The 115,343-nt window shown below is 37.8% G+C and carries 111 protein-coding genes, 2 rRNA genes and 3 riboswitches (1 of these 116 running past the window's edge); of the genes, 88 read left to right on the forward strand and 25 right to left on the reverse strand.

Annotated features, from left to right (window positions below; translation table 11 throughout):
* From NY607_RS20650 to purD, 16 genes are all read left to right on the forward strand, one after another.
* Nucleotides 1-125, forward strand: a 23S ribosomal RNA gene (locus NY607_RS20650); the annotation flags it as partial.
* Between the two features lie 70 nt (nucleotides 126-195).
* Nucleotides 196-311: ribosomal RNA gene (gene rrf / locus NY607_RS20655) — 5S ribosomal RNA — on the forward strand.
* Between the two features lie 125 nt (nucleotides 312-436).
* Nucleotides 437-703: a hypothetical protein gene (locus NY607_RS20660; protein WP_237898751.1), complete on the forward strand. Its 267-nt coding sequence runs from the start codon at nucleotides 437-439 to the stop codon at nucleotides 701-703.
* A 140-nt stretch (nucleotides 704-843) separates the two neighbouring features.
* Nucleotides 844-1,038, forward strand: a complete 195-nt coding sequence (locus tag NY607_RS20665) for an NETI motif-containing protein (protein ID WP_237898749.1) — start codon at nucleotides 844-846, stop codon at nucleotides 1,036-1,038.
* 93 nt (nucleotides 1,039-1,131) lie between these two features.
* A riboswitch (purine riboswitch) is annotated at nucleotides 1,132-1,230 on the forward strand.
* 208 nt (nucleotides 1,231-1,438) lie between these two features.
* Nucleotides 1,439-1,927, forward strand: a complete 489-nt coding sequence (purE, locus tag NY607_RS20670) for a 5-(carboxyamino)imidazole ribonucleotide mutase (RefSeq protein WP_131522010.1) — start codon at nucleotides 1,439-1,441, stop codon at nucleotides 1,925-1,927.
* A complete protein-coding gene (purK, locus tag NY607_RS20675) occupies nucleotides 1,924-3,048 on the forward strand; it encodes a 5-(carboxyamino)imidazole ribonucleotide synthase (protein WP_004225748.1) in 1,125 nt (374 codons plus the stop codon). Before purE ends, purK begins: the two co-directional genes overlap by 4 nt.
* A gap of 13 nt (nucleotides 3,049-3,061) precedes the next feature.
* Entirely contained in the window at nucleotides 3,062-4,357 is a 1,296-nt protein-coding gene (purB, locus tag NY607_RS20680) for an adenylosuccinate lyase (protein WP_131522009.1), read from the forward strand.
* A gap of 128 nt (nucleotides 4,358-4,485) precedes the next feature.
* Complete coding sequence (gene purC, locus NY607_RS20685; RefSeq protein ID WP_131522008.1) at nucleotides 4,486-5,196, forward strand: phosphoribosylaminoimidazolesuccinocarboxamide synthase; 711 nt, start codon at nucleotides 4,486-4,488, stop codon at nucleotides 5,194-5,196.
* Nucleotides 5,197-5,198: 2 nt separating this feature from the next.
* Nucleotides 5,199-5,447: a phosphoribosylformylglycinamidine synthase subunit PurS gene (gene purS / locus NY607_RS20690; RefSeq protein ID WP_004225741.1), complete on the forward strand. Its 249-nt coding sequence runs from the start codon at nucleotides 5,199-5,201 to the stop codon at nucleotides 5,445-5,447.
* Between the two features lie 2 nt (nucleotides 5,448-5,449).
* Nucleotides 5,450-6,133: a phosphoribosylformylglycinamidine synthase subunit PurQ gene (gene purQ, locus NY607_RS20695; RefSeq protein WP_259420313.1), complete on the forward strand. Its 684-nt coding sequence runs from the start codon at nucleotides 5,450-5,452 to the stop codon at nucleotides 6,131-6,133.
* A complete protein-coding gene (purL, locus tag NY607_RS20700) occupies nucleotides 6,120-8,354 on the forward strand; it encodes a phosphoribosylformylglycinamidine synthase subunit PurL (RefSeq protein WP_131522007.1) in 2,235 nt (744 codons plus the stop codon). The genes purQ and purL overlap by 14 nt, the downstream gene beginning before the upstream one ends.
* The gene (purF, locus tag NY607_RS20705) at nucleotides 8,330-9,754 is read left to right on the forward strand and encodes an amidophosphoribosyltransferase (RefSeq protein WP_004225733.1); all 1,425 of its coding nucleotides are present in this window, start codon (nucleotides 8,330-8,332) and stop codon (nucleotides 9,752-9,754) included. The genes purL and purF overlap by 25 nt, the downstream gene beginning before the upstream one ends.
* Before the next feature lie 84 nt (nucleotides 9,755-9,838).
* Complete coding sequence (purM, locus tag NY607_RS20710) at nucleotides 9,839-10,894, forward strand: phosphoribosylformylglycinamidine cyclo-ligase (protein WP_131522006.1); 1,056 nt, start codon at nucleotides 9,839-9,841, stop codon at nucleotides 10,892-10,894.
* The gene (gene purN, locus NY607_RS20715) at nucleotides 10,894-11,463 is read left to right on the forward strand and encodes a phosphoribosylglycinamide formyltransferase (protein ID WP_004225729.1); all 570 of its coding nucleotides are present in this window, start codon (nucleotides 10,894-10,896) and stop codon (nucleotides 11,461-11,463) included. Before purM ends, purN begins: the two co-directional genes overlap by 1 nt.
* A gap of 113 nt (nucleotides 11,464-11,576) precedes the next feature.
* Nucleotides 11,577-13,103 (forward strand): bifunctional phosphoribosylaminoimidazolecarboxamide formyltransferase/IMP cyclohydrolase, encoded by a 1,527-nt coding sequence (gene purH / locus NY607_RS20720; RefSeq protein ID WP_131522005.1) that lies wholly within the window; start codon nucleotides 11,577-11,579, stop codon nucleotides 13,101-13,103.
* An 81-nt stretch (nucleotides 13,104-13,184) separates the two neighbouring features.
* Nucleotides 13,185-14,441: a phosphoribosylamine--glycine ligase gene (gene purD, locus NY607_RS20725; RefSeq protein ID WP_131522004.1), complete on the forward strand. Its 1,257-nt coding sequence runs from the start codon at nucleotides 13,185-13,187 to the stop codon at nucleotides 14,439-14,441.
* 95 nt (nucleotides 14,442-14,536) lie between these two features.
* Here purD and NY607_RS20730 read toward each other — a convergent pair whose 3' ends face one another.
* Complete coding sequence (locus tag NY607_RS20730) at nucleotides 14,537-14,962, reverse strand: YgaP-like transmembrane domain (protein ID WP_131522003.1); 426 nt, start codon at nucleotides 14,960-14,962, stop codon at nucleotides 14,537-14,539.
* A 199-nt stretch (nucleotides 14,963-15,161) separates the two neighbouring features.
* On the opposite strand from NY607_RS20730, the gene NY607_RS20735 reads away from it, so the two are divergent.
* The 16 genes from NY607_RS20735 (at nucleotide 15,162) to rlmD (NY607_RS20810) (ending at nucleotide 34,269) form a co-directional block, all read left to right on the forward strand.
* A complete protein-coding gene (locus tag NY607_RS20735) occupies nucleotides 15,162-16,883 on the forward strand; it encodes an adenine deaminase C-terminal domain-containing protein (RefSeq protein WP_259420314.1) in 1,722 nt (573 codons plus the stop codon).
* Between the two features lie 69 nt (nucleotides 16,884-16,952).
* Nucleotides 16,953-18,008, forward strand: a complete 1,056-nt coding sequence (locus NY607_RS20740) for a DUF3048 domain-containing protein (RefSeq protein WP_131522001.1) — start codon at nucleotides 16,953-16,955, stop codon at nucleotides 18,006-18,008.
* Between the two features lie 15 nt (nucleotides 18,009-18,023).
* Nucleotides 18,024-18,344 (forward strand): YerC/YecD family TrpR-related protein, encoded by a 321-nt coding sequence (locus NY607_RS20745; protein ID WP_004225717.1) that lies wholly within the window; start codon nucleotides 18,024-18,026, stop codon nucleotides 18,342-18,344.
* 111 nt (nucleotides 18,345-18,455) lie between these two features.
* Nucleotides 18,456-19,145 carry a heptaprenylglyceryl phosphate synthase gene (gene pcrB / locus NY607_RS20750; RefSeq protein ID WP_131522000.1) on the forward strand — a complete coding sequence of 230 codons (690 nt, stop codon included), beginning with the start codon at nucleotides 18,456-18,458 and terminating at the stop codon, nucleotides 19,143-19,145.
* Between the two features lie 32 nt (nucleotides 19,146-19,177).
* Entirely contained in the window at nucleotides 19,178-21,430 is a 2,253-nt protein-coding gene (pcrA, locus tag NY607_RS20755; protein WP_131521999.1) for a DNA helicase PcrA, read from the forward strand.
* Between the two features lie 14 nt (nucleotides 21,431-21,444).
* Nucleotides 21,445-23,451, forward strand: a complete 2,007-nt coding sequence (gene ligA, locus NY607_RS20760) for an NAD-dependent DNA ligase LigA (protein WP_131521998.1) — start codon at nucleotides 21,445-21,447, stop codon at nucleotides 23,449-23,451.
* Between the two features lie 118 nt (nucleotides 23,452-23,569).
* Nucleotides 23,570-24,709, forward strand: a complete 1,140-nt coding sequence (locus tag NY607_RS20765) for a CamS family sex pheromone protein (RefSeq protein WP_131521997.1) — start codon at nucleotides 23,570-23,572, stop codon at nucleotides 24,707-24,709.
* Nucleotides 24,710-24,942: 233 nt separating this feature from the next.
* Entirely contained in the window at nucleotides 24,943-25,230 is a 288-nt protein-coding gene (gene gatC / locus NY607_RS20770) for an Asp-tRNA(Asn)/Glu-tRNA(Gln) amidotransferase subunit GatC (protein WP_004225708.1), read from the forward strand.
* Between the two features lie 24 nt (nucleotides 25,231-25,254).
* Entirely contained in the window at nucleotides 25,255-26,718 is a 1,464-nt protein-coding gene (gene gatA / locus NY607_RS20775) for an Asp-tRNA(Asn)/Glu-tRNA(Gln) amidotransferase subunit GatA (RefSeq protein ID WP_131521996.1), read from the forward strand.
* A 1-nt stretch (nucleotide 26,719) separates the two neighbouring features.
* A complete protein-coding gene (gene gatB, locus NY607_RS20780; protein WP_048394874.1) occupies nucleotides 26,720-28,147 on the forward strand; it encodes an Asp-tRNA(Asn)/Glu-tRNA(Gln) amidotransferase subunit GatB in 1,428 nt (475 codons plus the stop codon).
* A 157-nt stretch (nucleotides 28,148-28,304) separates the two neighbouring features.
* The gene (locus tag NY607_RS20785) at nucleotides 28,305-28,868 is read left to right on the forward strand and encodes a thioredoxin family protein (protein WP_131521995.1); all 564 of its coding nucleotides are present in this window, start codon (nucleotides 28,305-28,307) and stop codon (nucleotides 28,866-28,868) included.
* A gap of 72 nt (nucleotides 28,869-28,940) precedes the next feature.
* Nucleotides 28,941-29,855 (forward strand): diacylglycerol kinase, encoded by a 915-nt coding sequence (locus tag NY607_RS20790; protein ID WP_004225701.1) that lies wholly within the window; start codon nucleotides 28,941-28,943, stop codon nucleotides 29,853-29,855.
* A gap of 432 nt (nucleotides 29,856-30,287) precedes the next feature.
* On the forward strand, nucleotides 30,288-31,634 hold the full coding sequence (locus NY607_RS20795; RefSeq protein WP_131521994.1) for a cytochrome ubiquinol oxidase subunit I: 1,347 nt from the start codon (nucleotides 30,288-30,290) through the stop codon (nucleotides 31,632-31,634).
* Nucleotides 31,631-32,656 carry a cytochrome d ubiquinol oxidase subunit II gene (locus NY607_RS20800; protein WP_004225693.1) on the forward strand — a complete coding sequence of 342 codons (1,026 nt, stop codon included), beginning with the start codon at nucleotides 31,631-31,633 and terminating at the stop codon, nucleotides 32,654-32,656. Before NY607_RS20795 ends, NY607_RS20800 begins: the two co-directional genes overlap by 4 nt.
* A 13-nt stretch (nucleotides 32,657-32,669) precedes the next feature.
* On the forward strand, nucleotides 32,670-32,792 hold the full coding sequence (gene cydS / locus NY607_RS20805) for a cytochrome bd oxidase small subunit CydS family protein (RefSeq protein WP_004225690.1): 123 nt from the start codon (nucleotides 32,670-32,672) through the stop codon (nucleotides 32,790-32,792).
* A 109-nt stretch (nucleotides 32,793-32,901) separates the two neighbouring features.
* Nucleotides 32,902-34,269 carry a 23S rRNA (uracil(1939)-C(5))-methyltransferase RlmD gene (gene rlmD, locus NY607_RS20810; protein ID WP_237898748.1) on the forward strand — a complete coding sequence of 456 codons (1,368 nt, stop codon included), beginning with the start codon at nucleotides 32,902-32,904 and terminating at the stop codon, nucleotides 34,267-34,269.
* A 219-nt stretch (nucleotides 34,270-34,488) separates the two neighbouring features.
* Here the strand turns inward: rlmD (NY607_RS20810) and NY607_RS20815 are convergent, their stop codons facing one another.
* Nucleotides 34,489-35,214, reverse strand: a complete 726-nt coding sequence (locus NY607_RS20815) for a FadR/GntR family transcriptional regulator (RefSeq protein WP_237898746.1) — start codon at nucleotides 35,212-35,214, stop codon at nucleotides 34,489-34,491.
* Between the two features lie 225 nt (nucleotides 35,215-35,439).
* Between NY607_RS20815 and NY607_RS20820 the strand changes: the two genes are divergently transcribed.
* The 5 genes from NY607_RS20820 to NY607_RS20840 all read left to right on the forward strand — a co-directional run bounded on the left by NY607_RS20820 (nucleotide 35,440) and on the right by NY607_RS20840 (nucleotide 40,503).
* Nucleotides 35,440-36,825 (forward strand): FAD-binding oxidoreductase, encoded by a 1,386-nt coding sequence (locus NY607_RS20820; RefSeq protein WP_259420317.1) that lies wholly within the window; start codon nucleotides 35,440-35,442, stop codon nucleotides 36,823-36,825.
* Nucleotides 36,826-36,836: 11 nt separating this feature from the next.
* A complete protein-coding gene (locus tag NY607_RS20825) occupies nucleotides 36,837-37,820 on the forward strand; it encodes a bile acid:sodium symporter family protein (RefSeq protein WP_237898743.1) in 984 nt (327 codons plus the stop codon).
* A gap of 309 nt (nucleotides 37,821-38,129) precedes the next feature.
* Nucleotides 38,130-39,098, forward strand: a complete 969-nt coding sequence (locus NY607_RS20830) for a tRNA dihydrouridine synthase (RefSeq protein WP_048394862.1) — start codon at nucleotides 38,130-38,132, stop codon at nucleotides 39,096-39,098.
* 264 nt (nucleotides 39,099-39,362) lie between these two features.
* Complete coding sequence (locus NY607_RS20835; protein ID WP_054548990.1) at nucleotides 39,363-39,857, forward strand: RNA polymerase sigma factor; 495 nt, start codon at nucleotides 39,363-39,365, stop codon at nucleotides 39,855-39,857.
* Nucleotides 39,844-40,503 (forward strand): zf-HC2 domain-containing protein, encoded by a 660-nt coding sequence (locus NY607_RS20840; RefSeq protein WP_131521980.1) that lies wholly within the window; start codon nucleotides 39,844-39,846, stop codon nucleotides 40,501-40,503. The genes NY607_RS20835 and NY607_RS20840 overlap by 14 nt, the downstream gene beginning before the upstream one ends.
* A 226-nt stretch (nucleotides 40,504-40,729) precedes the next feature.
* Here NY607_RS20840 and NY607_RS20845 read toward each other — a convergent pair whose 3' ends face one another.
* Nucleotides 40,730-41,050, reverse strand: a complete 321-nt coding sequence (locus NY607_RS20845; RefSeq protein ID WP_054548992.1) for a YflT domain-containing protein — start codon at nucleotides 41,048-41,050, stop codon at nucleotides 40,730-40,732.
* A 290-nt stretch (nucleotides 41,051-41,340) separates the two neighbouring features.
* On the opposite strand from NY607_RS20845, the gene NY607_RS20850 reads away from it, so the two are divergent.
* Together NY607_RS20850 and NY607_RS20855 are read left to right on the forward strand one after the other, a co-directional pair.
* Nucleotides 41,341-42,678: a trypsin-like peptidase domain-containing protein gene (locus NY607_RS20850; protein WP_259420318.1), complete on the forward strand. Its 1,338-nt coding sequence runs from the start codon at nucleotides 41,341-41,343 to the stop codon at nucleotides 42,676-42,678.
* A gap of 303 nt (nucleotides 42,679-42,981) precedes the next feature.
* A complete protein-coding gene (locus NY607_RS20855) occupies nucleotides 42,982-44,178 on the forward strand; it encodes an MFS transporter (protein ID WP_131521977.1) in 1,197 nt (398 codons plus the stop codon).
* 70 nt (nucleotides 44,179-44,248) lie between these two features.
* On the opposite strand, the gene NY607_RS20860 is transcribed toward NY607_RS20855, so the two are convergent.
* A complete protein-coding gene (locus NY607_RS20860) occupies nucleotides 44,249-44,452 on the reverse strand; it encodes an alpha/beta-type small acid-soluble spore protein (protein WP_004225662.1) in 204 nt (67 codons plus the stop codon).
* 185 nt (nucleotides 44,453-44,637) lie between these two features.
* On the opposite strand from NY607_RS20860, the gene NY607_RS20865 reads away from it, so the two are divergent.
* The 6 genes from NY607_RS20865 (at nucleotide 44,638) to NY607_RS20890 (ending at nucleotide 50,689) form a co-directional block, all read left to right on the forward strand.
* Entirely contained in the window at nucleotides 44,638-45,132 is a 495-nt protein-coding gene (locus NY607_RS20865; protein ID WP_259420319.1) for a YehS family protein, read from the forward strand.
* Between the two features lie 141 nt (nucleotides 45,133-45,273).
* Nucleotides 45,274-45,468 carry a hypothetical protein gene (locus tag NY607_RS20870; protein ID WP_004225659.1) on the forward strand — a complete coding sequence of 65 codons (195 nt, stop codon included), beginning with the start codon at nucleotides 45,274-45,276 and terminating at the stop codon, nucleotides 45,466-45,468.
* Nucleotides 45,469-45,679: 211 nt separating this feature from the next.
* Nucleotides 45,680-45,765, forward strand: a riboswitch (cyclic di-GMP riboswitch).
* A 106-nt stretch (nucleotides 45,766-45,871) separates the two neighbouring features.
* On the forward strand, nucleotides 45,872-47,623 hold the full coding sequence (locus NY607_RS20875) for a methyl-accepting chemotaxis protein (protein ID WP_259420320.1): 1,752 nt from the start codon (nucleotides 45,872-45,874) through the stop codon (nucleotides 47,621-47,623).
* A complete protein-coding gene (locus NY607_RS20880; protein ID WP_259420321.1) occupies nucleotides 47,613-48,365 on the forward strand; it encodes an SDR family NAD(P)-dependent oxidoreductase in 753 nt (250 codons plus the stop codon). The genes NY607_RS20875 and NY607_RS20880 overlap by 11 nt, the downstream gene beginning before the upstream one ends.
* 21 nt (nucleotides 48,366-48,386) lie before the next feature.
* A complete protein-coding gene (locus tag NY607_RS20885; protein WP_131521974.1) occupies nucleotides 48,387-49,877 on the forward strand; it encodes a sodium:solute symporter family protein in 1,491 nt (496 codons plus the stop codon).
* A gap of 137 nt (nucleotides 49,878-50,014) precedes the next feature.
* Nucleotides 50,015-50,689, forward strand: a complete 675-nt coding sequence (locus NY607_RS20890) for a hypothetical protein (protein WP_131521973.1) — start codon at nucleotides 50,015-50,017, stop codon at nucleotides 50,687-50,689.
* Between the two features lie 56 nt (nucleotides 50,690-50,745).
* On the opposite strand, the gene NY607_RS20895 is transcribed toward NY607_RS20890, so the two are convergent.
* Nucleotides 50,746-52,440 carry a methyl-accepting chemotaxis protein gene (locus NY607_RS20895; RefSeq protein ID WP_131521972.1) on the reverse strand — a complete coding sequence of 565 codons (1,695 nt, stop codon included), beginning with the start codon at nucleotides 52,438-52,440 and terminating at the stop codon, nucleotides 50,746-50,748.
* A 262-nt stretch (nucleotides 52,441-52,702) separates the two neighbouring features.
* Nucleotides 52,703-53,698 (reverse strand): M23 family metallopeptidase, encoded by a 996-nt coding sequence (locus NY607_RS20900; protein WP_131521971.1) that lies wholly within the window; start codon nucleotides 53,696-53,698, stop codon nucleotides 52,703-52,705.
* A gap of 212 nt (nucleotides 53,699-53,910) precedes the next feature.
* Between NY607_RS20900 and NY607_RS20905 the strand changes: the two genes are divergently transcribed.
* The 3 genes from NY607_RS20905 (at nucleotide 53,911) to NY607_RS20915 (ending at nucleotide 58,676) form a co-directional block, all read left to right on the forward strand.
* A complete protein-coding gene (locus tag NY607_RS20905) occupies nucleotides 53,911-55,806 on the forward strand; it encodes a PrkA family serine protein kinase (protein WP_066038234.1) in 1,896 nt (631 codons plus the stop codon).
* 264 nt (nucleotides 55,807-56,070) lie between these two features.
* Complete coding sequence (yhbH, locus tag NY607_RS20910) at nucleotides 56,071-57,228, forward strand: sporulation protein YhbH (RefSeq protein ID WP_131521970.1); 1,158 nt, start codon at nucleotides 56,071-56,073, stop codon at nucleotides 57,226-57,228.
* A 44-nt stretch (nucleotides 57,229-57,272) separates the two neighbouring features.
* Nucleotides 57,273-58,676: a SpoVR family protein gene (locus NY607_RS20915; RefSeq protein ID WP_131521969.1), complete on the forward strand. Its 1,404-nt coding sequence runs from the start codon at nucleotides 57,273-57,275 to the stop codon at nucleotides 58,674-58,676.
* Nucleotides 58,677-58,877: 201 nt separating this feature from the next.
* Here NY607_RS20915 and NY607_RS20920 read toward each other — a convergent pair whose 3' ends face one another.
* A complete protein-coding gene (locus NY607_RS20920; protein WP_131521968.1) occupies nucleotides 58,878-59,291 on the reverse strand; it encodes a hypothetical protein in 414 nt (137 codons plus the stop codon).
* A 196-nt stretch (nucleotides 59,292-59,487) separates the two neighbouring features.
* On the opposite strand from NY607_RS20920, the gene NY607_RS20925 reads away from it, so the two are divergent.
* Nucleotides 59,488-60,363 carry a radical SAM/SPASM domain-containing protein gene (locus tag NY607_RS20925; protein WP_131521967.1) on the forward strand — a complete coding sequence of 292 codons (876 nt, stop codon included), beginning with the start codon at nucleotides 59,488-59,490 and terminating at the stop codon, nucleotides 60,361-60,363.
* A 42-nt stretch (nucleotides 60,364-60,405) separates the two neighbouring features.
* Here the strand turns inward: NY607_RS20925 and NY607_RS20930 are convergent, their stop codons facing one another.
* Nucleotides 60,406-60,795 carry a helix-turn-helix domain-containing protein gene (locus tag NY607_RS20930; RefSeq protein ID WP_004225641.1) on the reverse strand — a complete coding sequence of 130 codons (390 nt, stop codon included), beginning with the start codon at nucleotides 60,793-60,795 and terminating at the stop codon, nucleotides 60,406-60,408.
* A gap of 211 nt (nucleotides 60,796-61,006) precedes the next feature.
* Here NY607_RS20930 and NY607_RS20935 point away from each other — a divergent pair, with 211 nt between their 5' ends.
* Nucleotides 61,007-61,663 carry a restriction endonuclease subunit S domain-containing protein gene (locus NY607_RS20935; protein ID WP_131521966.1) on the forward strand — a complete coding sequence of 219 codons (657 nt, stop codon included), beginning with the start codon at nucleotides 61,007-61,009 and terminating at the stop codon, nucleotides 61,661-61,663.
* 44 nt (nucleotides 61,664-61,707) lie between these two features.
* Here the strand turns inward: NY607_RS20935 and NY607_RS20940 are convergent, their stop codons facing one another.
* Nucleotides 61,708-63,381 carry a ribonuclease J gene (locus NY607_RS20940; RefSeq protein ID WP_131521965.1) on the reverse strand — a complete coding sequence of 558 codons (1,674 nt, stop codon included), beginning with the start codon at nucleotides 63,379-63,381 and terminating at the stop codon, nucleotides 61,708-61,710.
* 202 nt (nucleotides 63,382-63,583) lie between these two features.
* Between NY607_RS20940 and NY607_RS20945 the strand changes: the two genes are divergently transcribed.
* On the forward strand, nucleotides 63,584-64,351 hold the full coding sequence (locus tag NY607_RS20945; RefSeq protein ID WP_131521964.1) for a DUF2935 domain-containing protein: 768 nt from the start codon (nucleotides 63,584-63,586) through the stop codon (nucleotides 64,349-64,351).
* A gap of 39 nt (nucleotides 64,352-64,390) precedes the next feature.
* On the opposite strand, the gene NY607_RS20950 is transcribed toward NY607_RS20945, so the two are convergent.
* Nucleotides 64,391-64,885 (reverse strand): L,D-transpeptidase family protein, encoded by a 495-nt coding sequence (locus NY607_RS20950; RefSeq protein WP_131521963.1) that lies wholly within the window; start codon nucleotides 64,883-64,885, stop codon nucleotides 64,391-64,393.
* 134 nt (nucleotides 64,886-65,019) lie between these two features.
* On the opposite strand from NY607_RS20950, the gene NY607_RS20955 reads away from it, so the two are divergent.
* The 6 genes from NY607_RS20955 (at nucleotide 65,020) to NY607_RS20980 (ending at nucleotide 68,705) form a co-directional block, all read left to right on the forward strand.
* Nucleotides 65,020-65,253, forward strand: coding sequence for a hypothetical protein (locus NY607_RS20955; protein ID WP_016993469.1), 234 nt, complete (start codon nucleotides 65,020-65,022; stop codon nucleotides 65,251-65,253).
* A gap of 44 nt (nucleotides 65,254-65,297) precedes the next feature.
* A complete protein-coding gene (locus NY607_RS20960) occupies nucleotides 65,298-65,507 on the forward strand; it encodes a hypothetical protein (protein WP_004225632.1) in 210 nt (69 codons plus the stop codon).
* 12 nt (nucleotides 65,508-65,519) lie between these two features.
* Nucleotides 65,520-65,717, forward strand: coding sequence for a gamma-type small acid-soluble spore protein (locus NY607_RS20965; RefSeq protein ID WP_131521962.1), 198 nt, complete (start codon nucleotides 65,520-65,522; stop codon nucleotides 65,715-65,717).
* Nucleotides 65,718-65,811: 94 nt separating this feature from the next.
* Nucleotides 65,812-65,985 (forward strand): cysteine-rich CWC family protein, encoded by a 174-nt coding sequence (locus NY607_RS20970; RefSeq protein WP_227744981.1) that lies wholly within the window; start codon nucleotides 65,812-65,814, stop codon nucleotides 65,983-65,985.
* A gap of 102 nt (nucleotides 65,986-66,087) precedes the next feature.
* Complete coding sequence (locus tag NY607_RS20975) at nucleotides 66,088-66,672, forward strand: DUF305 domain-containing protein (protein ID WP_004225628.1); 585 nt, start codon at nucleotides 66,088-66,090, stop codon at nucleotides 66,670-66,672.
* Nucleotides 66,673-66,953: 281 nt separating this feature from the next.
* Nucleotides 66,954-68,705 (forward strand): methyl-accepting chemotaxis protein, encoded by a 1,752-nt coding sequence (locus tag NY607_RS20980; RefSeq protein WP_237898734.1) that lies wholly within the window; start codon nucleotides 66,954-66,956, stop codon nucleotides 68,703-68,705.
* A 40-nt stretch (nucleotides 68,706-68,745) separates the two neighbouring features.
* Here NY607_RS20980 and NY607_RS20985 read toward each other — a convergent pair whose 3' ends face one another.
* Nucleotides 68,746-69,339 (reverse strand): metallophosphoesterase family protein, encoded by a 594-nt coding sequence (locus tag NY607_RS20985; RefSeq protein ID WP_131521959.1) that lies wholly within the window; start codon nucleotides 69,337-69,339, stop codon nucleotides 68,746-68,748.
* A gap of 244 nt (nucleotides 69,340-69,583) precedes the next feature.
* Here NY607_RS20985 and NY607_RS20990 point away from each other — a divergent pair, with 244 nt between their 5' ends.
* From NY607_RS20990 to NY607_RS21030, 9 genes are all read left to right on the forward strand, one after another.
* Nucleotides 69,584-71,080 carry a class I adenylate-forming enzyme family protein gene (locus NY607_RS20990; protein ID WP_131521958.1) on the forward strand — a complete coding sequence of 499 codons (1,497 nt, stop codon included), beginning with the start codon at nucleotides 69,584-69,586 and terminating at the stop codon, nucleotides 71,078-71,080.
* Between the two features lie 210 nt (nucleotides 71,081-71,290).
* Entirely contained in the window at nucleotides 71,291-72,280 is a 990-nt protein-coding gene (locus tag NY607_RS20995) for a C39 family peptidase (RefSeq protein WP_131521957.1), read from the forward strand.
* A 55-nt stretch (nucleotides 72,281-72,335) separates the two neighbouring features.
* The gene (locus tag NY607_RS21000; protein ID WP_131521956.1) at nucleotides 72,336-73,568 is read left to right on the forward strand and encodes a carboxylate--amine ligase; all 1,233 of its coding nucleotides are present in this window, start codon (nucleotides 72,336-72,338) and stop codon (nucleotides 73,566-73,568) included.
* On the forward strand, nucleotides 73,565-74,266 hold the full coding sequence (gene cuyB, locus NY607_RS21005) for a cysteate racemase (RefSeq protein WP_131521955.1): 702 nt from the start codon (nucleotides 73,565-73,567) through the stop codon (nucleotides 74,264-74,266). The genes NY607_RS21000 and cuyB overlap by 4 nt, the downstream gene beginning before the upstream one ends.
* Nucleotides 74,267-74,476: 210 nt before the next feature.
* Nucleotides 74,477-75,625 carry a DEAD/DEAH box helicase gene (locus tag NY607_RS21010; RefSeq protein ID WP_004225614.1) on the forward strand — a complete coding sequence of 383 codons (1,149 nt, stop codon included), beginning with the start codon at nucleotides 74,477-74,479 and terminating at the stop codon, nucleotides 75,623-75,625.
* Nucleotide 75,626: 1 nt separating this feature from the next.
* Entirely contained in the window at nucleotides 75,627-76,856 is a 1,230-nt protein-coding gene (locus NY607_RS21015) for an aminopeptidase (RefSeq protein ID WP_131521954.1), read from the forward strand.
* Between the two features lie 26 nt (nucleotides 76,857-76,882).
* Nucleotides 76,883-77,785, forward strand: a complete 903-nt coding sequence (locus tag NY607_RS21020; RefSeq protein WP_131521953.1) for an SGNH/GDSL hydrolase family protein — start codon at nucleotides 76,883-76,885, stop codon at nucleotides 77,783-77,785.
* Between the two features lie 141 nt (nucleotides 77,786-77,926).
* Nucleotides 77,927-79,084 (forward strand): exonuclease SbcCD subunit D, encoded by a 1,158-nt coding sequence (locus NY607_RS21025; protein WP_259420322.1) that lies wholly within the window; start codon nucleotides 77,927-77,929, stop codon nucleotides 79,082-79,084.
* Complete coding sequence (locus NY607_RS21030; protein ID WP_131521951.1) at nucleotides 79,081-82,161, forward strand: AAA family ATPase; 3,081 nt, start codon at nucleotides 79,081-79,083, stop codon at nucleotides 82,159-82,161. The genes NY607_RS21025 and NY607_RS21030 overlap by 4 nt, the downstream gene beginning before the upstream one ends.
* Nucleotides 82,162-82,201: 40 nt before the next feature.
* On the opposite strand, the gene NY607_RS21035 is transcribed toward NY607_RS21030, so the two are convergent.
* Both NY607_RS21035 and NY607_RS21040 read right to left on the reverse strand, forming a co-directional pair.
* Entirely contained in the window at nucleotides 82,202-82,324 is a 123-nt protein-coding gene (locus NY607_RS21035; RefSeq protein ID WP_004225603.1) for a hypothetical protein, read from the reverse strand.
* A gap of 55 nt (nucleotides 82,325-82,379) precedes the next feature.
* Nucleotides 82,380-82,703 (reverse strand): magnetosome magnetite crystal formation protein family, encoded by a 324-nt coding sequence (locus NY607_RS21040; RefSeq protein ID WP_009371560.1) that lies wholly within the window; start codon nucleotides 82,701-82,703, stop codon nucleotides 82,380-82,382.
* A 125-nt stretch (nucleotides 82,704-82,828) separates the two neighbouring features.
* Nucleotides 82,829-82,936: riboswitch (TPP riboswitch) on the forward strand.
* Nucleotides 82,937-83,070: 134 nt separating this feature from the next.
* Between NY607_RS21040 and thiT the strand changes: the two genes are divergently transcribed.
* Nucleotides 83,071-83,631, forward strand: coding sequence for an energy-coupled thiamine transporter ThiT (gene thiT / locus NY607_RS21045; RefSeq protein ID WP_131521950.1), 561 nt, complete (start codon nucleotides 83,071-83,073; stop codon nucleotides 83,629-83,631).
* Nucleotides 83,632-83,793: 162 nt separating this feature from the next.
* Nucleotides 83,794-84,549 carry a type I methionyl aminopeptidase gene (gene map, locus NY607_RS21050; RefSeq protein WP_131521949.1) on the forward strand — a complete coding sequence of 252 codons (756 nt, stop codon included), beginning with the start codon at nucleotides 83,794-83,796 and terminating at the stop codon, nucleotides 84,547-84,549.
* A gap of 28 nt (nucleotides 84,550-84,577) precedes the next feature.
* On the opposite strand, the gene NY607_RS21055 is transcribed toward map, so the two are convergent.
* Nucleotides 84,578-85,291 (reverse strand): hypothetical protein, encoded by a 714-nt coding sequence (locus tag NY607_RS21055; RefSeq protein WP_131521948.1) that lies wholly within the window; start codon nucleotides 85,289-85,291, stop codon nucleotides 84,578-84,580.
* Nucleotides 85,292-85,490: 199 nt separating this feature from the next.
* Here NY607_RS21055 and NY607_RS21060 point away from each other — a divergent pair, with 199 nt between their 5' ends.
* Nucleotides 85,491-86,315 carry a polyphosphate kinase 2 family protein gene (locus NY607_RS21060; RefSeq protein WP_131521947.1) on the forward strand — a complete coding sequence of 275 codons (825 nt, stop codon included), beginning with the start codon at nucleotides 85,491-85,493 and terminating at the stop codon, nucleotides 86,313-86,315.
* A 161-nt stretch (nucleotides 86,316-86,476) separates the two neighbouring features.
* Complete coding sequence (locus NY607_RS21065) at nucleotides 86,477-87,064, forward strand: GNAT family N-acetyltransferase (protein ID WP_016995361.1); 588 nt, start codon at nucleotides 86,477-86,479, stop codon at nucleotides 87,062-87,064.
* A 72-nt stretch (nucleotides 87,065-87,136) separates the two neighbouring features.
* On the opposite strand, the gene NY607_RS21070 is transcribed toward NY607_RS21065, so the two are convergent.
* From NY607_RS21070 to NY607_RS21080, 3 genes are all read right to left on the reverse strand, one after another.
* Complete coding sequence (locus NY607_RS21070; protein WP_004225593.1) at nucleotides 87,137-87,700, reverse strand: beta-class carbonic anhydrase; 564 nt, start codon at nucleotides 87,698-87,700, stop codon at nucleotides 87,137-87,139.
* 183 nt (nucleotides 87,701-87,883) lie between these two features.
* Nucleotides 87,884-88,018 (reverse strand): hypothetical protein, encoded by a 135-nt coding sequence (locus NY607_RS21075; protein WP_004225590.1) that lies wholly within the window; start codon nucleotides 88,016-88,018, stop codon nucleotides 87,884-87,886.
* A 140-nt stretch (nucleotides 88,019-88,158) separates the two neighbouring features.
* On the reverse strand, nucleotides 88,159-89,400 hold the full coding sequence (locus NY607_RS21080; RefSeq protein WP_259420323.1) for an aminopeptidase: 1,242 nt from the start codon (nucleotides 89,398-89,400) through the stop codon (nucleotides 88,159-88,161).
* 191 nt (nucleotides 89,401-89,591) lie between these two features.
* On the opposite strand from NY607_RS21080, the gene motA reads away from it, so the two are divergent.
* Both motA and motB read left to right on the forward strand, forming a co-directional pair.
* Nucleotides 89,592-90,395, forward strand: a complete 804-nt coding sequence (gene motA, locus NY607_RS21085) for a flagellar motor stator protein MotA (RefSeq protein WP_004225583.1) — start codon at nucleotides 89,592-89,594, stop codon at nucleotides 90,393-90,395.
* Complete coding sequence (gene motB / locus NY607_RS21090; protein ID WP_131521945.1) at nucleotides 90,379-91,131, forward strand: flagellar motor protein MotB; 753 nt, start codon at nucleotides 90,379-90,381, stop codon at nucleotides 91,129-91,131. The genes motA and motB overlap by 17 nt, the downstream gene beginning before the upstream one ends.
* A gap of 66 nt (nucleotides 91,132-91,197) precedes the next feature.
* On the opposite strand, the gene NY607_RS21095 is transcribed toward motB, so the two are convergent.
* Nucleotides 91,198-91,419, reverse strand: coding sequence for a DUF1128 domain-containing protein (locus tag NY607_RS21095; protein ID WP_016995366.1), 222 nt, complete (start codon nucleotides 91,417-91,419; stop codon nucleotides 91,198-91,200).
* A 177-nt stretch (nucleotides 91,420-91,596) separates the two neighbouring features.
* Between NY607_RS21095 and NY607_RS21100 the strand changes: the two genes are divergently transcribed.
* A complete protein-coding gene (locus NY607_RS21100; RefSeq protein WP_131521944.1) occupies nucleotides 91,597-91,923 on the forward strand; it encodes a YtxH domain-containing protein in 327 nt (108 codons plus the stop codon).
* 22 nt (nucleotides 91,924-91,945) lie between these two features.
* Nucleotides 91,946-92,863: a YihY/virulence factor BrkB family protein gene (locus NY607_RS21105; protein ID WP_004225576.1), complete on the forward strand. Its 918-nt coding sequence runs from the start codon at nucleotides 91,946-91,948 to the stop codon at nucleotides 92,861-92,863.
* 174 nt (nucleotides 92,864-93,037) lie between these two features.
* Here NY607_RS21105 and NY607_RS21110 read toward each other — a convergent pair whose 3' ends face one another.
* Both NY607_RS21110 and NY607_RS21115 read right to left on the reverse strand, forming a co-directional pair.
* Nucleotides 93,038-94,942, reverse strand: a complete 1,905-nt coding sequence (locus NY607_RS21110) for a heavy metal translocating P-type ATPase (protein ID WP_131521943.1) — start codon at nucleotides 94,940-94,942, stop codon at nucleotides 93,038-93,040.
* A 272-nt stretch (nucleotides 94,943-95,214) separates the two neighbouring features.
* The gene (locus tag NY607_RS21115) at nucleotides 95,215-96,753 is read right to left on the reverse strand and encodes a fumarate hydratase (RefSeq protein WP_131521942.1); all 1,539 of its coding nucleotides are present in this window, start codon (nucleotides 96,751-96,753) and stop codon (nucleotides 95,215-95,217) included.
* A 188-nt stretch (nucleotides 96,754-96,941) separates the two neighbouring features.
* Between NY607_RS21115 and NY607_RS21120 the strand changes: the two genes are divergently transcribed.
* Nucleotides 96,942-97,742, forward strand: a complete 801-nt coding sequence (locus tag NY607_RS21120; RefSeq protein WP_131521941.1) for a YwqG family protein — start codon at nucleotides 96,942-96,944, stop codon at nucleotides 97,740-97,742.
* A gap of 41 nt (nucleotides 97,743-97,783) precedes the next feature.
* Here NY607_RS21120 and NY607_RS21125 read toward each other — a convergent pair whose 3' ends face one another.
* Nucleotides 97,784-97,969 (reverse strand): SE1561 family protein, encoded by a 186-nt coding sequence (locus tag NY607_RS21125; protein ID WP_237898727.1) that lies wholly within the window; start codon nucleotides 97,967-97,969, stop codon nucleotides 97,784-97,786.
* 372 nt (nucleotides 97,970-98,341) lie between these two features.
* Between NY607_RS21125 and NY607_RS21130 the strand changes: the two genes are divergently transcribed.
* Both NY607_RS21130 and NY607_RS21135 read left to right on the forward strand, forming a co-directional pair.
* The gene (locus NY607_RS21130; RefSeq protein WP_237898726.1) at nucleotides 98,342-99,526 is read left to right on the forward strand and encodes an MFS transporter; all 1,185 of its coding nucleotides are present in this window, start codon (nucleotides 98,342-98,344) and stop codon (nucleotides 99,524-99,526) included.
* 238 nt (nucleotides 99,527-99,764) lie between these two features.
* On the forward strand, nucleotides 99,765-100,400 hold the full coding sequence (locus NY607_RS21135) for a hypothetical protein (protein WP_131521938.1): 636 nt from the start codon (nucleotides 99,765-99,767) through the stop codon (nucleotides 100,398-100,400).
* Between the two features lie 325 nt (nucleotides 100,401-100,725).
* Here NY607_RS21135 and rlmD (NY607_RS21140) read toward each other — a convergent pair whose 3' ends face one another.
* From rlmD (NY607_RS21140) to NY607_RS21150, 3 genes are read right to left on the reverse strand one after another with little or no spacing between them, the layout of a single operon-like run.
* A complete protein-coding gene (gene rlmD, locus NY607_RS21140) occupies nucleotides 100,726-102,105 on the reverse strand; it encodes a 23S rRNA (uracil(1939)-C(5))-methyltransferase RlmD (protein ID WP_131521937.1) in 1,380 nt (459 codons plus the stop codon).
* Nucleotides 102,106-102,142: 37 nt separating this feature from the next.
* Nucleotides 102,143-102,967 carry a polysaccharide deacetylase family protein gene (locus NY607_RS21145; RefSeq protein ID WP_009371550.1) on the reverse strand — a complete coding sequence of 275 codons (825 nt, stop codon included), beginning with the start codon at nucleotides 102,965-102,967 and terminating at the stop codon, nucleotides 102,143-102,145.
* A gap of 58 nt (nucleotides 102,968-103,025) precedes the next feature.
* Entirely contained in the window at nucleotides 103,026-103,943 is a 918-nt protein-coding gene (locus tag NY607_RS21150) for a TIGR01777 family oxidoreductase (protein ID WP_259420324.1), read from the reverse strand.
* Between the two features lie 205 nt (nucleotides 103,944-104,148).
* On the opposite strand from NY607_RS21150, the gene recX reads away from it, so the two are divergent.
* From recX to NY607_RS21165, 3 genes are read left to right on the forward strand one after another with little or no spacing between them, the layout of a single operon-like run.
* Nucleotides 104,149-104,952, forward strand: a complete 804-nt coding sequence (gene recX / locus NY607_RS21155; RefSeq protein WP_036219262.1) for a recombination regulator RecX — start codon at nucleotides 104,149-104,151, stop codon at nucleotides 104,950-104,952.
* Entirely contained in the window at nucleotides 104,949-105,278 is a 330-nt protein-coding gene (locus NY607_RS21160) for a YfhH family protein (RefSeq protein ID WP_036076977.1), read from the forward strand. The genes recX and NY607_RS21160 overlap by 4 nt, the downstream gene beginning before the upstream one ends.
* Nucleotides 105,279-105,548 carry a YfhJ family protein gene (locus NY607_RS21165; RefSeq protein ID WP_048394780.1) on the forward strand — a complete coding sequence of 90 codons (270 nt, stop codon included), beginning with the start codon at nucleotides 105,279-105,281 and terminating at the stop codon, nucleotides 105,546-105,548.
* A 36-nt stretch (nucleotides 105,549-105,584) separates the two neighbouring features.
* Here the strand turns inward: NY607_RS21165 and NY607_RS21170 are convergent, their stop codons facing one another.
* Complete coding sequence (locus tag NY607_RS21170; RefSeq protein ID WP_054549020.1) at nucleotides 105,585-106,571, reverse strand: metal-dependent hydrolase; 987 nt, start codon at nucleotides 106,569-106,571, stop codon at nucleotides 105,585-105,587.
* 197 nt (nucleotides 106,572-106,768) lie between these two features.
* On the opposite strand from NY607_RS21170, the gene mutY reads away from it, so the two are divergent.
* From mutY to NY607_RS21210, 8 genes are all read left to right on the forward strand, one after another.
* The gene (gene mutY, locus NY607_RS21175; RefSeq protein WP_048394777.1) at nucleotides 106,769-107,818 is read left to right on the forward strand and encodes an A/G-specific adenine glycosylase; all 1,050 of its coding nucleotides are present in this window, start codon (nucleotides 106,769-106,771) and stop codon (nucleotides 107,816-107,818) included.
* Between the two features lie 77 nt (nucleotides 107,819-107,895).
* Nucleotides 107,896-108,075, forward strand: coding sequence for a gamma-type small acid-soluble spore protein (locus tag NY607_RS21180; RefSeq protein ID WP_004230485.1), 180 nt, complete (start codon nucleotides 107,896-107,898; stop codon nucleotides 108,073-108,075).
* 318 nt (nucleotides 108,076-108,393) lie between these two features.
* The gene (ntdP, locus tag NY607_RS21185) at nucleotides 108,394-108,945 is read left to right on the forward strand and encodes a nucleoside tri-diphosphate phosphatase (RefSeq protein WP_004230486.1); all 552 of its coding nucleotides are present in this window, start codon (nucleotides 108,394-108,396) and stop codon (nucleotides 108,943-108,945) included.
* Between the two features lie 179 nt (nucleotides 108,946-109,124).
* A complete protein-coding gene (locus NY607_RS21190) occupies nucleotides 109,125-110,870 on the forward strand; it encodes an ABC transporter ATP-binding protein (RefSeq protein ID WP_131521935.1) in 1,746 nt (581 codons plus the stop codon).
* A gap of 295 nt (nucleotides 110,871-111,165) precedes the next feature.
* Entirely contained in the window at nucleotides 111,166-112,179 is a 1,014-nt protein-coding gene (locus NY607_RS21195) for an ABC transporter ATP-binding protein (protein WP_009371539.1), read from the forward strand.
* The gene (locus NY607_RS21200) at nucleotides 112,154-113,134 is read left to right on the forward strand and encodes an ABC transporter ATP-binding protein (protein ID WP_016995058.1); all 981 of its coding nucleotides are present in this window, start codon (nucleotides 112,154-112,156) and stop codon (nucleotides 113,132-113,134) included. The genes NY607_RS21195 and NY607_RS21200 overlap by 26 nt, the downstream gene beginning before the upstream one ends.
* A gap of 30 nt (nucleotides 113,135-113,164) precedes the next feature.
* The gene (locus NY607_RS21205; protein WP_054549023.1) at nucleotides 113,165-114,781 is read left to right on the forward strand and encodes an ABC transporter substrate-binding protein; all 1,617 of its coding nucleotides are present in this window, start codon (nucleotides 113,165-113,167) and stop codon (nucleotides 114,779-114,781) included.
* Nucleotides 114,782-115,006: 225 nt separating this feature from the next.
* A protein-coding gene (locus tag NY607_RS21210) for an ABC transporter permease (protein ID WP_048394767.1) crosses the window boundary here: on the forward strand, nucleotides 115,007-115,343 show its 5' end (the start). It continues 668 nt past the right edge of the window; 337 of the gene's 1,005 nt are visible here — the first part of the coding sequence; it begins with the start codon at nucleotides 115,007-115,009; its stop codon lies off the right edge, out of view.

Below are 115,343 nucleotides of genomic sequence, written 5' to 3' on the forward strand. Positions count from 1 at the left end.
AAGATGAGATTTCCCATTACGCAAGTAAGTAAGATCCCTCAAAGACGATGAGGTAGATAGGTTCGAGGTGGAAGTGTGGTGACACATGGAGCTGACGAATACTAATCGATCGAGGACTTAACCAAAAAAGTTTGAAACATTCAATGCACCGTTTATCCAGTTTTGAAAGAATAAATCTTTCAATTAAATACAAAGTCTAGTGATGATGGCAAAGAGGTCACACCCGTTCCCATACCGAACACGGAAGTTAAGCTCTTTAGCGCCGATGGTAGTTGGGGGCTTCCCCCTGTGAGAGTAGGACGTCGCTAGGCAATTATAAAGTCATGGATCTATTCCATGACTTTTTTTTATTTTGTGAACTATTCATAAAATGCTATAATATATTTAAGTGGATTTAAAGGAGATACATTCTGGATTTAATAATGGAGGAATCAAAATGAGGCAGAACATTTTTTCTGCGATTTCGATCTCAAGTCTACTACTTATATTCTTTATGTTTGGCTATGATTCAACCAAATGGTATGGAAACTTTTTTACATTTCTCTATCGTGTAAATATGTTTATGCCGTTTATTTTAGGTGGTTTAGGCATCACCAGTGCCCTATTTGGCATCAAAGGATATCGTATGGTTCTTGTTGTCCTTCATTTGTTCCTACTGTTATTATTTTTTTGTATCTATTTAAAGGCATTTTATATTCTATGAGCATTCATCAAAACTGTGGAGAGAAATCTGCAGTTTTTTTCTATTTATTTAAGTTCTTACATACTTCTGTAAGCAACAAAAGGTATAATGAATTACAAATTGGTTGTGAATGAATATGTACAATGGAAAGGAAGAAAAAGTTGGGAAAAAAGCAAATTTGGTATGAGGTACTGGAAAACGAGTCAATCGAGGATTGCTTGGCAAGAATGCGGAAAGATGGCTTTATGGTCATAGGACGAAAAGAAGAGCCGCTTTTTCATATCGTAGATGGCGAGCCAGCTTATCTGCGTCAAAAAATTCAGTTTAAAGGTATACCTGCTCAAGATATCGAATGATTTTGACTAAAAACCGAACATTTTTTTTCACCTAATAAAAAATGTTCGCATTTTTGGATTGACGATAAGACAATCCCTTGTTAAAATGTGAGAAGGAAAAACAAATAGATCCCACATATATGCTAGAGGATTGGCTCTAGTGTCTCTACCCGGCACCGTAAATGCTGGACTATGCGGGAAAGCACTTTTGGCGTATGGTGAGAAGGTCTTTGTACAGCTATGTACATGGAGACGATCTTGTCCGAATAATCCTCAAGTAAACTGCTTTCACGTGTACTGGTAGAGAGTAGTTTACTTGGGGATTTTCTTTGTAAATAAGAATTGCAGTAGCTATTTAAAATAGAGGCTAGCACAATAAATAATTGATCATTTTTCTATCGTTTAAAAGGAGCGACAATTTATGAATCCGAAAATCGGTGTCATTATGGGTAGTTCAAGTGACTGGGAAACAATGAAACATGCATGTGATATTTTAGATGAATTACAAGTACCGTACGAAAAGAAAGTTGTATCTGCACATCGTACACCTGATTTAATGTTTGAATATGCAGAGGCAGCTCGCGAGCGAGGAATACAAGTAATTATTGCTGGTGCAGGCGGTGCTGCACATTTGCCAGGAATGGTGGCAGCTAAAACAACATTACCTGTCATTGGTGTACCAGTTCAATCACGAGCACTTAATGGACTTGATTCACTATTATCCATCGTTCAAATGCCTGGTGGCGTACCTGTAGCTACTGTAGCGATTGGCAAAGCAGGAGCGACTAATGCAGGGTTACTTGCAGCTCAGATTTTGTCAACAACAGATGTGGAGCTTGCTAATAAATTAGATGCTAGACGTGAAGCAACAAAGCAGCAAGTATTAGAAAGTACAGGTGACTTAGTGTGACGAAGATTATTTATCCTGGACAAACGATAGGCATTATAGGCGGAGGACAACTTGGTCGAATGATGGCACTTGCTGCAAAAGAGTCAGGTTTTAAAGTGGCTGTTCTTGAACCAGCAATGGACTCACCTTGTGGGCAGGTAGCAGATATTCGCATTGTAGCTCCATATGATGATGAAGCTGCTTTAGAAGAACTTGCAGAAGTAAGTGATATTATCACATATGAATTTGAAAATATTGATTATGAAGGCTTAAAGCGTTTATCACAAATGGCTTATGTTCCTCAAGGAGCAGAGTTGGTACGTATTACACAAAACCGTATAACAGAGAAAGAAGCTATTGTGAAAGCTGGTTGCCCAGTAGCACCATATATTGTTGCAAAAACTTATGAAGAATTAGTAGCCAATATTGATTCGATTGGTTATCCTTGTATAGTCAAAACAGCAAGAGGTGGTTATGATGGCAAGGGACAGCAGCTTTTAAAATCAACTGAAGATTTGCCTTTAGCGAAAGAATTATTCACACATTCACAATGTATTGCAGAAGGGTTTGTTCCTTTCGTAAAGGAAGTATCGGTCATTGTTCAAAGAAATGGTCATGGTGAATCGTATTGTCAGCCAGTTGGAGAGAACATTCATGTTCATCATATTCTTCACGAGACAATAGTACCTGCTCGCATAACTGAAAGCACAGCTCAAGCTGCCGAACGAGAAGCTTTGAAAATTGCAGATTATTTACATTTAGTAGGAACGCTAGCAGTAGAAATGTTTGTATTAGAAGATGGTAGTATTGTTATCAATGAATTAGCACCAAGACCTCATAATTCTGGTCACTATTCAATTGAAGCATGTAATGTTTCACAATTCCATCAACATATTCGTGCTGTTTGTGGATGGCCGTTACGTAAGCCACAACTATGGGCACCGTCCATTATGGTCAATGTATTAGGGCAGCATGTCGTGCCACTCAGTAACTCAATTGCTAAATATCCTGAATGGTCCATACATCTTTATGGGAAAGCTGAAGCTAAGGTTAACCGTAAAATGGGCCATGTGACGATTATGACAAAAGACTTAGAAGCTACACTACAACAAATCGAAAGTTCTGGCATTTGGTCAGAATAGAAGGAGATACGCGATGATTGAACGTTACACAAGACCCGAAATGGGCGCAATTTGGACAGAACAAAATAAATACCAAGCTTGGCTAGAGGTTGAAATTTTAGCTTGTGAAGCATGGGCAGAGTTAGGGGATATCCCAAAAGAGGATGTTGCTAAAATTCGTGAAAATGCTTCATTTGATGTGAATCGTATATTAGAAATTGAACAAGAAACTCGTCATGACGTTGTAGCCTTTACTCGTGCTGTTTCTGAAACACTTGGAGAAGAGCGCAAATGGGTACATTATGGTTTAACTTCTACTGACGTAGTAGATACAGCACTTTCTTATTTAATCAAACAAGCAAATGATATTTTACGAAAAGATATCGTAAATTTCATTGATATTATTGCTGCTAAGGCAAAAGAACATAAACATACAGTTATGATGGGACGCACACATGGTGTTCATGCTGAACCAACAACTTTTGGTTTGAAACTTGGTTTATGGTACGAGGAAATGAAGCGTAACCTTGAACGTTTTGAAGCAGCTGCGAAAGTAATTGAAACAGGAAAAATGTCTGGGGCTGTTGGAACATATGCCAATATTGATCCTCGTGTTGAGCAATATGTTTGCGATAAATTAGGCCTTGCAGCATCACCGATTTCAACACAAACTTTACAGCGCGACCGCCATGCTCAGTATTTAGGTGCATTAGCTTTAATCGCTACTTCAATTGAAAAATTCGCAACAGAAATTCGTGGACTACAGAAATCTGAAACACGTGAAGTGGAGGAAGCTTTTGCAAAAGGTCAAAAAGGTTCGTCCGCAATGCCACATAAGCGTAATCCAATCGGTTCTGAAAACATGGTTGGTATGTCCCGTTTAATGCGAGGTTATATGGTGACTGCTTATGAAAATGTAGCTTTATGGCATGAGCGTGATATTTCACATTCATCTGCAGAGCGTGTTATTTTACCGGATGCAACAATTACTCTTAACTATATGCTAAATCGCTTCGGTAATATTGTGAAAAACTTAACAGTATTCCCTGAGAACATGAAACGTAATATGGATCGTACATTTGGTCTTATTTATTCTCAACGCATCTTACTAGCATTGATTGATAAAGGATTAGTACGAGAAGAAGCTTATGATACAGTACAACCTTTAGCAATGCAGGCTTGGGACGAGCAAGTTCAGTTCCGTACATTAGTCGATGGAAGTGAAAAAATCACATCTTATTTAACAAAAGAAGAGTTGGATGATTGTTTTGATTACAACTACCACTTACAGCATGTTGATATGATTTTTGAACGACTAGGACTTAACTAATATTTATTTAGCCATCTAATAATAAATGTTAGAGCCACCCGTAAAAGTTTCAGAGTTGAATCGTAGAGATACGGTTCAATTCTGAATATTATTACAAGCGTATCTCATAATATCAGGGGGAAAACGAAATGACTAAAGGTCAACTTTTGTATGAAGGTAAAGCAAAAAAATTGTTCACAACAGAGGAGCCAAATGTGCTACTTGTTGAGTACAAGGATAGTGCAACAGCATTCAATGGTGAAAAGAAAGAGGAAATTGAAGGTAAGGGCATTTTAAATAATCGCATTACTTCATTAATTTTCGAAAAATTACAAGCTAACGGAATTGCGTCACATTTCGTAAAACAATTATCCGATACACAACAACTTGTAAAAAAAGTAGAAATTATTCCGATTGAGGTAGTTGTTCGTAATATTGCTGCTGGAAGTTTAGCAAAGCGCCTAGGTCTTGAAGAGGGGACACCTTTAAAACGACCAATCGTTGAATTTTATTATAAAGACGATGATTTAGGCGACCCACTTATTACGACAGAACATATTGATGTTCTTGAACTTGCCACACCAACTGAAGTGACAGCTATTTATGATGGTGCATTAGCCGTTAACAAAGTGCTACAGCCGATCTTTGCAGATGTCAATGTGACATTGATTGATTTTAAATTAGAGTTTGGCCGTGATATGGATGGTCATGTATTATTGGCAGATGAAATTTCACCAGATACATGCCGACTTTGGGATGCAACAACGAAGCAAAAGTTAGACAAAGATGTTTTTCGTCGTGACCTTGGTAATTTAACTGAAGTTTATACTATTATACTTTCTAGACTCGGAGGCAAATAACAATGAAAAAAGTAAAAATCTATGTAACATTACGTGAGAGTATTCTTGATCCTCAAGGCTCTGCAGTACAAGGTTCTTTAGCTAAGATGGGCTACGGTGAAGTAGAAGATTTACGTATCGGTAAATATCTTGAACTATCAATTAAAGATTCAGAACGTGACATTGATACTCTAGTAAAAGAAATGTGTGAAAAGGTTTTAACGAACGTTGTAATTGAAGACTACCGTTACGAAGTCGAGGAGGCTATTTAATCATGAAATTCGCAGTACTCGTATTCCCTGGGTCAAACTGTGACATCGATATGTATCATGCGATTAAAGACGAGCTAGGTGAAGAAGTAGAATATGTATGGCATACAGCAACAGATCTAAGTGGTTTTGATGGTGTATTAGTACCTGGAGGATTCTCCTATGGGGATTATCTTCGTTGTGGTGCAATGGCTAATCAATCTAACATTATGACAGAAGTTAAGAAGGCAGCAGATGCTGGTAAACCTGTATTAGGTGTATGTAATGGCTTCCAAATCCTAACGGAAGCAGGTTTATTGCCAGGAGCTTTATTGTGCAATAAAAACTTAAAATTTATGTGCCGTACAGTGCAGCTTAAAGTTGAAAACAACAATACATTATTCACAAATCAATATGAGCAAGGTCAAATCATCAATATTCCAATCGCACATGGTGAAGGTAACTACTACTGTGACGAGGAAACTTTACAATCACTAAAAGATAATAATCAAATCGTATTCACATACTCAGGTGACAATCCAAACGGTTCTTTAGAAGATATCGCAGGGATTATAAACGAGCGCGGCAATGTATTAGGGATGATGCCACACCCAGAGCGAGCTGTTGATGCACTGGTGGGCAGCGCAGACGGTCTAGCAGTATTTAAATCAATCGTGAAGCAGTGGAGGGAAAATCATGTCAACAACTAAGTTTGAGCCAACAGCACAGCAGATTAAAGATGAGAAGCTATACGCTGGAATGGGGATGTCAGACGAAGAATTTGCAATGGTAGAAGGTATTTTAGGACGTCTACCTAATTGGACAGAGACAGGTCTTTTCTCAGTAATGTGGTCTGAACACTGCTCGTACAAAAATTCAAAGCCAGTACTACGTAAATTCCCTACTAAAGGGCCACAGGTACTACAAGGACCAGGTGAAGGTGCAGGTATTGTTGATATTGGTGACGAACAAGCAGTAGTGTTTAAAATGGAATCACATAACCATCCATCTGCAATAGAACCTTATCAAGGAGCTGCAACGGGTGTGGGTGGTATCATCCGTGACGTTTTCTCAATGGGTGCACGTCCAATTGCAATGTTAAACTCATTACGCTTTGGTGAATTAAAGTCAGCACGTGGTAAATATCTATTTGAAGAAGTAGTAGCGGGAATCGCAGGATATGGTAACTGTATCGGAATCCCAACAGTAGGTGGCGAAATTCAATTTGATCCTTGCTATGAAGGTAATCCTCTAGTGAATGCTATGTGTGTCGGTTTAATTGATCATAAAGATATTCAACGAGGTATTGCTGCTGGTGTAGGTAATACAGTGATGTATGTTGGAGCGAAAACAGGCCGTGATGGTATTCATGGTGCAACATTCGCCTCTGAGGAATTAACTGAGGAATCAGAAAACCAACGTCCAGCGGTACAAGTTGGAGATCCATTTATGGAGAAGCTTTTACTTGAAGCTTGTTTAGAGGTTGTAAAATCGGATGCTCTAGTTGGTATTCAAGATATGGGTGCAGCTGGTCTTACTTCTTCTTCAGCAGAAATGGCTTCAAAGGCTGGTTCTGGTGTAGAAATGAACTTAGATTTAGTGCCTCAGCGTGAAACAGGAATGTCAGCGTATGAAATGATGTTGTCTGAGTCTCAAGAACGTATGCTTTTAGTTGTGAAAAAAGGTCGCGAAGATGAAATTAAAGCGATTTTCGATAAATATGATTTAGATGCTGTAGCAATTGGTCGTGTAACGGACGATAAAATGCTTCGTCTTTTACACAATGGACAAGTGGTGGCAGAGGTACCTGCTGATGCATTAGCAGAAGATGCACCTGTTTATCATAAACCATCTGCAGAACCTGCATACTATGCCCAGTTCCAAGCAATCGAAAACACTGAACCTGCTGTGACTGATTACAAAGAAACACTAATTGCTCTATTAAAAGCACCGACAATTGCTTCGAAAGAATGGGTATACGATCAGTACGATTATCAGGTTCGTACTTCAACTGTTGTTAAACCAGGCTCTGATGCGGCTGTTATTCGTGTACGTGGTACAAATAAAGGCTTAGCAATGACAACGGACTGTAACTCTCGCTACATTTATCTAGACCCAGAAGTGGGCGGTGCTATTGCAGTAGCTGAAGCAGCTCGTAATATTGTTGCAACTGGAGGTACGCCACTTGCAATTACAGACTGCTTAAACTTTGGTAATCCAGAGAAACCAGAAATCTTCTGGCAAATTGAAAAATCTGCAGATGGTATTTCGGCAGCTTGTACGGCATTAAATGCTCCAGTAATCGGAGGTAACGTTTCTCTTTATAATGAGCGTTCAGGCGAAGCGGTGTATCCAACGCCAACAATTGGTATGGTTGGTCTTATTGAAGACTTAGCACATGTAACGACACAGGATGTAAAGGCAGCAGGAGATCTTGTCTTTGTTATTGGTGAGACAAAAACAGAATTTGGCGGTTCAGAGCTTCAAAAACTTTTAAATAATGGTGTTATTTCAGGGAAAGCACCAGCTATTGATTTAGAGGTTGAAGCGACACGTCAGCAAGCTTTATTAAAGGCGATTAAAGCAGGCCTTGTTCAATCTGCGCATGATGTAGCAGAGGGAGGTCTAGCTGTGGCGATTGCTGAAACAACATTTGGCGCTAACGGTCTTGGTGTGGATGTAACATTAACAGGCTCTGCAACAACTGCGCTATTCAGTGAGAGTCAATCTCGTTTTGTTGTCACAGTTAAAGAAGAAAATGCTGCAGCATTTGTAGAAATCATGAAAGATGCTCAAAAAATTGGTGTCGTAACAAACGATGCACTTGTGAAAATCAACGGGGACAAAGGTGTGCTTGTAGAAGGTACAGTGGAGGAATTCCGTTCTAATTGGAAAGGAGCAATCCCATGCTTGCTGAACTCAGAGGCTTAAACGAAGAATGTGGGGTGTTTGGTATTTGGGGTAACCCAAATCCAGCACACCTTAGCTATTACGGGCTTCATGCTCTTCAACACCGTGGACAAGAAGGCGCTGGAATTGTCGTTTCAGACGGACAGCATCTTCGCGCGGTGAAAGGCGAAGGACTAGTTAATGATGTTTTCAACGAAGATAAATTAAAAGCAGTGAACGGCAAAGCAGCTATTGCGCATGTTCGTTATACGACTGCTGGTGGTGGCGGTATCGAAAATGTACAGCCATTATTATTCCACTCCTCAACTGGTAGCCTTTCAATTGCCCATAACGGTAACTTAGTCAATGCGACACATTTAAAGCAATATCTAGAGCGACAAGGTAGCATTTTCCACTCTAGCTCTGATACAGAAGTGTTGGCGCATCTTATTAAGAAAAGTTCGCATTCACCATTCCGTGCGAAGGTGAAAAATGCCCTCTCTCTTTTAAAGGGTGCCTATTCTTTCTTAATTATGACAAAGGATGAAATGCTTGTTGCACGTGATCCACATGGTTTACGTCCACTATCTCTTGGAAAGCTAGGAGATGGCTGGGTGGTAGCTTCTGAAACTTGTGCATTCGATTTAATTGGTGCAGAATTTGTTCGTTCGGTAGAACCAGGTGAATTAATCATTATTAATGATGAGGGCGTAAAATCAGATCGTTTTGCTGATATGGATAAACGTTCGATGTGTGCGATGGAATATGTTTATTTAGCACGTCCTGATTCGGATATTGATGGTATTAACGTTCATATGGCACGAAAACGTATGGGTAAACAGCTTGCTCGTGAGTGTGCGCATATTGAAGCAGATGTTGTAACAGGTGTTCCTGATTCAAGTATTTCCGCAGCGATTGGTTTTGCAGAAGAAAGTGGAATCCCTTATGAATTAGGTCTTATTAAAAACCGTTATGTTGGTCGTACGTTTATTCAGCCGACACAGGAGCTACGTGAACGTGGTGTGAAAATGAAACTTTCACCTGTTGTTCAAGTCGTAAAAGGAAAAAAAGTAGTAATGGTTGATGATTCTATCGTTCGTGGTACAACATCTCGTCGCATTGTCAAAATGCTAAAAGATGCTGGCGCAGCGGAAGTTCATGTTGTGATTTCATCACCGCCGATGACAAACCCTTGTTATTATGGCATTGATACATCAACGCATGAAGAACTAATTGCTTCTAGTCATAATGTAGATGAAATTCGTGAAGCAATTGGTGCAGATTCTCTGACATTCCTTTCTGTTGAGGGGATGGTAGAAACAATTGCACGACCATACGAAGATGAAAACCGAGGACTTTGTCTTGCATGCTTTACAGGCAAATATCCAACAGAGATTTTCCCGGATACGATTTTGCCACATGAAAAAGAATTATTACGTTAAGAACAACATCGCAACAAATTAGTGTCTTACAGTCATTTCTATCTAGGAAACTTAGGCGACTTGGATGATAAGGAGGAACTCTGCGTGTCAAAGGCATATGAACAAGCAGGTGTAAATATTGAAGCGGGCTATGAAGCCGTAAAACGAATGAAGTCTCATGTTGAACGTACGAACCGTCTAGGTGTAATGGGGACATTTGGTGGTTTTGGTGGCATGTTTGACTTGTCAGAACTGAATCTTAAAGAACCTGTTCTTATTTCGGGGACAGATGGTGTTGGAACAAAGCTAAAGCTAGCCTTCATGGTAGACAAGCACGATACAATCGGTGTGGACTGTGTAGCAATGTGTGTAAATGATATTGTTGCTCAAGGAGCAGAACCGCTGTACTTTTTAGATTACGTAGCTCTTGGAAAAGCAGAGCCTGCAAAAATCGAACAAATTGTCAAAGGTGTTGCAGATGGCTGTGTGCAATCAGGTGCGGCTCTAATAGGTGGAGAAACTGCGGAAATGCCTGGTCTTTATGAAGAAGATGAATATGATCTAGCTGGCTTTGCAGTAGGCGCTTGTGAAAAGTCTGCTATCGTGACAGGTGAAGAAATCGTAGAAGGCGATGTACTTATTGGAATTGCATCAAGTGGTGTACATTCAAACGGTTATTCTTTAGTGCGTAAAATTGTCTTTGCAGATCATCAATATGCTGTGGATGCTATTGTAGAAGGCTATGAAGATCTAGGCCCAATCGGTGAGGCGCTTCTAGTGCCAACAAAGCTATATGCTAAACCTGTGCTAGCAGCTTTAAAGGCAGCAGATGTACATGGCTGTGCACATGTTACAGGTGGCGGTTTCTATGAAAATCTACCACGCATGATGCCAGAGGGACTAGCAACAGAAATCGACTTAGGTTCTTGGCCTGTATTACGTATCTTTGAATTCCTAAAAGATAAGGGTCAGCTAGAAGATAAGGATTTATATAATGTGTTTAACATGGGTATTGGCTTTGTAATAGCTGTGCCAGAAACTGAAGCTGATAAAGTAATCGCTGCAGTTGAAGCAAATGGTGAAAAGGCTTATACAATCGGACGTGTTATTAAAGGTGACGGAGTAGTATTTAATGGCTCACATGATGGGAGTTTAGCGTAATGACTGCACCAACAAAAATAGCCGTGTTCGCGTCAGGTAGCGGTAGCAATTTTCAAGCCATTCAAGAGGCCATTGAACGTGGTGAACTCCATGCAAAGGTTGCACTAGTGGTCACAGATAAGCCTGGAGCATTTGTAGTAACGCGTGCTGAAAACTTTGGGATTCCAGTGTTAGCATTGAATCCAAAAGAGTTTGTCTCAAAGTCAGCTTATGAGACAGCAATTATCGAAGCTTTACATGAGTGCGATGTGAAATGGATTGTGCTTGCTGGGTATATGCGTTTAATCAGTGACGTATTATTAGCAGCCTTTCCACAGCGAATTGTTAATATTCACCCGTCCCTATTGCCTGCCTTTCCTGGAAAGGACGCTATTGGACAAGCCATTAATCATGGTGTGAAAATAACAGGTGTCACAGTGCATTTTGTTGATGAAGGAATGGATACTGGACCAATTATCGCTCAGGCAGCGGTACCTGTCATTGAAGGAAATCGCGAGGCAACAGAAGCTGAAATTCATAAACAAGAGCATTTATTATATACAAAGGCATTACAGCAATTATTACAATAACTGAAGAAGGAGTTAGGTCGAGAATCCTACTCAACAAGTAAGACCTAACTCTATTAATCTATTGAAGCAAGTCAGTTCGTGGACAGCACGATAAAAATTAGGAGGATATTGTTGTGACAAAACGTGCATTAATCAGTGTTTCCAATAAAGATGGTATTTTAGAATTTGCAAAGGAATTAGTAGCATTAGGTTATGAAATTTTATCAACTGGCGGTACAAAAAAAATGTTACAGGATAATGCGGTAGCTGTAACAGCAGTAGATGAAGTAACGAAGTTTCCTGAAATTTTAGATGGTCGTGTAAAAACTTTAAATCCAATGATTCACGGTGGTCTATTAGGAAAGTTTGATGATGTCTCTCATCAAGCACAGATGAATGAGCATGGAATTGAACCAATTGAAATTGTTTGTGTGAATCTCTATCCGTTTGTTGAAACAATTTCAAAGCCTAATGTAACTTGGGATGATGCAATTGAAAACATTGATATCGGTGGTCCAACAATGTTACGTTCTGCTGCAAAAAACCATCAATATGTAACAGTAATCGTGGACAGCAATGACTATGCAACAGTATTAGAGGAACTTAAAGCAGACGGTGCCACAACAATTGAAACACGTCGTAAACTAGCTGCGAAAGTTTTCCGTCACACAGCCGCTTATGATTCTTATATTTCGAACTACCTGACTGAAGAAGAGTTCCCAGAGAGCTTAACGATGACATATGAATTAAAGCAAAATTTACGCTATGGCGAAAACCCTCACCAAAAAGCGGCCTTCTACCAAAAGCGTCTTGGCTCTGACTTTTCATTAGCTTATGCTACACAATTACATGGTAAAGAGTTATCCTACAATAATATTCAAGATGGTAATGCAGCATTGCAAATTGTAAAAGAATTTGAAATGCCAGCTGCTGTAGCGGTGAAACATATGAATCCATGTGGTGTTGGCACTGGTGTCACGTTAGAGGCAGCATTCGATAAAGCATATGAGGCCGATCCAACATCTATTTTTGGCGGTATTATCGCATTAAATATGGAAGTAGATGCAGCAACTGCTGAGAAGCTAAGTCATATTTTCCTAGAAATTATTATTGCACCTGCTTTCTCACAAGAAGCATTAGATATTTTAACGAAAAAGAAAAATATCCGCTTACTAACAATTCCTTTCGAGCAAGCGAAACAAGATTCATTCAATGTAGTATCAGTTGAGGGTGGCCTTCTTGTGCAGGAGCCAGATCGTTATGGCTTCGGCAATGCGGATATTAAAGTGATGACAGATCGTGAACCAACAGAGCAAGAATGGGAAGCATTGCAACTTGGTTGGTCTGTTGTCAAACATGTGAAATCCAATGCGATTGTTGTAACAGATTCCCAAATGACACTTGGGGTTGGCGCAGGTCAAATGAATCGTGTAGGTGCAGCTAAAATTGCCTTTGAACAAGCTGGAGAAAAAGCAAAAGGTGCCGCATTAGCATCAGACGCATTTTTCCCAATGAGCGATACTGTGGAGGCGGCGGCAGCTGCAGGGATTACAGCAATTATTCAACCAGGTGGTTCCATTAAAGATCAAGATTCCATTGATAAAGCAAATGAATACGGCATTGCGATGGTATTCACAGGTGTACGTCATTTTAAACATTAATTGTTGAATTGTATAGAAATCAAAACAGACCGAGATGTTGGTTCATCTCGGTCTTACTTACAAAGAGGAGGATTCTCTAAAATGAATGTATTAGTAATCGGAAGCGGTGGCCGTGAGCATGCAATCGCTAAACAATTTAGCATCTCTCCATCAGTGAAAAACGTATTCGTCGCGCCAGGAAATGATGGGATGCGAGGCGAAGTAGAAGTTGTTGCTATTGATACAATGGATTTCGCAGGTCTCGCTCAATTTGCCAAGGAAAATGATATTGCATTAACATTTGTTGGCCCAGAACAGCCGCTTGCTGAAGGCATTGTCGATTTCTTTACAGCTAGAGGTTTACGTATTTTTGGTCCTACAAAAGTTGCTGCTCAAATAGAAAGCAGTAAATCCTATGCGAAAGAAATTATGAATAAATACAATATTCCTACAGCAGCACATGAAACATTTACTGAAGCAGAAAAAGCAATAGCCTATATTAAAGAACAAGGAGCGCCTATTGTCATTAAGGCTGATGGTTTAGCGGCTGGTAAGGGAGTCGTTGTGGCAATGACAGAGGAAGAAGCGATTGAAGCTGTAGTGGATATGATTGGAAACCAACGTTTTGGTGAATCCTCTTCACGTGTTGTCGTTGAGGAATTTTTAGACGGTGAAGAATTCTCCTTTATGTCTTTTGTACACAAAGGACAAATTTATCCGATGGTTATTGCACAAGATCATAAACGAGCTTATGACGGTGATAAAGGACCAAACACAGGAGGTATGGGTGCTTATTCACCAGTACCACAAATCCCACAAGAGGTAGTAGATATTGCATTTCAAACTATTGTAGAACCAACTGTTAAAGGGATGGAGGCAGATGGTGCTTCCTTTACAGGTATTTTATACGCAGGGTTAATTTTAACGAAGAAAGGTCCTCAGGTCATAGAGTTTAATGCTCGTTTTGGTGATCCTGAAACGCAAGTTGTATTGCCACGTATGGTTTCAGATTTTGGTGCATTTATGATGGCGTTAATGGATGAACAGCCATTTGATTTACAATGGTCAGAAGAAGCAATGCTTGGTGTAGTCATTGCAGCAGAGGGTTACCCAGGAGACGTTGAAAAAGGTAAGGTATTACCGAATTTAGAGGCACTTTCGACATCACATGCAGTTTTCCATGCAGGTACAAAATTAGTAGACGGTCAATTCGTTGGTAACGGAGGACGTGTACTGTTAGTTGGTGCAAAAGCAGCTACTTTACAAGAAGCACAGGAAAAGGTTTATGAAGGTATTGCAACGGAAACATGGGATCACTTTTTCTTCCGTAAAGATATTGGCTGGCGTACATTTAAGTAATTATTATTTTCACTAAATATTTTTGAAACCTCTTGTTGCTTCAAAACGTAAGAGGTAAGAGCCGTCTCAATAATAGATTGGGACGGCTCCTTTGACTAAGAAGGATTTTGAGCTTTATTCGTTGAAGAATCGCTACTATTTGAGGAATTTTGAGTTGAAGTGCTGGTATCAGATTGTTTTGAAGCAGTAGCTTGTGAACCTGAAGAATTACCAGCTATAGCAGAGGAAAAATCCTTCATGAGCTTATCGATTTGTTCAGTAGACATAGAATTTTGCCCGCTGAACATACTTTGCATAGAGGTGTTCATGGCATTCTGCATATTGGAGCTTAAAACTGCTTTCGTTGGACAATATTTAAAAAGTCCCTCAGCCATTTTCATGGCACCTAATGCAATCATTAATCGACCTTTTGTACAATTAGGATTTCTAGAAACTTTAGCGATACCAAATGCGGTCAAACTCGTCCCCATGGCAAAACGACAAAATGCATTCTTTTCGCTTAAATTTGCTTGCTGCATCATCATACTTCCTCCTTTAGTCATTGTGGAAAAAATAAGCGAGGTGCACTTTGCTTTATGAAAGTGCTGTGTTACGATTGAAACAAGATGATTGCATAAAGCATAATTTTTATGAAAATATGCGATTATGCAGTAGTAGTATGTGATTTCAAGTTGGATTTACACAATGAAAAATTACGTAATTTAGGAAGGAGCGAATAGCATGGATCCAGTATGGAAAATAACAAAAATACGTCAACAATTAGCAGTAATTGATGGGAAAAAGGCACCAGATATCGTGCTGAAGAATGCACGTTATTTGCATAGTATGTTAAAACAATTCATAGTAGGGAACATTTGGATTTTGGGAGATCGCATTGTCTATGCTGGTGACAGAATGCCTCCTTTATTAGAAGGAACAGAAGTGGTGGATTGTACAGGAAAAACAATCGTACCTGGCTATATTGAGCCACATGTACACCCATTCCAGCTTTATCATCCACAGTCATTTGCAGATTTTTGTGGTCAGCTTGGGACAACAACTTTTATTTCGGATAATTTAAGCTTTGTTTTAAATTTAGAAAATAAGAAAGCGTTTTCAATTTTAGAGAGTTTGAAAAAGCTACCTTTTTCTTTTTATTGGTGGACTCGCTTTGACTCACAAACTGAATTGGAGCAAGAAGAAGAGGTTTTCTCTAATACTTCTATAGTAGAGTGGTTAGAGAGAAGTGATGTCTTACTTGGTGGAGAGTTGACAGGCTGGCCTATGCTGTTGCATGGTGACGATCAAATGCTTTATCGTATGCAAATGGCTAAGGGAATGGGAAAAAAAATTGAAGGCCATTTCCCTGGAGCTTCAGAAAGAACATTGGCACGCATGAAACTGCTTGGTGCTGATGGTGATCATGAGGCAATGACAGTAGAAGAGGTAGAGCGTCGTATTATGCAGGGCTATGCTGTAACTTTACGTCATTCTTCCATACGACCAGATTTACCACATCTACTAAAAGGAATAGTAGAAAAAGAGCTTCCAATCTTTGATCATTTAATGATGACAACAGACGGTTCAACACCTTCATTCCATGAGGATGGTGTGATGGATAAATGCATTCAAGTAGCTTTAGATGCAGGGGTATCTCCTATTGATGCTTATCAAATGGCTTCCTATAATGTAGCACGTTATTACAATATGTCTAATTTACATGGTTTTATCGCAACAGGGCGTTTTGCTTCACTCAATATTCTACAAGATGAATATCATCCTGTTCCAGAAAGTGTCTTATCAAAGGGTGTCTGGTTGAAGCGTGATGGGGATCGTGTGCATAGAATGGCGACAATTGATTATTCTGCCATCCCAACTTTAGATTTAGATTTCTCATTAGATTCACAGGATTTCCAGTTTTCTATGCCGTTTGGGATTCAATTAGTTAATGATGTGATTACAAAGCCTTATAATTCTTTAATTACGAAAGAAGGGCAATTGGCAAATCATGATGAGTGCTATTTAATGCTCATTAACCGAAAAGGCAACTGGCATGTAAATACAATGATTAAAGGATTTGCAACAGATGTCCAAGGCTTTGCATCCTCTTATTCCAACACGGGTGACATATTGCTAATTGGAAAAAATAAAGACGATATGATTAAAGCCTTCGAAGAAATGAAGGCAATGAATGGTGGTATTGTTCTCGTTGAAAAAGGAGAAGTTATAGCGGACATCCCATTAACAATTGGTGGACTTTTATATGATGGAGATGTATTCACTTTAACGGAGAAAGAAAAGGCTTTAAAACAAGCTTTAGCAGATAGAGGCTATCAATTAGGAGATGCCATTTATACATTATTATTTTTACAATCTACTCATTTACCATATATTCGTATAACACCACAAGGAATTTTCGATGTGATGAAGAATAAGTTATTATTACCTGCTGTTATGCGCTAATTCATGAAAGTGTTTCAGTTGTTTAAACAATTACAAATATGTGTAATTGTTCAAAGGAGAGATATGCTTGTGTTCAAATCGAGAAAATTATGGATTGCTTTTGCATTTAGTGCTTTGGTGATCGGGGGATGTTCAAAGGATACACCAAAAGTCAAAGAGAATGATGAACCAATTGTAGAGGAAGAAGCAGTAGTGGAGGAGCCTGTGCAACAACCAGCTTTTGTTGCACCACTTACTGGGGAGGCTGTACAAGAAGAAATTACACAGCGACCAATTATCGTAACCATTAATAATCATCCAGCGGCACGTCCACAATCAGGCTTAGCTGCGGCGGATATCATTTATGAAATGCTTGCAGAAGGTAATGTGACACGCTTTTTAGCAGTATACCAAAGTGAACTGCCTGAAAATATTGGGCCAGTTCGTAGTGCACGCTCTTATTTTATCGATATGGCCAAGGGATTTGATGCCTTTTATGTAGCACATGGCTATAGTCCAGAGGCGAAAACAATGCTTGATCATCGTATCGTCGACAATATCAACGGTATGGCTTATGATGGTATTCTGTTTAAACGTTCTAACGACCGCGTTGCCCCACATAATTCCTATATTACATCAGAAAACATTCTAAAGGGTGCTGAAATGGTAGGCGCTTCAATGAATTACAGTGAAAAAGTACTTCAGGCTTTTTATGAACCTGATGAACGTGGTAAAATAGGTATTGAAACAAGTCAAGTGGATATTTACTACGGAAATAATGAAGATTTCCATAACGCGTATGTGTATGAACATCAAACTAATCACTATGAACGACAATCGGCTAGCGTGGACACAAAAGATATGTTAACAGACGAAACAGTGTCATTGGCAAATGTTCTATTTTTCGAAATGGATCACCAAACAATTGATGATATTGGTCGCCAAGCAATTGATTTAACGTCTGGTGGAAATGCGTATGTATTTCAAAATGGCTATTTGAGGGAAGTCAAATGGGCTAATGTTAATGGAATACCAATGGCTGTAGAGCAAACAGGGGATCCTGTAAAGCTTGTACCAGGAAAGTCGTGGGTTCATTTCGTACCATCTTCGCCAGGGTTACAAGCAATGGTGAAAACGCAGCCTTAAAGGGAGGAAAATTGCATGCAAATCGAAAAAATTCGGGGGCATCAAACAGATCAATTATTTAAAGCAGTGTTAGAGTTGAAGGACATCGAGGAATGCTATAAGTTTTTTGATGATTTATGTACGATTAGTGAAATTCAATCGTTGGCACAACGCTTTGAGGTTGCACATTTATTACGATTAAAGAAAACCTACGAATCCATTAAAAAGGAAACAGGGGCAAGTACTGCAACTATTTCGCGCGTGCGTCGCTGCTTCGATTACGGGAATGATACATATGATGAAATGTTAGGTCGTTTGTATCCTGATGAAAAACCATTCCAAGCACCAAAAGAATAGTCAGAAAAAAGGCTGAGTAGAAGTTCTACTCGGTCTTTTTCATTTTTTTGTCGTGAATCATAAGCTATACTTGTAAACGAATAGATAGAAAATGATAGGTGGTAAACATAGATGGATTATTTAGAATGGAGACATGTGTTCAAGCTAGATCCAGCGAAGGACATTTCCGATGAAGCACTAGAAAAAATTTGCGAGTCTGGGACAGATGTTATTTTAGTTGGGGGAACAGATAATGTAACGTTGGATGGGGTATTAGATTTACTTGTTCGAGTACGTCGTTTTGAGGTGCCAATAGCCCTTGAAATTTCTACGATTGATGCGGTAACACCAGGTTACGACTATTATTTTATCCCAACGGTATTAAATAGTGATGATCCAAAGTGGATTAAAAATTTACATCACGAGGCTATTAAGGAATACGGCGATATTATGGTATGGGATGAATTAGTAGCGGAAGGATATTGTATTTTAAATCCTGATTGTAAAGTAGCCCACGTAACGGGGGCGAAAACAGATTTAACGATGGATGATGTGGTAGCTTATGCACGCATGGCAGAGAATTTCTTTAAACTGCCTGTTTTTTATTTAGAGTACAGTGGAATGTATGGGGATTTAGGGATAGTCAGTGCTGTGAAAAACGAACTGAAGCATACCAAGCTCTTTTATGGTGGTGGCATAACATCTGCAAAGCAAGCAGAGGAAATGGCACAGTTTGCAGATACGGTAGTAGTTGGAAATATTATTTACGAAGATTTAAAAGCTGCACTTGCGACTGTTAAGGCTGTTAAAAATACGTTATAATTTTAGAACAAATGTTTGTAAGGCGGTGCGAAATGGAACAGTTAACAAAAAATTTACTAGCAGGCATGAATCCTGAACAGGAAAGAGCAGTTAAAACAACTGAAGGACCATTACTCATTATGGCAGGTGCTGGGTCAGGAAAAACACGAGTTTTAACACATCGTATTGCTTACCTAGTGATTGAAAAGGAAGTATATCCTTCTAAAATTTTAGCGATTACATTTACAAATAAAGCAGCACGAGAAATGCGTGAACGTATTGATGGCATTCTTGGTAATGGTACGGGCGATAGTATGTGGGTATCTACTTTCCACTCTATGTGTGTAAGAATTTTACGTCGTAATATCGATCAACTAGGCATTTCCCGTAACTTCTCTATTTTAGATTCTACGGATCAGCTTTCAGTCATCAAAAATGTGATGAAGGAAGAAAATATTGACCCAAAACGTTTTGAGCCACGAGCAGTTTTAAATGCTATTAGTGCAGCAAAAAACGAGTGTATAGCAGCGGATGATTATGCAGGCCAAATGAACGATAAGAATCCTTATGAACAAACAGTTGCACGTGTCTATAAAGGCTATGAGAAAAGATTACGCCGCAACCAATCCCTTGATTTTGATGATTTGATTATGACGACGATTACGTTGTTTAAACGTGTACCAGAAGTGCTTGAATATTATCAAAATAAATTTCAATATATTCATGTCGATGAATATCAAGATACCAATAAATCTCAGTATTTACTTGTACAGTTACTAGCAAAGAAATTTAAAAATATTTGTGTTGTAGGTGATTCCGATCAGTCTATCTATCGTTGGCGTGGTGCAGATATTGGGAATATTCTATCCTTCGAAAAGGATTATCCAACTGCAAAGGTGATTATGCTAGAGCAAAATTATCGTTCAACTAAACGCATCCTACAGGCAGCTAATGACGTCATTCAAAATAATACAACACGTTACCCAAAAGAATTACGCACAGAAAATTCAGAAGGTGAAAAGATTGCGCTATATAAAGCTTATAACGAGCAAGAGGAAGCACAATTTGTTGTACAAACAATTCAACAGCTAATTGAAAAAGAAAATCGTTCATTTGATGACTTTGCTATTTTATATCGTACAAACGCTCAATCTCGCGTAATGGAGGAAGTACTTGTTAAGTCCAATATGGCCTATCAAATAGTAGGCGGAACAAAGTTCTATGATCGTAAAGAGATAAAGGACTTACTAGCATATTTACGACTTATTGCCAATAATGATGATGATTTATCACTAGCACGTATTATTAATGAGCCAAAGCGCAGTATAGGTGCAACTTCCTTTGAAAAAATGGCACGTTATGCAATAGATCAGGATCGTTCGATTTTTGACGCGATGAATGATCTTGTTTTCATGGGACTATCAGGGAAAGCAGCAAATTCGGCTGAGCAATTTTATGCCATGATTAAAGGCTTTACACAAATGCAGGAATATCTATCTGTCACTGAAATTGTGGAGCAAGTTATTGACAAATCGGGTTATCGAGCAATGTTACAAAACGAAAAAACAATTGAAGCAGAAAGCCGTTTAGAAAATATTGAAGAGTTTTTATCTGTCACAAAGGCTTTTGAAGAGCGCAGTGATGATAAAAGCTTAATTGCCTTTTTAACCGATTTAGCCCTTATAGCTGATATTGATGCACTCGACAAAGAGGATGCATCCAAGGGCAATATTATTTTAATGACGATGCATGCAGCTAAAGGCTTAGAGTTCCCAGTTGTCTTTATTATCGGTATGGAGGAAAACATCTTCCCACATTCCCGCTCACTTGACGATCAAGATGAAATGGAAGAGGAACGCCGCCTTATGTACGTAGGTGTGACCCGTGCTGAGGAACGTCTATATTTAACATGTGCCCAAAGCCGTACGATTTTTGGTCGTTCAAGCTTTAATAATGCCTCCCGATTTTTAGGTGAAATTTCTCAAGATATTACAGAGTCAATTTCTAAGGCAGGGACAACATCAACAGTACCATTTGCTACTAACAATCGTTCAACAGGTGGTCATCAAAAGCGTACACTTGGTGCTATTCAGCAAACACAACCTGCCACAGCACGTTTACAAGCAACGGGTGGAGATCAATTTGGATGGAAGGCTGGAGATAAGGCGATTCATAAAAAATGGGGAACAGGTATGGTTGTTAGTGTAAAAGGTGAAGGTGATAGTACAGAGCTCGATATCGCATTCCCACAACCAATTGGTATTAAACGATTACTTGCTCAATTTGCACCGATTGAAAAAGCGTAAGCGGAGGAACGTAAATGAACGAAATAGAACAGCGTATAGCGGAGTTAAATAAATTATTGCATGAATATGGTTATGCCTATTATGTTTTAGATAAACCTGTCGTAGCAGATAGTGTCTATGACCAGCTATTACAGGAACTGATTGCATTAGAAGAAGCGAACCCATCCCTTATTTACCCGGATTCTCCTACGCAGCGTGTTGGTGGAGCAGTGGTAGAGGGCTTTAAAAAAGTAACGCATGATTACCCGATGCTTAGTCTTTCAAATGCTTTTCATGAAGCGGATTTGCGAGAATTCGATCGTAAAGTGCGTCAGGCTATCGGAGATCAATTTTCTTATGTATGTGAGCTGAAAATAGATGGTTTGGCTATTTCATTAAAATATGAAAATGGCATGTTTGTACAAGGGGCTACAAGAGGAGATGGTGTGGTAGGAGAAGATATTACCGCCAATTTAAAGACCATCCGTGCGATTCCCCTTCGTTTAAAGGAACCCATTACGATTGAAGTACGTGGTGAGGCGTATATGCCGAAAAAATCCTTTGAAAACTTAAATGCCCAACGTGCTGACAATGGTGAGGAGTTGTTTGCTAATCCACGTAATGCGGCTGCTGGCTCATTACGTCAGTTAGACCCTAAAATTGCGGCCAGTCGCCAACTATCAACGTTTATCTATGCCATTGGCGGAGACGGTGAAGTATACGGTATCGACGGTCATGCTGAAATGCTTGATTATTTAGAAGGCTTAGGCTTCCCTTCCAATAAAGAACGCCAACGATGCTCTACTATTGAAGAGGTAATGGCCTTTATAGAACATTGGACAGAAAACCGTCCAAAATTGGCTTACGAGATTGACGGAATTGTTATTAAAGTTGACCGTTATGCTCAGCAAGATGAACTAGGTTATACAGCAAAGAGTCCACGCTGGGCGATTGCCTATAAATTTCCTGCAGAGGAAGTTGTTACTACGTTACTTGATATTGATTTAACAGTAGGTCGTACAGGTGTTGTTACTCCTACAGCGATTTTAACCCCCGTACAAGTAGCGGGGACGACGGTTCAGCGTGCTTCTTTACACAATGAGGATTTAATTCGAGATAAGGATATTCGTCTTGGAGATACAGTTATTATTCGAAAAGCTGGAGACATTATCCCTCAAGTTGTAGGTGTACTAATAGAACAACGTCCTGAGGATTCAGTCCCTTTTGTCATGCCAAAAAATTGCCCTGTTTGTGATAGTGAATTGATTCGTATTGAAGGCGAAGTTGCCCTGCGCTGTGTAAATCCTGCCTGCTTTGCTCAAATTGCAGAAAGCATAAAATATTTTGTTTCTCGGAACGCGATGAATATTGACGGTCTTGGGGATAAAGTAGTGGAGCAATTATTGCGTGCAGATTTAATACATGATGTTTCTGACTTGTATCATTTAACGGTGGAGCAACTTGTGGAATTGGAGCGTATGGGCGAAAAATCAGCAACTAATTTAGTAAATGCTATTCAAGAATCGAAGGAAAATTCGATGGAGCGTTTATTAATTGGACTAGGAATTCGTCATGTTGGTGAAAAAGCAGCCAAAATCGTATCAGAGGAATTTGGTTCAATGGAAGCGGTGATGGCTGCAACAGAGGAGCAGCTTGTGGCAATTTATGAAATTGGAGATAAAATGGCTTCATCGTTAGTGGAGTATTTCTCAAATGAAGATGCACGAGCAGTTATTGAGCGTCTTGCTGCTGCAGGCGTTAATATGACATACAAAGGTAAAAAAGTAGAAGTGGCGATTGGTGATAGTCCTTTTGCAGGTAAAACAATTGTCTTAACTGGTAAACTTGAGCAATTGACACGCAACGAAGCAAAAGCGAAAATAGAAGAGTTAGGTGGTACAGTCACGGGTAGTGTCAGCAAAAAAACAGATCTAGTGATCGCAGGTACGGATGCAGGCTCTAAACTAACAAAGGCTGAGCAATTGGGTATCGAAGTTTGGACTGAAGATAACTTAATTGAACAACTTAACCTCATCGAATAAGTGCATGATATCTTCCCTTTTATGAATAGGAAGCGATGTCGAGTGCACAACCGTTACATCAAGGCGTCGAGTAGTTTCGTCGACCTAAAATTGACTATTAGTAAAGGAGCACTAAATAATGAAGTCTTTTCGACTCATTCCAGCAATCGTAGCTGCTGCAATGCTAGTCGGCTGTGTGCCTTCTGACAAGAAGGAGACAGAGCTTACACAGGAAACGCAACAGAAAGAAAAAGCTGAAACAACAATTATCCCAAGCATACAAATTGATGAATCTTATTATAAGACGCTTATCCCTTATAAAGAGAGTGCAAGTAGAGGTCTAGTGGTATCTAATATTTATACGAAATATGATATGAAGGAAGTTGAATCAGGTTTAATGCGTTTATCTCAAAATGAGTTCGACACAGATAACTACTACTTCCAAGAAGGTCAATATTTAGCTGAAAGTACAGTAAGCTCTTGGCTTGCTCGTAGTTCACAAACAGAGGATGGATTAAATCCACCGACAACAGACACAATGACACCAGAGGAGCGAGCAACAAAGGCTCCAGTTTATTTATCTCATATTGTAGAGCAAAACTACTTAACAAAAACGAATGATAATAAAGTGAAACTAGGTGGGATTTCAATTGGTCTTGCCTTAAATTCTATCTATTATTATCAAAAAGAACAGTATGGCGAATATTACGAGAAACCAATTTCAGAGTCTACTCTTATTGAGCAAGGCAAAAAAATGGCTGCTGAAATCGTTTCCCGTTTACGTTCACGTGAAGAGTTAAAGGATGTACCGATTGTGGTCGGTTTGTTTAAGCAGCAAGCCCGTAATCAAATTATTCCAGGGACATACTTTAGCTATGGTGTAGCAAAAGCTGGACAGAACAGCATTGCTGATTGGGAAGGTATAGATGAAAATTACGTCTTGTTCCCAACAGATGATTCACAAGATGTATACCGAGATATCAACAATAACTTCAAGAACTTCAAACAAGATGTTGATAAATATTTTTCTAACTATACAAGTGTGATCGGTACTGGTTTCTATCGTAATAAACAAATTCAAAATCTTTCGATTGAAATTCCAATCCAATTTTTCGGTAAAGCAGAGATAATAGGATTTACGCAATATTTAACAGGGATTTTAATCAATCAATTTGATAATATTCATGTGGAAGTGAGTGTTACTTCAGTGAATGGTCCTGAGGCACTAATCATTAAAAAGGCCAATGACAAGGACCCTTACGTGCATGTCTATGATTAATATAGTCAGCCTTTGTGCTGACTATATTTTTTATGGTAATGGATTGAAATAGAGGAACACAACAGGATGATAGCGACAACACTTTGTTATAGTAGTGAAAGTTTCTATATTTTTAGTGAAAGTTGTGATTTTTAAAATGAAAAATGTTATGATTATTGGCATGGTTAACTTTATTCAACCCTATTGTTATCAATAAAAACAATGAATTGAACAAGTATTCGGAGGTGTGAAAAATGGCTAAATTAACAAAAGAAGAAGTAAAGCACGTGGCAAATTTAGCACGTCTTGCAATTACAGAAGAAGAAGCAGAGAAATTTGCTGAACAGCTTGGTAAAATTACAGACTTTGCGGAGCAGTTAAATGAACTGGATACAACAAATGTTGAACCAACAACGCACGTTTTACCATTAGTGAATGTAATGCGTGAAGATGTAGCAGTAAAAGGTTTAGACCGCGAAGTAATGATGTTAAACGTAAAAGAACAAGAAGATGGTCAAGTAAAAGTACCAGCTATCATGTAATACTAAAACATAGGAGGATTCCTCATGACGCTATTTGAACGTTCAGCTAAGGAGTTACAAGCAGAAATTAAAGCGGGTAACTTATCAATCGCTGACTTAACGAAAGAAGCATACGAGCGTATTGCAAAGCTTGATGGCGATGTACAAGCATTCCTTGCTTCAAACGAAGAAAAAGCAACTGCTCAAGCTGCTGAAATGGATAAAGTACCATTTGAAAAGCGTGGACCATTATTCGGTCTACCGATCGGTGTGAAAGACAACATCGTAACAGAAGGCTTAGAAACAACATGTGCCTCTAAAATTCTAGAAGGCTTTATGCCAATCTATGATGCAACTGTTGTCAACAAGCTACGTGAAGCTGGCATGATTACAGTTGGTAAATTAAACATGGATGAATTTGCAATGGGTTCTTCAAACGAAAACTCATACTATAAAACAACAAAAAATCCATGGAATTTAAACCACGTACCAGGAGGCTCTTCAGGTGCATCTGCAGCAGCTGTAGCAGCTGGTGAAGTACCATTCTCTCTTGGATCAGATACAGGTGGTTCAATCCGTCAACCTGCAGCTTACTGTGGTGTTGTAGGGATGAAACCTACATATGGTCGTGTATCTCGTTTTGGTCTCGTTGCATTCGCATCTTCTCTAGATCAAATTGGACCAATTACACGCAATGTTGAAGATAATGCGCTATTACTAGAAGCTATCGCTGGATTAGATCCAAATGATTCGACTTCCGCGAATGTTGAGGTGCCAAATTACGCTGCAGCTCTTACTGGTGATGTTAAGGGCTTACGTATCGCTGTGCCAAAAGAATTCCTTGGTGAAGGCGTTGGTGAAGCAGCTCGTCAATCAGTGCTTGCGGCATTAGAGGTATTAAAAGGCTTAGGCGCTACTGTAGAAGAGGTATCACTTCCTCACTCGAAATATGCACTAGCTGCGTACTATATCCTTTCTTCATCTGAAGCGTCTTCTAACTTATCTCGTTTCGATGGTATCCGCTATGGTTTCCGTGCAGAAAACGTAACAAATTTAATGGACCTTTATAAAGAAACGCGTGCACAAGGCTTTGGTGATGAAGTAAAACGACGTATCATGCTAGGTACTTACTCACTAAGTGCAGGTACGTATGATGCGTACTACAAAAAGGCACAACAAGCACGTACACTGATCAAAGCAGACTACGATAAAGTATTTGAAGACTTTGATGTTATCATTGGTCCAACAGCTCCAACACCAGCATTCAAGATTGGTGAAAATGTTGATGATCCAATGACAATGTATGCAAACGATATTTTAACAATCCCGATGAACTTAGCAGGTGTACCAGCGATTTCAATTCCTTGTGGCTTTGAAAACGATCTACCATTAGGTTTACAAATAATTGGTAAATATTTCGATGAAGCGACTATTTACCGTGTGGCTCATGCTTTTGAACAAGCAACTGAGTTCCATAAAGAAGTTCCTCAAATGTGGGAGGGAAAATAACATGAACTTTGAAACAGTCATTGGTTTAGAAGTACACGTTGAGTTGAAGACTAACTCAAAAATCTTCTCACCAGCACCAGCTCACTTTGGTGCTGAACCAAATACAAATACAACAGTAATCGATTTAGGCTATCCTGGGGTCCTACCAGTCCTGAACAAAAATGTAGTAGATTTCGCTATGCGTGCAGCGCTTGCACTCAATATGGAAATCGAACAAGAAACAAAGTTTGACCGTAAAAACTACTTCTATCCAGATAATCCGAAAGCTTATCAAATTTCACAATTCGATAAACCAATCGGTAAAAATGGTTGGATTGATATTGAAGTAGACGGCTATACAAAACGTATCGGTATCACGCGTCTTCATATGGAAGAAGACGCTGGTAAGCTTTCACATGCTGGTGACCATTCACTAGTTGACTTTAACCGTCAAGGAACACCGCTTGTTGAAATCGTTTCTGAGCCAGATATTCGTACACCAAACGAAGCGTATGCATATCTCGAAAAATTAAAATCGATTATTCAATATACTGACGTATCTGATTGTAAGATGGAAGAAGGCTCATTACGTTGTGATGCCAATATTTCTATTCGTCCTTATGGTCAAGAAGAATTTGGTACAAAAACAGAGCTTAAAAACCTGAACTCCTTCAACTATGTTCGTCGTGGTTTAGAGCATGAAGAATTACGTCAAGCAGATGTATTATTATCTGGTGGCGTGATTGAGCAAGAAACACGTCGTTTTGATGAAAAAACAGGTAAAACAATTTTAATGCGTGTTAAAGAGGGAACAGATGATTACCGTTACTTCCCAGAGCCAGACTTAGTTCGTCTTTCAATTGATGATGCGTGGTTAGAGCGTGTGAAATCTGAAATTCCAGAGCTTCCAGATGCTCGTAAAAAACGCTATGTTGAAGAACTAGGCTTAACACCTTATGATGCTGGAGTTCTTGTTATCTCTAAAGAAATCTCAGACTTCTTTGAGGCAATGGTAGCAAATGGGGCAGATGCTAAGCTTTCTGCTAACTGGTTAATGGGTGATGTTTCTGCTTATTTAAACGCAGAGCAAAAAGATCTAAAAGATACTGCATTAACACCAGAAAACCTTGCTGAAATGGTAAAATTAATCACGGACGGTACAATTTCTTCTAAGATCGGTAAAAAAGTATTTGCTGAATTGGTAGAAAACGGTGGCTCTGCACAGGATATTGTGAAAGCAAAAGGCTTAGTGCAAATTTCCGATGAAGGTGCATTACTAGCAATCGTAACAGAAGTTTTAGATAACAATGCTCAATCTATCGAGGACTTCAAAAATGGTAAAGACCGTGCGATTGGCTTCTTAGTTGGTCAAATTATGAAGGCAACAAAAGGTCAAGCTAACCCACCAATGGTTAATAAATTATTACAACAAGAAATTGCCAAACGATAATACTCGTTGTAACATAATAGCCGAGAGAGCTTCATTGCTCCCTCGGCTATTACTATTCAAAAATGTAACAAATTTGCATTTTGTGAAACTTAATAGTTGTTTAAAAAGCGTATCCATAGCAAAATATAGAATAGACAGTAATAAGGGGGACGAGCCAATGAAAACAGAACAACAGTATTTTAATGAAGCTATATCAATACAGCAATATATGGAGAACATGACGACGTTAAAAGAAGAAAGCTTTCGTATTTATGATGGCTTTGAAGTACCAACAAACGATGGTTTTATTGCGTTATTAAAAGAAAAACAACCTAAAATTTTAACGATTACAGAGGATTGGTGCGGAGACGCAATGTTAAATAATCCAATTATTCGCCGTATTGCTGAAGCGGCAGGATTAGATATGCGTACCGTTTTCCGTGATGCTGATACAGAGCTAATTGATCGTTATTTAACAAACGGTGGTCGTGCAATTCCAATTTATCTATTATTAGATGATGCTGGAGAAGTGATTGGAAAATGGGGACCACGTGCACCTGAATTACAAGAGTTCGTCGTAACGAAACGAGCAAGCTTACCAGATAAAGAAGATCCAACCTTTGAAGAGGCTCAAAAGGCTCTGTATGCAGAAATTCGTGAGGAAAATATCTCCAATCAAACATATTGGATATATGTTTATGAGGACTTTAAGAAGCAAGTAACAGAAGCATTACAAAAATAACAAGAGCATTGCAACATTTCAACGTATAAATCGTTGAATGAAGTAGAATCTTATGAAGCAGGAAGGTATGTTATGAAACGAGCAAGAATCATTTATAATCCTACATCTGGACGCGAAGTGTTTAAGAAACATCTACCAGAGGTGTTGGAAAAACTAGAGGTAGCAGGCTATGAGACATCCTGTCACGCAACAACATGTGAAGGCGATGCAACGCTTGCAGCAAAAAATGCGGTAGAACGCGGTTTTGATATCATCATCGCAGTTGGTGGAGATGGCACATTAAATGAAGTTGTTTCAGGTGTAAGTCCATTTGAAAACCGTCCGAAAGTTGGTCTAATTCCAATGGGCACTACAAATGATTTTGCCCGTGCCGTGCATATCCCTCGAAATATTGAAGAGGCAGTAGACATTATTATTCAAGGCGACACATTGCCAGTGGATGTTGGTCTCTTAAATGGCGAACGCTATTTCATCAATATTGCTGCTGGCGGACGTATTACAGAGCTTACTTACGAAGTACCAAGCAAAATGAAAACAATGCTTGGTCAGCTAGCCTATTATGTAAAGGCAGTTGAGATGATTCCATCCATCAAAGCCTCACATATGCGCATTGAATATGATGGCGAAGTATTTGATGGCGACGCTATGATGTTCCTATGTGGGTTAACGAATTCAGTAGGCGGCTTTGAAAAACTAGCTCCTGATGCAAGCATTAATGATGGTTACTTTACTTTAATAGTGCTAAAGAAGGTAAGTCTTCCTGAATTTATTCAGCTAGCTGCCATGGCACTAAGAGGCGAACATTTAAATGATGATCGTGTCATCTACAAGAAAGCTAGTGTTGTCAAAGTGACTACAGAAAATGAGGTCCACCTTAACCTCGATGGCGAATATGGCGGAGACGCTCCTGCTACATTTGAAAACCTAAAGCGTCACATCGAAATCTTTGTTCCACTCGCAGATATTCGAGAGGAAGACCGTATTTAATGAACCCGAAAAGCTCATCCGATTTTATTGAGGATGAGCTTTATTTTGTATTTTTTGGTTGATTGCTTGAAGCGCTCTCAAAGGAGGTGAGGCCGCTCCAAATTAAAATTCCATCATTAGAATAAAACTGGCTAAATCCCATAAACTAAGCTTTAGAAGTAAGAATGTGAATGAAATTAGAAAAATGTTTGGCAAATGTGCGTATATTACTTGAACAAAATTTGAAACCTTAATAATAGACTGAAGTTTCGGTCCGTTATTAAGGTTTTTTTCGTTGGAATAGTGGAAAATGGGGGTATGGATAAGGGAAAGGAAGTGTTGCCTTTGTATAAGTCACAAGAAAAGAAGCTTATATGGCTAAGCTTTGGTGTTGCAATCATTATGCTACTTTCTATTCTTGGAAGAATATTTGGAAGTTAAGGGGGCAATGAGATGATTAATGAATCAGCGGTCTATTGGAGCCGAGCATTAACGGAGTTAACATTATCGTTCCATATTATTTATGCAACAATTGGTGTGGGTGTCCCGTTAATGATTATGATTGCTCAATGGACTGGGTATAAAAAGAATGATGAACATTATATCTTAATGGCAAGACGTTGGGCCCGTGGTTTTGTCATTACTGTAGCAGTCGGTGTGGTAACTGGAACCGCAATCGGCTTACAACTATCATTATTGTGGCCTAATTTTATGCAACTCGCTGGTCAAACAATTGCGTTACCACTTTTTATGGAAACGTTTGCATTTTTCTTTGAGGCGATATTCTTGGGCATCTATTTATATACTTGGGATCGCTTTGATAGTCAGAAAAAGCATATGCTTCTGTTAATCCCTGTTGCTGTCGGAGCATCCATGTCAGCAGTCTTTATCACAATCGTTAATGCTTTTATGAACGCACCAAGAGGATTTGATATCGTAGACGGAGAACTTGTTAATATTCAACCTTTTCTTGCAATGTTTAACCCCGCCATGCCAACGAAGGTTGCACATGTACTTGTGACAGCGTACATGACATCGGCTTTTGTGCTAGCAGCTATTGCAGGATTTAGAATGTTAAAAGGCTCGAAGCATGTATACCATAAAAAATCACTACTTTTACTAATGAAAATTGGCTTGATTTTCTCCATAGCAGCCGCTGTGATTGGAGATTTTTCAGGAAAATACTTAGCCGAATATCAACCCGAAAAACTAGCAGCAGCAGAATGGCATTTTGAAACAGAAGGTAAGGCGTCTCTTGTATTATTTGGTGTCTTAGATGGAGAAGAAGTTAAATATGCTATTAAAATTCCGTATGCTTTAAGCATTCTTGCACATTTTAATCCTAATGCAGAGGTAATCGGCTTAGATCAATTTGAGGAAGAGGATCTACCGCCACTCTATATTCACTATCTCTTTGATATCATGGTTTCCATTGGTATGTTTATGCTGCTAGTTTCATTACTTTATGTTGTAGGGAAAGCACGGGGCTGGCAGTTTATTCATTCAAGATGGTATAGATGGATTATCGTAGCGGGTGGACCACTATCAATTATCGCCATTGAAGCAGGTTGGTGGCTTGCCGAAGTTGGACGTCAACCATGGATACTTTATGGACTAATGCGTACACCTGAGGGAGCTACGACGAGCGACCATGTCGATTTAATGCTGCTTTTATTCGCAGGCGTCTATGCAGTATTAGCAGTGGGAAGTATTGTCGTATTGGTAAGAATGTTTAAAAAGAACCCAATCGAACGCGAGATTGAAGATCGCCACTCTGAAAAAGGCGGTGACATCCTATGACGTTAGAGATTTTAGGTATTTCAGTATTATGGATATTCCTATTTGGCTATGTCATTGTCGCATCAATCGATTTTGGTGCTGGCTTCTTTAATGCATACAGTCTACTTATTGGAAAAAATCATATTTTAACAAATATTATTAAACGTTATTTATCGCCTGTTTGGGAAGTTACCAATGTCTTTTTAGTATTCTTCTTTGTAGGAATCGTAGGATTTTTCCCGCAAACCGCTTTTTATTACGGAACGATTTTACTTGTGCCCGTTAGTATTTCGCTTGTACTATTGGCAATTCGAGGCTCCTATTATGCCTTTGAATCGTATGGAACACGAGGCCATATCGGATATACACTGACATATGGTGTAGCAGGTTTATTAATTCCCGCTTCTTTATCCGTTGTCTTTGCCATTGCTGGTGGAGGCTATGTTGATGTAATTGATGGGCAGCCTGTGCTGAACTACTGGACTTTATATACAAGTCCATTTGCTTGGAGCATAGTGGTACTCAGTATCGCTGCTGTATTGTATATTTCAGCCGTATTTTTAACATGGTACGCGCATAAAGCAAATGATAGCGAAGCAACGAAACTGATGAGAAAATATGCTCTTGTGTGGGCAGCACCGCTAATGATTAGTGCGCTTGGCATTATGTATGAAATGAAATCCATCAACCCAGAGAGCTACAGTCATATGGTAAATTTATGGTGGATGTTTGCGATTTCAGCTGTCTTATTTATTGTCACAGTCGTACTCATTGCCATGCGTAAAAAGTACGGACTTGCAGTTGGGCTCCTGATTGCTCAATTTGCCGTAGCCTTCTTTGCTTATGGAATAGCTCAATATCCATACCTACTGTATCCGTATTTAACCATTTACGATAGCTTTACAAGCACACAAATGGCGATTGCTTTAGTTATCGCATTTATTTTAGGACTGTGTCTTCTTCTTCCTTCACTTTATTTATTGATGAAACTATTCTTATTCAATAAAAAATATGTGACAGGAAAAGAAGACAATCACGCATAGGAGGAAAGCACATATGCAAAGTTTTTTAATTTTTTATGCACCTTTTATTGTCGTCATACTTGGGATCTTGTGTGCATTTTGGTGGGCACCAAGGGATTATCATATTACAAAAGAGCAGGAAAAGAGTCGCGAATAGCGACTCTTTTTTCAAGTTAATTAGCAGAGACACGCAACAGCCAAGTCTTGTTCTTTTTTCATTCGCCAACACATGCTACAATAAGGAGATTGAAATGGAGGATGTACGAATGTCAGCACCCGTAAAAAAAAATGAACGACTTTCAGTTTATATAGAAGATCTAACGCATGATGGCAATGGTGTCGCAAAGGTTGAAGGTTATCCACTATTCATACAAGGCGCACTGCCAAACGAAACGGCCGAAATCCATGTGTTAAAAACATTAAAAAACTATGGCTTTGCAAAGGTAATAGATATTATCAAGCCATCTCCAGACCGTGTTGAAGCTCCATGTGATTACTTCAAGCAGTGTGGCGGCTGTCAATTACAGCATTTATCCTATGAGGGGCAGCTAAAATGGAAAGAAAATATGGTGCGCAATGTGATGCAGCGGATTGGTAAAATTCATGCACCTGTTCACCCAGTAAAAGGTATGAAAGAACCTTGGCACTACCGTAATAAAGCACAAATTCCTTTCTCTGAAAATGAAGCAGGACAAGCGATTGCAGGCTTTTATAAAACAAAAACGCATAGCATTGTGGATATGGATCGCTGTTTAATTCAAACAGGAGAAGCAGATGCAATTCTTGCAGGCTTGAAAAAGGAATTAGCAACGTTAGGTGTTCGCTCTTACAATGAGCATACACATGAAGGCATGTTGCGTCATGTCGTTATCCGTAAAGCACGAGCAACAGGCGAAGTCATGGTTGTCCTTGTAACGAAAAAGAAAAAGTTCCCACAAAAAGAGGCAGCTATTGCAGTCATCCAAAAGCTAGTGCCAAACGTTACATCGATTATGCAAAATGTGAATAGTGAGAAAACCAATGTTATTTTTGGTGATGACACAATCAACCTTTGGGGTAAAGACGTTATTATTGATACAATTGGTGACGTACGTTTTGAAATCTCTGCTCGCTCCTTCTATCAAGTCAATCCAGAGCAAACAGAGGTCCTCTACAAGCAAGCACTAGATTATGCTGACTTGCAGGGAGATGAACGTGTCATTGATGCGTATTGTGGAATTGGTACGATCTCTTTATTCCTTGCTCAAAAAGCAAAGGCTGTCATGGGCGTGGAAATTGTCCCACAAGCGATAGAAGATGCCAAACGCAACGCACTGCTTAATGGCTTTACAAATACTTATTTTGAAGCAGGGCCAGCAGAGGAAGTTATCCCAAGATGGTATAAAGAAGGCAAGGAAGCAGACGTACTAGTCGTCGATCCACCGCGCAAAGGCTGCGATGAAGCACTGCTAACTACGATTCTAGAGCAACGACCAAAACGAGTGGTCTACGTATCCTGTAACCCAGCCACACTAGCACGCGATCTTCGCATTTTAGAGGATGGCGGCTATCAAACGCAGGAAATCCAGCCAGTGGATATGTTCCCGCATTCGACGCATTGTGAAGCCGTGGCATGGCTTAAGTTAAATGTGTAACACATTACTAAACTCATCTATACAATATAAAAATTACCGTTTTAGGACGGAATTTAGTTAAAATCAATAAAAACTCGGATTCGATCAAATACGAATCCGAGTTTTTTTCGATGTAATTTCATCCATCTGAAACCTTCACTAATTGAGTCAATTCACATTGACAAAAACCATTCAAAACATCTTATCACTTATAAACTATATCATTGTGTACCTCTAGTTTTAATTGTTTTTTTCTCCAATATGACTTAAAAGAGACTCTGTCAATTCTCGTCTTATTTGCGTGATATGGTTTTCCATGAGTTGCTTAGCTTGGTTCGCATCTCCAGAAGCAATGGCTAAGTAAATTTTTTTATGTTCATCGATGGTTTCTTGCGTTCGTTCTGGATCTTCCAAGCGTTGTCTGCGGGTAGCTCGGATTGTGTCTTGCATATGCTCACTAAGGGTTTGAAATAATTGCAAAAATATAGAGTTATGTGAAGCGAGTACAATATTATGATGGAAACTTAGGTCTGCTTGAATTCCTAATTCTACATCATTTTTACCTTGATCCATCATGTCTAATGCTTTGCTAATTCGTTCTAAGTCTACAGAAGTAGCTCGTCGGGAAGCTAAAAAGGCACATTCTACTTCAAGTGCTTGGCGAAGCTCCAACATTTCATAAATTAATTTTTTTTCAGTATTTATAATTGTAGAGGAAAGCTCTTCACCTAAAGTATGGGATTCTACTGTTTTAATAAAGCTACCACTGCCTTGTTTAATTTCAATAAATCCCTTTATTTCAAGCTTTCGAAGTGCCTCTCTTACGGATGTCCGACTGACATTAAAACGACTCGCTAATTCTCTTTCTGTCGGGAGTTTATCCCCAGGCTGTAATTCACCATTTAAAAAATATTCCTTTATTTGATCAACGATTACCTGATACGCTTTTTTCTTTGGTTGAGGCATTACCTATCTCACCACCTTAAATACATAGTACTATAAACGCTTTAATCATACAGAAATACAGCATGTTTATCAATTTACGAAAAAAATTAATAGTTGATATTTTCTGAATATTTAGTACAATGTAAAAAGGTTGGACCAATTTTAAGAATACGGAAAATTGGTATGACATATAAATTTATCAATTAAACAATCCAAATACTATGAGAGCAAAAGGGGAAGGAAAAAATGATTATTACAAATGAAGAATTAGTGAGGGCCCTACGAAATGTTCTTCCAGAAATTGAAGTGACAATTAATCAAACGATTTTAGAACAGCATAGCAGTGATGAATCCTATCATAGTGCCTGTCTACCCGATATTGTGGTGTTTCCGACAAAGACAGAAGAAGTGAGTAAGATAATGAACATAGCAAATCAATACAAAGTACCAATAGTGCCATTTGGAAGAGGAACAAGCTTAGAAGGACATGTGATTCCTTATAATCATGGGATAACAATTGATTTTTCACTCATGAACAGAATAGTAGAAGTTAGAGAGAAGGACTTTCTTGTGAAAGTTCAACCAGGGGTGACACGTTCTCAATTGAATAAAGAGTTAAAGAAATATGGATTATTTTTCTCCGTAGACCCAGGAGCAGATGCGACAATTGGAGGAATGGCCGCAACAAATGCTAGTGGGACAACATCTGTTAAATATGGAACTATGCGCGATCAAGTTCGAGATTTAGAGGTTGTTCTGTCAGATGGAACCGTGATTCATACAGGGAATTTAGCAGAGAAATCTTCATCGGGCTATCATTTAAACGGTCTATTTGTTGGGTCAGAGGGAACACTTGGTTGTTTTACTGAGTTGACGTTAAGAGTTTATGGTATTCCTGAATGTGTCATGGCTGCTAGAGCGTCCTTCGAAACAGTGAATGATGCTGTGGAAGGAGTTGTGAGTATTCTACAAGCGGCAATTCCTATTGCAAGAGTTGAACTTGTAGATGAACCTTCAATGAAGCAAGTGAACTTGTATAGTCAAACAGCTTATGAGGAACAACCAACCTTATTTTTAGAGTTTGAGGGAAATGAGGCTGGCTTAAGGCAGGATGTAGAATTTATGAAAGAGATTGTAGCGGCTCATAATTGCAAAAATATTGAATTTGAGATGGATAATGCAGCCCGAAATCAGCTATGGGAAGCTCGCCATAATTTAGCTTATGCCTATGTCCATGGTCATCCAGGAAAAAAACTAATGGTAACCGATGTTTGCTTACCGATATCCGAGTTAGCAGGTGCTATTGAACATGCAAGAGAAGCACTTGATATGTTAGCGCTTACAGGTGGGGTTGTTGGACATGTTGGTGATGGCAATTTCCATGTACTATTAATGATTGATATGAATGATCCAAAGGAAATAAAGAAAGCTGATGAATTAAATGAGTTGATTGTGATGTATGCACTAGAACGAGGAGGAACTTGCACAGGAGAACATGGTGTGGGCATTGGTAAGCAGAAATATCAAGAGAAAGAACACGGTAAAGCACTTCTAGTGATGGAAAAGATTAAACAAGCACTTGACCCTGACACACTTTTCAATCCGAATAAAATATTGAAAATAAAAATATAGGGAGTGGAAATATGAAGATTTTAGAAACGATTAGTACCATTGCTGGTAAATACTTTGCTATATGGGTTATTTGTATTGCTGTTATTGCCTTTATAGCTCCAGAACCCTTTTTAATATTTGGGGGGTATATCACGATTTTGCTAGGCATTGTTATGTTTGGCATGGGTCTGACGCTAAAAGCAGTAGACTTTAAATTGGTTATAACGAATCCAGTACCAGTCATTATTGGTGTATGTGCTCAATATGTTATCATGCCACTTTCCGCTTTTTTAATTGCTTATATAATGAACTTGCCAGCAGAATTAGCTGCAGGGCTAGTCCTTCTTGGATCTGTACCAGGTGGAACTGCTTCAAACGTCATGGTGTATTTAGCTAAAGGAAATGTACCTTTGTCCATCACAATGACATCCTTTTCGACATTATTAGCTCCAATTGCCACACCATTCATCCTATTATTGCTTGCAGGTAAATGGATGCCAGTTGATCCCATAGCGATGTTTACTTCAATTATTCAAGTAATTATTATCCCTATTATCCTAGGGATTATTATCAGAAGAGTTGTTCCTCAAATCGTAGAAAAAAGTATTAATGTGATTCCTCTTATTTCAGTAGTTGCTATTATGATTATTGTATCTGCTGTTGTTGCTGGTAATGTCGATACCATCGCTTCGGCAGGCTCCATTATTTTTGCAGCTGTAGTGCTTCATAACGCATTCGGATTGTTATTTGGTTATATAACAGCTCGTGTATTAGGCCTCGATGAAAGCAATCGAAGAGCTATTTCAATTGAAGTTGGCATGCAGAACTCTGGTCTGGGTGTAGCGTTAGCTACTGCCCACTTCGGTCCCTTAGCGGCCCTACCTAGTGTACTTGGGGCTGTTTGGCATAATATTTCTGGTCCGATTCTCGCTACCTATTGGTCGAAAAAACCAGAGAAACCAGAGGTACAGTATAATAAACAGATGCAAGAAGATAACCGCAGAACTCAAATATAGAAAGTAAATATTTGAGTTCCACCCGATAGTAGTGCAGTCATATTATCTATTTTGTTTAAATCCACCTCACAAATGGATCCATTCGAAAAAATATAGAAATGAAAATTAGGTATAATAAAAGTAGATGAGGTAGAAACAATCTATACCATCTACTTTTTTGTTTGTTAAAATACCATTTAGGACTGATTTTCGTTAAAATAAACATTGTTGATTTTTGCATTAGCTAATGAGATAAATGTAACATTTGACTTTATAATTTTTAACTGAGAGCATGGAGTTTTATCCATAGTGAGAGGATTTGGAATTAACATGATAGATAATTTTTGGCGTGATTTACCACGACCATTTTTTGTATTGGCACCGATGGAAGATGTGACAGATGTTGTGTTTCGTCACGTTGTAAGTGAAGCAGGTCGACCAGATGTGTTTTTTACTGAGTTTACAAATTCCGATAGCTACTGTCATCCAGAGGGAAAGAAAAGTGTGCACGGTCGTTTGCTCTTTACAGAAGATGAGCAGCCAATGGTAGCACATATTTGGGGAGATAATCCCGAATATTTCCGTGAAATGAGTATTGGCATGGCAGAGCTAGGTTTTAAAGGCATTGATATTAACATGGGCTGCCCTGTACCGAATGTAGCATCAAGAGGGAAGGGGAGTGGCCTTATTCTCCGACCAGATGTGGCCGCAGAATTAATTCAAGCAGCAAAAGCGGGCGGACTGCCTGTTAGCGTGAAAACACGGCTTGGCTACAAGGATGTAAATGAGTGGGAGGATTGGCTAACGCATATATTAAAGCAGGATATTGCGAACCTTTCGATTCACCTACGAACAAGAAAGGAAATGAGCCTAGTAGATGCGCATTGGGAGCTTATTCCGGAAATCAAAAAACTTCGTGACCGTATTGCACCTAATACGCTACTGACGATCAATGGAGATATTCCTGACCGTCAAACGGGACTCCAACTAGCTGAACAATACGGGATTGATGGCGTGATGATTGGACGAGGTATTTTTAAAAATCCTTTTGCTTTTGAAAAAGAGCCAAAAGAGCATAGCAGTAAAGAGTATCTTAATCTTTTAAGACTGCAGCTCGATCTTCAAGATCAATACGCGGAAGAACTACCACGTTCCATCACAGGGCTTCATCGCTTCTTCAAAATTTATGTCAAAGGATTCAGAGGAGCTGGTGAATTAAGAAGTCAATTGATGAACACAAAATCAACGGATGAAGTGCGTGTATTGCTAGACAACTTTGAATCAAACAATATTGAATGACAATGAAATGATGGAACCACTAATAAAGTCAAGTAAATAACAGTAGAAATAGGAGCAAAGATTTGAGGATGAGATTTCCCTTTCTTTGCTCCTTTCAATTTATCGCTATTGAGGTTTTGTCAGATGCTAGGGGGCTCTTGTTTTTATGATTGTGAAAATAACAATATTGCCCCTGAATCATTTGTAGATTGGTAATCGAAAATAACATATTTTTGTAACGTAATTAAATTCTAAGAGTTATATAAGTGAAAGGGGTGAAAATAGGTGGACTTTGAGGAAATCTATCAGGAATACTTTAAAGAAGTTTATTTATATATCCTATCATTAAGTCACGATGAGCGCATAGCCGAGGAAATAACACAAGAAGCATTTTTTAAGGCATTAAAAGCAATAAAAAAATTTGATGGTTCTAAGGATATTCGAGCATGGCTTTTTACAATTGCGAAAAATACATATTTCTCACACTACAAAAGAAAGAAACGACAAGTAGATTCAGGTGCAGTAGAAGAATCAAGTATGGAAGTGCAAATTGTAAAGCATTTGATGAATGAAGAAGATGCCTTCATGGTTCATCAGTTTCTTCACTCGATGAATGAGCCATATAAGGAGGTCTTTTCATTACGTACTTTTGGAGAATTACCTTTTGAAAAGATAGGACGTCTTTTTGGAAAAAGTGCAGGGTGGGCAAGGGTTACCTTTTACAGAGCGAGAAAACAAATTATCGAGTATATGGAGGCGATGAATTATGAAAGAGATTAAATGCACAATTATTCAAGATGTTTTACCTCTGTATGTTGATGAGGTAGTTAGTGAAGATACAAAAGAAATGGTAGACGAACATTTACAGCATTGTGAAAAATGTCAAAAAGAATATGAAACCATGAAACAGGAACTTTATATCCCGGCAGAAAATAAGGCTTTTCAATTTAAAGAGATCAGTAAAAAATGGCGTAAGAAAAAAGTGATCATTTCCATTACTTCGGTTTTCATAACGGCACTTATTTTATTAGGGACCTATTTGTCTGTTTTCTATTATGAAACGGTTATTTCTTATTCGGAAGATTTGATCAAAATCGAAAGACAAAATGATCATCAGTTGGTTTCCCGATATTATGGCAAAAGCCGTGCAGGTGTTCACGGAACGTTTCCTATGGGAATTGAAATTGATGGAGAGAAAAAGATTGTGAGTTTTATTTATTATACAAAAACAGTGGCTGATTCGCCTTCGAGAAACCTGATTGATGATGAAAAGAGGCTTGGACAAGAAGATACCTTTGTTCTACCTGAAAGTGGAAATAACGATGCGGTATATTATGTGGAATTTGATTCAGAAGAGATGGTTCCTGGAGGAAAGGATTCTTGGGATTCAGTTTTAGAACGTGCAGTATTAATTTGGGAGAAATAAAATCTGATGGAAATCATATTTAGTTATTCCATTATCGGGTGCTTTTCCGTAATAAGGAAAAGTGTCATTCTTTATGAATAGGACCATATTGCTAAAGAAGACTCTTTAATGAAGAAGAAGAAAATTTTCTCGAGCAGATCATTGACAATAGTTGAAAGGCTATCTTGAATACAGAGACGAAGGTGTAAAATGAAACAAACCCGGGATTGGATTCCCGGGTTTGTTTTTACTTATTGGCAATTATGACCAATTTACCTGTATCCAGTTCCTTTTCGAATTGAGCAGCTTCCGATTCACTTAATCCGACAGAAGCTAACTTGTTGCGGAGTTCATCTCCACGGGAATTCACCAGGTTCTTCAGAGAAGTCAGGAACCCTTGCTCGCTAATACCAGCTTCTTCAGTCCCGAGTGCTTCGTTAATATCATCTTCACGTTCTTCATAGTGCGCAAAGATGTAAATGTTATCTCGAAGATATCCTTGCGCTTCTAATTTCTCCACTTCTTGTTTCGCCTGTACTACGTTTTCTACTGTCAATTTGACTGTCATTATTGATCCCTCCTATATATGTTCACATTCAATCTATTCCACTAAATTGAATGGATAAAACATCTTTTTAGTTTTTAATTATGTTAGAGTGGCATTAACAACTAATGGAATACTAATGAACAACTAGAAAACATTGGGGGTTGTTATTCTAAATCTTTATTCCAAAGCTACATCCAATTCTTTATAGAGTTGGGCTTTTTTGTTTGCATCAATAGAGGATTTAGAGAAACATCAGAGAATTGTATATAAGTACCATTATGTAATGACGTTCTTATAGGAGTTGTATGAAGATGATTGTGACAACTAGACCGTTAAAAATTAAATACAATAAATCAGCAAGTACTTTTCAGGAGTTTATGCAAATTCATCACCACAAACATTCTCTTACGAAGGAAGTAGTTTTTCTAAGATATATCGGTATACCTGATTCTGTAGATTTTTATAAAGATGAGATTCTAAAAATGGAGGAGTATTTCTCCAAGCAAAGCATTTTTTATTTACGGCTGCAGAAGCTTGAGGTCATTCGTAATAAGGAAGATGTAGATAGATTGACGGAAAGTTGGAGAAGGTGGCAGACTGCTGCTGAAAACAAGCAATTACTGTATAAGCTTTCTTTGTGTAGTAAATTAGCGAGTGATCAACTTGAATGGACAAAAAAGCTAAGCTTTTTACAGATGATTCAACTATTTAAAGAAAATCAGCCTTATCCTAATGAAACGTTGTTAAAAAATTTTGCCGTTAAATTTTTGTATTGGATGGATTATTATTTACCACAAATTTTTTCTGAGGAAAATCCAACGTCCCCAAAAATTGTTTTTATAGGCGACATTACGCAGCATGAATTACTATTTTTATATTTCTTATCGTCACTGGGGTGCGATATTTGTTACATGAATCCTAAAGGAGATATTGCCAATTTGTACCCTATAATAGAAGCGTCATCTACCTTACATATGTGTCGTCATTTCTATGAAAAAGAAATAACATTGCCTATTAAAAGTACTTCAAGACAATTGAACATTCCTGCTCAAAAAACGAATGCGACAGAGGAGTGGAGCTATGAGCAATTAGCCTCCTTAGCCACATCTGTTGTGATGATAAAGACCTTCGGGGAAGATGACAAGGTTTTATGCTATGGCTCTGGTGTCATTCTCCACCAAGATGGATATATTTTAACAAACTTGCATGTTGTGGGTGGTGGAAAATATTATTCTGTGCTCTATGAAAATGATACCAATGAGTATATTACTCATCAATTTGTGAAATATCATGATATGCATGATTTGGCTATTTTGAAGGTAGACAGAAGAAGCCACCCTTTACCTGTTAAAATGGATGGACAATTAGTTCGAGGGCAAAAAATTGTGGCGATTGGCAGTCCGTTAGGATTGTTTAATTCGATTTCTGATGGAATTGTTTCTGGTTTTCGTGATATACGGCAAATGTCTATGATTCAATTTACAGCCGCTATATCAAATGGCAGTTCGGGGGGTGCTTTATTGGATATGCATGGGCGCTTGGTAGGTCTGATTACAGCAGGCTTCGATGATGGTCAAAACCTTAATTTGGCTGTACCTGCCAATTTAATTTATCAGTTTGCTCAAAACTTTATAGAATTACCGAGTTGAATTTCCACTATTCGACCATTGCTTTTTCTTTCTTAATCTTATAGAATGTAGAACGGTATAAATGAACGATATATAAATCCTTTAATACGGTCCAGAGAGGCTGAAAAGGGCTATGTGATATTTTTAAGCTAATATCTTTGCTTTGTCATGCCCTTTTGTCCTCTGTGACGGAAGGGCTTTTATTATTGTTCCATACTCCTCTTTTAAAGGAAGTCCTGTGAGGCTTCAAAAGAGAATGGACAAGACAGTTATAATCCATTCACTAAAAGAGATCGACAACTAGAAAATTGGAGGCTAACAAGAATGGATTATCGTAAAAAAACCGTGGTCGCTTCAGTGGCAGGGCTAACGTTAGAAGGAATGGATATTATGTTTATTTCCTTTGCTATGACAATGATTATTGCAGAATTTAATATTGATCTTGCAACAGGTGGATTGATTTCATCCATCACGAATATTGGGATGCTACTGGGTGGTATTGTTTTCGGTGTGTTAGCAGATAAATATGGTCGAGTAAAAGTATTTACGTATACGATTATTTTGTTTGCCATCGGAACGGCCTTAACAGGTGTAGCAACAAGTATTGAACAAGTTTATGTTTATAGATTTATCGCTGGTTTAGGTGCTGGCGGAGAATATGGTATTGGGATGGCGCTTGTGGCGGAGGCTTGGCCAAAGAATAAACAAGGCAGAGCATCCTCTTATGTCAGTGTAGGTGCACAATATGGAGTCATTTTAGCCGCTTTATTAAGTGCTATTATTTTACCAACTTTAGGGTGGCGTGCATTATTCTTTGTAGGATTACTACCAGTTATTTTTGCCTTTATCGTACGTAAAAATATTGATGAATCACCAGAATGGTTAGCAGCGCAGAAACAACAAAATAATAAGGAAGAGAACGGGAAATTAGCACAATTATTTGCTTCACCTCGTATCACCATGACAACACTCTCCCTAATTCTAATGGCTACTGTTCAAATTGCAGGCTATAATGGTCTAATGATTTGGCTACCTTCGATGTTACAGAAATCGCAAGGTTTATCGGTTTCAAGCTCAGCATTGTGGACCATTAGTACCGCAGTAGGCATGATCATTGGAATGCTGACGTTTGGCAGATTTATGGATCGTTTTGGTGCAAAGCGAACGTTCGGGATCTTTTTAGTAGCCTCTGCATGTGCTGTATTCCTTTACTCGTTTGCAACAGGTGCAGTCGCGATATTAGTAGGCGGTGCGGTTGTAGGATTCTTCTCTAATGGAATGTTTGCAGGGTATGGTGCATTAATTAGTAGCTTTTATCCAGTACAAATTCGCAGTACAGCAACAAACACCATTTTTAACTTTGGACGAGCTATAGGTGGGTTTTCACCAATCTTTGTCGGCTTTATTTTACAAAGCTACGATATGACTGTCGTGATGATTTACTTAGCAGCACTGTATTGTATTTCCTTTATCGTTATGCTAACGCTTAAGAGCTCAGGGAAGGAATTGCAAACAGCATAATTTTATAGAGCACGAAAGAACGAATTCCAATTATGTAAATGGGATTCGTTCTTTTCATATTAGTATTTAATTATAATAAACCTTTTGAACGTTTTTCAGCGATTTCAACCAGGCGTTTTGTGATCTCTCCTCCAACGGAACCATTTGCGCGAGAAGATGCTTCTGGTCCAAGCTGAACGCCAAACTCTTGTGCAATTTCATATTTCATTTGATTGACAGCCTCATGTACTCCAGGTACTAGAAGTTTATTTGAACTGCGGTTATTGTTAGCCATTGTTCTCACCTCCTTGACCTTAGAATGGTTGCGATGAAATTTTTCATACATTTAAAAAGTAGGAAATGCACACGCTATTTGCTAACAACAACAACTTGTGGAAAGCTAGCAATAATCAGCAAACTCTCTGTTATAATTAAGCCTGGCTCTTTACTATATAAGGTTAATTAAAGGAGGAACATATAATGACAAATAATGATATCTTAATTCGTTTACGCTATGCGTTCGATATAAAAAATGTAGATATGGTAGAAATTTTTAAACTTGGTGGCATGGATTATACAAAGGAAGAAGTATTAAATATGCTGATTAAGATTAATGATGAGGAAGAAGCACCAGAGGAATACATCAAATGTAATAATAAAATGTTAGAGGCATTTTTAAATGGATTAATTACTTTTAAACGCGGGCCTCAGAAACCACGGGAAGGACAGGCGGTTGGATCGTTACCTGTGTCAGGTAAAGAAAGCCCAAATAATATGCTACTAAAGAAAGTGAAAATTGCTTTAGCTTTAACAACCGAGGAGATGCTTGAGATTTTATATGACGGCGGTATTAAAGTCACAAAAGGTGAATTAGGTGCTATTTTAAGAAATCCAAGTCATCGTAATTATAAAGAGTGTGGCGATTCATTCGTACGAAATTTTTTAAGGGGCCTAACATATAAATATAGAGCATAATGCACAATGGATATCAATCATAAAGTGCCATTTTTTTCTTTAAAACTCGTTGACAATTTGTGACGAAATTGTGTACAATGAATTTATCACAAAATGTTCACAAAAAAGATGAAAAATGTTCACAAACAAAGGGGTGCTTGTATGATTTATTTTGACATCTTATTAGTAGCTATTGCATGTATTACAATGCCTTTTATTGTTGCAGTTATGTTAGATATTTTTTATGCAGAACGAAAAAAAGTGCGCTTTTCATTACGTCGTACTTCCGTATGGTATATCGCTATGTTTGCGTTATCCTTCATACCATCCGTATTACTTGTCACACAAAACGTATAATTTATTCAAACACTTAGGGGTAAGTGAATTGAAAGTTGACGGCTACAACGCTAATTGAGGTTGTAGCTGTTTTTATTTTGTCCCATAGATGAATAAAACCTTCATAATTAAGTAATTTATATAATTATTAATGAAGGAACAGCTAGTATAAAATATGTATGTTTTAAGTAGAGAGCATTGACTACTTTTACCTACTGTGTTAATTTTGGTAGGGAAATATAGGCAAATTTACTGAAAAGTAGAGACGCAAAGCTACAGGTCTAAGGCAATAAATGCTATGACGGCTGGGTTGCAAAAGAGTGCTAGTTGTATCATCTTCATTCTAGTTTTTGTTCTTTTATGCCTATTTCTTTTGAAATAGGCATTTTTTTTGCAAGTAAAGTTCAAAGGAGGAAAAGGGGAAATGACGTTGTTAAAAAACACATCATTAAAAAATAAGCTTTTACTAACAGTCTCTATCGTTGTATTACTGCTTATCGCTATTATTACGACGCAAAGTATTAGTGAATTGAATAATCGGATGAATGTGGATTTGAAGCAAGAATTAAAAAGTGTTGGTTTATTAACAGCTATGAACTTAGACAGTGATGAAGTAAAAGATTTGCTGTCCGAAAAAGGGGAAACAAACGCAAAGTTTACAAAGATCCAAAAGCAACTTGATATGATTCAGGAACAGCAAGGTATTATGAGCTGGAGTTATATTTGGGATGTCAAGGATGAGGGTGGCGTCAATCCAATTGGTTATACCTCTAATCTAAATGAAGTCTATGAAGCTGGTGAAATTTTTACTGATTTAGCGGATGAACATGTAGAAACAGCAAAATTAGCTATTGAAAATAATAGTACAGAGGTAACTGATATTTTCGAGGATCCTTTTGGTTCTTGGAGAACGGTTTTTAGTCCTATTAAAGATGATAATGGCCAACTGATTGCCCTATTAGGGATTGATTACTCCGCTGATTATATCAATACGATTATTAAAACAAGTGTGATTAAGCAAATTGTCATTGCCATTATCGGCATTTTAATTTTATTAGTTTTAGTTTACATAATTATAGATCGACTATTAAAGCCACTGAAAAAAGTAGTGAACGTTGCCAATCAAGTGGCAAATGGTGAATTAATAGATGTTGATTTAGAGACATCGAAGGATGAGATTGGTAAATTATCTGAATCCATTCGTACAATGGTGGCTAATTTGCAACATATTATTTTAAACATACGCAATACATCCAATCACGTTTCTTCAGCAGCCAATCAATTAACGGTACATGCTGGTGAAACTTATAACAGCTCAACAAATATTGCACTAGACATGAATCAAATTACACAAAATGCTGAGGCCTCGATGACCATGACAGAGGAAACAGCTGCTGCTATGGAAGAAACGGCAACAGGTATTCAGCAAATTGCTGATTCTGCAAATGTAGCTGCGGAATCTTCTATTTCAGCATCACAGGCTTCTGAACGAGGCAATGAAGTTGTACAACAAGTTATTGCTCAAATGGAGTTAATTAATGATTCTGTTGAACAAATAGGGACAACCATTAATGGTCTACATGTTAATACGAAAAAAATAAGTGAAATTGTTAGCTTAATTACTGCTATTGCCGATCAAACAAATCTATTAGCATTAAATGCTGCCATCGAAGCGGCACGAGCAGGTGAACATGGAAAAGGCTTTGCCGTTGTTGCGGATGAGGTGAGACGCTTAGCAGAACAATCCTCTCAATCAGCAACAGAAATTTATAATTTAATTAGTTCTATTCAGTCTGATTCAAATGCTTCTATCACGGTTATGGAGAAAGGCAAAGAGGATGTTAAGGTAGGGATGGCATTTACCAATGAAGTAGGCGAAATCTTTAAAGAAATTCTTACTTCATCAGAAGAAGTAGCTAGCCAAATACGTGAAATTTCAGCAGCCTCACAACAAATTTCTGCATCCTCAGAGGAAGTGGCGGCATCTGTTAATAATATTAAACAATCTGCAGAGCAGTCAGCAGAATTCTCTTCAAATGTATCGAAATCTACACAAGAGCAATTATCTACCATGCAGGAAGTAAAGGATGCCTCTTCATCATTGGGCAAAACTGCAGAAGAGCTGCAAGGTCTTGTGGCAAAATTCAAATTGGAGAATGATCATAATGGACATTAATTTTACAGGAAAAAATGTTTTAATTACAGGCTCTAGTAAAGGAATTGGTAAAGCAATTGCATTAGGCTTTGCGCAACATGGAGCCAATATTTTAATTAATTATATTGGGGATGAGCAAGAGGCAGAAGCTGTACGTGCAGAAGCAGAAAAGTGGGGTGTGAAAGCTTTAATATTCCACGCAGATGTTGCTAACTCACAAGAAGTACAAGCGATGCATCAATTTATGGACGAGCATCTCGGGGATCTTGATATTCTTGTAAATAACGCTGGATTTGCACAGGGTTCCAGTATGACAGATTTAACGGATGAGCAGTGGGACCGCATGATTAAAGTTCATTTATATGGCTGTTTCTATAATTGCCGTGAAGCAGCTAAAAGAATGAAGGAACGTAATACAGGGAAAATCATCAATATTTCATCTGATATTGGTAGCTTGGGTTGTGAAGAATTCACACATTATTCAGCTGCGAAGGGTGCTATTAATGCATTTACAAAGGCTTTAGCAAGAGAATTAGCACCTTCTATACTTGTCAATGCAGTTGCTCCTAGTGGAACATTTACGGACATTCTACGAGAGTTTGGCGATAACTATGTGGAGGAAGAATCCGCAAAATATCCATTAAAACGTTTAGCGCAACCAGAGGAGATTGCGAAAAGTGTATTATTTTTAGCCTCTAATCATGCTGACTTCTATACAGGTCAAATATTAACGCCAAATGGTGGGGTCGTAATGAACGGTTAATGGAAAACGAAGGAGTAAATAATGTTAAATATTATTATCTTTTGCTTATACTTATTATTTATCTATTACATTGGCTATAAAGGCTATAAGCGTGTCAACACAGCCGAGGATTTAATTGTTGCTGGCTGGAGCATGCCTTTATCCGTTGTAACGGGTAGTTTAGTCGCTGCTTTATTAGCTGCTCCCTTCTTTTTTGCAGCGGTAGGCTCTGGCTATACAAGTGGTGGCTTTGAAGGTTCGGCAACAATGGGTGGTTTAGGGACTTGTATGATTCTTGGCGCACTCATTTGGACCAAGCCATTACGACGTTTAAAGGGCTGGACATTAGCAGATTACTACGGTTTACGCTATGGCAGTAAAAAGCTAGGAGCCTATACAGGGGTTGTTATGGCAATTGCTTTTGGTGTTTTTAATGCAGCGGCATTAACAGTTGGTGGAACTTATATTATTCAGCAATTGTTGCAAATTGATTTTATACCTGCGGCGCTTCTATTTGTATCGCTAACGGCTATTTATTCAGTTATTGGTGGTTTATGGGCAGTTGCCTATACTGAAATCGTACAAGGTGCGCTTGCAGTGGCAGGCATTTTGGGTATCACCATTTTTATTTTGTTTTACTATCCAGACGTTACATTTAATCCTGAGTGGTGGAATATCAGTACATTATTTGAGAAGGCAGGAGCAGAATTTTGGACTTTGTATCTTGTACTAGCACTTGGAGATATCCCAGCAGTTGACCTTGGGCAGCGGGTAGCTGCTGCGAAAAGTCCGCGAGTGGCACAACGAAGTATGATTATTGCTGGTATTATTGTCATTGCAATTAGCTGGATTCCAGGGATGCTAGGGGAAGCCTTTAAGTCTATTTATCCTGAGAGCACAAACCCAGAAACATTGATGCTTACCTTTGCACAAGGTTATTTTCCGCCTATATTAGCAGCTATTTTCTTAACAGCTATGGCAGCCATGGGGATGTCTACAGTAGCTGCATGTTATGTAGCGACTTCAGGGATTGTGACAAAGAATATTTATTTAGATTTTATTAATCGTAATCCTGATCCTAAGAAGCTATTAAGATTTTCACGATCTATTATTCTAGCTAGTGCTTTATTAGGTTTAGTGCTAGCTGTAAGCTTCCAAAAAGTAATTGATTTAGCTTATTTAGCTTGGGATATTATATTCGTAACAATATTCTGGCCAATCGTTTTAGGACCATTTTGGAAACGTGTCAGTACACCCGCAGTTTGGGCAAGTATTTCCGTTGGCTTAGTTTATTATATTGTGACATCACTAACATTCGTACCTAGTCTGACAATCCAATCAGAAGGCTTCATAGGCCTATTAAATGAATTATGGCAGGCTCCTGTATTTTCGGGTGTTGTTATAACTGGTATCACAATTGTCGTGGTGAGCTTACTCGTGCCGCCATCTGAGCATGTTCTTGAGATGCATAAAATAGAAAAAGATAAAACATTAGATGACGTAAGTAGTAAAGAAGAGCTAATTGGTCGTTAAAAGCAAAAGCACGGATTCATTGTAAAGTTCAATGAATTCGTGTTTTTTATTAGAATGAAAAGATAGAATCAAGAATACTATTGCTAGTACATCATCTGAATTTTTCTAGTGATTATCTTGATAAAGGCGGGAATTGAATGAAAAATATTTTCTTCATTTTATTAGGGATTGTCTATCTTTATCTAGCAAATGCTATTGAATTAGTCATTATTAAGCAACTATTTTTTTTAATTGGGCTCGCTTTAGTCGGTCTAGGGAGTATCCGTTATTTAAAAGAGCGTTATATGGCCATACAAACTTTGACAGCCATGACGGAAGCTAGTGAGGAGGAGATAATGGCTATTCCTCATACACAATGTACAGTTTCCCATGATGCTTTAAATGCTTTACTGTTAAATGAACAGACAAACATGCTTATTTTCGCCCGAAGAGAAGCTTTAGACGAAGAACTAAAAATTATAGAGGTTCCATTTAACAGAATATATGAGGTGGCCATCATGGAAGATGAAGTATTTACGGTTCGAACAAAGAATCATCTAATGAGTGGTTCCTTACTTGCTGAAGCAGATGAAATAGAAGAAGAGGAGGTAGAAGAAGATACAATTTCACAGCTATCGCTAAAGTTAGTTGTAGATCATTTATCAGAGCCTATTCAAGAATATATGTTCATGGATAATAGTGAAGATCCCATATCAAAAGAGGAGGATGACTATAAAGAAGCCATAGAGCTTTGTGAGAAATGGTTTCAAAAGATAAGTGTTATTATTAAACGTCATGAACTGGAACGAGTGCCAATAAGTCATTGGCAATAAGAGAGAAGGCTATCTCAAAATAGAAAAATTTGAGATAGCCATTGTTGTTTAGATGATTAAATTTTAAATTGCTGTAGCTGTGTATTTAATTCTTCGGCCATTCCAGCAAGCTGATTTGCACTTCTAGCGATTTCATCCATTGTAGCGGCGGTTTCCTCAACAGTTGCTGTTGTTTGCTCAACGCCAGCTGCGGATTCCTGTGAAATGGAGGCCATATCATCAATAGAAGCATTAATGGTTTCCGAATTTTGAGCCAGCTGATTTAAATTCGTTGAAATCGTTGAAATATTATCAATCATATCCCCAACAGCATCAGAAATTTTTTCAAATGTTTTATTTGTTTCATCGAGCTGAGTGGTTCCTCTTTTTACTTCCTCATAGCCAGTCTGAAGGGCAGATGTTACAGTGCCAGTTTCACCTTGAATACGCTGGACAATTGTTGCAATATCCGTGACAGAGAACTGTACTTGCTCAGCAAGCTTTCGGACTTCATCTGCCACAACAGCAAAGCCCTTGCCATGCTCACCTGCTCGTGCTGCTTCGATGGCTGCATTTAAGGCAAGTAAATTTGTTTGGTTTGAAATATCATCGATAACGGACACAAGCTTGGATATTTCAGCAGACTGTTCATTTAAATTTTCCACCTTTTTCACAGAGTCTAATACAATTTCATTTATTGTAGCCATTTGTTTGGTAGATTGAACCATTAAACTTTTCCCTGAAACCGTTAATTGTTGAACATGACTAGAATGTTCGCTTAATTCAATGCCCTCCTGTGTAGTTTCATGAATGCTACGCTTAAATGCTGTCATTGTTTCTGCCAAATCACCTGTGGTAGAAGCTTGTGTTTCTGTACCCGATGCAAGCTCTTGCATGGTTACTGTAATTTGCTCAGTACCTGCTTGTACCTCATTCGATGATTGAGCAAGTTCTTCACTACTAGCTGCTACTGTTTCAGAAACCGTGTAGATAGACTGGATCGTTTGTTTTAATTTTTCGTTCATGTCATTGGCTGCTACCATTAACGTTCCAATTTCATCTCGTGTTTTTACAGGTAGAGGCTCTAGTTGTAAATTTCCATCTGCTAATTCTTTCATTCGGTCGGCTACGACTGTAACAGGTTTAGAAATGGTACTTGCTGTGATAATAGCAATAAGAATACCCGCTATAGTTAGAATCAAGCTAAAGGCGATACCAATTGTTCGATTCTCAGAGCTAGTTGATACGACATCGTTACCGACATCTGTAATGGCTTTAGCGCGTTCATCTGCCAGTTTTTCGTAACCATATCGCACTTTCGTTACGAGTTCATGTGTATCCATTAAATTTTCTAAAGCTAATTCTTTATTGCCCTTTTGGTAGATATCAAATACCTCTGTATTGACAAGGGTACTCCAATCTCGGGCAATTGCTACAAGTTGATCGCGTTCATCTGATTTTTCATATTTGTCTAGAATAGCGTTATTTTCCTCAGCCATTTTGCGATACTCATTAAATGATTCTTTGTATTTTTCGTCACCTGTCAACACATAATTTAACGCTGCAGATAGGCGGACACTCATAGAGAGTGCTAAATTTTTACTTGCATCTAAAACAACTAAATCTTCTTTCACTAAATCTTTTGCTTGTTTTTCCATATTTGTATTGGAATTGTAAGTGTAGGTTGTAAAGCTAACTACTAAAACTAACAAAAGAATAAATGCACTTAAAATTCGAGTTTTAAGTGTTTTAAACTTGATAATGCCTTTCATTTTCCCATCCCTTTACTATCTCATTGAGAAATTTTTTCAACACAAGTATTATTTTATAACTAATTATGCGTATTAATAAGCCTTTCGGTAGAAATATTTAAAAATAGTTTCTTAGTACAATGATATAATTATTTTCCTTTTATTAATAGTTAAATATATATAGATGTCTAACGACTGATTTATATATTTATGTAGAATTTCCTATGTAGAAAGAAAATGCACCTGAAGCAACATGCTTCAAGTGCCATAAGTAAAGGATTCTCTATTGTTTTTGACTTTTCGCCTTGCGCTCCCACTGTAGAAGGGAAGGATAAGGGTCAAAAGCCCATTCGGTTCTTCCATTAAATTTATAAATACCATAATGAAGATGTGGAGGGAATTTGCCAGATGTACCTTCTTTTCCATATCCAGAGCTTCCAACATAGCCAAGAACAGTACCAGGTTTTACAATTGTACCTACTTCAATTTCCTTATGATAGCTACCAAGGTGGGCATAATAGTGGTAGGAATTATGATTGTCCCGAATACCAATACGCCAGCCACCAAATTGATTCCATCCTTTAACCTCCACTATTCCATAAGAGGTAGATAATACAGGCGTTCCATAGCTGGCAAAAATATCAGTTCCCTCATGAATACGGCGTCCACCCCAACCACGATTGGCGCCCCAAGTGCCCCTGTAACTGTAATCAGAGCGGATATTTAGCGGGAAGGTATGTGCATCAAGTTCTATAGTTTTAAAATGTCTGTACAATGTGGAGATGGTAAATATTTGATTGACTGCTTCTTCGCTTCCGTAATATTCCCATAATGCTAATTTAAAATCCTCATCTGTTGTTCCGAATTTCCCTAAATAACTAGCCATCGAAAAAATGACATCCTCATCATCCTTTGGACTAGCGATTCCATCATGATTACCGTCAAGGCCCATTCCTCCGAAATAGCTAATTGTCTCAGGAGAAGTGTCTTCCTTTACAGGATTTAATGCGCCTGACCAGTATTCATCAGAAAATTGAATAGCCAAATAGCCCTCTCGTTTAGGGATGTCTTTACGAACTGATTGTAGGTTTCTTTCATATTGATCGATAGCAGCTAAAAAATGCCATGGAATGAGTAATTCATCGAATTGTACATAATAGGACATACGCTGCTGTAAAATTTCTTCTTCTGTAAGATCCTCCTTTGCAAAAGAGACGGAAGGGTACAGCATAATCACTAAAAATAAACACGTGAAAAGAAATATAAAATGGCGATGCAATGATAGACCTCCTTTCTAACGTTAGAATAACCGAAATTTTTATCTTCATTCAGTAAGGTTCTATGTATGAAAACAGTTGATATCTCCGCTATTTTTTTGCAAAAAAAAATAGAAATAATAAGAAGAAACTTCATCAAAGAAAAAGTAATGGTATCATCATGCCATTAACTTCATACTATGTTATAAATCAAGCCCTGAATGGAGGGAAGGCTATTAACATTTTAGATAAAGTGAAAAACTATCGCGAAGAAGAAAACAGGCTGAAGTGGGAAGGGACATTTGCAGATTATTTAAACATCATTAGGGAAAGACCTGAAGTTGCTCAAACAGCCCATTCACGCGTCTACAATATGATAAAAAGTTCTGGTGTAGAGGAACGCGATGGGCAAAAAATGTACAAATTTTTCGGACAAGAAATTTTTGGGCTTGAAACAGCAATTGAAAGACTGGTGGAGGAATATTTCCATCCAGCAGCACGCAGGTTAGATGTTAGAAAACGTATTTTATTATTAATGGGACCAGTTAGTGGTGGTAAATCAACTATCGTTACCTTACTAAAACGCGGCTTAGAGCAATATTCGCGAACAGATGAAGGTGCAGTTTACGCAATTAAGGGATGTCCAATGCATGAAGATCCGCTCCATTTAATTCCACATCATTTGCGTAATGAGTTCTTTGAGGAATATGGGATTAGAATTGAAGGAAGTTTATCGCCTTTAAATACAATGCGTCTTGAAAAGGAATACGATGGACGCATTGAAAATGTAATGATTGAACGTATTACTTTTTCAGAAGATAAACGTGTGGGCATTGGGACATTTACTCCATCAGACCCTAAATCACAGGATATTGCAGATTTAACAGGAAGTATTGATTTTTCTACAATAGGTGAATTTGGCTCAGAGTCGGATCCTCGTGCTTACCGCTTTGATGGGGAGCTGAATAAGGCCAATAGAGGAATGATGGAATTCCAGGAGATGCTAAAACTAGATGAAAAATTCTTATGGAATTTATTATCGCTAACACAGGAAGGAAATTTCAAAGCAGGAAGATTTGCTTTAATTAGTGCAGATGAGTTAATCGTTGCCCATACAAATGAAACAGAGTATCGTTCATTTATTTCGAACAAAAAGAATGAGGCATTACATTCTCGAATTATCGTTATGCCAATTCCCTACAACCTCAAAGTTAGTCAGGAAGAGCATATTTATGAAAAGATGATAAAAGAGAGCGATATGTCCCATGTCCATATTGCACCGCATGCTTTAAAGGCCGCAGCAATCTTTTCGGTTCTTACTCGATTGGAAGTTCCGAAAAAACAAGGTGTGGATCTAATTAAAAAAATGCGCTTGTACGACGGAGAAAATGTGGAGGGATTTAATTCCGTTGACTTAGAGGAGCTGAAGAAAGAGTTCCCGAATGAAGGCATGAACGGTATTGATCCACGCTATATTATTAACCGTATTTCTTCCGCTATTATCCGCAAAGAGATACCATCTATAAATGCCTTAGACGTTTTACGAGCATTGAAGGATGGGCTAGATCAGCATGCATCTATTTCTCAAGAGGATCGTGAAAAATACATGAATTATATTGCGGTTGCTCGTAGAGAATATGATGAAATTGCTAAAAACGAAGTACAAAAGGCTTTTGTGTACTCCTATGAGGAATCGGCAAAAACATTGATGAACAACTACCTCGATAATGTAGAGGCATTTTGTAATAAAAATAAAATTTATGATCCACTTACTGGGGAAGAAATGAACCCAGATGAAAAATTAATGCGCTCGATTGAGGAGCAAATTGGCATTTCAGAAAATGCTAAAAAGGCATTCCGTGAAGAGATTCTCATTCGAATTTCAGCCTATGCACGAAAAGGTAAACGTTTTGATTACAATTCTCATGAAAGATTGCGAGAAGCCATTCAGAAGAAATTATTTGCAGATTTGAAAGATGTCGTGAAAATTACTACTTCTTCTAAGATGCCAGATGAATCGCAGCTGAAGAAGATTAATGAGGTTGTGGCAAGGCTTGTTGATGAACATGGCTATAATACAACATCAGCAAATGAGTTGTTACAGTATGTAGGAAGTTTGCTCAATCGATAACTTGATGTTCATTGTTCCAAGTCAGATAGGAGTGTCCCATTTTTAGGGCACTCCTTTTATTATCAGGAGGAGAGATTTATCAACAAAAAGCCCCAGAGGATGTCCGAGACTTTGAAGAGAAACTTTCGAGCATAATCGGAAAAAATCTGGACGCATTGAGGCGTGATTGATAGATTTACAATTGATTTTATGAAAAAAGTTCAAAAATTTGGCTCTCAAGCATAGTATAGAAAAAGCGAATTTGATAGATGGGTGAGGATAAAAATGACTGAACACAAAAATAAACGCTTTGTCATTTCTCAGGAAAATTGGTCCCTCCATCGTAAAGGGCACCAAGACCAACAACGCCATATGGAAAAAGTGAAAGATGCAATTAAAAATAATTTACCTGATTTAGTTAGCGAAGAAAGTATTGTGATGTCCAATGGTCGCGAGGTTATTAAGATACCAATTCGGTCACTTGATGAATATAAAATTCGATATAACTATGATAACTCTAAGCATGTAGGGCAGGGACAAGGGGATAGTAGTGTTGGAGATGTAGTAGCGCGCGATGGCAGTAAGGCCAATCAGGCTCCCGGTAAAGGTAAAGAAGCAGGTGACAAGCCTGGCCAAGATTATTATGAAGCGGAAGTCAGTATTGAGGAAATTCAAAATGTTTTATTTCATGAACTAGAGTTACCTAATTTACAGCAAAAAGAAAAGGCAGATATTAAAACAGAAAAAATAGAGTTTAATGATATTCGAAAAAAAGGACTCATGGGTAATGTCGATAAAAAGCGTACCATTTTGAATGCATTAAAGCGCAATGCGATGCATGGGAAAGCAGAAATAACGCCAATCCACAATGACGATTTACGTTTTAAAACATGGGATGAAGTGGAGAAACCAGAATCCAAAGCCGTAGTGCTCGCCATGATGGATACAAGTGGCTCAATGGGAGCATTTGAAAAATATTGTGCGAGAAGCTTCTTCTTTTGGATGACGAAGTTTTTACGGTCAAAATATGAAACAGTAGAAATTGAATTTATTGCTCATCATACTGAGGCAAAGGTTGTCACAGAAGAGGAGTTTTTTACAAAGGGCGAAAGTGGTGGAACCATTTGTTCTTCAGCTTATAAAAAGGCATTGGAATTAATTCAGGATAAATATCATCCGTCTCGCTACAATATTTATCCTGTCCATTTTTCAGATGGTGAAAATATATCGATGGACAATGAAAAGTGCTTGAAGCTAGTAGGAGAGTTAATGGATGTATCCAGCATGTTTGGCTATGGTGAGGTGAATCAGCATAACCGATTCTCAACGCTTATGTATACGTATAAAAAAATTGATGATCCTAAATTCAGATACCATATTTTGAGAAAAAAAGGCGATGTGTATGACGCTTTAAAGAGCTTTTTCAAGAAAAGTGAAGAGTAACATGGAAGTATCCTCAGCACCACGTTCAAAGGAGGGGGCGTAAAATGGACACAAAAGAGCTTCATCGTGCAATAGATGAAATTACCGAAATTGCCTCAAGCTTTGGCTTAGATTTTTATCCAATGCGTTATGAAATTTGTCCAGCAGATATTATTTATACATTTGGCGCCTACGGTATGCCCACGCGCTTTTCCCATTGGAGCTTTGGCAAACAATTTCATAAAATGAAGCTTCAATATGATTTAGGACTTAGTCAGATTTATGAGCTTGTCATTAATTCAAATCCTTGCTATGCATTTTTACTGGATACCAATACTTTAACCCAAAATAAATTGATTATTGCCCATGTTCTAGCACACTGCGATTTCTTCAAAAATAATATACGTTTTTCTAATACAAGAAGAGATATGGTAGAAAGTATGACCGCAACTGCGGAGCGAATAGCTGGCTATGAGAGAGAGTATGGCAAGGATGAGGTGGAGCAGTTTTTAGATGCTGTTTTAGCTATTCAAGAACATATTGATCCATCAATTTTAAGACCGAAGCTATCCTGGAGTGAAGAGGATGAGCTTGAGGAGGAAAAACCACCAACAAAATCACCGTATGATGATTTATGGAGTATAGAAGAAAAAGAAAAAGTTTATAAACCAATTCGACGCAGATTAAAGCAATTTCCTCCTCAGCCAGAAAAAGATCTGTTGTTATTCTTAGAGGAACATAGCCGTGAATTGGAAGACTGGCAACGAGATATATTAACAATGATGCGAGAGGAAATGCTTTATTTTTGGCCTCAATTAGAAACTAAAATAATGAACGAGGGCTGGGCCTCCTTCTGGCATCAACGAATCATGCGGGAGCTAAAGTTAACTACTGCTGAAACTATCGAATATGCCAAATTAAATGCGGGGGTTGTGCAGCCCTCCAAAACATCGATTAATCCATATTATCTTGGGATTAAAATTTTCGAGGATATTGAAAATCGCTATAATAATCCTACTGAGGAAATGAAACGGTTAGGTGTTTTGCCAAATACGGGACGTGAAAAGATTTTTGAGGTAAGAGAGGTAGAATCAGATATTTCCTTTATTCGAAACTATTTAACAAAGGATTTAGCGAAGCGTGAAGATTTGTACTTGTTCCAAAAGAAAGGGAATGAATACCGTATAACGGATAAGGATCACGAGATGGTTCGCGATCAACTCGTATCCATGCGTGTAAACGGCGGCTTCCCATATATTGTGGTGAAAAATGGTGATTATTTGCGGAATGGCGAGCTATATTTAGTTCATGGCTATGAAGGGATGGAGTTAGATCCACACTATTTAGAAAATGTATTACCTTATATTTACCAGCTATGGGGACGTCCTGTTCATTTAGAAACCTATGTGGATAAAAAGCCGATGCTCTATTCATATGACGGCACAAAAAATTATAAACGCAATGTATAATAAAAAAACTTCTATCTGTTGAGGGTACCATCAAGCAGATAGAAGTTTTTTCATCGCATTGAAAAACAAAACCATTAATAGTAGTTTTTAGAAAAGGTCAACAATCGGTTGCAAGCTACTAGCTTTCCTGTGGCAGAGCACAGAGCCTGTTCTTGCCAAAAGGACTTTTTTTGCGACTGATATGATCTTTTTGAAACCAATCTACTCGCCTTCTTCAGTTAATACATCAGTCTCTTCATTACTTTCACTATGGTTAGAGGATGAATGAATATCACTATCAATGACAAGACTATCTCGTACTTTAATGCCTTGTTGCCCACCAGCCTCGTCATTATGATTACCAGCAATACCGCTTCTTCCATTACCGTCAGCAAACTGTGAATTGACGTTGCGTGTATGACTACCGTTACTAGCGTTTTGTCCACCTTGGTTGGCATTTGTGCCTACATCATGATTGATTTGGCCTCCGCCTTCTGCACGCTGCTCAAAGTGAAAATCAGTATTTCCTATATTGAATGTAAAATTTATTGTTATATGATTTTTCCCTTGCTTGTTAGAGGATTCCTGCTCAGGTTCGTCAGGTCCATAAAATTTTTTAGAATTAAAACTAGACATCGTTTTTCCTCCCTTCCATTCCTATTACTATTAAGATATTAGCGCTTCTTGAACCCACCTGTACGTGTAGCCATGTTACCTAGAGAAAAGGTAGGAGTGGCCAGAGGGAAGCTCAACGATTTTTGCTATCTATCCAATAAATTTGTTAAAATGAATGAGATTTGATTATTTAGTGAATGGGAACGGAGAAGCAACATTGAGAACATTTAAAAAGGTTTATATAGAAATTACAAGCGTTTGTAATTTAGCATGCAGTTTTTGTCCACCTACAGCGCGTGCAAAGGGGCTTATTAAAGTCGAACAATTTAATAAAATATTAGATGAAATTCGTCCACATACAAAATATATTTATTTGCATGTGAAAGGAGAGCCATTACTACATCCAAGAATTGATCAGCTATTAGATGCTGCCCATGCAAAAGGATTCAAAGTCAATATTACAACGAATGGTACGCTAATCAAAAAGAATCGCGAGAAAATATTAGGAAAGCCAGCATTACGTCAAATTAATTTCTCGTTGCATAGCTTTGATGGGCATGAAGGCTCCGAAAATCGTGAAAAATATTTAGGAGATATTTTGGATTTTGTGCGAGATTCTAGGGAATACAATACGATTATTTCCTATCGTTTATGGAATCTACAACAGGATCATGTTTCAGATGTTGCAGCTCGTCGCAACCGCGAGACTTTAGAAATATTAGAAAATGAGTATCATCTTGATTATCGTATAGAAGAAAAAGTAGAACCTGGTAAAGGGGTAAAAATTGCCCCGCATGTGTATTTAAATCAAGATCATGAGTTTAGATGGCCAAGTCTCCTAGAGCCAGAGGATGAAGGCAAGGGCTTTTGTCATGCTCTGCGTAGTCAAGCAGCTATATTGGTGGATGGTACCGTTGTACCTTGCTGTTTGGATGGTGAAGGTGTCATTAATTTAGGGAATGTACATGAAAAATCCTTCTCCGACATTGTAGAAGGAGAGCGTGCCAATAAGATTGTTGAAGGCTTCTCAAGAAGAGAAGCTGTGGAAGAACTATGTAGAAAATGCGGCTATCGTCAAAAGTTTGGTATGTAGCTTCTAAAAAGTTACGTTGAAATAAAGAAGCAGCTCCAATGGTCATTGACCGTTAGAGCTGTTTTTCTTTGATTGAGAATCAATCGTATCTAAAAAATCCTTCGTTATACGAACTACATATTTTACCTCGTCTAAATTTCGTTCTCTTAATAATGAGCGATGAATGTCTAGCATGAGGTTTTTCTCCTCAATATCAGTAACGCCAGATAATTTTTGAAAATTAAATAGCTCCTCAGGGGTAATGTCTAATGCCTTCATGATTGTTTCCAAAGTACTTAAGGTAATATTAGATTGTCCATGCTCAATATTGGAAACTCTTCCTTTACTGAAACCCAACTTCCCTGTTCTTTCAGCCACTTCTTCTTGGCTAAGTCCTTTAGATAATCGAATAATCCGAAGTTGTTCACCTACTAGCTTTAAAAAATCTGACATATGATTCACCTCTATGTTAAAAGCTAGTGAAAAACAATGGAAATGACTATACTATTATAGTGGTATAATAGAGAAAAAGTTTCATTAAAATGGTACAATCTTTAGAGTAATACTTTTATCCAGACAAATGACCTAAATAAATAACTAGGCATGCGTTAATGAAGATTGAATTCAGGGTATTAATTGGGACAGAGGATTGGAGGGTTCATACATGGTGAAGCAGTTTTTTTTAGAAGAAATAGCAAAAGTCCAAATTGGTCATTTAATTGTGAACGATCAATATTTTACTAGGGAAGGTACTCCTTTTATCACCAAAGCAACACTCTTGAAATTAATGGTAGATGATGATGCTAGTCAAGTGCCAAAGATTGATCACACGGTTGATTCATTAAATTTGTCACTAGTACCTGCAAAAAGCATTCTTCTCAACAAATTAAATGTAAAGGAAACCATTATTTATCAATGTAAAAAAGCTGTGTGCATCGGTCATGATATCATTGCCATTATTCCAAATGAATCCATTGTTGTTAGTGACTATTTATTTCACTTTTTTAAATGGTATCAATTAAATAAAGAGAAGCGTCATATCCTTCGTTTAATAATTGAATTACCTCCTCTTGATATACAGCATAGAGCAGCTCAACTATTAAACGCTATTCAACATCTATTAATGAATAAAGATTCTTTAGTCACAGCGGTAGAAAAACTTCCACAGTATTTCGATAATGTGTCAAAACAAGTAAATCAGCATTCAAAAAACTTACATCATAGCTTTGACCAGCTCCAATCTTTATATGCGGATATGTTACATAAGATTTATAATGGAGATTTCTTAAATGATTCCTCCTTTCAAATGCTGAGCAATTAACATAAGTCGGTGCAAATGGATTGAGCAATCCTTGCACCGACTTGTTAAATTTCAATAATAATTGGTAAAATCATGGGCTTACGTTTTGTTTGGGTAAATAAATATTGTCCAACAGCTCTTTTAATTTCTCGGCGAAGGACATGTATTTGCTGTCTGCCCTCTTCTTGAAGCTCATTGACGATTTCTTTGGAAAGCACATTGACTTTAGTTAACAGTGCCTCGAAATCTTTAGCATAAACAAAACCACGTGAAATGGTATCGGGTTCTGAAATAAAACCACCGTCAGCTTTATTGAGTGTCAATACAATAACAAGCATTCCATCTTCTGAAAGTTGCTTGCGATCACGGAGGACAATTCCTTCGACCTCACCAATGCCAATCCCATCTACATAGGTATCCCCAGCTGGAATTTTCCGTGTTTGCCTTGCCTTTGAATCTTCAATATCAACAACATCCCCATTTTTCATAATAAATGTATGTCCCTTTTGAACGCCAATAGATTCTGCTAATAAACGATGTTGATGTAACATACGGTACTCACCATGAATAGGGATGAAGAATTTAGGCTTCATAAACGTCAGCATAAGTTTCAAGTCCTCTTGATGACCATGTCCTGATACATGCATACCTGTATGACTGGAAGAACCATAAATAACCTTAGCACCAAGCTGAAACAAATTGTCCACAATGCGAGAAACGCCCTTTTCATTACCAGGGATTGGTGAAGCGGCAAGAATGACTGTATCGTCTGGTAAAACTTTAATTTCACGATGATTACCATTTGCTATTCTTGCAAGTGCAGCTAGAGGCTCGCCTTGGCTACCTGTGCAGAGGACCACCACCTCTTCTGGTGGGAGGTATTTGACCTCTCGTGCATCAATTAACAGATCTTCTGGTACAAATAAATAACCTCGTTCAATTGCAACATCAACGACATTGACCATGCTACGCCCTACTAAAGCTAGCTTCCTATTGGTGGCAATTGCTGCATGTACGATTTGTTGAATACGATTAACATTTGAAGCAAAGGTAGAGATGATTACTTTTCGCTCAGCATGTAAAAAGGCTTCCTCAATATGATGCCCTACAAGTTGCTCTGAAGGTGTCAAACCTGGTCTTTCTGCATTTGTACTTTCCGAGATAAGAACTAGCACACCATTTGAACCGATTTCAGCCATTTTATGAATATCAGCAAATTGGTTGTTAACAGGCGTTAGGTCAAATTTAAAATCTCCAGTATGGACAACGTTTCCTTCTGGTGTGGCTAAAACGATTCCTAAACAATCGGGTATACTATGATTGGTTCTAAAGAAACTAACATCGATTTGTCCTAAATGTAGAGCTGAGTCTGCATGAATTTCAATTAAATCGGTTCCTCTTAAAAGTTTATGTTCCTTCAGCTTTAATTCAATAAGTCCAAGCGTGAATCGGGTAGCATACACAGGGACATTTAATTTTTTTAGTAAGTAAGGAATACCACCAATATGATCCTCATGACCATGCGTGACAATTAATGCCTTAATTTTCTCCTTATTATCAAGTAAATACGTAATATCTGGAATGATTAAATCAATTCCAAGCAGTGTTTCATCAGGAAATTTTGCTCCGCAATCAATAATAATTATGTCATCTGCATATTGTACTACATACATATTTTTACCAATTTCATTTATCCCACCTAGGGCGAATATGGATAATAGCTGTTTACTTGTTGACAACGTATTCCCTCCTATAGTTTTAAATAAAGCCTTCTAAATGCTTTTGCCATAGGTAGTATAGCTTTTAGCATTTCATCCTATACGAAATATACGACTAATTGTATAACGCAAAGAATAGAATGGAGAGACAACAAAATCAAAGACAGCTCCGAGTAAATTTTTTAGTTATTTCTCTAAAATCAAGTTAAGAGGAGGTAAACCTTTGTCTAATTTTGTGCAACATGCTATTTTTGAGCATAGATTTTGGCTAGAAATTATGCAAAATCATGCTCAATTTATTCATGACGCTCTCTATTCCTCAGAAAAGGATGCTATTCAAAATGCCCATACGTATATTTATCAATTCTCGCAGCTACTTGCGTATATACCTTCGCTCGATGATTCAAATGCTGTATCTTTTTCAGTGTCCGTGGACGACAATGTTGAGCAATTTAAACAATTCAAGCTTCATCTACTTAGACACCAACTATTGGGGGATATTGGGATTCATTTAACGCCTACGTTTGTCAACCATATGGTCAACGAATTAGAGGAATACCAAAATGTGCTGAATTACTTGAAAAAAGGAGAAGCACCACCGATTTTCCATGAACTTCATCATCATTTAGTTTGGCTTTTAGATGCCTCTGGACATGCAGGCATTATTAATGATGATTTAGATGGTGTTGAGAAGCGTTTGAAGCAAAAGAGTCATGAGTTTGCTCAACACTTTGAACAATTTTACTTAAAGGCCGTAGAATTAACAGGCTATTTACGTACGAATATCGATTCCTTTCCAGCTTTAAAACGATTTAATAAAGATGTTGAGCTAGAAATGACATTATTTAAAACATTCTTAAGAGAATTAGAAGAAATGGAGCTAAGTGCAGAGGTGCTAGGTACATTTACAGCTCCGATGGCGGATCATATGTGGCGTGAAGAGCAATACTATTTAACAAAGCTTGCACAGGCTAGAGAACAAGATAATTAAATCTAAAGGCTATCTAAACTGACTAGATAGCCTTTTTAGTTAGGGATGAATCACTACCTCTGTACCTATTGGCACAATACTGGCTAGCTCTTCAACATCTCGATTTTGCATGCGGATACACCCATGTGAAACAGCATGCCCAATCGAGCTAGGATCATTTGTGCCATGAATTCCGTAATGTTCTTTAGAAAGACTCATCCACATCGTGCCAAAAGGACCGCCAGGGTTTGGCGCTTTATTGATGATAATAAAACTACCTACAGGTGTTTCGTGAAGCATGCGTCCGACTGCAATTGGGTATTGTTTTTGAAGGATATTGTTTTTATATAAACGGAGCCAGCGATTATTGGTGGATATCTCGATACGATAAGGAATTGCTTCAGGGTCGGGCAAGCCGGGGATGATAATTTGTTGACCCATGAAAAGATGGTCAGGCTGAATTCCTGGATTAGCAGCGATAATGGATGCCAAAGGTGTACGGTAATCTTGAGAAATTTGAGCAAGGGTTTCACCAGCTTTGACAGTATGAATCAATTATTATTCACTCCAATGCAAAGATTTATTGCTCTACTATATGCTTCAGATGTTTTAGGTAATGTTAGGAATGCAAAGTTTTTCAGTTTCTGGACAGAATAAACGGTGACATTGCAGGATTAAGGGGCATAAAGATGAAGGAATTTAAAATTACGTATTTTTTTGATGAGGTACATTATGTTCGAAGATTCATTTTTATTGAATCGCAACAAGAGGCAGAAAAATTAGTGAAAAATGAACGCGATCAATATATCTCCTTTACGGATAGTAGGGGAATATACCATGAACTGCACACAAAACATGTACGAGTTATTCAAATAGCTGAGTATCATCGAATAGATAAAAGTGCGAAAGAGAAAGACACATAATCTGTTCAGCATTACACACATTAAAGGTAAAGGAGTGTGACAGAATGGACATCGAAAAAATACCACATGAAAAGAAAATGTTCATGAATTTAAATAGTAAGGACAAGCCTGATATGGTTGAATCAGATACGATTAGTCTTTTCGATCTGCATGAGGATATGCAAACTGTAGATGCCATTCCAATAGAGGAACTCAATAAGCGTGTAAAAAGAGAAGGCGACGAATTAATTGAAATGCAGCCAGATGAATTATAGGAGGTAAAAATGATGAATCGTGAAAAAGACATCCAGTTTACATCTGCAGGTACAAATATTAACGAAGTGAAGCAAAAAAATGCAGATGCAGGATTATCCTATAATGAAGTGAAGGCCCTGTTAGCAAAAAGTGGTGGACGTGGAACGTCTATTTATAGCGACACTGACATTGAAGAAGTAAAACAAGATATACACAGGCATCAACAGTAAAAGTTTTGGGAGGAGCAAGGTATTGAGCGCTCTTCCCTTTTTATTTTACAATGGTGAAAAATAAAGGAGTTGTAAAAGCATGACAACTGGAGAAATGAAATGTCCATTATGCGGAGGCGAAAACCATTGTGGCGTGGCAAGAGGTGAAAAAGAGTGCTGGTGTATGACAGTTAGCATACCAGAAACCCTGTTAACTTCAGTTCAAAGAGAGCCAAATCTATGCATTTGTTCAACATGCATAGATACATATAAGAAAGAGCAAGTATAGTTTTCTACGATGATAAAGATTGGTAAAAATTGAGCAATTGGTACAATTGTCTATCGCACAACAACCTAGCAGGCATACATTACTCTGAAAGGAGTGTGTCTAATGGCTAAACCAATTGAACTCAGTAATGTGACAAAGGCATATTTAGAGGAATATCAGCGAATCCTCAAAAAAATGATGCAGGGTATGACCTATGTTACCATTACTTGTAGTATCTCAGAAAATTTTATTAAGCAAATCATCCCTCATCAAGTTGCAGCAATCCAAATGTCTGAAAATGTTTTACGTTATACAACGAATATACCTGTGCAAAATCTCGCATTAGAAATCATTCGCACACATACAGAAATGGTTGAGAGTCTTGAAGCGATACAAAATCGATGTTGTGTCGTACAAAATTCAGAGTATGAATTATACGAGTATATGTGTGCTTACAAAGAAATTACAGAAGCTATGTTCAATGCAATGTGTGCTCCACCAGTCTCTAATAGCATTAATATCAATTATCTTCGGGAAATGATCGTCCATCATCAGGGTGGTATACGACTGGCACAAAATGTGCTTAGATTCTGCATCTGTCAAGAGTTAATTCCAATCCTACGTTGCATGATTCAAACGCTGTGTGAGCAACTAGAAGCCATGGAAAAGCTACTGGATAGCTTACAAAATTGCGATTGTGAGTGCTAGCACTAACGAGAAGTTTATATGGGAAGAAGGCGCTAAATCAATTGGGATTTTAGCGCTTTTTCTGCGTAAAGACAGTGTTTAACTAAGAAAATAAGAAATTGTCAATAAAGTGGACGAAAAAATAATAAAGTGTAAAGAATTAAATGAGAATCTATTTTTGTCATTCTATTGTTGGTAAAATATATATGTTTTATTAGTTGAAGGTAATGAAGAGAAATCTATAATTGGCTTTAAAATATTGGTAATTATATTTTACTTGAATACAACTAGGAGTGGGAGCTATGTTCAAAAGGAAGAAGATTAATCAAAGTTATGATTATTTTTCGGCTACGAAAAATTCAGACATCGAAACAAATGAACGTTTTAAAGAAAAATTGGATTTCCTTGCTTTATCTAGAATTAGAAGAGAATCTGTAGGGTTTTTACGTAAAATTTACGAGAATAATCGACAGCATATACTCGATAATTTTTATGCTCGTCTACTGGAAATTCCAGAGTTTAATCATGTCATCAATACACATTCGACAGTAGAGCGTTTAAAAGGATTGTTTGATACACATTTTATTAGCTTATTTGATGATGAATTAGATTTAGATTATGTCTTTAAGCGTCGTAAAATTGCGTATGTTCATGCAAGAATTGGTGTACTACCGAATTGGATGATTTCTGCCTATACACTGATTAATCAATTAATCATTCCGCTTATTGTCAAAGAACTATCTCGTGATGAAGAAAAAATGCTGGATGTTTTATTGTCTTACGATAGCTTAGTAACAATTGATCAACAAATTATTTTAGAGACCTATATTGAAATTCAAGCAGGATCCGTAGTAAATGGATTAGGTGAAATAATTACTTATAATACACAGTTAGATACCATTAAGGAACTGATTGAATTTCAGGAGATTCAACAACAGGAAATTGTAGCAGCAGATCAATTAATGCATGAGTTAGACGAAAGTATTGAAGAAATTGCCACATCAGTTGGTGATATTTCAGAGCAAACAAAGTATGCCTTTAAAAAATTAAATCAGGATTTGGAATCATTACAACAAGTATCATCTATTTTACAGACAACCGATGAAGGCCATAAATCAATGCAGGAAGATATTAGGCGTTTAGTTGAACGTGTAAATAGTGTAGCGAAATTAATGGAATTAATTAAAAAAATAGCAGATCAAACAAATTTGCTGGCTTTAAATGCATCAATAGAGGCCGCTCGTGCTGGAGAAGCAGGAAAAGGTTTTGCGGTTGTTGCAGAGGAAGTTCGGAAACTTGCTGATGATACAAGTACATCTGTCAAATCTATACATACAGATATACAGGAGCTACTTCATATTACCCATAATATTAGTTCATTGACGACTCAATTTTCCCAAGATTTACATCAAGGTGTTACAGATACCTTATATATATCACAGACGCTAGCTGAGCTAAATAAAAACTTACAGCAGCAGGGGGCGCGCTTTGAGGAAATAGCTACAACAACAAAGGTTCAGGCACAATCTGCTACTACTATTTCTGAACGTAACCATACTATTACAGAAAGCATGCAAAAAAGTAAGGTAATCGTTTTTGATATGGGCTCTGCCATTTATAAGTTAAGTAAAATGATTGATGGATACCGATCCACAACAATTTCTAAAAACTTTATTATTAGCCAAGAGGATATTATTGAATTAGCTATTACCGACCATCTATTGTGGAGATGGAAAATCTACAATTTGCTACTAGGCTTTGAAACGATGACGGAGCAGGATGTAGGGTCTCCAAAAGAATCACGCCTTGGCGAGTGGTATTACGGCACAGGAAAGAAACTGTTAGGTGATGAGCGTGTCTACGCAGAGTTAGAACAACCATTTATTTACGTGCATGATATAGCAAAAAAAGCAGTGCGTGAATACAATGTAGGCAATAAAACGGGCGCTGAAAAATACCTAAAAGAAATTACGGATGAATCGTATGCTGTAATTGAAAAGTTAAAAGAGTTAAAGGAAATTTTATTGAGCGGGAAAAAGCAATATATTCATTAAAAATTGGAAAGCAAGCTAGTCTACATACTAGCTTGCTCTTTTATAGATTAATAGGTGGAACACACATAAATGTCACTGTACGCTTTTGGCTATCATAAAGACACCATTCACGGTGATTGATAACAGAGCCTACATTCACACCATATTGTTTGTCTTGTAACGCAATTGGTTGCCCGTAGCGAATACGAATCGGCAGCTTTTTTTGTTGATGATAAAGACCTGATTCGTGACTATGCCCAAAGAAAAATAATGGTTTTTGAAAGGATGGGAAAGTCGGTTGCCAGCTTACATTCCACTTAAATTGATGTCCGTGCATAAGCGTGGCTCCATCAATCTCTATTGTCTCAGGTAAAGCTTTAAAACGTTCAATGCCAGTGACCTGAGTAATACGTTCTTCTTGATTGCCTCGAATAGAGGGGAAGGTTAGCAGTTTTTCAAATTCACTTTCTACTATGGCCGCCTTTTGCAAAGGTAAGCCAGATATGGTTTGTGCCTTTTTCTTACTAACAGTGCATTCATATAAATCCCCTAACCCAATGATTTTTGCTTCCTCTGCTGTTTGTTGAATATGAGCTAGAACAGCTTTAGTGTCTTCTATATTAGAATGTAAATCTCCTAAAAGTGCATAAAGCATTTAAACCCGGCCTTTCCTAATAATAATGGTACAAGTATCATACACCCAATAGAAATTGCTAGAAAAGTAAAATGTCTAAGAATATTTCGTTACTTCAGCTACATATTTTGAATGTGTGGAAAAATTGCCAAGAAATACATTGCCTGATAAAATATAATCGTAATTTTCAGAATTTTAAGAATTTTAATAGTTTCCCATTCTTGTTTATTCAGTAATAATAAAATGAATGTATGGAGGGCTTATAATGACGAAGTTTATGACAGATATTCTTGAAGACTACGCAGGGCAGCAACCAAATGCAATTGCAACACTGTATGATGGAAAGGCATTAAGCTATCATGATTTTTACCAACGTGTAGAAAGATTTGCGGCTTACTTGCAGGAACAAGATTTTGAAAAAAATGATGTGATTGCCCTATATACGCTCAATTCAGATTTATTTTTAATCGCTTATTTAGGCGTCCAATTAGCTGGATTTATTGTAATGCCTATTAACACTAAATTAGCTGCTCCTGAGGTTGATTTTATTTTTAATCATTCACAAGCAAGGGGCTTAATTTTTGATGAAAGATTAACAGAGATATTAGAGGACGTCTCCTATTCATTCCAACATACAATCGGATTTCACGAAATGAAAAACATAATTGAATATGATAATCGTGTTAGAAAAATTGTGCAATTAGAGGCTGACGATACGGCAGTGGTCATGTATACATCAGGAACAACAGGTAAACCGAAAGGCGTCATGCTAACGCATCAGAATATCGTGGCTACAGCAGATATTTGGTCGTCTTCTATGAAAATGTCTAGCAAAGACAAAATGTTTATTTGTACGCCTTTGTTTCATTGTGCAGGTCTTCACGTATTTGCTATGCCTATGTTTTATCGTGGGGGAACAGTGGTCATTGAAGAAGCATTTTCACCAACTAAAACGTTAGCTCAAATTGTAGCGACTGAGGCAACAATTTTCTTTGGTGTTCCATCTATGTATACGATCATATTAAATACTCCAGGATTCAAGGAACATAGCTTTAATCATTTACGTTTATTATGTTACGGGGCTGCCCCGATGCCTTATGAGCTGGTAAAGCAAGTGAAAGAAGCATTTCCAAATGTAAAGGTTCAAAATCTTTATGGTCAAACTGAAAATTCACCTGCAGCTACCTCTCTGCTAGATACAGATGCATTGACGAAAATTGGCTCAGTGGGAAAACCATTAGCACAGACAGAGGTTTGTGTAGTTGATAGTGAAGGAAAGGTCGTACCAGCTGGAGAGGTGGGCGAAATTTGCGTAAGAGGGCCACAAGTAATGAAGGGCTATTTGCGCAATTCAGAGGAAACAGCAAGAGCGATTAGGGATGGCTGGCTGTACTCAGGCGATTTAGGTCGCTTTGATGAGGAAGGCTATTTATATATTGTAGATCGAAAAAAAGATATGATTATTCGTGGTGGAGAAAATATTTACCCAATCGAAATAGAAGAAGTTCTATATCAAATGCCAGAAATTTTAGAAGCTGCAGTGATTGGATTGCCACATGAAGTATATGGAGAAGTACCAAAAGCATTTGTGGTGTTAAAGGAGGGAAAGTCTCTTGATGAAAATTCGATACTATCCTATTGTCAAACACGACTTGCCAAATACAAAGTACCTTATGAAATTGAATTTTTAATAGAATTGCCACGAAATGCCTCTGGGAAGGTCCTAAAGCATACATTACGGCCGAAAGTGACAACGATTTAAGACAGTTCCATTATCCTTTGGCATAATTGCTATCCAGATTTTTGGGGTTTACGTCTTGGGTGTAACTCGCTATTAGTACAAAAAATAGTTACTAAATCAAGATAAAATAGGAACGGCTATGAAAGTATCGTATAATAGAGTCTACGACAAATTGAATAACAGAATGGCGAAGGGGCTGCTCTTCGCCTTAGAATAGGAGCGGAATTTGTCTTGTGGACGGGGTATAAACGCCTTTTACTTATTGGCATTTTGATTATTATGTTACTTTCAGGCTGTCAGCCATTTTCTCAGCAAGATGCTGAACAAAAAAATCAATTAACGGTTTTAACAGTAGAATTTAATAGCGGGGCACCTATTCCAAATCTCTTCCTTACGGTTACAGATGTACAAACAGGTGATGTAGTGGAAGAAGCGATTGGTTCAGAAGAGGGAGAGGCTATATTTTCGAAGCTAAAGGCAGGGAGAGAATATGCAATTGCGGCAACAACACTTGAAAATAGTACGACAAATAATGGGTATACAACAATCGAGAATTTCACTTACGATACAACAAAGCCCTATTATCGATTACAAACACACTTTTTAAGAGACGATCAGGAGTTAGATGTCCCTGTTGTCATGCAAAACCCTGAGCTGCCACATGGCTGTGAAATTACTTCACTTACAGCCGTATTAAATTATTTTGGGATGAATGTGTCAAAACTCGAAATGACTGACAAATACTTACCAAAGCAAGAAATACGAACAGTAGGCAATCAACGTTTTGGACCAAATCCCAATGAAGCTTTTGCAGGTAATCCTCGTGATAAAGCTCGTGGCATGTATGTTTTTGCTGCTCCAATTGTCAAAGCGGCTGAGGCAGTTATTACCGATAAACAAGCTAACCTACATGTCAAAAATATGAGTAACGCCTCGCAGGATGATATTTTACAGCTTGTGCGTGAAGGTATTCCTGTTGTGACATGGGTAACGCTAGATTTATCAAAGCCTAAACGAAAAGCAGAAAGAGGCTGGATTTATACAGGGGAAACGACTCCGCATGATGCTTTTATGAACTTACATGCAGTCGTCTTAACTGGACATTTAGGTGATAAGGTAGTCGTAATGGATCCTTTAAAAGGGTATGTTACTTACAATGTCGATCAATTTTTCAAAAGTTATCAGGAATTAGGCAAACAAGCTGTAGCTGTTCATAAATAAGCTATAAATCATTAGTATGTTACACTAATAAAAAAGTAAAAGTGAGTTGAGTAGAATGGCCATTGAGCACGTTTTTTTACCTGTTTTACTTGGAGATGAAATGAATGCTTATGGCATGGCTAGAGCATTTTATGAAGCCTATGGTGTGAAGCCACTGGCACTAAACCATACGAACATGGAAAAAATTCAACAAAGTGATTTATGGACTTTTCGTGAGATACCGCGACTTCATATCGAAGAAAGGTTTGTGACCGCCCTAAAAGCCATTGCGGAGGAGTTCCAAGACAAAAAATTACTGCTATTAGCCTGTGATGAATTTTATGTCAAAAGAATCGTAGAACACAAAGAGGAGTTAGCAGAGGATTTTCTAGTTCCTTATGTAGACGCCACACTTGCGCATCAACTTTTAACTCGTGAAAGCATGTATGAGCTATGTGCACAATTTGGTTTTCAATACCCTGCTACACATGTATGCACGGTGAATGATTATGAAGACTACAACATGCCTTTTGATTATCCAGTTGTCATTAAGCCCATGAATATGACAAAATATGCTACTTGTATTTTTCCTGGTAAGAAAAAAGTATATATTGCATATGATAAGGACGAAAAGGACAGTATACTACGTGCTATCTATAAAGAATCAGCTTATCGTGATGATCTGATGATTCAACAATATATACCAGGTGAAGACGCTAACATGCGTGTTGTTAATGCATATATAGGACAAGATGGGAAGGCAAAACTTCTTGCCGTAGGAAACCCTATTTTAGAAGAGCATTCTCCAGAAGGGATAGGACGTTATGTAGCGATTATGACAACCTATCATCAGGAATTAATGGATAATGTTAAGCTATTCCTTGAAGCGATACAATTCCAAGGCTTTGCCACATTTGATATGAAATATGATGATCGTGATGGTCAATATAAATTGTTGAGTATTGAATTACATAATGAACTTTCCAATTATTATGTGACGGCCAGTGGCTTTAATTTAATGCAGTATGTAGCGAACGATTATGTTCGAGGAAGTAAACAACAACTAACATATGTGAAGAACAAGCATCTTTGGACAATCGTACCGAATGGTGTATTGTTCAAATATGTTCAAAATGAACAACTAGTAATGGAAGCGAAAAGTTTAATTCGTCAAGGTATGGCTACAGATTCTATTTTTAATTATAAGGATATGAATGCAAAACGTTGGTTGAATGTTACGCTTGATAATTTAAGCTTTTATCGTAGCTATAAGAAATATTTTAATAACAAGGGTCTGTCTAACACATGAAAAAACACACTTTAGGTATTATTGGTGGCGTTGGTCCACTCGCAACAATGTTTATAGGAGAAATGATTGTAAGACGTACGAAGGCACAAAAAGATCAGGATCATTTACATACCATTATTGATAATGATACAAATATTCCTGACCGTACGGCTTTTATTTTAGATAATTCAAAGGAGAATCCAGTTCCAGTCATTATTGAGGATGCAAAAAAACTAGCTTCGGTAGGAGCAGACGTAATAGCTATCCCATGTAATACGGCACACACTTTTTATCAAGAAATTGAAGATGGTTCTCCTATACCTGTCTTGCATATGATTCGTGAAACAGCGAAGCGTGCTGCTGATTTAGGAGCAAAGCGAGTAGGTATTTTAGCAACAACAGGCACGTTAACATCACAGATGTATCAGGAGGCACTTGAGGAGTTTGGTATTACACCAGTTGTTCCAGATAATGAAATGAGATCCTATGTGATGTCGATTATTTATGATTACGTCAAGGCTGGGAAGGATGTTACGCTAGAAGATTGGCAACCGATAGAAGAGGCGATGCTAGCATTAAATTGTGATCGAATTGTATTAGGTTGTACTGAGCTTTCAGTTGTAAACAGAGATTTGAAGCTAAGTGACATTTATATTGATTCATTAATCGTTTTAGCTGAATGTGCCATTTTAGCATGTGGTTATGAATTAGTGGATTAATTGAAAAGAATCTGCTTGCTTTTCACGGGTAAGCTACAATTCTTGAAAGAGTTGTGGACAGGCTTACTTTTCCGTGTTGAGTGAAGCAGATTTTTTATGAAAGGAAGCAATGTTTTATTGAAACGATTAAATAATTGCTTCGTACATATAAAGTAGGAACCTACGGAGTGTGTTAAACTAGTGTCAAGTAGATAGAAGGTGGGAAATAACATGTCAGTCATTAATTTATTAAAAGAAGAACTACAAGCAAAATGGAACTTTGAAACACCCATGAAAATTCAAGATGAAATGATACCAGCTATGCTTGAAGGCAAAGATATTGTAGCGGAATCACCAACAGGATCAGGTAAAACGTTGGCATATGTCTTACCATTATTAAATAAAGTGAATGGGGCAAAAAAGCAAACACAAGGACTGATCGTCGCTCCCTCGCAAGAGCTCGCTATGCAAATCGTAGAAGTAATTCGTGAGTGGACAGCTGGAACAGACATTACTGTTCAACAGCTGATTGGTGGTGCCAATTCTGCTCGTCAAATTGAAAAGTTGAAGAAAAAGCCAACGATTGTTGTTGGCACACCTGGTCGTTTAAACGAATTAGCACGAGCAGGAAAATTAAAACTTAAAGAAGTCGAAACAGTTATTTTAGATGAATGTGATCAATTACTAAGTCGGGAATACCGTGTTGTTATCAAATCCTTTATCGAAGGTTCTGCCTATGGCCGACAAGTTGTTGTTGTATCGGCTACGATTACAGAGGAAATTGAATTAGTGGCAAGTCGTATGATGTTTGAGCCACTGCGTTTTAAAATTAAGCCTGAGGACATGTTAAAGGTTGGTAAAGTTGTCCATTCTTTTGTGAAGGTAGAAGAACGTGATAAAACGGATTTCCTGCGCCGACTTTCGCATACAGAGGGTTTAAGAGCGTTGGCTTTTGTTAATAATATCGATCAATTATTAATGAAGGAAACAAAACTACAATACCGTTCAGCACCGATTGTCACGCTCCATTCTGATATGAAGAAAGAAGAACGTAAAAAAGCGTTAGATGCATTCCGTAAAGGAGATGCACGTATTTTAATTGCAACAGATATTGCAGCTCGTGGTTTAGATATTGCTGGTTTAACACATGTTATTCATGTTGATGTCCCACGAACAATTGAACAGTATTTGCATCGTTCTGGTCGTACTGGGCGTGCTGGAGCAGATGGGGAAGTATTAACCTTATTATCTTATCGTGATGAAAAAACCTATAAAAAATGGACAAGGGAAATTCCAGGCAAGCCTGTGCAAAAAATATGGCATGATGGCGAGCTGATTGAAGGTAATTCTAAAACAATTGGACAGAAGCGAGGGAAATAGTATGACATTTGAAGAGAAATTACAGGCATATGCAGAGCTTGCAGTAAAAGTGGGTGTGAACATCCAACCAGGTCAGTACTTATTAGTCAATACATCTGTGGATGCTTTAGATTTTGCCCGTTTAGTTGTAAAAGAGGCTTATAAGGCTGGGGCAGGTCGTGTTCATGTAAACTTTTCCGATGATGAATTGGATCGTGCTTATTTTGAGCATGCTTCCGATGAGGAATTTAATCGCTTCCCTGAATGGGTTGTGAAAATGCGTGATGAACTGATTGAACGTAAAGGAGCTCTATTATGGATTGATGCAGCAGATCCTGATAAGCTAACAGGAATTCCTGCGGACAGACTAGCAACACATCAAAAAGTATCAGGGGCAGCATTAAAAAACTATCGCAATGCAGTCATGAAGGATTTAATTGCTTGGTCCATCGTAGCTGTTCCTTCAGCTAAATGGGCAGCAAAGGTTTTCCCACGATTAACAGAGGAGCAACAAGTACCTGCATTATGGGAAGCAATCTTTAAAACGGTTCATATTGGAGAAGGCAATGCAGTTGATAATTGGCGTCAGCATGTAGCTAATTTAGAATCTCGTGCACAGCTTTTAAATAATAAAAAGTATGCAAAGCTTCACTATACAGCTCCTGGTACAGATTTAACAATCGCTTTAGCACCACAACATAAATGGCTAACTGGTGGTAGTAAAACACCAGAAGATAATGTCTTTGTGGCCAATATGCCAACAGAAGAAGTTTATACACTTCCATTGAAACAAGGTGTAAACGGTTATGTTCGTAATACGAAGCCATTAGTCTATCAGGGCAATATCATCGATGGCTTTAAATTAACATTTGAAGAGGGCAAAATTATTAAGGCAGAGGCCGAAGTAGGACATGATTTATTACAAGAGCTTATTCAAGTAGATGAAGGCTCAAGCTATTTAGGTGAAGTAGCACTTGTCCCTCACGAATCACCCATTTCAGCGTCGGAGATTTTATATTTCAATACGCTGTTTGATGAAAATGCTTCAAACCATTTAGCTATTGGTGAGGCATATCCGACTTGCTTAGAGGGCGGTAGAGACCTAGAAAATGGTCAACTTGAAGCATTGGGTGCGAATATTTCTGTGACACACGAAGACTTCATGATTGGCAGTGGTGAAATGGACATTGATGGTATTTTACCAGACGGTACGGTTGAGCCAATTTTCCGCAAGGGTAGCTGGGCTTTTTAATTTTAGTCAAGAAAAGAGGGAAGCAGATGAAACGGTTATGTAGCTTGCTAGGTATGACAATATTATTCATGACAATTTGGGTTTCATCTGCTTTCGCTCAAACAGAAACCTATGTGGCTATTGGCGATTCCTTAGCAGCGGGTCAAACACCCTACAAAGAAATTGATGTAGGGTATAGTGATTTGATTGCCATGAAATTAAGTTCGATTGGTCAATTATCATTTTATACAAAAGAACTTGCTTTTCCTGGCTTTACTACGGCAGATGTATTAGAACGAATACGATCTGAGGAAGCGCAAAATTTATTAGCAAATGCGACACTTATTACAATTTCGGCAGGGGCTAATGATTTATTACGTCTTGTCCAGGTAAACCCAAATGCAGGGACCTTAGCTTTTTCACAGCTTCAGACAGATTACGCTTTAAATTTGGCTAGAAAAAATATGCTATCGATTTTGGATGAATTAGAAGAACGTGCGCCTAAAGCAAAAATCTATGTCATAGGGTATTATTTTGCTTATCCAACAGTTCATCCGACGCAAAAAGAAGGAACAAACGCCCAGCTAGTTAGATTAAATGCAATTTTACAACAACAAGCAGAGCAAGCTGGCGCAGCTTATATAAATGTCTATGATGCCTTTGGTTTGAATGCAACCAACTACTTACCAAATAGTGCCGATGTTCATCCAAATATTGAAGGCTATCGACAAATGGCTAACTCATTTTTACAGATTTATAGTGGGAGTGATGCTTTAAACATCTCTTCAGCAGAATTGCCAGAGCCAAATCCCAAATCATTTGAGGAAATCCTAAAGCAACAATCATCAGCGAAGCCTCGGAAGCAAAATGTGGCACAACATCAATCTTCTCGTATGACTTACGTAATTCAGGGATTCCCAGGATATAAGGCATTTATCAAATACATCTAAATAATCGATATCTAAGGCATCTTACCTATTAAGATGCTTTTTTCTATGAAAACCAATTTTGGCTAGAACTACTAAACCTTTAGTGTGCACTAGATGGGGAATAGTCATGCTAAAATATAGAGAAGACTAGGAGGTACTAGAATGAAAATATTTCATACAGCAGATTGGCATTTAGGAAAGCTTGTTCAAGGTGTCTATATGACAGAAGATCAACATTATATTCTTCAACAATTTATACAAGCGATAGATGAGGAAAAACCAGATGTAATTATCATCGCAGGTGATTTATATGACCGTTCGATGCCTCCTATTGAGGCAGTTAATTTACTAAATGATGTATTAGCGAAAATAGTATTAGAAAAGAAGATTCCTGTTCTAGCAGTGGCGGGAAATCATGATAGTGCAGGTCGTTTAAATTTTGGTAGTCGTTTAATGAGTGATAGTGGATTATATATTAAGGGCCAATTTACAAAAAATCATGCACCTATTGTTTTGAATGATCAACATGGAGAAGTACATTTTCATTTAGTGCCCTATGCAGAGCCAGCAGCTATTCGCAACATCTTTGAAGATGAGTCAATCCGTTCTCATCAAGACGCCATGCGAAAAATTATTGAGCATATCACAGAAGACATGGACACAAGTAAGCGTCATGTTTTTGTTGGACATGCCTTTGTGACGAAGTATGGTGAGGAGGAAGCAAATACTAGTGATTCCGAGCGACCCCTTTCCATTGGAGGCTCAGATTGTGTGAATGCAGCTTTATTCAAACCTTTTCACTATACGGCGCTTGGGCACTTACATAAGGCACATTTTGTTTTAAACGAAACCATACGCTATGCAGGCTCTATCTTAAAATACTCGTTATCTGAGCATTTACATGAGAAAGGTTTTTTAATCATTGAATTAGACGAGCAAGGTAACACCACAGTAAGTAAAAGAAAGCTTGTGCCAAGAAGAGATCTACGAGTAATAGAAGGTCAATTAGAGGAGTTATTAACCCTCACACCAAGTGAGGATTATGTCTTTGTTAGATTGACGGATAAAATATCTGTGACTTCACCAATGGAACGCATTCGTAGTGTATTTCCGCACGCTATGCATGTGGAGCGGAAGGTACTAAGACAAGATATGCCACGTGAACTACAAGTAGTAGAAGCTGAAAAACTAGAAGATATTGATTTATTCCGTTCATTCTTCACCAATATTATTGGCATTCAGCCTGATGAAGATACGGAACGCCTATTCACAGAGATGTTACAGGAGTTATTAGATGAGGAGCGAGAGACTGTAAAATGAAGCCTTTAAAGTTAACAATTACAGCGTTTGGTCCCTATAAAGACACGGAAGTAATTGATTTTCAAGAGCTAGGGGAGCATCGATTGTTTGCCATTTCTGGAAAAACGGGTGCTGGTAAAACAACCATTTTCGATGCTATTTGCTATGCTCTTTACGGATCAGGTAGTGGGGAGGATCGACAGGATACAGCTTTACTAAGAAGCGGCTTTGCACATGATGAAGTTTATACAGCTGTAGAACTCGTCTTTGAAATGCATGGAAAAGTCTATCAAATAGTACGACAGCCAGGTCATATTAAAGAAAAAAATAAAACGGTTACTGGAAAGAAAATAGAGCTAGCAGAAGTAAAAGAGGGAAAGCTGGATTATAGCATTGTAGAGAAACAGCAAACGCTTGAAGTCGATAAGAAATTGCAGGAAATTATAGGTCTCACAAAAGATCAATTTAGCCAAATTGTCATGCTACCTCAAGGTGAATTTAGAAAACTATTAACCTCTGATTCAACAAATAAAGAAGTAATTTTACGGAAAATCTTTAAAACTGATCGTTTCGGTGTCATGGCAAAAAAGCTTGATGCCAAGCGTAAAGAAGCAGAAAGTGATCTTGAACGTGCCAAACAATTAAAAGAACATTTACTTGGTCAAATTGTGGGCGCCTTACCACAACGTTCTTCCGCTTTATTCACATTGATTGCGGATAATACCGAAAATTTACATCAACTGACAGAGGCACTTGATGAGGAGCTTAGCTACTATAAGAAATGTGGAGAAGATGAACAGTCATACTATGAAGAAGCGTATAGCCTTCATCAAAAAGAGCAGGAATATTATCGCTTAGCAAAAACGCTAAATGAGCAATTTGATGAACAAGCTAATCGACAGCAACGGCTGCAAATGCTTTTACAACAGCAGGATGTATACCAAGCAAAGGAGAAGGAGATTGCTTTGGCAGAACAAGCAGAGCGACTTGTGCTCCTCGAACAACAATGCAAGGATTTACGTGCTGAACTGAATGTAAAAGAACTAGCTTTTCAACAAGCAAAAGTTACGCAACAGCAGTCACAAGAAAAGTTGCAAGAAGCACAAGAAAAATATGAGATAGAGCAGGCTAAAGAATCTGAACGACAGCAAATCTTACAGCAGGAAATGCAGATGCTAGCGCTTTTACCGAAATTTGAAGCCTATGAAAACAATATACAACAGCTGCAAATAGCGGAGCAATATGCTGAAAATGCAAAACGAGCAGTAAATGATAACATCAAACTTTTGGAAAATGAACAAAAGCAATTACAGCATTTTTCTCAATCAGTAGAAGGCTATGAAAAACAGGTTGAACCCTATGAAAGCTATTTAGAACAATTACCGAAACTACGGGAACAGGTTGCTTTAATCAAGCAAGCAGAGAAATATAAACATGTCGTAGAGTTAGCTAAGCAGGATGTAGTTGCTTCAGAAAGTCTCTATCAAGAAAGTAAAGAGGCTCTTCAACTTTTGCAGCAACGATGGCTGACGAGTCAAGCTAGTATTTTAGCAGAACAGCTGAAGGAAGGAGAACCCTGTCCTGTTTGTGGTAGTATGACACATCAGAAAGCACACAATGAGCAACTGGAAATTATTGAGCTTGCTCAAGTGGAAGCATTAAGAGCGAAGGCATCATCAGACGAGCGTAAGTATTTAGAGAAAGAGGCATTTTTAGCATCAGCGCAGCAGCTTCTTCAAGATACATGGCAACAACTTGAGGCGCAGCATATTAAACAAGAAGACCAACCACAGATCATCGCTACTTTACATGAAGTGGAACAAGAGATTGCAGCATTAAAAATTATTCAACATCAATTAGCTGATGTGCGATTAAAAATAAAGCATCAGCATGATCGAATAGAGCAGCTACGAAATAAGCATATGAAGCTAGAGCAATATTTAGCAGAGAAGATAAAAGAATGGACAAAATTACAAGCGGTTGTAGACGAACAACTTAAGCAGATGCCCCCTAATTTACCAACTTTACAGCAATTAAAGCAACAACTTAATGAAGTTAGTAAACAGAAAGAAGGGCTTCAAAAAAGTTGGCAAGTGAGTCAAGAAAATTTGCATGTAGCAAAGGAAGCAGCTAGCAATGCAACACTAACAGTAGAAATTGCCAAACAGTCCTTTGAGGAATTACAGCTTAAAATGAATGAAAAGCTTCAGCAATTTTCAGCAGATATGCAAGAAATAGGTTTCGAAAGCTATGAGGCTTATGCAACTGCTAAACGGAGTGCCATACAATTGGATGCACTTCGAAAAGCATGTAGCGACTATGCTTTACAAGTACACACGTTGCAAATTCAGATTACCGAAGGGGCTACATACCTTCAAGGAAAAGAGAAGCAAGATTTAGAGGCGATGGAAGCAAGAGTAGAACAGCATCGAGTTTCCTATGAGGAAGCATTTAAACGTTTACAACAGATCAATGGCTTTATACAAGCATGCCAAGGCTTTAGTGAAAAGGTGGAAGAAATAGCGAAAGAGCTTCATTTACTTGAACAAGAAGCAGGGCGAGTAAAGGAGCTCTATGGATTATTAAATGGACAAAACTCGAAAAAGCTATCCTTTGAGCGTTATATACAAATTAACTACTTAGATCAAATTACAGAAGCTGCCAATATACGTCTGTATCATTTATCAAACGGTCAATTTGAGCTTAGACGTTCAGATAGATTAGAAAAGCATGCGAAGCAAAGTGGCCTTGGTCTTGATGTTTATGATGCTTATACAGATCAATTACGAGATGTCAAAACTTTATCAGGTGGCGAAAAATTTAATGCTTCGTTGAGCCTTGCATTGGGGATGGCAGATGTGATTCAAAGCTACCAAGGTAATATTCATATTGAAACGATGTTTATTGATGAGGGCTTTGGCTCGCTCGATGAGGAATCACTAAATAAAGCAATCGATACATTAATTGATTTGCAGGATTCGGGTCGTATGATTGGCGTTATTTCGCATGTACCTGAATTGAAATCTGCAATGCCAGCAGTTTTACATGTAGAAAAAACATTGAATGGCCATAGTCAAACCCATTTTGAAGTGAAATAAAACGAAGGCGTATTTCCTCTAAAAGGAATACGCCTTCATTTTATTTTTTTCGAGTGGTGGTTGTAGGCGTTGTGCCCTTTTTTGCAGCCATTACTTTTTTTACGATAGGAATAACAATAGGTGCTAACTTAACGGCGGTTTTTACAACGTTTGATACTTTCATCCCAAAACAGCTCCTTTTACAATTACTACTACCTGTTTCACTTAAAAATAAAACATTAACGGATAACACGAACAGCCTGAATTATATTCCAAATCACAATACCTAGTGAGACGAGAGCATAGATGGCGAATGAAGCAAACCAAATAATCATCACCGTCTTGTTATTGGAGGTTGGATCTAAACTAAATGTAGAAAAAACAAAGACAATAAAGAATAGAATGCCAAAAACAAAAGGTATTAAATGAGAGACAAGTGCACGAATCGAATGGCTTTTTACATCACTGTCTTTTGTTACAAAATATACAATTAATGGAACGATAAAAGGGGCGAAGAAAATACTAAGATAACTAAAGGCAGCTAAAATTTTTTGATTCTCCATAGTTGTACCTCCTTTTTAAATATTTACGCATGAAAAACAGCAAAGTTTCAAAAAAATGATGTATGGAAGGTTGTAATCCTTTAATCCTTTGCGTACAATGAGAGTGTTCAAATAAATTCAGATGTAACGACCACAAGGGGAGCTGATGATGTCAGCTGAGACTGGGCACGTAATGCCTTGACTCTTCGAACCTGTAAGTTAACGCTTGCGTAGGGATGTGGATAGAAACCGACACTTGTACGATGTGAGGCTCTGTCCTGACATCGTTTTTTCGTCCTTAAAGGAAAAAAGGTGTCAGAAAGAGACATATCAGCGCTTTTCTATTCCTGCTCTTGTATCCTACATCGGAACAAAGGAGAGAATATGTATGGACAAAAAAAGACTATTAATGCTTGTGGAGATTGCGATTTTTGCAGCGATTGGTCTCGTACTGGATCAGGTTTCCTTTAAAGTATGGGCACAAGGCGGCTCAGTTAGTCTTGTTATGGTACCAATTATGTTAATAGCATTTCGCTGGGGCTTAGTAGCTGGGCTAACAACTGGATTACTCGTAGGTGTAATGCAAACCATGTTTGGTGCTACGATTGTGCACTGGCTACAAGGATTACTAGATTATGGCGTTGCTTTTACTGTTGTAGGATTAGCGGCGGTTGTACGTGGACCAGTATTAGACGCTGCTAAACATATGAACAAAACAAAAATGGCACTTTATATAATCATAGGTACCGTTTTCGCAGGCTTCTTACGATACACAGCACATACAATTGCTGGTGCTGTATTTTTTGCCGAATATGCGGGTGACCAAAATGCATGGATCTATTCCATCATCTACAATGGTACATATATGCTACCAGCAACCATTTTAACGGCTGTCGTTGGTGTTCTTTTATTCACAGCCGCTCCACAATTAATGCAAAGAAAATTTTAATGCTAGTCCCTTCACATGAGTGGAGGGACTTTTTTGTCGTGAATAACTCTTTTAGCACTTTGCAAAGTAGGAAAGCATACAATATTTAAAGCGTTTATCGTTATACGCATAAAAAGTTATGTTATATTAAAGAATAGATATTAGATGAAAGGGACGTTATACATGATTGTAAAAACGCAAGAAGAGATTGAAGCTTTTAAAAAAATAGGACGCATTTGTGCTGAAATTCGCGAAGCAATGAAAGCTGCAACAAAACCAGGTGTTACAACACTTGAGCTTGATGAAATTGCTGGTCGCATGTTTGCAGAGGCAGGCGCGATTTCAGGACCAAAGGGAGAATATGATTTTCCAGGGTATACATGTATTAGTGTCAATGAAGAAGTAGCACACGGTATTCCAGGAAAGCGTGTTATTCAAGAAGGAGATATCGTAAATATTGATGTTTCTGGCTCTTTAAATGGCTATTTTGCTGACACAGGTATTTCATTTGTTGTGGGTGATGGCTATGAGGACAAAGAAAAGCTTTGCCGTGTTGCTAAAAGTGCCTTTGATCGAGCAATGACAAAGGTAAAGGCTGGATCTAAATTAAATCAAATTGGTAAAGCTGTTGAACGCGAGGCAAATGCTAATGGGTTAACTGTTATTATGAATTTAACAGGTCATGGCTTAGGTCAATCTTTACATGATGAACCAAACCATATTTTAAATTATTACGATGCATGGGATGCTACTATTATGAAAGAAGGTATGGTCCTTGCGGTTGAGCCATTTATCTCAGCAAAGGCAGAGCATATCGTAGAAGCAGGTGATGGTTGGACATTCGTGACACCTGATAAATCACTTGTAGCTCAAATCGAACATTCAGTCATTGTAACAAAAGATAAACCAATTATCTTAACGTCATTAGACGAAGAATAAGATGTAATGAAAAATCCTGCTAACCAAATTATTTTTGGTTAGCAGGATTTTTTTTAATAAATAAAATGCCAACAAAGAGAACACCACATAAAAATAAAGCGGCTGTAGTGACAAGTAGCTCATCAAAACCATTATGTATGGCGATTCCAATATAAGCCCAAATAAAAACACTTGGATACATAACATCAAAGTGATGGAAACGGATATGTAGCGCAATGGCTCCACCTAAAGTAAGTAAAATCACTGCCCAAAGAGGTGTGCTAAGACCAAAGCCGTTCCAACCATAAGCCGTTAACGTAAAGCTTGTATTTGTGATAAAAATAAATGTCATCCATGCTAAATAAACAGAGAAAGGAATACGACCAAACAAGGATTTGTCCTGAAGAGGGTACGTATTATACAACATAAATAAATACAAGACTAAGAGTAATGTAATGCCAAGAGAAACAATAAATAACTCATGGTGCCAGACATATATCGTCAATGCTTGTAATATATTTATGCAGCTAAAAAGCGCAGACTGTTTCAAAGTTGTCTTTTTCATGTTCATAACTAACCAATAACCGAGTAAAAAATAAATGATAATCCAAATTACATGACTTACACTAACTGGTGCAAATACAACAGAAAAACGATTAGCGATTTCTAGCGAAGATTGACCGTTGATGTTCACGAAAAAGGATGAAAAGGTTAGGATGATTGAGACAAGATAAGAGATTGTCATCATGATAAACCGAGGCATGTTTTCCTCTCCCTTCGTGTTAGATTGTATAGGGAAAAGACAAATAAGTATAGTACTGTCACTTTTTTTATTATAACGGAAATTTCCAACAATGTATCGTGTTGTTTTACTATTAATACCTACAATTTACCATGTCTGATAGGCATCCACATATTTCTTTAGTACAATAAGAATAGTCAAATAAAAGGAGTGAAGTTTCATGACCCAAAATTTAAAAAATCTAGATCTAACTGTTGAACTAGACAAAAAGATGTATAAAAAGAAATTAAAAGTACTCCAATATGAAATGTTGAACGCACAACAATTTTTATTAAAAAACAAGATTGGCTTGATCTTGGTTTTCGAAGGAATGGATGCGGCTGGTAAAGGTGGCGCTATTAAACGATTAATCGAACGTGTCGATCCCCGCGGTTATGTTGTACATCCTATTTCTGCCCCTCAAGCTCATGAATTACGCTACAATTATTTACAACGATTTTGGAGAAAGTTGCCTCAGCATGGGCAAATCGCTATTTTTGATCGCTCGTGGTATGGCCGCGTATTAGTGGAACGCATCGAGGGATTCGCAACAAAAGATGAATGGTCTCGTGCTTATGAGGAAATTAATAATTTTGAGAAGATTTTAACTGCAGGAGATTACATAATTATTAAGTTCTGGCTTCATGTTTCAGATGAGGAGCAATTAAAACGCTTTAAAGAACGTGAACAAAACCCTTATAAATCTTGGAAGTTAACTGCCGAGGATTGGCGCAATCGAGATAAAACACCTCAGTATATTGAAGCAGCGAATGCAATGTTTGAAAAGACAGATAAAAAGGATGCACCATGGATCTTAGTCGCTGGAGATGACAAAAAGTATGCACGGGTTCAGGTGCTACAGGAAACTATTGCACACATTGAACGAGAGGCTCAAAGACGTGGTCTTCATTTAACAAATGTGTTAGACAATACACAACTAGAGGATGCTGATTCCTCCAGCTTAGAAATAGTAAATGAGAAAAAGAAAGAACAAAAAACTAAATAATTGAATTGTGCTGCTATGACAATAAGACATAAGCTGTTTTGGTTGTAGCAGCCTCTTTTTTTACATACAATGAAATATAAATAGGGTTTTGCAATTATGGCTTATAGCCAATGTAACAAAGAGAAATGGATTGATTTTTATTGGAAGGCTAGTGTGGAGAAATGGTGCTTAAAATTTGGAATCTATTAAGAAAAAAGGGTGGGAATGTGGTAACAATAAAGGGGGAAAAATGCTACATCCGCACATTCCAAGAAAAAGATGCACGAAGTTTAACGGGTCTCGTAAGCCGTAATAAATACTTTTGGTCTATATACGAGCCACTGCAAAGACCTGAATACTATACAGTCGATGCTCAATACAAAAAAATTCAAGAAAGTCTCTATTTAATGGAATCAAAGCGTGAATTTACTTTTGGTATTTTTGAGCATGGTACAAATAATCTAATAGGGCATATTGCACTTTATGCTGTCAAACGCTTACCGTACTCGAGTGCATTTGTTGGCTATGCGATGGATGAGATTTATGTTGGAAAGGGCATTGTCACAGAAGCTGTGAATATGGTGGTCCGATTTGCATTTGAACAAATTGGTTTACATCGTGTAGAGGCCTATGTATCGACACAAAATAATGCCTCCATGCGTGTATTAGAGAAGGCTGGATTCCAGCAGGAGGGTCTGCTAAGAAAGCTACTGTATATCAATGGTCATTGGGTAGATCACTATATGTACGCACGTTTAGAGGATGAATAGAATAATAAGTGCCTATCTTCTACATAGTGAGGATAGGCACTTGTTCTTTTATTAATGTATCAAAAAATAACTTTATTGCTTATTTCCATCTTCAATTAAATCTAGATGACCTGTATTTGGATCAATTATTAAACCATGAACAGGTACGTCTTTTACCATTAATGGATGATTACGAATCGTATCGACACTTTTCTTAACACTTGTTGCTACATCACCGAAACCTCGTAAAAATTCTTTCAAATCAAAACCAGAATATTCCAACATTTTGATTGTTTCTGGGTCGATGCCTCGTTGTACCATTTCGCTAAGCATGGCGTCAGGATCAACCGCACTCATACCACAGTCATAATGTCCAACAACATACACTTCATCAGCTTGTAGGCCGTAGACAGCAACTAATAAACTACGCATAACTGCACCGAAAGGATGGCTCACTAACGCACCAGCACTTTTCACTATTTTTACATCGCCATTACGCAAATTCATCGCTTTTGGTAAAAGCTCTACAAGACGAGTATCCATACAAGATAAAACAACAATACGTTTATCAGGATATTTCGTAGTGATGAATGGCTCATATTTTTTTTCTTGTACAAACTCTTTGTTAAATTCTAGAATATCTTGTAACATTGTCATGAATATTGCTCCCTTCCTTACAAAAAATATTGTAGAGCAAAATTTTCAATATGCAAACAATAAAGACTTTATTCAGATAATTTTTACAATAAAGGAGCAGTTTCATACGCTTTAGTAGATGAAATAAATAACTTGTAAGCTATAAAAAAACAGCTACCTATAATAGTAGCTGTTTTTTATACATTAAAATTTTTCGTTTGGCTTTGGATCTACAGTTACTGAAGACTTGCTATCTAAACCAACTTGTAGGTAGTGGATGAAGAATCCCGTTGAAATTAATAAAACTGCTGAAAAGCCAAGAACAGTTGTAATGAACATTATTAGAGCTCCTCTCTACTTAAATGATCTACTAAAATTCCCTAAAACAATTATACAATAGGTTACTAGGAAAATCTAAGGATAATTTATGACAACCTTAACATACTTAGCCTAGAATACTATTAGTAGGAATGGATTATTTAGAATGCCCAATTTCCATCACGGAATATTGGGTCTATTTGATCATCATGTGTTATTCCATCTATATTCATCTTGGTAGAGCCAATCATAAAGTCTACATGTGTTAAGCTTTGATTGAGACCATGCGCACTTAGTTCCTCAGAGGTCATTTCTTTGCCGCCCTCAATGCAAAAAGCATAGGCACTACCAATGGCAAAATGATTGGATGCATTTTCATCAAACAATGTATTGTAAAATAATAGGTCGGATTGTGAAATAGGTGATTGATGTGGTACTAATGCTATTTCACCAAGGTAATGAGCCCCTTCATCTGTTTCAATAAGAGAAGCTAAAATTTCTTGGCCTTGCTCCGCCTTGACGTCAATGATTCGACCATCTTTAAATGTTAATGTGAAATTATCTATAATATTGCCGCCATAGCTTAAAGGCTTAGTGCTTGATACATAACCATTAACACTTGTTTTTAACGGTGCTGTAAAAATCTCTTCAGTGGGCATATTGGCCATAAATGTTTGGCCTTGTGTACTTATACTACTACCCCCTGTCCACACATGGTGTGGAGGCAGCTCAATTGTTAGATCTGTGCCTGGTGCAGTATAGTGTAGTGACTTAAATTGCTTTGCATTTAAATAATCAGCTTTACTATGTAATTCCTGATCATGGGCATGCCAAGCTTCAACAGGATTTTCAACGTCTATACGTGTGGCTGCAAAGATAGCTTCCCATAATGCATTCATTTGCTGTTCTTCTGGAAGGTGAGGAAAGACCTTTGCTGCCCAAGCTTTAGATGGAGCAGCAATAACAGACCAGCTAAACTTATCTGCTTGTAACCATTGATAATAGTTGGCAAGTGCTTGGCCAGATGCTTTTTGGAATGCCATGATTCTATCACGTTCAATACCTTTTAATAAATCTGGATTTTGTGAGCTAATGCTTAAAAAAGCAGCGCCATGTTCAGCTAACCATTCACGTTCCTGCACTTTCCAAGGTGGGAAGAAATCAAATGAGTCTTTTGGTGCCCCCTCATAGCGAGCACGTACAAGTTCATCATCGGATATATCGACAAAAACTTGTTTTGCACCATTTTTATAGGCAATTTTAGTAATTATTTGTGCGAGTTTTAGGTTATCAGTCGAACAGCTTATATAAAGATACTGATCTTTTTGGATATTTACTCCTACTTTCACCGCTAACTCGGCATATTTTAGTAATTTTGTGTCAAACGATAATAACAAAATCATATCCCCTTTCAATTTAAGACAGTTAAGTGTAATATTCTTAATTCAATATAATCAAAAATGGTCGAAATGTGAATAAAAAGCATTAATTACATCGAAAAATATATGAAATACATTTATACTAGGAATATATATATTTAAAATATGGAAAAAAAGACGAAATAACATTAGATAGTAGATTTGGAGGTTCTAGAATGGATAAGTCGTCGATTATAGGGTTAATACTTGCTTTAGTAGCACTATTAACAGGGATGGTAATGAAGGGTGTAAGTTTATCTGCATTTTATAACCCTGCAGCTATCCTAATTATCATTTTTGGTACTATTTCCGCAGTAACTATTGCCTTTCCTATGCAGGAGTTAAAGCGAGTGCCGAAGCTATTTAAAATTCTTTTTAAAGAAACAAAATTAGCAAATGATATAGAGATTATTAAAATGTTTTCACAATGGGCTGACTTAGCTCGTCGCGAAGGGCTATTAGCACTTGAAAGTAAGGCCTCAGAGATTGAAGATCCATTTTTAAAAAATGGCCTTACATTAGCAATTGATGGTCAAAATGCTGACTACATACGTGATGTCTTAACAGAAGAAGTAGAAGCGATGGAAGAGCGACATACTAGTGGAGCAGCTATTTTTACACAAGCAGGTACATATGCACCTACTTTAGGGGTTCTTGGTGCAGTAGTAGGGTTAATCGCCGCATTGGCTGATATGAATGATATCGAAAAGCTAGGACATGCTATCTCAGCTGCCTTCATGGCTACATTACTCGGTATCTTTACAGGGTATGTTTTATGGCATCCATTTGCGAACAAGCTAAAACGTAAATCTGCTTTAGAGGTAAAACAAAAGAGAATGATGATTGAGGGTATCCTTTCAGTATTAGAAGGGGAGGCTCCACGTGTAATTGAACAGAAACTATCATCATACTTAACGATGGAAGAACGTCGTCAAATTTCTGGTGAAAGCGGGGCGGGTGGCCTTGGCAAAGAAAGCTAAGAAAAAAAAGCATGATGAACATATTGATGAATCCTGGTTAGTGCCATACGCAGATATTTTAACTTTGCTGCTAGCCGTGTTCATTATTTTGTTTGCCTCAAGTTCAGTCGATCAAGAAAAGCTAGAAAGAATGTCGGCAGTTTTTAATCAAGTCTTTGATGGTGGAACTAGTTTTCTAGAGCAACCTGCACCAGTCCCTACTCCGAATGCGGATAGCGACCAAACGCCACAGCAAAACTCTGCCTATTTAAAGGATCAACAGGAGTTAGCTGAAATAAAAGATAGTGTGGATAATTTTATTGCAGTCAATGAAATGGAAGGTCAATTTGCCACAGAAATGACGGATGAAGGGTTGCTAGTGACAATCCGTGATAGTATTTTATTCGATCCAGGGCAGGCAACAGTTAAACCTGAGTATGTCCCTATTGCCAAAGAGCTATCAACTATGCTGGAATCTGATCCAGCTCGAAATATTGTCATCACAGGTCATACAGATAATGTGCCAGCAGGTCCGAATTTTACATCGAATTTTCAGTTATCTGTAATGCGTGCAACTAAATTTTTAGAACTGCTTATTGAAAGTAATGACAAATTAGATCCTACGCGCTTTAGTGCAAAAGGAAACGGTGAGTATCGTGCAATTGCACCAAATGACACAGCCGAAGGACGTGCGAAGAATCGTCGTGTGGAAGTATTAATTCAACCATTAGTTACTGAGGATGGTTCAGAAACTTAGAGTACACAGTAATAAAAAGCTATTAGCAGAAGACAAATGTCTTAGGCTAATAGCTTTTCATTTTACCTATTTACGCAAAGATCCTAATTCAGCAACAATCGCTTGCATTTCGCTTGGACTAAAAGTTTCTCTCTTCATAACCATTTCATATAGATACACTAAATCTTCATAATTTGCTTCATCGAAGTTTTCTGATTTCATTGCATCGACATTCACCATACGAAGCTTGTCCTTCATTTGATCAACCATATACACAACGTTTTCTTTAGATGGAACTGATAAATCCATTTTTTACCCTACCTTTCGTCATCCTCGCACATATCATTTCATTGAATAAAAAAAATGTCAACTCTGTATTTAGGCATTGCTTTAAAAATAGACGGTTATTGGGTAGAATAAGGGCAGAAGACTGTTTATTTATGAAATAATAGGGAATAGGCAACTATACAAGCAGGGGGTTTTATTATGGGTCAAAGTAAATTATTAGTATCTATTGTAGCAGGAGCAGCTGTAGGAGCAGCATTAAGTATGTTAGATCACGCTACACGAGAAAAAACAATTGCCTCAACAAAAAAGATGAAGGAAGCCATCTCATACTATGCTGCAAATCGAGAAGAATTGCAGGTTTTGGTAGAGGAAAAAGTACTAGCAGCAAAGGTGCTTTGTGAAAGTGTGTCAGATAATGTCAACACAATTGCTGAAAAGGTGGATGAATTTAAGGATTTACCTTCCACGATACAGGGAATGATTGAAGATACGAAATCAGCCTTTACTTTACCTCATAAGGAGTAAAGGTCGTTTTAGGAGGAAATGTATGGAAAAGAATAAAGCAACATTGCATAACGCTTTTGGGTTTGTAAAGTCGTTTGTCTCTCCAGAGGAGGGAGCGATTGATATTATGACATCCAAGGGTTTTATCCAAGATTTAATAGGTCGGCTCAAGCGAGTTGAAATATCTGCGCTTGCTGCACAATTGGCTTATTTCTTTTTACTATCGTTCTTCCCCTTACTTATTTTCTTGGTGACACTCCTACCATATCTTAACTTAGAAACAACTCAGGTTTATTCGTTTTTAGTGAATATCTTACCTGATGAAGTGTATAAGCTTATTGAAAATACACTGAATGAGATTTTAACAAATCGCAACAGTAGTTTACTATCGATTGGGGTTTTAGGTACAATTTGGTCTGCATCTAAAGGCATTAATGCACTGCTTCGTGCTTTAAATAAAGCCTATGATACAGAAGGGAGAGCAGGCATATTAGATAGGGGTTTATCACTAGTTTTTACAATCGCTCTCGTCATTGTTATTGCCGTTGCGCTCTTATTACCGGTCTTTGGTCAGCAAATTGGACATTTCCTATTCTCAATCGTCGGAATAGAGGAGCAATTTGAATCAGTTTGGCATAGATTAAGATGGTCAATCCCGCCATTATTGATTTTCATCGTATTAATGGGCATCTACTGGTTTGTGCCAAATACAAGTCCTCGTTTAAAAATAATGGGCGTATGGCCAGGAGCGTTATTTGCCACGCTTGCTTGGTTAGCAGTCACATATGGTTTCTCTTTTTATATTAATAATTTTGCAAATTATTCTGCTACATACGGTAGTATTGGTGGCGTCATTATTTTAATGCTCTGGTTATATTTTACGGGAATCATTTTAATCTTTGGTGGCGTATTAAATGCTACAATGCAGAAAAGAGCACTTCAAAAGGAAATTCGTCGATAAGGAAATGAATTCATTATAAAAAGCCTCGCTAAACTCCTAAAGAGTAGCGAGGCTTTTTTAACTTGATTTTAGCTGATTAAATGCATCAATTATTCAATAAAAGCCTTAACGGATGGCGCAGGAAGAGGAGCTTTTAAGCAAGCTGGACTCAATTATGCTGAGGCTTAATTGATGTTAAACATTTTTATTGAGCATACGTAAACCATTTAGAATAACTAGAATTGTACTACCTTCATGCCCGATTACGCCTAAAGGCAAGTCGACAACTTGTAAAAAGTTAGAGGCGATTAATAAGACAATAACCCCGATAGAAAAGAAAATATTTTGTTTCACAATACGTTGCATTTTACGTGATAAACGAACAGCATAGGCGATTTTTGATAAGTCATTTTTCATTAGCACGACATCCGCTGTTTCAAGCGCCACATCTGTACCTTCACCCATAGCGATGCCAGTAGTTGCGGTAGCCAATGCAGGGGCATCATTAATACCGTCGCCGACCATGCCAACAAATTGATGTTGTGTAAGTAGGCGTTTCATTTCAGTTACCTTCGTTTCTGGCAGACATTCTGCGACGTATTCAGTAACGCCAGCCTCCTTCGCGATAACTTTCGCTGTTTTTTCGTTGTCACCTGTAAGCATCACCACTTGAATACCAAGCTCTTTTAATAATGTAACAGCCTTTTTAGCTTCGGAGCGCACAGTATCCTTTAATGCTGTTAATGCAACAATACCATGTTGATCGCGAATGAAAATAACTGTTTTTCCCTCTTCTGTAAGTTTAGTTACAGCACCATTTGCAAAACTGTTAGCAAGTTGTACATCAACAAACTCTGGTTTGCCTACTTGATACTCCTTGTTTTGAATCGTTCCTTTAATACCCCAGCCAGGAATATCTTCAATTGTTGCTTGTGGCAGTATGTCGATTCCTTCAGCCTTAGCATAGGAGGTAATCGCTTGGGCAAGGGGATGATTGGATTGAGATTCAATTCCTGCAAGAATTGCTAGAGCCGTCTCACGTTCTACTCCATCACGGACAATAAAATCTGTAACAACTGGTTTTCCTTGCGTTAAAGTACCTGTTTTATCGACCGCCAATGCACGTAACACACTAAGATGCTCTAAATGTAAACCACCTTTAAATAGCACACCATTTTTTGCACCATTTGATATAGTAGCGAGTGTTGCAGGCATAATGGAGGCAACGAGTGCACAAGGTGAAGCAACCACTAATAACACCATTGCTCGGTAAAAGGTTGTTGTCCAGTCCCAGCCGAGTAAGAAGTGGGGAAGAACCATCATAATGGCAACACCAAGTAAAACAAATTTTACATAAGTCCCTTCAAACTTTTCGATGAATTGTTGAGAGGGAGATTTTTCACTTTGGGCACTTTGAACGAGCTGTATAATTTTTTGGAAAAGGGTCTCTGAATTCGCCTTTGTCATTTCCATAGTAATAGCACCATTTAAGTTGACTGTGCCTGCAAAAACTTCGTCTCCTTCGCTTTTTGAGATTGGCAGTGGCTCACCGCTAATAGCTGACTCATCAATAGAAGATTGGCCTTTAAAAATAATGCCGTCTGCTGGAATTCGTTCGCCCGGTTTAATCAATAAATGATCCCCGATTTGTAATGTGGAAACTGATACTTTCATAGGCTCAAATCCGCCACGCACTAACCAAGCTTCTTCTGGCTGTAAATTCATAAGTGCAGATATTTCGCGATGACTTTTATTCATCGCATAAGTTTCAAGTGCACCACTTACTGCAAAAATAAATATTAGGATGGCCCCCTCTGTCCAATAGCCAATTGCAGCTGAGCCAATTGCAGCTAATACCATCAACAGCTCAACATTTAGCTTTCGCTCTTCTATGGTTTCTTCAATGCCTTCTTTTGCTTTCGCGAAACCACCTACACAAAAGGCAATTAAATATAGTAGAACAGAAGCTGTTGTTTGTCCACTTGTGTCTAAACGCCATGCTAGTAAGATGAAAATTCCAGCCATTAATGCAGCAATTAATTCTGCATGTTCTTTTATTTTCTCAATTATGTTTATGTTTTCTCGATTAGAGTATTCCATCTTTATCCCTCCTGATAATGAAAATCAATATCAAAACCTTTATAAATTAGCGTTGTTTTGAGCTATTCAATTGAAAATGGATTTCAATTACCATCTCTTTTGTTTAGAATTATTATAACAAAGGAATTTATAAAAATAAAGTAGGAAGTTTGATGGAGATTTTTAAACAATTTGCGAAAGGATTGAAAAAGGCACAGTCTATTCACTAGGAATATTCTGTGCCTTACAAAATTGTGCAATAAAACGAGTTACTACTGCTACCTATTATTTAATTAGAAGACTCTTTCTGCATGCAAAGCTAGTTTTTCTAATGATGATTTATCCACATCTGCATGTAGTGAGTTACCATGTGAATCCATTGTTACAACTGCTGTAAATTTTTCAACATTTAAGTGCCACATAGCTTCAGGGATACCGAATTCCATTAAATCAACACCATCAACGCCTTTAATACAATCCGCATAGTATTGTGCTGCTCCACCGATTGCATTCAAGTAAACGCCACCATGCTCATTAAGCGCTTTTAATGTTTTTGGTCCCATTCCACCTTTACCAATAACAGCACGGATACCGAATTTTTTCATGATATCGCCTTGATAAGGCTCCTCACGAATTGAAGTAGTTGGACCAGCCGCTTTCACTGTCCAGTTGCCTTCTTCGTCTTTTGCCATTACAGGTCCACAGTGATAGATAACTTGTCCATTTAAATCAACTGGTGCATCGTGGCTCATTAAATGGTGGTGGATGGCGTCACGGCCAGTATACATACGACCAGTAATCGAAACGACATCTCCAACTTTTAATGAACGAATTTGTTCTTCAGTAATTGGCGCAGTAAGTTCTACTACATCTGTAGTTGTATCTTCTGTTGTAGCAGCAACTTCATTTTCTTTGAAGGTAATTTTTTCACCTTCTTGATAGTGCCAATTCAAAATTTCGCCAGTTTGAGGATCGATGTCCACAGCCATACGACGGTAAGCCCAACAATTATATGCTACTGATACATAGAAAGAGGCAGGAATACGGTGCATTACGCCAATTTTACAGCCTAATAATGTTGCTTCACCACCGAAGCCCATTGTACCGATACCAAATGTGTTAGCCGTTTTAACAACGTATTCTTCTAACTTAGCAAGATCTGCATTTGGATTTGTATCTTCAACATGGCGGAATAATTGCTCTTTTGCTAAATCATAGCCCGAAGAACGGTCTCCACCAATACCTACACCAATGAAACCAGCAGAACACCCTTGACCTTGTGCTTGGTATACAGAGTGTAAAATACATTTACGAATACCATCTAAGTCACGCCCTGCACGACCAAGACCTTCTAATTCACATGGTAGACTGTATTGAATGTTTTTATTTTCACAGCCGCCGCCTTTGAGAATTAACTTAATTGTAATGTAATCTTTTTCCCATTGTTCAAATTTCATTACTGGCAAACCATCACCAAGATTATTACCACTGTTTGCACCAGATAATGAATCCACCGCATTAGGACGTAATTTAGCATCTGCAGTTGTATCGCTGATTGCTTTTTTGATTGCAGCTTTAATTTCTAATTGGTTTACGCCAACAGGAGTATAAATTTTGAAAGTTGGTAGCCCTGTATCCTGACAAATTGGTGACACGTTATCTTCTGCCATAATAATATTATTTGCGATTGTGTCTAAGCTCATTGCTGCACGAGTACCAGCATTTTCAGCTTCTTTTGCTTTTTTAATAGCACGACGTACATCCTTAGGTAAATTCGTAGATGTTTCAGTAATTAAATCGTAAAGACTCTTCTCCAAATTTTGTAGATTCATTGGTATTGCCCCCCATAGAAAAATTGATTATTTCCACGTTACATTATACTCTTTTCAACTAATGAAAAAAAGAGTCCTTATCTGAGACCGCTAAATTAAAGCATATTTTAATAATATAGAAGGAGAGTATTGATTTTACAGAACGTTTGTTCTAAAATAGAATAAATCCAATATTAGGAGGAACTTGCATGGCTGCTAAAACTTTACTTGAATTACCAGAAGCATTCGAGCAATATAGACCATTAATAGAGGGGACAATGAAGCCTGTTGTAATGGTTAATACGGAGATAAGCAAGACAACTTTATTTCAAAGTAAGTTTGCAGGAGATCCTTATTTCCCATTGGCGATGGAATATCCAAAAAACATGAAGGGACAACCGTTAAAGCTATTAGCTCAAATTAACTTTGCAGAGGTTCCTATGCATTTACCCAATTTCCCAGAAGAGGGAATATTGCAGTTTTATATTGATGGTTATGACGATGTTTTAGGAATGGATTTTGATAATGGACAAAAACAAGAAGGCTTTCGTGTAATATTTCATGAACAAGTTATGCAAGATGAAGCACAGCTTATACAAGACTTTTCTTTTATAGAAATAGATGATGAGGAATTATATTTTCCTGTCGAGCGTGAAATGGCATTATCCTTTACTACAGGCGTTGAGCCGATGTCGATTGATGATTTTAGAAGCAATGAAAAGTATGCTAGCATCTTAACAGCTTTGGAGGATGACGAAGCATTAGAAGACAGCTTCTATGATGCTATGACTGGTGATGGTTGTAAAATTGGAGGCTATCCATTCTTTACGCAAGAGGATCCTCGAGCATATGGAGATTATAAAGATTCAATCATTTTGCTGTTACAGATTGATAGTGTCGGCGACAATATTCTTTGGGGTGATTGTGGCGTTGGCAATTTCTTTATCACAGAGGAAGAGTTAATGAATAAAGATTTTAGCAAGGTACTTTATAATTGGGATTGCCATTAAAAAACAAGCGAGCACACGATGCTCGCTTGTTTTTTTATTCATTATTGTTCACGAGCATGAAATTGCTCCATTTTGTCCTCTAAATCATCCATCATTTGGATTAAGCGATCAATATCTTCTAACTCAGCTGTTTCAGGATCAAGGGCATCTAATACTTCTAAAAACATCTCCAGACGCTCTTTTAAATAGGTTACTTGTTGCTCTTTATTAGTGATTGGCTTTGACATTCGTACACCTCATTTCATCCCTTTCATCGTAGCCGATTTGAGCTTAAATTTCAATGTTTAGGGAAACACCTAGGACTAAGAGATTAATTTTAAAAAAACAATAGACAGAATATTTACAATATTGAGTATGTATGTTAAAGTTGTTTTAAGATAAAGTAAAGGAGCTGATTGAAAAAAGTCATCTGTAACGCTAACTCGAAAAGGAGGGAGTTTAAACAAGTAATCGGTAATATTCAAAAGCCGAAAATCGTGTTTATACAATTAAATGAGGATAAGTATTAGTTAAGCCTTAGCGTAAAATCACATGTGGTGAGCGCTAAGGCTTTTTGGTATGCTGTTCTTTGGAAGAATGACTAGATAGTGGAGGGAAAAATGACGTACTTCTCAGATTACAGCAAGAAAAGATTTACCATTTTAGTAATAATTGTATCCATATCAGGCTTTTCACAAGGGATGCTATTACCGCTTATTTCGATAATTTTTGAACGTGATGGGGTATCCTCTGCATTGAATGGCTTGAATGCAACAGGCTTATACATAGGAACATTATTGATTTCACCATTTATCGAGCAGCCCTTACGCAGGTGGGGCTATAAACCGATTATTTTAATTGGTGGAGCACTAGTTTTTGCGTCTTTACTTGCATTTCCTCTATGGAAAAGTGTGACCTTTTGGTTTGTCCTTCGTTTATTAATTGGCGTAGGCGATCATGCCTTGCATTATGCGACACAAACATGGATTACAAGTACAGCAGATCATAAAAGCTTAGGAAAGGGAATGGCCATCTATGGCTTATCATTTAGCATAGGTTTTGCTGTTGGACCACTTATGGTGAGGCTAATTGAAATTGCTGAGGCGCTACCGTTTATCGTATCTTCAATAATGTGCCTATTAGCATGGTCCTTTGTATTTCTCTTACAAAATGAAAAGCCTGAGCGTTTAACAGGTGACTTAAATGCCAGAGGGTGGCAACGGTACAAAATGGCTATTTTATTTGGGTGGATTGCCTTTTTAGGTCCATTTGTTTATGGCTTTCTGGAGTCTTCACTAAATGCCTTGTTTCCTGTCTATGCACTACGCAAGGGCTTTGAAGTCGGCATGATTCCTATCATTTTATCTGTTTTTACATTTGGTGGTATTTTAACGCAAGTGCCGCTTGGTGCACTAGGAGATAAAGTAGGGAGAAGGAATATTTTGATGATTGGGTCATTTGGTGGCGCAATTATTTTTGCGATTGCAAGTTTTTTAGAGCATTCACAATTCGCTGTGGCGGTCGCATTTTTCTTAACGGGTACGCTGGTTGGCTCGATGTTTTCTTTAGGAATTACATTTATGGCTGATTTGACACCAAAGGAGCTACTGCCTACGGGGAATTTACTATGCGGAATTGCTTTAAGTATTGGTAGCTTAACAGGTCCATTTTTAGGTGGAGTTTATTTAGAATATGTAAAAAATTATAGCTTCCTTTTACTTGTGGCTATGCTTTTGCTAGCCGTTGCAATCGTTTTATTTATATTTGGACGCCGCAAGCATCAACAACCAACGATGGCAAAATAAAAAGAGCGGGGCTCATCTCCCGCTCAAAAAACAAAAAACGCCCAGCAAATCCGTGCTGTTATGGCGTTTTTTGCGTAACAAGGATGTTCCGTCCAAGTTACATAGGTTTGGCACCTAGAAAATTATTATACAGACATGTTCTAATGAAAGCAATAAAAAATAAAATGGGTATTTTTGGACATTATCTATCTTTCTATTTATAATAAAGGAACACTTGCTTAAAAAGGAGGTTTTTATCATGACAGAAATGAAAAAACTATCTATCCATCGTGCTTTAACAGAATTAAAAATGCTGACTCTACGAATTGAAGCAGCAACAAATGAGGTTAGCGCAGTCGTAGCTAATCGAAAAAGCAATCGTAAAATTAATGGTGTAGACATTCCTGAATATGAAAAACAAATGCAAGCATCCTATGATAAAGTGCTAGGTTTAATTTCCTATCGAAATAAAATAAAAGCACTAGTTGTGCAGTCCAATGCAAACACAAAGGTGTTGGTGGGCAAAGAGGAAATGACTGTAGCGGAGGCAATTGAACGGAAACAATCCATTCAATACGAAAAGAATTTGCTAGAAGTTATTCAGCATCAGCATCGTTCAGCTATCAATACGGTTGCCAAAGAAAATGATGCATTACCTGCAAAGCTGGAAACCTATTTAATTAACATATTGGGCAATAAAGATAAACAATCACCAGAGGAAGTTAAATTACATACCGAAACATTTATGAAAAGAAATGAGTTTGAAATCATTGATCCCCTAAATGTTAAACAACAAATTGAGAAATTGAGCAATCGGATTGAAGAATTTGAATCAGAGGTGGACGCTGTCTTATCAGAGTCGAATGCCACAACCTTTATTGAAGTACACGTTTAAAAAGATTTGCATGTCCTAGCGAAAATGGAAAACGAAAAGTCACTCGCGCTTCAAGGCATGTGTGCGAGTTAAAACGTAAAACATGCCTTACTCCAATGGTAACTTTCAACTAAACTGATTTGAAAGCTCAAAGGTAAAAGGTGAAAGTACAAAGCTTACGTTTTAAAGTTCTTTGGATAAAAGCTGAAAATTTAACATTTAATAATCATTTAAATCCTGGGTTATTGGTTAAGGTATCGACTTTTCTGGACCATCCATCATCCACCAGGCAGCTTGTGCTGTGCATTAGAAAAAGGACGTCTCCTAGGGAAACGTCCTTTTCATACTATTTGTTTTTTAAAACAAGTTTTGCAACGCATTCCACCTGCGCCGTTTGTGCGAACATATCCACAGGCTGAATATACTCAACATGATAAAGCTTCGTTAACTGTTGTAAGTCCTTTGCCAAAGTGGATGGGTTACAGGAGGTATAAACAAAACGTTTAGGTTTTAGTTTAAGGACTGTTCGAATAAATTCAGGTGCTAGTCCTGTACGTGGTGGATCTACCGTAATCACATCAGGAGTAAATCCTTCCTTGCGCCATTTTGCTAGGACACTTTCCGCTGTACCGACTGCATATTTCGTATGCTTGAAGCCATGGTTTCGAGCATTTTTACGAGCATCCTGAATGCTTTCAGGAATGACATCCATTCCACGAACTTCCTTCGCTTTATCCGCTAACCATAATCCAATTGTGCCAACGCCACAGTATGCATCAACCACTGTTTCTTTTCCCGTTAAAGCAGCAGCTTTTTTAATTTCATCATAAAGATGAACTGTTTGCGTTGGATTTAGTTGGAAGAAGGCGCGAGCGGATAAATCAAAAGCCAATTCACCAAGCTCTTCATGAATGGTTTCTTTGCCATCAAGTACAACAGTTTCATCACCGAAGATTAATGATGTTTTTTCACGGTTAATATTTTGCGCAATGGATACTATACTCGGATCAATTTTTTTAATACGTGTAATCAATTCAGCTAAATGAGGGATTTCTTTCCTTGTTGTGACAAGAACGACTTGTGTCTCCCCGGTACGAATACCTGTACGTACAACAATCGTACGCACTAAACCATCTAGCGTACGACCATCGTAAATAGTGATATTTAGCTTTTGCAAAATTTTTCGAGTGGCAACGGTGATTTTGGAAGTGATCGGATGTTGAACAAGGCAATCATTAATGTTTAACAGCTTATTACTTCCTTCAGCAAATAAACCTGCGTAAACACGCTTGCCTTCTTTACGTACTTGGAATTGGCTTTTATTACGATAATGCCAAGGATCATCCATGCCAAGTGTTTTTCGCACTTCAATTGTTTCGAGTAAAGGTTTGGCATAACGCTCTAATGCTTGTATAACTATGTCTCGCTTTTCTATTAGCTGTTTTTCATAGGTCATATGCTGAAGCTGGCAGCCGCCGCACTCATTGTACACTGGGCACGGTGCTTCCTGACGATGTTTTGAAGCTTTACGAATGGCTAAAATCTCTGCTTCAGCAAAATTACGTTGTGTTTTTGTTACTTGAGCTGTGATCTCTTCACCAGGAATGGCTCCTTTTACAAATATCACATTACGTTTATAAAAGCCTACACCTTCACCATTAATGCCTAGCCTTTTTATTGTTAGTGGGAATTTTTGTCCCACGGTCATTGTTGTTTGCTGCGTCAAACGTTCCACGTCCCTGCTCTATATTGTCATCTCCCCATTATAGCGAAGGAGCAGGCGATTGCAAAGCAACAGGGAAATCTTCGTATTCTAATACTAAATCATCAAGCGATAAGAACGTATAACCTTGCTTTTTAGCTTCTGCAATAAACATTGGTAATGCTTCGGCATTATCCTGTGCTACGGTATGCATTAAAATAACGGCACCAGGATGCAGTTGTTCCATAAGTGCATTATAAGCATAATCTGCCCCACGACGCTCATCCTTCATCCAATCCTTAAAGGCCACAGACCAGAAAATATGACGATAACCTTCAGCATTGCCCACCTCTAGCACTTTTGCATTAAAAATTCCTTCAGGTGGACGAGCGTATGTTGTACGATCGATGCCTGTCAATTCACGTAACTTGCCATCGAACTTTTGCCATTCTGCACGCATGCCATCTGGCGAAAGTCGAGCCATATTAGGGTGTCCATATGAGTGATTCCCAATAGTATGACCATCCTTCACCATACGTTTTACTAAATCGCTTGCACTGTCTAAGTAATGGCCTGTTAAAAAGAAAGTAGCAGGTACATTTTCTTTTTTCAATGTATCCAAAATACTTTCAGTAAAGCCGTTTTCATAGCCATTATCAAATGTTAAATAGGCAATTTTTTTATCTGCCTTCCCTTTATAAATCGCACCATATTTGTCGAGTAACTGATCGAGCTGTGCTCCTGCCTCTGCCTGCTCACCGTTTTTAGCACGTTTAAAACCCCAATGGTGTTCATCAGAACCAGCAGCAAAAAATGGATTAAAGCTAATTCCTGCGGCAATAATAAAAGTAGCAATTACCGCACCAACAATATGTTGTTTCCACATAAAAAACGCATCCTTTCTTTTTCATTAGAATGCGTAATTACTTAAAAAATTATCCAACTTAATTTTTTCTATTTTGAGCCTTTAACAAATTTTCAAGTGCTTGCTTTAAATAAGGGTATTTAAATATAAAATGTTGTTGTTCTAATAGGGTTGGTAGCACTTGTTGTCCTTCTAAAACAAGTGTGCTTTGTTCGCCGAGAGCTAAACGCATCGCAAAGCTAGGAACAGGCAGCCAATGACGTCTGCCCATGACTTCGGCAATCGTTTGACCAAATTCCTTCATTCTCATAGGATGCGGGGCTGTTATATTAAATGGTCCATGAATATTTTCATTTGTAATAGCAAAATAAATAGCACGTGCTACATCTTCAATATGTACCCATGAAAGCCATTGCTCCCCAGAGCCAATCGTTCCACCTATATGCATTTGATAGGGCAATAGCATGGGTGGAAGTGCGCCACTATTTCTACCTAAAATGACACCAAAGCGTGCAAGAGCCACACGAATACCTAATGCTTCTGCTCGTTTCGCATGTCGCTCCCAATCGTGGACTGTAGTGCCTAAAAAATCAGTTGCGTAATCCGTAAAATCTTCATCATAGATGGCTTGTGTGGAAGTTGGGTATATACCAACTGCACTAGCATTGACAAGGACTTTTGGTTTTATCGTGAGCATGTCCATTATACGTATAATCTCTAATGTGGCATTCATTCTGCTCCAATAGATAGCTTTCTTTTGCTTTTTTGTCCAACGACCATTATTTAATGAAACACCTGCTAAATTCACAAAGGCATCTACACCTTCAAAGATGGCCAAAGTTTGCTCCTGCTGATGTAGCCATTGAACATAGTGAACGCCATTTTCTAGTTTGGACTCATGACGCGTTAAGACAAAAATGTCATGTCCGTTGTCCTGCAATAGCTGTATAAGAGCTTTTCCAACAAAGCCAGTGCCACCTGCAATCACTATTTTCATAACAAGCACCTCTTTTCTCGAATAAAACGCTTACTTTTAAGTTTATCATGTAACCAAAAAGTAAACATCTTTAGGCATTAATTGCAGAGAAGGAAGTTTACCCGTGGAAGGGAAAAGAATGCCCGCGAACATAGGGAAATTAACCGTGCTAATTGTCAGATCCCCCATCAAGAAATGCTATAATGATAATAGTGAGGTGTTTGCTATGCGTATGATTACAAAAATTGCACGTCAAAAAAACAATCCTGAACGCTATAATATCTATTTAAATGAAGAGTATGCTTTTCCGGTTGATGAAGCCATTCTCATTCAATTTGGTTTAACAAAGGGAAAGGTGCTCGATGAATTCGAAATTCAAGAGATTGCCTATGAAGATGAGATACGTAAGGCATTTAATAAGGGGTTAAACTTCCTTTCATATCAAATGCGAAGTGAGCATGAGGTTAAGAAAAAACTGCTCAACTTAGAATTTGGAGAAGCTGTAGTGTTAGAGGCAATCCAAAAGTTAAAATCCTATGGCTTTATTAATGATGAAAACTATTCAAAGGCTCTTCTTGATACAAAGAAAGCTACTATGAAAAAAGGACCAAGAGCCATTAGACAAGACATGATCAAAAAAGGCATTGAGAAAAACTTGCAGGATGAGGTGCTTGCTACATATAGTTTTGAGGAACAAGTAAAACTGGCGAAGCAACTGGCAGAGAAAATTGTTCGAGCGGAGAGCAAGAAGACCCCAACACAGATTAAGACCAAAATTCAGGATTACTTATTAAGAAAAGGGTATGCTTTCTCGATTGTAGAAGAGGTGCTTAGCCAAGTTGAGATAGGGCAGGATGATGACAACTGGCAGCAGCTACTTGATGCTCAAGGCGAAAAAGTTTGGAAAAAGTACGTATCGAAGTATACTGGTTATGAGCTAAAAATGAAGGTTAAACAGGCGCTCTATCAAAAGGGTTTTCCTATAGAAGTAATAGATCGTTTTATAGAAGAGAAGGAGAATGAAGAATGAGTGAAAAAAATTATGCAGCTATGTCTGAACATGAATTGCGAGAGGAAATTGCTTTTCTAAAAGAGAAAGCTCGAAAGGCAGAACAGCTAGGGATCATCAATGAGTTTGCTGTTTATGAACGCAAAGCTTTAATGGCTGCGGCTTATTTAGTGGATCTTGATACAATCGTTCCAGGAGAAATGTATCGTATTGATGGTTCAGATAATGAGTTTTTCCAAGTAGATTATTTGAAGGGTCGCTTTGCTTGGGGTCATCGTTTAGGTGGAGACAAGTACCAAGAGGCACTACCAGTATCTATCCTTTCACCAGTAAAGGTGGGCAAATAAATGGATGAAAAAATTGAGAAACTAACACAAGAGTTACTTGCAAAGAATCCTCAGATGTCTGTTGGACGGGCACAGGTTTGGGTGGAGTTGTTATGGAGTGACTTTGAATCAACTGCCGCGAAAGCAGGGTATGATTATCGTGGGGCAGAGTATACAGAAAATCTTGTTCGTCAATTAATTGCAAGCTATGGTGATAAACTACATGCTTTTGCAGGGCGCAATCCGAAGTATATACATTTACTAGATGCTAGTGATGATATGGTACAATAATAAAAACCCTGACCAATATTGGTCAGGGTTTACTGCTTAATTACTCGCACCAATTTGTAGTTTTTTCTGGAGCTTATCTTCTGTAAAAATCCAGCCTGTGTAAGACGTAATAATGTCATTCGCATCATTTAAATGTGCTACGGCAACGAAAGGATAGCGATTGTCACTACGGTAACGCAAATCGATTAACCTTACTTCTATTAGGCCGTTTTCAAGCTCGGAAATCTCCCATCGATACATAGGAGAGAAAGACACAAATGCAGCTAAGTTAGGATCTTTCATTGCAGCATCTACAAGCGCAGTTTTAGGCAAAGGCTTAATTTCGAATTTATCGTAAATATTAACAGTCCTTCCATAAGCACGGCCAACATAATAATGAGTTTTTGACTTTGCTGCGATTCGCCAGTGGAAGAAGCGCATAGTAGGTGCTACAATGACATATTCTTCATCTTGAATAGTATGATGCACCGCGTTTTTTACTGCTTTTTGCACAGCAAATCGTAAAATATAGTAAATCACGATAACCACGTACATGATACTGAATGTCCATACTGGATTTGTACCAAATGCCCATAACACAATACCTACACAATGTAAGGTAAAAATGATGGGATCGAAGGTATTAATGACACCTAACGCAACCCATTTTCGAGAGAAAGGTCGAATTGCTTGTGTACCATACGCGTTAAAAATATCGACAAAAACATGAAGTGCAACAGCTAAAAATGTCCAAAGCCATAAATGTAACACATTCACATCTTGCAAAATCAGTGATAAAACAATTGTAATTAAAATAGGCCATATAGCTACAGCTGGTAGTGAGTGTGTAATTCCACGATGATGTCTGATATAGATGGCGTTATTACGTAGTTTTAACACAGTGTCGACATCTGGAGCTTGTGAGCCAATAATTGTACCTGCCATTACTGCTGTAAAAGTCATTGAATGATTGGCTACTACAGGGTCAGCTAATGCAAGACCGCCAAGGGCAATACCCATAACGAAATGTGTACCTGAATCCAAAAATATCCACTCCTAGTATGCATTAAAATCGAGTACAATGTGCATACAACTTTATTTCGAACATAATAAAAGGTATATTGAAATATTCTGACACTCGTGCGAAAGCGACGATTATTGTCGATCTTCCACGAATATTCTTTTCTTCATTGTATACCCTTTTCATCATAAATTAAATCGTAAAAACAACGGAGGTCACTGTGAATTACCCATATGTAACAGAATTTCGACAATCATTAGTTGACTGGTTTAACACAGAGAAGCGTGATTTACCGTGGAGACACACAACAGATCCTTATAAAATTTGGGTATCTGAAGTGATGCTACAACAGACACGTGTCGACACAGTTATTCCTTATTACAATCGCTTTATGGAAAGTTTTCCAACATTAGATTTGCTTGCAGAAGCACCCCAAGAATACTTATTAAAGCATTGGGAAGGTCTTGGCTATTATTCTCGTGCTCGCAATTTACAAGCAGGTGCTCGTGAGGTTATAGAAAATTACGGTGGTATAGTACCTGACAATCGCCATGAAATATCTAAATTAAAAGGTGTTGGTCCCTATACTGCAGGTGCTATTTTAAGTATTGCCTATAATAAGCCTGAACATGCAGTTGACGGTAATGTTATGCGGGTTCTAAGTAGAGTGCTTGATATACATGAAGATATAGCTATTCCCAAAACGAAGAAAATTTTCGAAAGTGCGGTTGAGGAACTAATTGATCCTGATCATGCTTCATCGTTTAACCAGGGCTTAATGGAGCTGGGTGCACTTATTTGTACACCTACCTCTCCAAAATGTTTATTATGCCCAGTCAGAGAGTATTGCACAGCTTTTAATGAGGGAGAACCAGAAAAATTACCTGTCAAATCAAAAAAGATAAAAATGAAGCATCTCACATATGATGTTCTCGTATATGAAAATGACAAAGGACAATTTTTAATGCAACAACGTCCTGAGCAAGGCCTGCTAGCTAATCTATGGCAATTTCCAATGATTGATACAAGCCAATCTTCGGTAGAAAACTTTACAATGGAATATAAAGTAATTGTCCAAGCCAAACATGAATTACTTACATTTAAACATGTTTTTTCACATTTAACTTGGCATTTAAATAGCTATTATATAAAATGCGAATCGACTGAGCTAGGTGATTGGCTAAATCGTGAGCAAATAGAACTTTTACCGATGCCTGTGCCTATGCTAAAAATTTGGGATGAAGTAAAAAAGCAAACGGCAGGAAAATAAAACCTTCTTAAAATCATTGATACATGAGCATAAAAGTCATCACCTCCGTACACAATAACTAGCGTGGAGGTGAATGAATGATGAAAAAACAAAACAACCAAAATTTCCAACCGAATAAAAACATGCAACGTCAAAGTGAAGAGTTTGGTTATGAAACGGATGTAAATGAAGTACAAAAGCAAAATGCGAAAGCAGAGCAAAAGAAAGCTCCAGCTTCTGGCCGTTTCTCAAAAACTAACCAAGATTTAGGTGAGTAACACTTTGTAACTGCATAATTGCATTTACCTCTAAGGGGCTGTCTTAAATCCGAAAAGATGAAAAAGACAGCCCCTTTCAAATTGTTTAGGTAAGTAAATCGTCAGCATAAAAGGAAATCCTCTATAGCATTAACTAAAAAATCCCATCAACGCTGACATTATAATAAAATTCGCTTATAATTGACTAAATTTTATACAAATTCAAAATAGCGTAGTGAAATTTGTGGTTTTCTAACTACACCTTTCGCGTACACATTGCTATAATATACTAGAGACTGCTAGATTTAGGTAGCATAGACGAAAAGGTGGGCTAACAAAATGGCATTACCGGTAGAAGGAGAAACGATACAAATACATAGTTATAAGCACAATGGCCGTATCCACCGTGTTTGGCAAGAAACGATGGTTTTAAAAGGAACGAAAAATATCGTAATCGGTGCGAATGAACGGACACTTGTGACAGAATCCGATGGTCGTACATGGCTAACGAGAGAGCCTTCGATTTGCTACTTCCATGCGGAACACTGGTTTAATATCATCTGTATGCTACGTGAAGACGGTGTGTATTATTATTGCAATCTAAGCTCACCATTTGTTTTCGATAATAATGCCATTAAATATATCGACTATGATTTAGATATTAAAGTTTTTCCTGACATGTCTTATACCCTTTTAGACGAGGATGAATATGAGCTCCATCGTAAGGAAATGTCTTATCCTGATGTCATAGATAAGATTTTAAAGCGCAATGTCGATAAATTAATAAGCTGGATTCAACAAAAAAGAGGACCATTTGCACCCGATTTCATCGATGTCTGGACAAATCGTTACAAGTTCCAGCTTGATATGCAGTCAGATGATCAATCATGACACCTATTAGTTTAACTAATAGGTGTTTTTTTATTGGAGGGGAACAGAGTGTTGTTAAGGCAAAGGTAAAATAGTCCGCTATAAAGTCATCATAACTGTATTTTAATCAAAATATTGCTATAATACATAGGGCATTCATCTTCGAATGTCTGTTTCTTTTGTAAGGATGTGATGATAAATTGGGAAGCATTAAGCGATATATGCGCTTTGTTAAACCCTATACATGGGAAATTATTTTAACGATTATCATTGGTATAGTAAAATTTGCTATTCCACTATTTATTCCACTGCTCATTAAGATTGTGCTAGACGATATTATTGCAGCAGATGACTTAACAGATGTAGAAAAAACAAAAGAACTATTTTATTGGCTAGGTGGCACTATTATTGTATTCTTTATTATCCGTCCACCTATTGAATATTATCGACAATATTTTGCACAACACGTAAGCAACAAGGTGCTATTTGATATTCGTAAGGAAATTTATGCACATTTACAGCGTTTAAGCTTAAGGTACTATGCCAATACACGAGCAGGAGATGTTATTTCAAGAGTAATTAATGATGTTGAACAAACAAAAACCTTTGTCATGACGGGTTTAATGAATGTTTGGTTAGATCTGGCGACAATTGTAATTGCGATTGCCATTATGCTAACCATGGATGTTAAGTTAACACTAGTAGCGTTAATCGCATTTCCATTTTATGCTTTCAGTGTGAAGTACTTTTTTGGCAAATTGAGAGATTTAACACGGAAACGATCTCAAGCTCTTGCAGGTGTACAAAGCTATCTACATGAACGTGTAGCTGGTATGAGCATTATTAAAAGCTTTACTTTAGAAAAGCATGAACAAAAATTGTTCGATTCAGCAAACGGTGAGTTTTTAGAAAAAGCGCTTGATCAAACAAAGTGGAATGCAAAATCATTTGCTGTCGTGAATACCATTACAGATGTAGCGCCATTACTAGTTATAGCCTATGCGGGCTATCAAGTAATAAATGGGTCACTTTCAGTTGGAACAATGGTTGCTTTTATTGCTTATATTGAACGTCTGTATGGCCCACTTCGTCGACTTGTTAGCTCGTCCACAACTTTAACGCAGTCAATCGCTTCAATGGATCGAATGTTCGATTTAATAGATGAGCCTTATGAAGTGAAGGATAAGGACTATGCTGGTGAACTCCCACGTGCAAATGGGCAGGTTCGCTTTCACAATGTATCCTTCCAATATGAAGAAACTGGCTCACCTATTATAGATGCTATCGATTTAACGATAAATCCTGGGGAGACTGTTGCCTTTGTAGGGATGAGTGGTGGTGGTAAGTCAACGATTATCAGTTTAATTCCTCGCTTTTATGATACAACAAGCGGGAAAGTGACCATTGATGGAAAAGATGTACGGGATGTTACTTTACATTCTTTACGATCTCAAATTGGTATTGTCCTGCAAGACAATATACTTTTTAGTGACTCTGTCAAAGAGAATATCTTAATGGGGAAACCAGATGCAACAGATGCACAGGTCATCGAAGCAGCGAAAGCGGCAAATGCCCATGACTTTATTATGAGTCTGCCTAATGGTTATGACACAAAGGTTGGGGAAAGAGGAGTAAAGCTCTCTGGCGGACAAAAACAACGAGTTGCCATTGCGCGTGTGTTTTTAAAAAATCCACCAATTTTAATCCTTGACGAGGCTACTTCTGCATTAGATCTAGAAAGTGAAGCACTGATTCAAGAATCATTAGACAAGCTTGCTCATGAACGAACAACTATTATTATTGCGCACCGTCTTTCTACAATTACCCATGCTGACAAGATATTCGTCATCGATCATGGTCAATTAATTGAAAGTGGAACACATGAACAGCTAATGGACAGTCAAGGGACATATTATAATTTATTCCAAGTACAGCATTTAGATTAAAATTTTCCGTAAAATACATGGTTTAAGAATTTTTTCAAAAAAAGTCTTTCATTTATTCGAAAATGGAAGGCTATTTTTTTTTGAAAAATGTAAAAAATTATCTCTTTATAAGATTTTATTATTATCGAAGGCGATTATTGTAGAAATTCTATGTAATTTGCAGAATATTAATGATTGAAAGAGTAATGATTTTTAGTTAGAATTATCTGAAAATAAGGAATTTAACGAAAGTTATAGTATTCTATTAATATTATTATACATTTGAGTAAAATATAGGTAGGGTGGGGCGTTACACATGAGGAAAAAACTACTAGAAATAAAAGGTTTGAAAACAACCTTTTTCACAGATAATGGGCAAATTCCTGCTGTAGACGATATCGATTTTTCTGTCCATGAAGGAGAAATTTTAGGGATTGTAGGAGAATCGGGAAGTGGTAAAAGTGTTACGTCGCTGTCCATCATGGGATTAATTCCATCACCACCAGGTAAAATAACTGGTGGAGAAATTTTGCTAGATGGCAAAAATATTGCTAAATGTACGGACAAACAAATGCAAAAAATACGTGGTAAAGACATTGCAATGATTTTCCAAGAGCCGATGACTTCGCTAAACCCTTTGTTCACGATTGGTGATCAGTTAAAGGAAGCTATATTAATCCACAATCCAAAATGGTCAAAAAAGGAAGCGTTTGCAAGAGCGGTTGAAATTATGAAATTGGTAGGTCTACCACGTGCTGAGGAATTGCTAAAGGACTACCCACATCAGCTGTCTGGCGGTATGCGTCAACGTGTGATGATTGCTATGGCACTTGTCTGTGACCCTCAAGTATTGATTGCGGATGAGCCTACAACTGCATTGGATGTTACGATACAAGCCCAAATTTTACAGCTTATGAAAGACTTAAATAAACGATTGAATACAGCTGTGTTGTTAATTACACATGATCTGGGGGTTGTCGCGGAAACTTGTGAGCGAGTGATTGTTATGTATGCAGGACAAATAGTGGAAGAGGCGCCGATTCATGAAATTTTCACTAATCCTAAACATCCCTATACACAAGGACTCATTCAATCAGTACCTGACATGCGTTATAAAAAGGAAAATTTATACTCCATTCCTGGAAGTGTACCGAAACCAGGAAGTATTCAGGTAGGCTGTCGTTTTGCGGCACGCTGTGAATATGCAATGGAACGTTGTTTACAGGAAACACCACCTTTATTTGAAGCAGCAGAGAATCATAAATCGAGATGTTTTTTACTAGAGAAGCAGGAGGTGGAGCAACGTGTCGAAAGCGTTATTAAAGGTTGAGGGATTAAAAAAATATTTTCCGATTCGAAAGGGAGTCCTTAATTCACATGCCGGGGATGTAAAGGCTGTAGATGATGTTTCCTTTGAAGTATTTGAAGGAGAAACATTAGGAATTGTTGGCGAATCAGGCTGTGGTAAATCCACAACGGGTCGCTTATTAATGCGTTTACTAGAGCCAACTGGAGGTAAAATAGAATTCGCAGGTAAAATGATTTCAGAATTATCCAACAATGAAATGAGGAAGGCACGTAGAGATATTCAAATGATTTTTCAGGATCCCTATGCCTCACTAAATCCTCGCCATAACATTGGCAAAATTTTAGAGGAGCCCCTTATTGTTCATGGGATAGGTAATGCCAAAGAGCGAAAACAGAAAGTGTTGGAGCTACTTGAGATTGTTGGATTGAATGAGTATCATATCAAGCGCTATCCGCATCAATTTAGTGGAGGGCAAAGGCAACGTATCGGCATTGCTAGAGCCCTGATGACCAATCCACGCTTAATTATTGCGGACGAGCCAGTATCTGCACTTGATGTGTCCATTCAGGCACAGGTTTTGAATTTATTGCAAAAGCTGCAAAAGGATTTAAAGCTAACTTATATTTTTATTTCCCATGATTTAGGGGTTGTACGTCATATCAGTAATCGAGTTGGCGTTATGTATTTAGGTAAATTAGTTGAGCTGACAGCGAGTGAGGACTTATATGCTGAACCGCTTCATCCATATACACAAGCACTTTTATCTTCGGTTCCTGTTCCAGATCCTACGTTTGAACGGGAACAGATCATCATTTCTGGAGATATTCCAAGTGCATCAAACCCGCCAAGCGGTTGTACATTCCATACGAGATGTCCGTTTAAAATGGATCAGTGCTCACAGGTAGTACCTAAAATGCAAGAAGTGAAACCAGGTCATTATGTTGCTTGCCATCTTTACGAGGCACTCCAACATTAAATGATATAAAAACTCATAGGGGGAAATTCGATGAAGAAAAAGAAGTTTTGGACTTTAGGTGTAATGCTACTCCTTATTCTCTCGACAATCTTAGCAGCATGTGGCGGCTCAGATACTAAGGATACGGGTAGTAAAGATACTTCAACTGGTGGCGATACAGCTAGCAGTGGAGAACCAAAAATTTTAGTGTATGGTCGTGGTGGAGATTCTGTAGCACTTGACCCTGCTGTTGTTACAGACGGTGAATCCTTCACGGTGACAGCTAATATTTATGAAACACTTGTAAACTTTGGAGAGCGAGATGTAACAATTCAACCAGGCTTAGCTAAATCATGGGAGGCATCAGAGGATGGTTTAACGTATACTTTCCAGCTACAAGAAGGTGTGAAATTCCATGATGGCACAGATTTCAATGCTGAGGCTGTTGTTAAAAATATTGAACGTTGGAAAACAGGTGCAGATAAACACCCTTACTTTAGCTCGCAATTTGTCGTTGGTGATAAGCAAGTAATTGAATCAGTAACTGCAGAGGGAGACTACACAGTTGTCTTTAAGTTAAGTCAACCTCAAGCACCATTCCTGAAAAATTTAGCAATGTCTCCATTTGCGATTGCTTCTCCAACAGCATTTGAAGCAGATGAAGAAAGTTTATCTGCAAATCCTGTAGGAACAGGTCCATTCAAATTTGTTAGCTGGGTACGTAATGATTCAATCACAATTGAGAAAAACCCGGATTACTATATTGATGGCTATCCTAAATTAGATAAAGTAATTTATCGTTCTATTCCAGAAAACTCAGCACGTTTAAATGATTTATTAGCAGGCAATATTGATGTAGCTGATGGCTTAAGCCCATCTGATAAAGCAACAATCGAAGGTGATGCTAATTTACAGTTAATCGAACGTCCATCTATGAACGTTGGTTACCTTGGTTTAACTGTTACACGTCCTCCTTTTGATAATGTAAAAGTGCGTCAAGCAGTCAACTATGCAATTGATAAACAAGCATTAGTAGATGCATTTTATGAAGGGCTAGCTGAGCCAGCGAAAAACCCAATGCCACCAGTAATTTCTGGTTATAACGATGAAGTGACAGGCTATACGTATGATCCAGAAAAAGCGAAAGCATTACTTGCTGAAGCAGGCTACGATGGCAAGGAAATTGAGCTATGGGCAATGCCAGTACCACGTCCATACATGCCAGACGGACAAAAAGTGGCTGAAGCGATTCAAAAGAACTTAGAAGACGTGGGTATTAAATCTAAAATTGTGTCATTTGAATGGGCTACGTATTTAGAAAAAGCTCAAAACGGTGAAGCGGATGCATTCCTACTTGGCTGGACAGGCGATAATGGGGATGCGGATAACTTCCTATACACGTTATTAGACGGCGATAATATTGGTTCTAATAACTACACGTTCTATGATAATCCAGAATTACACAAGATATTAACAGCTGCTCAAACTGAGATTGATGAAGACAAGCGTAATGAACTTTATAAGCAAGCTCAAGTAATTATTTCTGAGGATGCTCCATGGGTTCCACTTGCTCACTCTATTCCAATTTTAGCTGCTAACAAGAAAGTTACAAATTACATTGCGCATCCTACTGGTTCTGACCGTTTAGATGCAGTAGATATTCAATAGTAAATTTCATCATTTTTAATTGAACAAAGGAATGTGAAGAATCTGCTTGCTTTTCTGCGGGTAAGCCGTGGAAATCTCGCAGATTCTTTTCAAGTAAAGATAATGATTATTTCCTGTATGAAAGAATTCAACTAAACATTCAAAACCGTTTAGTGAAGGCTCAACCTTTCAACAGTATATAAAGACTTCACAGTAGATTATGAAAATCATAGAGAGGTGATGAAAATGCTTCACTATATGGGGAGACGTTTACTTCAACTAATCCCAGTTTTGCTTGGAATGACTTTTATCGTCTTTATGTTGATACGGGCAATTCCTGGAAATCCAGCACAAGTTATTTTAGGACAACAGGCAACAAAAGAGGCGGTCGAGGCGTTAAACGCAAGTTTAGGATTAGATAAGCCGTGGTATACACAATATTTTAGTTACTTAGCAGGTATTTTTCAGGGAGATTTAGGGGTTTCCCTACGTACGAAACTACCTGTATCAGAAGAAATTTTCCCATACTTAGCAGCAACAGCCGAACTTGCACTATTTGCGATGATCATTGCGATTGTTATTG

The sequence above is a fragment of the Lysinibacillus sp. A4 genome, from assembly GCF_024919535.1.
Lineage (GTDB): Bacteria > Bacillota > Bacilli > Bacillales_A > Planococcaceae > Lysinibacillus > Lysinibacillus capsici.

Bases quoted from the DNA above. Each gene is read 5' to 3' on its own strand.
- purS (WP_004225741.1), top strand. From the start codon at position 5,199: ATGAAAAAAGTAAAAATCTATGTAACATTACGTGAGAGTATTCTTGAT.
- cydS (WP_004225690.1), top strand. From the start codon at position 32,670: ATGCAAAGTTTTTTAATTTTTTATGCACCTTTTATTGTCGTCATACTT.
- NY607_RS21015 (WP_131521954.1), top strand. From the start codon at position 75,627: ATGACATTTGAAGAGAAATTACAGGCATATGCAGAGCTTGCAGTAAAA.
- thiT (WP_131521950.1), top strand. From the start codon at position 83,071: ATGGACAAAAAAAGACTATTAATGCTTGTGGAGATTGCGATTTTTGCA.
- rlmD (WP_237898748.1), top strand. From the start codon at position 32,902: ATGTCAGCACCCGTAAAAAAAAATGAACGACTTTCAGTTTATATAGAA.
- NY607_RS20815 (WP_237898746.1), bottom strand. From the start codon at position 35,214: ATGCCTCAACCAAAGAAAAAAGCGTATCAGGTAATCGTTGATCAAATA.
- NY607_RS20795 (WP_131521994.1), top strand. From the start codon at position 30,288: ATGATTAATGAATCAGCGGTCTATTGGAGCCGAGCATTAACGGAGTTA.
- purE (WP_131522010.1), top strand. From the start codon at position 1,439: ATGAATCCGAAAATCGGTGTCATTATGGGTAGTTCAAGTGACTGGGAA.
- NY607_RS21095 (WP_016995366.1), bottom strand. From the start codon at position 91,419: ATGGATTTATCAGTTCCATCTAAAGAAAACGTTGTGTATATGGTTGAT.
- NY607_RS20935 (WP_131521966.1), top strand. From the start codon at position 61,007: ATGGTGAAGCAGTTTTTTTTAGAAGAAATAGCAAAAGTCCAAATTGGT.
- NY607_RS20850 (WP_259420318.1), top strand. From the start codon at position 41,341: ATGATTGTGACAACTAGACCGTTAAAAATTAAATACAATAAATCAGCA.
- NY607_RS21025 (WP_259420322.1), top strand. From the start codon at position 77,927: ATGAAAATATTTCATACAGCAGATTGGCATTTAGGAAAGCTTGTTCAA.
- NY607_RS20960 (WP_004225632.1), top strand. From the start codon at position 65,298: ATGGACATCGAAAAAATACCACATGAAAAGAAAATGTTCATGAATTTA.
- NY607_RS20730 (WP_131522003.1), bottom strand. From the start codon at position 14,962: ATGATGCAGCAAGCAAATTTAAGCGAAAAGAATGCATTTTGTCGTTTT.
- gatB (WP_048394874.1), top strand. From the start codon at position 26,720: ATGAACTTTGAAACAGTCATTGGTTTAGAAGTACACGTTGAGTTGAAG.
- NY607_RS21065 (WP_016995361.1), top strand. From the start codon at position 86,477: ATGGTGCTTAAAATTTGGAATCTATTAAGAAAAAAGGGTGGGAATGTG.
- NY607_RS21160 (WP_036076977.1), top strand. From the start codon at position 104,949: ATGAGTGAAAAAAATTATGCAGCTATGTCTGAACATGAATTGCGAGAG.
- NY607_RS20875 (WP_259420320.1), top strand. From the start codon at position 45,872: ATGACGTTGTTAAAAAACACATCATTAAAAAATAAGCTTTTACTAACA.
- NY607_RS20860 (WP_004225662.1), bottom strand. From the start codon at position 44,452: ATGGCTAACAATAACCGCAGTTCAAATAAACTTCTAGTACCTGGAGTA.
- NY607_RS20855 (WP_131521977.1), top strand. From the start codon at position 42,982: ATGGATTATCGTAAAAAAACCGTGGTCGCTTCAGTGGCAGGGCTAACG.
- cuyB (WP_131521955.1), top strand. From the start codon at position 73,565: ATGAAAAAACACACTTTAGGTATTATTGGTGGCGTTGGTCCACTCGCA.
- NY607_RS20880 (WP_259420321.1), top strand. From the start codon at position 47,613: ATGGACATTAATTTTACAGGAAAAAATGTTTTAATTACAGGCTCTAGT.
- NY607_RS20980 (WP_237898734.1), top strand. From the start codon at position 66,954: ATGTTCAAAAGGAAGAAGATTAATCAAAGTTATGATTATTTTTCGGCT.
- NY607_RS21070 (WP_004225593.1), bottom strand. From the start codon at position 87,700: ATGACAATGTTACAAGATATTCTAGAATTTAACAAAGAGTTTGTACAA.
- NY607_RS20865 (WP_259420319.1), top strand. From the start codon at position 44,638: ATGACAAATAATGATATCTTAATTCGTTTACGCTATGCGTTCGATATA.
- purB (WP_131522009.1), top strand. From the start codon at position 3,062: ATGATTGAACGTTACACAAGACCCGAAATGGGCGCAATTTGGACAGAA.
- gatA (WP_131521996.1), top strand. From the start codon at position 25,255: ATGACGCTATTTGAACGTTCAGCTAAGGAGTTACAAGCAGAAATTAAA.
- NY607_RS20920 (WP_131521968.1), bottom strand. From the start codon at position 59,291: ATGTCTAGTTTTAATTCTAAAAAATTTTATGGACCTGACGAACCTGAG.
- NY607_RS21205 (WP_054549023.1), top strand. From the start codon at position 113,165: ATGAAGAAAAAGAAGTTTTGGACTTTAGGTGTAATGCTACTCCTTATT.
- pcrA (WP_131521999.1), top strand. From the start codon at position 19,178: ATGGAACAGTTAACAAAAAATTTACTAGCAGGCATGAATCCTGAACAG.
- NY607_RS20970 (WP_227744981.1), top strand. From the start codon at position 65,812: ATGAAATGTCCATTATGCGGAGGCGAAAACCATTGTGGCGTGGCAAGA.
- NY607_RS20930 (WP_004225641.1), bottom strand. From the start codon at position 60,795: ATGTCAGATTTTTTAAAGCTAGTAGGTGAACAACTTCGGATTATTCGA.
- NY607_RS20660 (WP_237898751.1), top strand. From the start codon at position 437: ATGAGGCAGAACATTTTTTCTGCGATTTCGATCTCAAGTCTACTACTT.
- purD (WP_131522004.1), top strand. From the start codon at position 13,185: ATGAATGTATTAGTAATCGGAAGCGGTGGCCGTGAGCATGCAATCGCT.
- pcrB (WP_131522000.1), top strand. From the start codon at position 18,456: ATGGATTATTTAGAATGGAGACATGTGTTCAAGCTAGATCCAGCGAAG.
- NY607_RS21165 (WP_048394780.1), top strand. From the start codon at position 105,279: ATGGATGAAAAAATTGAGAAACTAACACAAGAGTTACTTGCAAAGAAT.
- NY607_RS21105 (WP_004225576.1), top strand. From the start codon at position 91,946: ATGGAAAAGAATAAAGCAACATTGCATAACGCTTTTGGGTTTGTAAAG.
- NY607_RS21125 (WP_237898727.1), bottom strand. From the start codon at position 97,969: ATGTCAAAGCCAATCACTAATAAAGAGCAACAAGTAACCTATTTAAAA.
- NY607_RS21115 (WP_131521942.1), bottom strand. From the start codon at position 96,753: ATGAATCTACAAAATTTGGAGAAGAGTCTTTACGATTTAATTACTGAA.
- NY607_RS21040 (WP_009371560.1), bottom strand. From the start codon at position 82,703: ATGGAGAATCAAAAAATTTTAGCTGCCTTTAGTTATCTTAGTATTTTC.
- NY607_RS21120 (WP_131521941.1), top strand. From the start codon at position 96,942: ATGGCTGCTAAAACTTTACTTGAATTACCAGAAGCATTCGAGCAATAT.
- NY607_RS20745 (WP_004225717.1), top strand. From the start codon at position 18,024: ATGCAAATCGAAAAAATTCGGGGGCATCAAACAGATCAATTATTTAAA.
- NY607_RS21010 (WP_004225614.1), top strand. From the start codon at position 74,477: ATGTCAGTCATTAATTTATTAAAAGAAGAACTACAAGCAAAATGGAAC.
- NY607_RS20985 (WP_131521959.1), bottom strand. From the start codon at position 69,339: ATGCTTTATGCACTTTTAGGAGATTTACATTCTAATATAGAAGACACT.
- NY607_RS21100 (WP_131521944.1), top strand. From the start codon at position 91,597: ATGGGTCAAAGTAAATTATTAGTATCTATTGTAGCAGGAGCAGCTGTA.
- ntdP (WP_004230486.1), top strand. From the start codon at position 108,394: ATGGCATTACCGGTAGAAGGAGAAACGATACAAATACATAGTTATAAG.
- NY607_RS21080 (WP_259420323.1), bottom strand. From the start codon at position 89,400: ATGATTTTGTTATTATCGTTTGACACAAAATTACTAAAATATGCCGAG.
- NY607_RS20955 (WP_016993469.1), top strand. From the start codon at position 65,020: ATGAAGGAATTTAAAATTACGTATTTTTTTGATGAGGTACATTATGTT.
- yhbH (WP_131521970.1), top strand. From the start codon at position 56,071: ATGACTGAACACAAAAATAAACGCTTTGTCATTTCTCAGGAAAATTGG.
- NY607_RS21135 (WP_131521938.1), top strand. From the start codon at position 99,765: ATGACAGAAATGAAAAAACTATCTATCCATCGTGCTTTAACAGAATTA.
- NY607_RS20785 (WP_131521995.1), top strand. From the start codon at position 28,305: ATGAAAACAGAACAACAGTATTTTAATGAAGCTATATCAATACAGCAA.
- NY607_RS20830 (WP_048394862.1), top strand. From the start codon at position 38,130: ATGATAGATAATTTTTGGCGTGATTTACCACGACCATTTTTTGTATTG.
- purC (WP_131522008.1), top strand. From the start codon at position 4,486: ATGACTAAAGGTCAACTTTTGTATGAAGGTAAAGCAAAAAAATTGTTC.
- NY607_RS21035 (WP_004225603.1), bottom strand. From the start codon at position 82,324: ATGAAAGTATCAAACGTTGTAAAAACCGCCGTTAAGTTAGCACCTATT.
- purN (WP_004225729.1), top strand. From the start codon at position 10,894: ATGACTGCACCAACAAAAATAGCCGTGTTCGCGTCAGGTAGCGGTAGC.
- NY607_RS21075 (WP_004225590.1), bottom strand. From the start codon at position 88,018: ATGTTCATTACAACTGTTCTTGGCTTTTCAGCAGTTTTATTAATTTCA.
- NY607_RS20735 (WP_259420314.1), top strand. From the start codon at position 15,162: ATGGATCCAGTATGGAAAATAACAAAAATACGTCAACAATTAGCAGTA.
- NY607_RS21060 (WP_131521947.1), top strand. From the start codon at position 85,491: ATGACCCAAAATTTAAAAAATCTAGATCTAACTGTTGAACTAGACAAA.
- NY607_RS20870 (WP_004225659.1), top strand. From the start codon at position 45,274: ATGATTTATTTTGACATCTTATTAGTAGCTATTGCATGTATTACAATG.
- NY607_RS21180 (WP_004230485.1), top strand. From the start codon at position 107,896: ATGATGAAAAAACAAAACAACCAAAATTTCCAACCGAATAAAAACATG.
- NY607_RS21195 (WP_009371539.1), top strand. From the start codon at position 111,166: ATGAGGAAAAAACTACTAGAAATAAAAGGTTTGAAAACAACCTTTTTC.
- purF (WP_004225733.1), top strand. From the start codon at position 8,330: ATGCTTGCTGAACTCAGAGGCTTAAACGAAGAATGTGGGGTGTTTGGT.
- purL (WP_131522007.1), top strand. From the start codon at position 6,120: ATGTCAACAACTAAGTTTGAGCCAACAGCACAGCAGATTAAAGATGAG.
- NY607_RS20845 (WP_054548992.1), bottom strand. From the start codon at position 41,050: ATGACAGTCAAATTGACAGTAGAAAACGTAGTACAGGCGAAACAAGAA.
- motA (WP_004225583.1), top strand. From the start codon at position 89,592: ATGGATAAGTCGTCGATTATAGGGTTAATACTTGCTTTAGTAGCACTA.
- NY607_RS20885 (WP_131521974.1), top strand. From the start codon at position 48,387: ATGTTAAATATTATTATCTTTTGCTTATACTTATTATTTATCTATTAC.
- NY607_RS20800 (WP_004225693.1), top strand. From the start codon at position 31,631: ATGACGTTAGAGATTTTAGGTATTTCAGTATTATGGATATTCCTATTT.
- NY607_RS21000 (WP_131521956.1), top strand. From the start codon at position 72,336: ATGGCCATTGAGCACGTTTTTTTACCTGTTTTACTTGGAGATGAAATG.
- ligA (WP_131521998.1), top strand. From the start codon at position 21,445: ATGAACGAAATAGAACAGCGTATAGCGGAGTTAAATAAATTATTGCAT.
- NY607_RS21030 (WP_131521951.1), top strand. From the start codon at position 79,081: ATGAAGCCTTTAAAGTTAACAATTACAGCGTTTGGTCCCTATAAAGAC.
- NY607_RS21020 (WP_131521953.1), top strand. From the start codon at position 76,883: ATGAAACGGTTATGTAGCTTGCTAGGTATGACAATATTATTCATGACA.
- NY607_RS20825 (WP_237898743.1), top strand. From the start codon at position 36,837: ATGAAGATTTTAGAAACGATTAGTACCATTGCTGGTAAATACTTTGCT.
- NY607_RS20895 (WP_131521972.1), bottom strand. From the start codon at position 52,440: ATGAAAGGCATTATCAAGTTTAAAACACTTAAAACTCGAATTTTAAGT.
- NY607_RS20765 (WP_131521997.1), top strand. From the start codon at position 23,570: ATGAAGTCTTTTCGACTCATTCCAGCAATCGTAGCTGCTGCAATGCTA.
- recX (WP_036219262.1), top strand. From the start codon at position 104,149: ATGCGTATGATTACAAAAATTGCACGTCAAAAAAACAATCCTGAACGC.
- NY607_RS20915 (WP_131521969.1), top strand. From the start codon at position 57,273: ATGGACACAAAAGAGCTTCATCGTGCAATAGATGAAATTACCGAAATT.
- NY607_RS20965 (WP_131521962.1), top strand. From the start codon at position 65,520: ATGAATCGTGAAAAAGACATCCAGTTTACATCTGCAGGTACAAATATT.
- NY607_RS21110 (WP_131521943.1), bottom strand. From the start codon at position 94,942: ATGGAATACTCTAATCGAGAAAACATAAACATAATTGAGAAAATAAAA.
- NY607_RS20820 (WP_259420317.1), top strand. From the start codon at position 35,440: ATGATTATTACAAATGAAGAATTAGTGAGGGCCCTACGAAATGTTCTT.
- NY607_RS21145 (WP_009371550.1), bottom strand. From the start codon at position 102,967: ATGTGGAAACAACATATTGTTGGTGCGGTAATTGCTACTTTTATTATT.
- NY607_RS20790 (WP_004225701.1), top strand. From the start codon at position 28,941: ATGAAACGAGCAAGAATCATTTATAATCCTACATCTGGACGCGAAGTG.
- NY607_RS21150 (WP_259420324.1), bottom strand. From the start codon at position 103,943: ATGAAAATAGTGATTGCAGGTGGCACTGGCTTTGTTGGAAAAGCTCTT.
- NY607_RS21055 (WP_131521948.1), bottom strand. From the start codon at position 85,291: ATGCCTCGGTTTATCATGATGACAATCTCTTATCTTGTCTCAATCATC.
- NY607_RS20890 (WP_131521973.1), top strand. From the start codon at position 50,015: ATGAAAAATATTTTCTTCATTTTATTAGGGATTGTCTATCTTTATCTA.
- NY607_RS21130 (WP_237898726.1), top strand. From the start codon at position 98,342: ATGACGTACTTCTCAGATTACAGCAAGAAAAGATTTACCATTTTAGTA.
- map (WP_131521949.1), top strand. From the start codon at position 83,794: ATGATTGTAAAAACGCAAGAAGAGATTGAAGCTTTTAAAAAAATAGGA.
- purQ (WP_259420313.1), top strand. From the start codon at position 5,450: ATGAAATTCGCAGTACTCGTATTCCCTGGGTCAAACTGTGACATCGAT.
- NY607_RS20990 (WP_131521958.1), top strand. From the start codon at position 69,584: ATGACGAAGTTTATGACAGATATTCTTGAAGACTACGCAGGGCAGCAA.
- NY607_RS20840 (WP_131521980.1), top strand. From the start codon at position 39,844: ATGAAAGAGATTAAATGCACAATTATTCAAGATGTTTTACCTCTGTAT.
- gatC (WP_004225708.1), top strand. From the start codon at position 24,943: ATGGCTAAATTAACAAAAGAAGAAGTAAAGCACGTGGCAAATTTAGCA.
- NY607_RS20975 (WP_004225628.1), top strand. From the start codon at position 66,088: ATGGCTAAACCAATTGAACTCAGTAATGTGACAAAGGCATATTTAGAG.